Source organism: Sphingobacterium ginsenosidimutans (assembly GCF_039536865.1).
GTDB lineage: Bacteria > Bacteroidota > Bacteroidia > Sphingobacteriales > Sphingobacteriaceae > Sphingobacterium > Sphingobacterium detergens.
Map to the genome: position 1 here is coordinate 685,818 of NZ_BAAAZK010000007.1, position 115,343 is coordinate 801,160.

The following is a 115,343-nucleotide window of genomic DNA, read 5'->3' on the forward strand; positions in this document are numbered from 1 at the left end:
GCATGGTGACCGCGAATTTGGGCATATCGTCAGCCGCCTCAAAATAGGCCGTAAGGTCGTGACGGGACATTGGCAGGATACAGAGGTACTGGAACGCATCAATGTCTGGTGCCGGGCGGCAGCGGGCTGGCACGACTGGCAGGGGGCCAAATTTGCGCGCTTTGGGGATAATATGCGCTATGTCGCCGTGACCGATGGCGACAAGGTGGAAGCAGAAACAAAATTTGGTTTTTCGGTGAACACCTATGCCGTTGGAGATCTCGTCGAGGTCATCAACGCCAGTACGGCTGATGAAATCAACGCGCTTTTAGCGGTGTATGAGGCCAATTATGAACTGGCGGATAATGTGAAGGCGGATGCCGAATTCCATAATAATCTCATTGAGGCGGCTAAGATTGAGGTGGGACTGCGCAAGTTTTTGAAACAGGGAAACTTTAAGGGCTTTACGGATACATTTGAAGATCTGCATGGCATGGTGCAGCTTCCGGGGCTGGCGGTACAGCGCCTGATGGCCGAAGGTTACGGTTTTGCCGGTGAAGGGGACTGGAAGACGCCGGCATTGGTCAGGGCCTGTAAGGTTATGGGCGCGGGTTTGGTTGGAACCACCGCCTTTATGGAGGATTATACCTATCATTTTGATCCGCAGGATGCCATGGTGTTGGGCTCGCATATGCTGGAGGTAGACCCGGCACTGGCTGTTGGAAAACCACGTATTGAGGTTCACCCCCTGGGCATCGGTGGCAAAGCAGATCCCGCCCGGCTGGTTTTCAATGGCCAATCTGGCGATGCTTTGAATGCATCATTGGTAGACATGGGAACACATTTCCGTTTGATAGTCAACAAGGTATTGGGTGTTGAGGTGCAGGCCGAACTGCCAAATCTTCCCGTTGCACGTGTGCTGTGGAAGCCGCTTCCGGATATGAAAACGGGCTGCAGTGCCTGGATCCTTGCCGGCGGCGCTCACCATACGGCTTATAGCCTCTGCCTGACGCCTGAATACCTGCAAGATTTTGCGCGTATGGCGGGGATAGAATATGTGCTCATCGACGAGGATACCACCGTGGGCAAGCTCGAAGATCAATTGAAATGGAATGAACTGTATTATTTACTTGGTAAATAATAGGTATAGCTGATCTTCGAATTCCTGAATAGGATCCGAAGATCACTTGATAAAATAACCAATTAGGGAAAATATGGAAAAATTTGCAATGGTGGACTACGTGATCTTCGTGGTTTACTTCTTCATTGTGGCGGGATACGGCTATTATATTTATCGTCAAAAAACCAGCAGCTTAAGTAGCAGCAAGGATTATTTTTTGGCCGAAGGTTCATTGACCTGGTGGGCCATCGGATCCTCATTGATTGCCTCGAATATTTCGGCGGAACAGTTTATCGGCATGAGCGGTAATGGTTTTGAAGTGGGCATTGCGGTTGCGGCCTACGAACTGATCGCTGCAGTCGCCCTGATTATTGTGGCGGTATGGTTTATACCGGTTTACCTGAAAAACAAGATCTTCACGATGCCACAGTTTCTAAATAATCGGTACAATGAGACGACCAGCTTGATCATGGCTATTTTCTGGCTGTTTTTATATGTATTTGTCAACCTGACTTCGATTTTATACCTGGGTGCCATCGCCATTTCAAGTATGGCCGGCGGTGGGGATAGTTTCCATACCATCACCGTGGCCCTTGCCGTATTTGCGGTCATCATTACGCTCGGCGGAATGCGTGTGATCGGTTTTACGGATGTCATCCAGGTGGTTGTACTGATTGTGGGCGGGATCGCCACGACCTATGTGGCGCTGACCCTGGTGAGCGAACATTTTGGACTGGGCAGGGATGTCCTTGCCGGATTTAACAAGCTCATGGAAGATGCGCCGGAGCATTTCAACTTATTTGTCGAGAAACCTGCGGCCGGGGCCAGTCAGGAGGAAATCAATAAATACCTGATGCTGCCGGGAATCGGCATGTACCTGGCGGGGATATGGATTGTCAACCTCAATTACTGGGGCTGCAACCAGTATATCACGCAAAGGGCATTGGGTGCCGATCTAAAGACGGCACGCACAGGGATCCTTTTTGCGGGTTTTCTCAAGCTGTTTATGCCCATCATTGTGATGCTGCCGGGGATTGCGGCTTATGTCCTCTATAAAAATGGGGCCTTGCAGCAGGAGATGGCTCCCGGAGGTGTATTCCATGCGGATAATGCCTATTCGGCGATCTTGGGCTACCTGCCCAATGGCATGAAAGGACTGGCGCTGGCAGCCCTTACAGCAGCGATTGTCGCGGGACTGGCGGGAAAGGCAAACAGCATCGCGACGATCTTTACGCTGGACATCTATCGGAAATACATCCATAAGGGGGCCAGTGAAACAAAGATGGTCTGGGTGGGCAAAATTACGATCGTGGTTTCGATTGTACTTTCGGTACTGTTTACCTGGAATGACAGCCTGGGGATCGGTGGTGCCGGCGGATTTACATTTATCCAAAAGTATACGGGTTTTATCAGTCCCGGTGTTTTTGCAATGTTTTTATTGGGGATGTTCTGGAAAAGAACAACCGGTGCGGCGGCGATCACGGGCCTGATTTCCGGCTTCGCGCTGTCGGTATTTTTTAATGAGTTCGCAACCAAGGTCTTTGGTCCCGAAACATGGCTCTATACGGCGTATCCCAATAAAGCAGGCGTTTATGAGATCCCTTTCCAGATCTGCATGGGCTTGGCATTTGTCTTTACCCTGTTGGCCATGATCGGCGTCAGCCTTTTCGGGCCAAAAATCAATCCAAAAGCATTTGTCCTGGACCGCGCCATGTTTAAAGTGGAACCCTCCGTACTGGCGCTGATCGTGGTCACGCTATTAATGGTAACGGCAATTTATGTCCGTTTTTGGTAGGATAGGTCCTGCCGCTGAACAATAAATCAATTTGTGTAAACCTTCTCCCGGCTTAACCGGGAGAAAATCCATCGAAAGCTGGATTATAAACTTAAACAAAGATGAAAGATAAACTGATTATAAGCTTGCTGGCCTGCGCTTTATTGACTTGTGGCTGCCAGTCCAATGCAACAAAAAATAGCCCGCAGCAGGCTGGGCAGGATACGGTCTCAAATTCTGCTTTTGATAGCCGGATCGATGGAAAAGATGTCCGTTTATTCCGCCTGAAGAACAATAAACTTGCTCTGACGCTAACAAATTATGGCGCCCGGCTGGTGAGCCTGAGCGTTCCCGAAAAGAATGGAAGAACGACTGATGTGATTTTGGGTTACGATTCGGCTAAAGAATATAAGGATAATGCGGATAATTTTTACGGCGCGATCGTGGGACGTTACGGCAACCGTATCGGCAAAGCTTCCTTTACACTGAACGGTAAATCCTATGCACTGGAAAAAAACGATGGGGAGCATTCGCTTCACGGTGGTACCAATGGGGTATACAACAAGGTCTGGGATCTGGTCAGCAATAGCGATACTTCAATTACCCTGGCCTATACCTCTCCGGATCAGGAGGCTGGGTATCCGGGTACGGTCAAGATGCAGGTCACTTATACACTGGAAGAAAATGGTGGCCTCGACATCGCCTATCAGGCCACGACGGATAAAGAAACTGTTTTAAACCTGACCAATCATGCTTATTTTAACCTCAATGGCGCGGGCGATCCTTCGATATTGGATCATGAGCTGCAGATTGATGCGAAAGCAATCACGGAAGTTGACAATACGCTGATCCCGACAGGAAAAAGCTTTCCTGTAATAGGTACGGCATTTGATTTTACAAAACCACGGCTCATAGGTGTGCATATTGAAGATGAAGACCCACAGTTGAAGATCGGAAAGGGCTACGATCATAATTTTGAGCTCGACAAGAAAACGGGTTTTCAGAAAGTCGCCAGTGTATATGCCCCTAAAACGGGCATTCAAATGGAGATTTTCACGACCGAACCGGGGCTTCAGTTCTACAGCGGCAATTTTATGACGGCGGATGATCCCAAGGGAAAAGCCGGAAAAAGCTATCCTTTTCGCTCGGCTTTCTGCCTCGAAACGCAGCATTTCCCGGATGCTCCAAACCACCCCAATTTCGCATCTACGGTATTGAAACCGGGGGAAAAGTATAGTTCGAAAACAACCTATCGCTTTACGGTAAAATAAAAGTATTTTATGAGAAAACTTAATTTAAAACTTGGAATTGCTTTTATGCTGATCTCGGGCCTAAGCCTGGGACAGAGCAGCATAAAACTGGAGCCTTCGGCAAAGGATATCACGATCAGCAAACATATTTACGGCCATTTTGCCGAACACCTGGGCCGCTGTATTTACGATGGATTTTATGTGGGGGAAAAGAACGATTCGATCCCGCATGCCAATGGCGTACGGACGGATGTGATCGAAGCGCTCAAGAACCTGAATATCCCCAACTTGCGTTGGCCCGGCGGCTGCTTTGCGGATACGTACCATTGGAAGGATGGCATCGGCCCCAAGGCGCAACGTCCCAGCATGGTGAACAATTGGTGGGGTGGCGTGACCGAGGATAATTCTTTTGGTACGCATGATTTTCTGAACATGTGCGAACTGCTGGGCGCTGAACCGTATCTGGCCGGAAATGTGGGCAGCGGCGAGGTGCAGGAGCTGGCGGACTGGGTGCAATATGTAAATTTTGCCGGCAAAAGTCCGATGTCGGACCTGAGGCGCAAAAATGGACGCCAGGAGCCCTGGAAAGTAAAATTCTGGGGTGTCGGAAATGAATCCTGGGGCTGCGGCGGCAATATGACCGTGGACTACTATACGGATATCTACCGCAAGTACGCCACCTTTATGTTGGACTGGACCAATGGCGCTGGTTTGTACCGGATTGCTTCGGGGGCCAACAGTGCGGATTATAACTGGACGGAATCACTCCTCAAAAATATTCCCGGCAGCCTGATGAAGGGAATGGGCCTGCATCATTATGCGGTGATCAATTGGGACAAAAAGGGCTCAGCAACGGAATTTTCGGAATCGGAGTACTTTAAAACGATGAAGTCGGCCTGGTTTATGAATGAACTGGTGGAAAAGAATATCGCTATCATGGACAAATATGACCCCAAAGGAAATATTGATCTGATTGTGGATGAATGGGGCGGCTGGTATGATGTGGAGCCGGGTACAAACCCGGGCTTTCTGTACCAACAAAATACCATGCGCGATGCCATGATTGCGGGAATGACCCTGAACATCTTCAATAACAACGCCCGCCGTGTCAAAATGGCGAATCTCGCACAGGCGATCAATGTGTTGCAGGCCGTGATTCTGACATCTGGCAAAAGCATGATCCTGACGCCGACCTATCACGTCATGGAGATGTATAAGGTGCATCAGGATGCAAAATTGATCCCGATTACACTGCAGTCGGCAGATTTTGAATTTAACGGCGAAAAACTTCCGGCGGTATCGGCTTCGGCTTCGCAGGACACGAAGGGACGTACGCATATTTCCCTCGTCAATATTGATCCTAAAAAAACAAACCGTATTCGTGTGGACTTAGGCGGACTGAAAGCTTCGAATGTCTCCGGAAGAATCCTACGGGCGGACAAGCTACAGGATTACAACTCGTTCAAAATGCCGAAGAAAATCCTGCCCGTAGCCTACAACAAGGCGAAGGTTCAAAATGGTCTTTTGGATATCGAGGTCCCGGCATTTTCCGTGATTGTATTGGAACTTAATTAATATGACGATGGATCAATCTGGATGGATGAAAAAAAAGATTTCAATGTTGCTGCTGGCAACGGGATTGGCAGCGTCGGCAGCAGCACAGCTGCCGGTTGAATTGAATATACAGCTGGATAAGCCCAAAGGAAAGATATCACCGCATATGTGGGGTGTATTTTTTGAAGATATCAACCTGGGAGCGGACGGTGGGATCTATGCCGAGCTGGTCAAAAATAGATCCTTTGAATTTGACAACCCTTGGATGGGATGGAAAAAACTTGAACATACTTCGGGCGAAGGGGCTTACCTCTTGCTTAATGATGGGCAGCGCAAAGGCAATAAGCGCTATGTGCGGTTAACGAATAATGCGGAAAGCAAGCTGGGTTTACAGAATGAGGGCTTTCGGGGCATGGGCATCAAAGCGGATGCAACCTACGAATTTAGCCTGCAGCATCGAAGTAATGCTCCCGGCATGCAGGTCCATGTGGCCTTGCTGGACGAAGGAGAGCGCGTGATCGCTGAAGCGCAAACGCCCTTGCAATCAACAGCTACCTGGACAGCGACTGCGCTGAGGTTACAGGCTACGGCTACGACGGGCAAGGCAAAGCTAAAGGTATGGTTTACAGGCGCAGGGATATTGGATGTGGACATGCTGTCGCTGTTTCCGCTGGATACCTGGAAAGGAAGGCCGAAAGGACTGCGTAAAGATATGGTGCAGCTGCTCGCAGATATGAAGCCTGGCTTTATCCGCTTCCCGGGCGGCTGTATTGTCGAGGGCAGGGATCTGGCCAACAGGTTCCAGTGGAAAAAAACCGTGGGCCCGATCGACGAACGCGAACTGATCATCAACCGCTGGAACACCGAATTTAGCCACCGCTTGACGCCGGATTATTTCCAAACTTTTGGACTGGGATTTTATGAGTATTTCTTACTGGCGGAAGATATTGGTGCAGCCCCGGTTCCGATCCTCAATTGCGGCATGGCCTGCCAGTTTAACAGTGGCGAACTAGTGCCAATGGATCAGCTGGATGAATACGTACAGGATGCACTGGATCTGATTGAGTTTGCGAATGGACCGGTAAGCACCAAATGGGGTAGACTACGTGCGGATATGGGGCACCCGCAGCCCTTCAACCTCAAGATGATCGGTGTGGGCAACGAAAACTGGGGCCCGCAATATATTGAGCGTTTGGCGGTATTCACAAAGGCTTTACGTGAAAAACATCCCGAAATCGCCATTATCGCCAGTTCGGGAACGGACCCCGAAGGGGAGCGTTTTGAATTTCTGGACGACAGGCTGCGGGCCATGCATATAGACGTCATCGACGAGCATTACTATCGGCCACCATCCTGGTTCCTGTCCAGTGCCAGCCGCTACGACAATTATGATCGCAAAGGGCCGAAAATTTTTGCGGGTGAATATGCTTCGCATACCACCAGACCCAATGGTCCCGGAAAAAGCACCTGGGAGGCGGCGCTTTCCGAAGCAGCTTTTATGACCGGGCTCGAACGCAACGCGGATGTAGTCGAGATGGCCTCTTATGCGCCCTTATTCGGACATCTCGATGGCTGGCAATGGTCGCCGGATCTGATCTGGGTGGACAATCTCCGCGTGTATGGAACACCGAGCTATCAGGTGCAGAAATTATATTCCACACACAAAGGCTCGGATATTATTCCGGTCGATAGGGCGGGGCAGCCCGTTGCCGGAAGGGATAGCCTGTATGCTTCTGCGGTATACGATCAGCATACGAAGGAACTGCTGATCAAAGTCGTCAATTACAACAGCAAGCCGATGCCGATGCGTTTCGCCATCGCGACCGACAGGAAATTTGCGCCTGTTGCCCAGAAAATCACGCTGGCGGGCAAAGACCTGAATGTCAGCAACAGCATCGAAGAACCACTGAATATACAGCCAAAGCAGGCAGATATCCGGTTTAAGGGCAAGGCACTGACAGACAGCCTGGCGCCGTATTCCTTTACCCTGATTAAACTGCAAACTAAATAATGGTTAGCTTATAAAGCAATCGAAAACATCTTTATCGGCACCGACCCCCTGGAATATCGTGCCGATGGCACCCTAAAACGGATCAATATGGCAAGTGAAGGCCCTTTTAATGAAATGGATGAATGATGTGTATGAAACATAAGATGTATTTATTGACCCTAAAAAAACGAATCGCCCTGGGCGCGTTCTTCATGCTGCTGTTTTCAGCCTTGCGTGCACAGGAACTCCGTGTAGCCGGACCGGACGGAAAACTGGTGGTAAACTTATCGCTAGACAAGGGCAGGCTTTATTATCGCGTGAACCTGGCTGGCCAGGAAATGTTAGAACTGTCGCCTTTGGGCTTGCGGGGTGACAAGGTAGATCTTGCCAATAATCTGCATTTGGTGGCCTCGGACAGCCGGACAATCGACCAAAAGTATGAGGAGCCTAAAATCAAACGCCGGCTGGTACATTTTCAGGCAAATGAACTGCAGTGTACCTTGGAGAATGACTTAAAACAGCAGCTTGTCGTGATCTTTAGGGTCAGCAATAATGATATTGCTTTTCGCTATGCTATTCCACAGGTCGGTGAATCCGCAAATTTTCGGGTCGAGGAAGAAATGAGCGGCTTTAAATTTCCGGCCTCAACCAGCACCTTTCTGACTGCGCAGGCTACAGCTATGATCGGCTGGAAGAAAACGAAACCAAGCTATGAAGAAGGCTATGTACCGGATCAGGCGATGGGCGTACATTCGCAATACGGTGTGGGTTACACTTTTCCGGCGCTGTTTCATGTCGGCTCCCGGGGCTGGGTGCTGCTTTCGGAAACGGGAGTGAATGGAAGCTACTGCGGGACTAAGCTCAGCGAGGGCACAAAATCGGGTTTCTACCAAATTGCATTTCCTGAAAAAGGCGAAAACAACGGCATGGGCGATGCTGCTCCGACGCTGGCGCTACCAGGTTTTACGCCCTGGCGCACGATCACTGTGGGCAGTACGCTAAAACCTATTGTGGAAACCACCGTTCCCTTCGATCTGGTCGAACCGCAGTATGCCGCAAGTAAGCCTTATACCTTTGGCCGCGCCACCTGGAGCTGGCTGGAGTGGCAGGACGGCAGTATCAATTTCGAAGATCAGCAGAAATTCATTGACCTATCTGCTGCCTTGGGCTACGAATTTGTCCTGGTGGACAACTGGTGGGACAAGCAGATCGGACACCGAAAAATCGAGGAACTCGCGGCTTATGGCCGGGAGAAAGGGGTGGGACTCTGCCTTTGGTACAACTCCAACGGCTACTGGAACGACGCACCACAGACGCCTAAAAATCGGATGAATACGGCCATCGCCCGTAAAAAGGAAATGGCCTGGATGCAGTCCATTGGAATCAAAGGCATCAAAGTGGATTTTTTTGGCGGTGACAAACAGCAAACATTGCAGTTGTACGAAGATATCCTTGCGGATGCAAATGATTTTGGACTGACCGTGATCTTCCATGGATGTACCTTGCCCCGTGGCTGGGAGCGCATGTATCCCAACTTTGTGGGAAGTGAAGCGGTATTGGCCTCCGAGAACCTGATCTTTACTCAGGATGCCAATGATAACGAAGCTTTCAATGCGACTTTGCACCCCTTTATACGTAATGCTGTCGGGGCCATGGATTTTGGTCCCGTGCTGCTCAACAAACGGCATAACCGTGAAAACAATGGCGGCACGGTCCGTAAGACAACGGAAACATTTCAGCTGGCAACGGCGGTATTGTTCCAGACTCCCGTACAGAATTTTGGGATCACACCCAACAATTTACTGGAAATGCCCGCGCATGTGATCGACTTCATGAAGCAGGTGCCAACCGTTTGGGATGAAACCTTGTTTGTGGATGGTTATCCCGGAAAATATGTGGTGCTGGCGCGACGCAAAAAAGAGCAATGGTATATCGCTGCAGTAAATGCCGAAGGAAAGGAAAAGACAATTGAGGTGGCGCTGCCCATGCTTTCTCAGAACCTTGTGCATTGCATTAGCGACAACAAGTCGCGCAGGTCGGAGCAGAAAACGATCAGTCTAAGCCACGAGAAAACTGTCAGATTAACCTTACAATCGGGTGCTGGGGTTGTATTATACGGAAAATAGTTTTTTATTTCTCTTTTTTTGCTTTTTTTTGTCGTCCTATGAAGAAATTGTTGCTAGTTCTCATCTTAATAGGGCAATGCCTTACAGTAGCTGGACAGGTGGATCGGGCTCGTTTTTTTTCGCTGTCCGAAGGTCTGACAAACCAGCAGGTGCTGGATATTGTACATGACGACGAGGGCTTCATGTGGGTTGCGACAGAACTTGGGTTAAACCGATTTGCCGGCAAGGCATTTAAGCCTTACTATGCTTCCAAAAAGAAAGATGGGAACACCGTCAATAGCAACGAGATCAATACGCTGCTGCATGACGATAATAAGCTATATATCGGCACACGCGCTGATGGGCTGAATGTCCTTGATTTAAAGACAAATAAATTCAGCTATTATGTGCATGATCCGGCTGATCCAAAATCCATTGCTACAAATGATATTACGGATATGATCCGTGCCCGGGATGGTGGCCTATGGCTGGCGACTTATCATCAGGGGATCCAGTATTTCGATCCGGTCAGCAAAGAATTTCAGCACTTCAACAGAAGCAATTTACCTGGTTTCCCGGAAAACAGTATATGGTCCTTGGCCGAAGACCGGAAAGGAATGCTCTATGTGGGCCATGTCAAAGAAGGATTGACGATCCTGGATCCGGTACGTCGATCTTTAAAACAGTTGACTTACCAAAATTCGGGAGCTGAATTGCCCGACAACGAGGTTAAAGTTTTGTTTTGTGACCAATACGGGAATATCTGGATCGGCACCCGGAAAGGGCTTGCCGTCTACCATACCGCCAGTGGTCAGCTAAAGCATATCTCTTTGGCTAGCTCGTCTAAAAATGGAAATGAACCCTTTATTTATGCCATTCAAGAAATTGGGGGGAAACTTTGGATAGGCGCAGAATCATCCCAGCTTTTTGTTATACAGCCGGATTATGGATATGACAAAAGGGTCGAAGGAGTCCGGCAAATACAGCTTCTAGACCTGGGAAAGGGAAATAACGCCATGGTACAGCATATCACACCCGACAAATTTGGGAATGTCTGGCTCGCAGTATATGGCGGTGGCGTCGGCGTGATCAGCCATATCAAACCCTTTTTTAATGTTTTCCCGACAGGAGCCGTATTGCCGGATCGGCTGGCAACAGTGAGTAATATTATCGTTCGAAATACAGACGCAGTCTGGTTGACGACCGAAGGCTCCGGAATCGTAGAAATGGGCACAAATGGCAGATTGCGCAAATGGATCACGCAAAAGAATGGTAGTCCTGATGATTTTATATTGGCTTCATTCAAGGATCATAACCAGCATGTCTGGTTAGGTTTACGCAAAGGCGGTGTTGCAGTTTGCTATGCTGGATCCACCACATGGCATACGATAGACCTGGGTGAACCCGTATCGGAGGTTCGCGCGATTTATGAAGATCGCCGTGGTGCCATCTGGATTGCTGCATACCAAGGCCTCTTTATCTATGACCCGCACAATCGTAGCGTACAGAAATTACTGATCAACGATCCGATGCTGGGCGATTATGCGCCTCGGGCGCTTGTCGAGGATGGGCAGGATAATATCTGGGTGGGAACCTATGGGCAGGGGCTCTATGTGTATAATGTTAATCGACAGCTGATCCGGAAAATGGATAGCGGCAATGGATTGCGCAATAATACCGTCAATCATTTGCTACGCGATAAAAATAATAACATCTGGATTGCGACCAATCAGGGAATAGCTTTGCAGGAAGCGCAACGCAAAGTTGGTGAATTAACAGTTTTAATGCCTCCGGGAGATGCCGCCTGGCTGTTTGTCAATGGCCTTTCGGAAGATCAAAATGGGCATATCTGGTGTTCGACCAAGTCAGGAATGCTACGCTTTTTACCGAAAGAAAAACGCTTTTTGCAATACGATCAGTCATTCGGCCTGCCATTGGGAGGTTTTATAAACGGAAGTGTGGGGCGGGATCTGGCAGGACAGCTCTATTTTGGGATGCAGGACGGCATATGTTATTTTGACCCGAATGAAATCCCGTCAAATCTGCCAAAATCTCCGATTCGCCTAAGCCGCTTTATTGTTTTCCGTTCCGGCGAATCGAATGCAACGGAAGACAAATATCTTACATCATCCGATGAGATCAGGCTTGATCACAACGAGAATAGCTTTCGTATCGAGCTTGCGGTCATGGATTATGCGCTGGATGGATTGGTCGAGTTTGGATACCGGCTTCAGGGGCTCAATAACGAATGGATTTTTCTGGGCAACGAAACGAACCTTGATTTTCGGAATGTTCCCTATGGAGATCATGAACTGTTGATTCGCACACGCATGAAAAATGGGGAATGGTCCCAGTCATACCAACGTTTACTGATTAAGATCAAACCGCCATTTTATCTGAGCCTGCCCGCAAAAATTGTTTATTTTCTGATCTTTTTGCTGGTCATTTATGCCCTTATTTTCTTTTACATCAAACGAATAAAGGCCGAGTCCGAACTGCGGCTCAAAGAGCGCCAGCACCTGCAGGATGAACAGTTGCATAGCGAGCGCATGAATTTCTATACGCACATCACGCATGAACTGCGCACGCCTTTAACACTTATTTTAGGGCCTCTCGACGATTTGTCCCACGATGAGCAATTGTCTCCCAGAAACAAAGGATTGGTTCATACGGTTCAGAAAAGTGCCAATCGGCTTTTTACATTGGTCAACCAGCTTCTGGAGTTCAGGAAGGTCGAATCGCAGTTTAAACCGCTTGTACTTGAAGCCGGGACCTTAAGTGACATGCTCACCGATATCGTGGATAAATATCGGACCTTAAATAACAAACCAAATGTCGAGATAGCTGCAATTTTGCCCACAACGGATTATCGTACCTTATTTGATGCTGAGATTATACAGTTGATTGTAGATAATTTGTTTTCCAACGCCTATAAGTATACGGATTCGGGGCATATCAGGCTGAGCCTTACGTACGAACAGTCAAATTTAACCCATTGGGCAGTATTATCCATCGAAGACACGGGACGCGGCATCCCTGCGGACCAAATGGATCGGATTTTCGATAAGTTCTATCAGATTCCCGGCCGGGGAATCCAGGGAACGGGCATAGGGCTGGCCCTGGTCAAGGAATTGACGGCTATCCATCAGGGCAAGATCGAGATTAAAAGCGTCGAAGGAGCGGGAACGACGGTATCCGTCCGCTTTTTAGCAAACAAAGTCGGCGTCGATAGCCCGAACATAGTGGAATCGATCGCGGAATCTGATGATATCGCGATGGAGGTCAGCCGTCCATTGATCCTGTTGGTGGAGGATGATCCGGATTTACGCGCCTATCTGGGCGATACCTTATCCGCAACTTACGAAGTTTTGCTGGCCGAAAATGGCGTGGTTGGATTGGAAATTGCACAAAATAGGATCCCCGACCTGCTGATAAGCGACATTATGATGCCCGATATGGATGGTTTTCTGCTGGCCGAAAAATTAAAGGCTGAGCGTTCGACAAGCCATATCCCATTAATCCTGTTGACGGCCAGGGATACGGACCTGGACAGGCAGCGGGGCTATGAGCTCGGAGTTGATTCGTATCTCACAAAACCGATCGGCGCAGCCTTATTGCTCAAACGTATTGATAACCTGTTGCGCAAACAGAAAGCCATGAATAAGGCGATTTTGCAGAAAATTAACTTGGATCAGCCAACGGATTTTGTAGAGAACCGGCAAGCCGAAAAAGATGAGTTGTGGCGTGAGAATGCATTTGTTCAGGATTTTATGGCAATCGTCGAACAGCATATGCAGGATGAGGTATTGGATGCTGCTACCCTGGCAGAAAAGATGAATATGAGCCAATCCACCTTATATCGCAAACTAAAAGGGATTACGGGAAAGAACATCAATCAGCTCGTGCGTAAAATACGGATACATAAAGCTGCTGAACTGTTGCGTTCGGGAACATACAACGTGACCGAAGTTTCTTTTATGGTCGGAATCAATAGCGCTATTTATTTTCGGCAATGCTTTAAGGAAGAGTTTGGACAGCTTCCTTCGGAATATCAAAAGTCCGGAGCGAAGGGATGTTAATCACGGGCTAATATCTTGTAGGACCTTCACAGTATAAGCGCCCCAGATCCGGGCTACCGGATGGGGGCATGAGCCGAAAAACACGGTGATTTTTGCTGAAAACCCACTTTTTGACCGAAAACTATATGGTATTTGACGGATTTGTATACGGTCTGAAGCTTTAAAATCCCCTAAGTTTGACCATATAATCAATTATAGATCTCGCGGGAAGTAGCAATGCATCTGATGTAACCTATGTAAACCATCGCTTATCATCTTCACTGTCTATTCTGGCCAGATTGTATTATTTACTGTTTAATTCGTATAGAAATTTATGAACAACCTAAAAATTGTTTCTTTGTATACGGTGTTGAGCGTTGCGCCAACATTGTTATACGCCCAGGGGAAAATTTCGGGACAGGTCCTGAATATGGCCAACGAGCCTATCGCAGGTGCAACTGTAATTATGGAAGGCGGGGCGAAGGGGACTTCAACAGACAAATCGGGGAAATTTGAACTGAATGCCGCTAAAGGCGTGCTCCTGGTCTCCTTCATTGGCTACAAGACCTACAGAGTCTCCTTGAACGAAACCACAAACCTGACAATCCGGCTTGAAAAAGATGACCGTGTGCTGGAAGATGTCGTGGTGGTGGGGTATGGCACACAAAAAAAGGCGACCTTAACGGGCTCTATTTCCGAAGTGAAGGGCAAAGATATCGTGAAAAGCCCGCAGCCTAATTTATCCAATTCCCTCGCCGGACGATTTTCTGGCGTGGTAATCAACAACCGGAGCGGTGAACCCGGTTATGACGGTTCGTCGATTACGGTGCGGGGACAGGCAACGACAGGAAGTAATGACGTATTGGTTGTCGTCGATGGAGTACCCGGACAAATAGGCGGACTGGAGCGTCTGGATCCAAACGATATTGAAAGTATTTCGGTGCTGAAAGATGCTTCGGCGGCAATTTATGGGAATAGGGCAGCAAATGGGGTTATTTTAGTCACGACCAAACGTGGAAAAAGCGGTAAACCTTCGATCACCTATAGCGGAAATCTCGGCGTCAGCTCACCGACGCGCTTGCCTAAAATGGCTGATGCCGCAACGTATGCCATTTTAAGAAATGAAATCGCCTATGGAAATAGTTCTTCGGGCGGAATGAACCAGATTTATTCAACCGAACAGATTCAAAAATTCAGGGACGGATCTGATCCACTTTTATACCCCAATACCGATTGGGCAGATGCCACCCTGAAAAAAGCAGCAATACAAAGCCAGCACAATCTGTCCGTGGCCGGCGGGACCGAGGATGTGCGATATTTTATGTCTTTGGGTTCGGTCTATCAGGATGGCTTATACAAAAAGGGCGTCACCAAATACAAGCAGTATAATTTCAGAACAAATCTTGAAGCCAATGTAACCGATGGCTTTAAGGTGGGGCTCGCTCTTTCGGGAAGACAGGAAGACCGTAAATTCCCGATCGCATCTGCCGGCGATATTTTTCGTTCCATCTATAGAGCCTATCCTACGGTAAGCGCATATTATCCCAATGGCTTGCCGACGCGGGGCATTGAGGGATCCAACCCGGTCTTAATGGCCACAGATATCGGTGGGACTGTAGACAATCCCAAACAGGTGTTCAACGGCATACTCAAAGCAAGCTATCAGCTTCCTTGGGTAGCGGGCCTATCCGTAGATGGTTTTCTTTCGGTGGACAAATCCGCAAATTTTAGCAAAAACTTCAGTGTGCCCTACGTGCTAAATGCGTATGACCCGGCAAAAAATACTTACGAAGAATCCATTGTCGGCGGAAATAACAATAAGGCTACATTGACCGAATCACATACCAATGAATCCTTGATTACAAGCAATATAAAGCTGAATTTTGAACGTAGCTTTGGTGCCCACGCAATCAATGCTTTTGTAGGCTATGAGCAAAGTAAAAGGCATTTGGAATATTTTGACGCGCAGCGTTTTAATTATCTCTCCAACCAGCTGCCTGAATTATCACAAGGTGGATCCGCTGCGACAGATTACCTTAATTCAGGTTATAGTTCTAATTATACGAGACAGAGTATCATTAGCCGGATAGCGTATAATTATAATGAAAAATACCTGTTTGAAGGACAGCTCAGGGCAGATGGCACTTCGATTTTCCCCGCAGGCAAGCGATGGGGATATTTCCCTTCCGTATCTGCCGGATGGCGTATCAGCAAAGAAGACTGGTTTGCAGACAAGATCGGATTTTTAGATGACCTGAAACTTCGCGCCTCATACGGTACCCTTGGTAACGATAATGTCGACGGGTTCCAATTCTACGATAACTATACCCTGGTAGGAAATGGTCTGGTCGCGCTACTAAATGACAAAAGCCAGATACAGCCCAATGTTAAATTGGCAAAACTGGCAAATCCGGCAATTACCTGGGAGGTGTCCAAGAAGCTCGATGTAGGATTAAATGCACAATTTCTCAAGAATTTCACAATAGAGGCCATTTATTTCCAACAAAAGAGATCGGATATTCTGACCGAAAGAAATGCGTCTATTCCGGCAACTTCCGGGATTGTCAATCCATACAAAGAGAATAGTTCCAAACCGCTGGTTCCTTCAGAGAATATCGGTAAGGTGAATAGCGAAGGATTTGAAGGAACGTTGTCGTATCAACAACAGGGCGATTTCAGCTGGGGAGTATCCGGTAATTTTACCTTTGCCAAAAGTAAAATTATCTTCATTGATGAGGCCAGCGGTACCTTGGATTATCAGCGCCAGACATCAAGACCGCTGGGAACCTATCTGCTCTATAACGCCATTGGATTAAACCGGACCCAAGCAGATCTCGCTGCGGCCCCACAGGCACCCGGAGCACAGGTCGGGGATTTGATTTATCAGGACTACAACCAAGATGGTAAGATAACGGCAGATGATATGATACGGACAAAATATGGGAATATTCCCCAGATTACCTACGGCTTTAATCTGAATGCCGCTTATAAAAATGTAGATGTTTCCGTTCTTTTTGCCGGGCAGGCTAAAGTAAGTCAGTACGTGCTTCCGGAGTCCGGAACAGTAGGAAACTTCTACAGTACCTGGGCCGACAATCGGTTCAATGAGGTCAATAATCCGGACGGAAACTATCCGAAAGTCCCTGAACGTGCCTCTTCGGCGGTGAGCGGTGGCTTGTACAATAACACCTTTTGGCTGAATAATGCTTCCTTTTTACGTTTAAAAAATGTGGAGATAGGGTATACATTGCCCAATGAGGTCTTATCGAGATTGAAACTGGGCGGACTTCGCTTTTATGTCAACGGATTCAATCTATTGACCCTCACAAAAGTGAAGGATTATGATCCGGAAGGGAATAGCGGTAGCGGTCAATTCTATCCGCAACAACGTATTATTAATGTAGGTGCAAATTTAAAATTCTAAAGAGGAACTTAAGCAATGAAATCTATCACTAAATATATTGTGCCTTTGGGCTTAGGACTGACAGTCTTATCCGCCTGCAACAAAAATCTATTGGATGTGACGGCAACAGACAGAATATCGACAGAAGCAATTGAGAAAGATACAGCTGTATTGGAAGCGTTTATTATCAACAGATACATCGGTGAAAAAATGATATCAAACGAGGCGGACGGGACCAATCCGGGTTTTGGACGTGGATTTGAATACGCCCTTTGGTCATCACTGTCCGATGAATCCATGTATACCAATGATGACAATACCTGGCTCATTATCCGGGGGCAGTTATCGCCTGAAAATTTAGGCGCCGCCGGATCGCTTTGGGCCCGCAGCTACCGCAGTATCCGTGAATGTAATTACGCGAAAAAAGTACTGGCTACTATTCAGATGAGTGCTTCCCATAAACGGCATCTTGAAGGTGAACTGCAGTTTATCAGGGCATTTCGGTATCACGACCTCATTCGCAACTTTGGCCGGGTTGTCCTGATGGGCGATACCGTATATGGTTTGAAAGATGACTTAAGTACGGCAAGCCTTTTTGAGCGCAAGTCTATCCAGGAAGGAATGGATTATGTGATCAGGGAACTGGACGAAGCGATTGAAAAACTGCCACTGGATAACAATGACAACAGCTGGGTAACCGGCCGTGCGACGAAGGCTGCCGCAATGGCCTTAAAATCAAGGCTGCTGCTGTATGCAGCGAGTCCGCTTTATAACGCGGGTACTTGGGCTGCGGCGGCTCAGGCAGCGCAAGACCTGATTTCGCTAAATAAATTCAGCCTGTACACAGGCGGATACCAATCCTTATTTTTGACTGACCGGAATCCGGAAACTATTTTTGCCCGTTATTATACCAAAAATGCCAATCATGTTCATTTGGAAATTGCCAATGGACCAAACGGCTATGGGGGCTGGGGTGGAAATACGCCTTACCAGAATCTGGTGGATGCCTATCAGATGAAAAATGGTCTAGCTCCTTTTAATGAGGATGGAACTGTAAATGCTGCTTCAGGATACGATCCCAGTAACCCCTATGTAAACCGTGATCCACGCTTTGATGCAACAATTCTACACAATGGTTCGATGTACAGAGGACGCGCGGTTGAAACATTTATACCTGGCGGCCAGGATAGCAGGGAAGGAAGGGACAACTGGAACACGTCGAAAACCGGTTATTACCTGCGCAAATTTATGAATGATGCCTATCCGCTGGAAAATCCTTGGGGAAATGCGGGATTTCAACCGTGGAATTATTTTCGTTATGCGGAGATCCTGTTAAATTTTGCAGAGGCGGCTAATGAAGCCTATGGTCCGGATGTGCTATCCAAAGGTAGTAGCCTGACAGCTAGACAGGCGTTAAATTTAGTTCGGACAAGACCTTCTGTAGAGATGCCTGAAATCCCTGTTGGGCAATCGAAAGATGAATTTAGAAAACTGTTGCGCTACGAACGCCGGATAGAGCTGGCCTTCGAGGAACACCGTTTTTATGATGTAAGGAGATGGAAAATCGCCAACATAACAGAGAATGCGCCAGCCGGCGGAATCACGGTGACAAAAGGAAGCAATGGGCTTACCTATACGCGAAAAGAGGCATTATCGGGCCGCAAGTTTGAAGAAAAACATTATTGGCTCCCGATACCGCGGGCAGATATTTTGTCTTCGAACGGACAACTGGAACAAAATCCAGGTTATTAATGTTAAACAATTAAAAAAAGACATACGCGATGCGCTGGGACCTTTCTCGGAACAGCGCATCGTTGTCAGATCAAGCCACCTTTTACTAAATTATTTTATACATGCGATTTACGGTTATAGCATTTTTATTGATGAATATTACGGCATCGGCATACGCGCAGGGATATAGGCAGGGGCCTACCGACAAGGATTTTGCCGGTTATCTATTTGCTTATTTTAAAGGTAATGCGGTGGCCGATGAAGCGGTCTGTTTTGCCATTAGCACCGATGGCTATACCTACCGTGCGCTGAACGGTAACCGTCCGATACTGGATTCGAAGAGCATCAGTAAAACCGGAGGTGTCCGGGATCCGCATATCCTTCGGGCTGAAGATGGAAAGACCTTCTATATGGTACTGACCGATATGACCTCCGCCAAAGGCTGGGATTCCAATCGCGGTATGGTCCTGCTAAAATCGCAGGATCTGCTGCACTGGTCGCATCGGGCCATCGATTTCCAGCAGCGATTCAGCGGCCAGGAAGATTTGAAGCGCGTATGGGCGCCACAGACTATTTTTGATGCGGCAGCAGGGAAATATATGGTCTATTGGTCCATGCAGCATGGAAATGGTCCGGATATCATTTATTACGCCTATGCCAATAAAGATTTTACCGATTTTGAAACGGAGCCAAAAGTGCTCTTCATGCCTAAAAATGGTAAATCCTGTATTGATGGCGATATTATCGAGAAGAACGGACTCTTTTATCTTTTCTACAAAACGGAAGGGCACGGCAATGGGATCAAACTTGCCATGACGGATTCCCTGACTTCGGGAAAATGGATCGAACAGCCTGGGTATAAACAGCAAACAAAGGATGCCGTGGAGGGATCAAGTGTTTTCAGGCGAAACCAGTCGGATCAATATATCCTGATGTATGATGTGTATGGTAGAGGAAAATACCAATTCTGTACTTCCGATGATCTCGATCGTTTTAAAGTGATCGACCAGGAGATTGATATGGATTTTCATCCCCGTCACGGAGCCATCATACCGCTTTCCAGAGAGGAGCTGATCCGGTTGACGGCAAAATGGGGCAAACCCAAGGATATACCATTTGCGTTCAAAAAGAACCCTATTCTGGACGGTTACTATGCAGACCCCGACATCTTGTACGCCAACAAGACCAAACGATATTATATCTATCCCACAAGCGATGGCTTTGATGGCTGGGGTGGCTTCTATTTTAAGACTTTTTCTTCCGCCGATCTGATCCATTGGAAGGATGAGGGTGTTATTCTGGAGCTTAAAAAAGAGGTTCCCTGGGGACCGCGTCATGCATGGGCGCCAACGATCACCGAGAAAAAAGTCAAAGGCGACTATACATATTACTACTATTTTACGGCGGCGCAGAAAATCGGTGTCGCCGTAGCCGACCAGCCAACGGGGCCCTTCAAGGATTCGGGTAGGCCCTTGATCGACTTCAAACCTCCCGGCCTAAGCGGCGGACAGGAGATTGACCCCGCGGTATTCAATGATCCCCGCTCGGGGAAAAGCTATTTATATTGGGGCAACGGTTACCTCGCCGTTGCTGAACTAAATACCGATATGGTCTCCATCAAGAAGAATACAATAAAAGTCCTGACGCCCGACAAAACATTTCGCGAAGGGGTATATGTGATCTTTCGCAATGGAATATACTATTTTCTTTGGTCAGAAGATGATACCCGTAGCGAGAATTACCGGGTTCGCTATGGGACATCAACCTCTCCCGATGGGCCAATCCGGGTGCCCGAAAACAATCTGATCTTGCAAAAAGATCCGGGAAAAGGAATCTATGGTACCGGTCATAACTCGGTCTTGCAGGTCCCCGGAACCGACGAATGGTATATTGTCTATCACCGATTTAGTTACCCAAATGGGATCAGGATGGGGGATGCCGCGGGATTCCATCGTGAAGTATGCATGGATCGGCTTTATTTCGATACGAATGGCCAGATCGTACCGGTCATTCCAACGCATTAATAACAATCAGATCAACCTAAACGACTACATCACATGAATATAATAATTAAAAATATAGCGGTCCTTGCCGTATCAATTTTAACCGGGCTGAGCGCCGTTTACGCCCAGCCGGGCTTTGGTGTTGCCCAGCGTATCAATGCAGACTGGCAGTTCCAGTTAGAAACTGCGGGCGCAGCACAAAACGCAACAGCACCAAACGAGCAGGCCTGGAAAACGGTCAGGCTGCCGCATGACTGGGGCGTAAAGTATCCTTTGAGTCCAAACCTCGCCAGCGCCACGGGATATTTACCAGGCGGTATAGGCTGGTACCGGAAACAGCTGTCCATACCTGCTGAAGACCAGGGAAAGAAGGTCTTTCTTTATTTTGAAGGTGTTTACAACCGCAGTGAGGTCTTTGTCAATGGGAAATCTGTCGGTAAGCGGCCCAACGGCTATGTATCATTTTCCTACGATATCAGCCCGTATATTGAATTTGGAAAGGAAAATACCATTGCGGTCAAGGTCGACCATAGCAAAAGTGCGGATTCGCGCTGGTACACAGGATCCGGAATCTACCGCGATGTTTGGCTCGTCAAGGCCGATCAGGTGCATCTGGATCAATGGGGAGTATACGCCTATCCGGAAATCAAGGGCAAGAAAGGTGTGCTCAATACCGAAACTACGGTGGTCAACAGTTCGTCCCAGCGTAGCGCTGTTACCGTGCAACAGGAGCTCGTCGATGCCGAAGGTAGGCTTGTTGAGAAAAAATCCGGACAGCTTGTGATCGCTGCTAACGATAAAGCACGCCTGGATCTGAAATTGACAGCATCCAATCCCAAACTATGGAACTTAACGCAGCCCATACAATACACCTTGCGGACAACTGTATGGCAAAATGGCAAGCAGGTCGATCAGTCCGAAGTAAAGACAGGCTTTAGGACTTTTACCTTTGATCCGGATAAGGGTTTTGCCTTAAACAAGCAATGGATGAAGGTGAAAGGTGTCTGTTTGCATCACGATGCCGGTGTACTCGGTGCCGAGGTTTATCCTGAAGTGTGGCGGCGGCGCCTGCTCACGCTGAAATCGCTTGGTGTTAACGCCGTGCGTACCAGTCACAATCCACAGGCAACCTCACTTTATAATTTATGTGATGAGCTGGGGCTATTGGTCATGGATGAAGCATTTGATGAATGGGAATTTCCGAAGCGGAAGTGGCTACAGGGCTGGAACGTCGGCATACCGGGTTTTGAAGGCGCTTATGATTTTTTTGAAGAATGGGGGGAGCGGGATTTGGCCGACATGGTTCAAAGAGACCGCAACCATCTTTCGATATTTGCCTGGAGCATAGGCAATGAAGTGGATTACCCCAATGATCCCTATTCCCATCCGATATTGAACGGGGAGAAAAAAGAAGGCGGTTTTACCCAAGCCTCTTATGGCGGTTATAAAGAAGATGCACCGGATGCCATGCGTCTGGGGGATATTGCCAAACGCCTTGCTGCAGTGGTAAAAAAATACGATCGCAGCCGGGCGGTAACGGCCGGCCTGGCGGGTGTGGCGATGTCTAACGAAACGGCCTACCCCGGAACACTTGATATCGCGGGTTACAATTATACGGAGAGCCGATATCAGGAAGACCACCAGCGTTACCCAACACGTGTTATCTATGGCAGTGAAAATCGGCATGATCTTCCGGCCTGGCTAGCTGTACGTGACAATGCGCATATATTTGGACAGTTCCTGTGGACGGGGATAGACTATCTGGGCGAATCGGGCCGTTGGCCTTCGCGTGGTTTTTATTCGGGCTTACTTGATTTTGCAGGCTTTATCAAACCCAGGGGATATTTTCGCCAGTCTTTGTGGGCAGAAAAGCCCATGGCTTATTTGGGAACCTATCCATTGGCCGGGGCAACTGGTACGACCGATCTGTGGTCCGCTTCGGAAGCTCAGCAGAAGCAACGAAAGAATGAAAGCCCCTCCATGGATGCCTGGCCGATCTGGAATTATCAGGACGGACAGCAGATTCGTGTGGTTTGTTATACCAATAGTGCTGCAGCCCGACTAACACTGAATGGGCAGACCGTGGGTGAAGAGAAAAAATACGATGCGAAAACAGGAATTATCTTTTGGGATATCCCTTATGCCGCGGGTAGACTGGAAGTGATTGGATTGGACAGCAATGGAAAGGAAGTTGTCCGCCATGCGATTCAATCCAGCCAACGGCCGGTATCCATTCAGGCTGTGCCTGTTGGAGATTCGTTGATTAAAGCAGGGGAGCTGCTGCAGGTGATGGTGCAGCTTGTCGATGAAAAGGGCATTCCCGTGGTTCTTTCGGAGGATGAAATTACCTGCGATATCGCCGGGAATGCGCGTTTATTGGGTATGGAGGCCGGAAATAATGCCGATATGGGTGATTATACGGATAATAAACAGCGGGTCCATCAAGGCAAAATGATCATTTATGTACAATCAACGGGCAAATCGGGTGACCAAATTACGATTCGGCTGAGCTCCCCCTGGCTGAAAGCCGCCACGGTATCCTATAGCGTTAACTGATGGGCTTATTCATCCGAGCGGAGTGTCCGTATTTCCAAAATTTTATGACTGGGGGACTTTGATGTCCCCTTGATTTTTACCTCTATTGCCGGCAATGCGCTAATACCCTCAGGAAGCTTGATGCGCAAGGTTTTAACAGCAGCAGTGCTATCGCTGCTCTTTAGGGTTTCAATAAGGATTCCATTGACGATGATTTCGGTACTCCGCAGCGCAGTATCTGTCATAAATTTCAGGTATAGTGCAGTAGCGTCTGTATTTTTTAGCTGGTAACTGAACCAGCCCCTGGTTTCACGCCAACGCGTATCGTCAGTGCTCCCGGCCTTGCTATTTTCTTCCCGAAAGAAGTGATCCGATTCCGGCTGCTGTTCACCCGCAATCACCTTGTCCACCGTGATTGCAGTGAGGGCAAGACTTTCGCGTTCATCCCTTTCAATTTTATCCTGCAGCTGTTGAAGTTGGCTGGCGGTTGTTTGTGGCCAATACAAAATATACCTACTATCGTGAATACCATAGAAAGGTTCAAGTTCCATGCGCAGGCTGTCTTTCCCCTGACGAAGTCCCCCTAGCGTAAAATGCAGGGGTTTACCAGGGATAGGGTCGATCAGGGTCGGAATGGCTTCAGGATCGGCTGTTAGCAGCGGGATATCGTGCAAGGGGACCTGCTTTCCGGACGCGATATGGCCCATCCGGCTATCGTCGGCCTTTAGTCCTGTGAGATCACTCGTTCCCGAACGTGCGGCGAGCACAACAGGGCCATAGGATATGCTGTAATAGTTGCTTTGGTCAGGCAGCTGTTCAACCTGGATTTCCATTGGCAACTCCATGCGCAGGTGATCGCCGGGCTTCCAGACCCGTTTTATGATGACATGGGTCGCCGCGGAATCCACGATAGGGTAGGCTTTCCCATTTATCGAAACTGCAGGGCTAGCTTTCAGCCATTTAGGCTTGCGTAAGTAAAGTGTAAATTCACGTTTTATTTTGGAACGAACGGTCAGAGAGGTAAAGGCTTCTTTTGGAAAGTTGTTCTCCTGGATAATCTCGATACCCTTTTGTTTCCACTGTAACCTGGAGGGAACAAAGAGATTGACGTACAGCTCATCATGTGTATGGGCATAAATCATTTCGCCATACTTGGCGTGGTTTTCCATGCCCGATCCAACACAGCACCACATGCTTGTCTGTGCCTGGGAGTAGACGCGATAATGTCCCGGGCGGATCTGCGTAAAGTAAACAAAGCCGCCATGTTCGGGATGCTGGCTGGACAAAATATGATTGTATAGTGCCCTTTCGTAAAAATCGATGTATTTGGCCTGTGGATCTGTGCGGTACAGCAGCTTGGTGAGCCGCAGCATATTATAGGTGTTACAGGTCTCCGGGCCTTCGATGCCCTGAACCATCTTTGAGAAGTCATTTGTCGGGTTAAAATGTTCACTGACGCTATTTCCGCCGATGGCAATGGACCGATGCAATGCGACATTATCCCAGAAATAGCGTACAGCACCGGTCCATTCCGCATCCTTGCTCAGTTCGCCAATCCGGGCGAAACCAATGACTTTTGGGATCTGTGTATTGGCATGTAGGCCTGTTAATTTATCCTGATGTTGGGTTAGGGGAGCCAGGATAGCCTGATGGGAGAACCTGCGCGCAAGCTCCAGGTATTTGGGATTTTGGGATATAGCCGCAACATCTGCAAAAGTTTCATTGAGTCCGCCGTGTTCACTGCGCAGCATGTCCTGTATCTGCGTGTCGGAGAGCTGAGCCACCAGTCTGCAGGCCCAATCGCTCATCGCAATAAGCATATTTTTGGCCGTCGGGCTCGCGGTCAGCAAGTAGACATCACGCAGGCCGGCATAGGTCTTATGGATATTATAAAGCGGTACCCACTTGCCATTTAGGCTAAATGTATTCGATTGGATATTTCCGGACTGGATTTCTTCCCAGATAGCTTTGCCGCCCGGGACGCCACCGATATAGCCATTTCCATTTGCATCCTGACAGCGCTTCAGGTTTACAATCATATAATCCAGCCGTTCCTTGATGCGCGGATCACCGGTAGAAGCATACATATACGCAAGGGCAGAAAGGTAATGACCACCGATATGGCCATCCAACCCTGTGTTTTCCCAATTGGTATAGGACGGTTTGACAACTGCTAATCCAGCTTCTCTTAAAAATGGAGCCAGCAGACGGTCCGGATCCATCTCCAATACATACTGCAGGTCAAGCTGTTGCGCATGATGAAAGGCGCTTGGTAATAGCCGGACATTCTGTAGATCAAAATAATGGAGCTCTTTGGATGCCTGCGCAAATAAAGAGGTACAAAAGAGCAAAGCAAGGATCGTATGGGAAAAACGGCTGTTTAAGTTCATGTTAAATGTATGCTATATAATCCGCTGAATGATAAAAATATACAGCGATTTGGTTATTGGTTATGATGAGCTAATCTACTGGTATTCCAAAGATATAAATTAAGGAATTATTTTTAAGTGTTTTTTTTACATTTATTATTTTCTTATTTTTCATCCCAGATACAGCGCTTGAATTTCGCGCAAATCTAGCAATGGATACGCCCCGGCCTATTGATGCGATATTAACGGGTCTCCTGCGGATTAAATTTGGCGAAGGATCTGACTTGCATTGAAAAAAACGGAATTAATCTGTTGTTGATGGGTTTTAGACATTTTTACCCTTCTTTTAATTATTTGTTGCAAGGTCATTTTTATGAAACCTCTAGCTTTGCTTTATAACCAATTGGCGAATGGCTAGCGCATTCTTAGGAATGATCGGAGAAAGGGGATAATGAATCTTTAGCAATGCATCTTGTATTTTTCTGCCGCAGTCAACAGGCTAGTAATAACCAATTCGTTTAAATAAATAACCAAGTAAGCGCCTCCAGGGGCAAAAAGACATTTATCTCAGATAAGATTATGAACAGAAATTATGTGTCTTCTTTCTTTTGTTTTCCTAAAGAAAGGAACAGGAAAGTGAAGTGGTTGTTAATGGCTTCCATGTTAATGTCCATTGGACGACTGTCTGCCCAAGAAAAAGTCGTTCATGGAAAGATCGTAAGTGATCAGGGAAAACCGATTATCGGGGCATCGATCAAAGTGAAGAACAAAACTCTCAGTACCTCAACCAATGAGAAAGGCGAATTTGTACTCAAGCTCAATCCGGGCGAAATCCTTATTGTATCCAATGTAGGGTATAATCATGTCGAATATGTAGTCGGTAACTCTTCAGAAATCAGCATCCCGCTGGTCTCTTCGGAAATTGCAGTAGATGAGGTTGTGGTGGTGGGCTATGGTAAGCAGAAGAAGGTGGATCTGACCTCTTCTATTGCCGTAGTGGATACCAAGGACCTCGTCAAAGTCCCCGGCGGAACAATTGCCACGCTTCAGAGTGCTGTACCCGGGGTGCAGGTAACCAATGGCGCCGTCCGCATCCGTGGTGTTGGATCCATTAACGGCACGGATCCGCTCTATGTGGTGGATGGGATGATCGGTGGCGCTATGCCGGACGAAAATAATATTGCCAGCATTCAGGTGTTAAAAGATGCTGCATCCAGCGCCATCTATGGTGCCCGCGGAGCCAATGGCGTTATTTTGGTTACCACAAAACGGGGTAAAGCGGGGGATGTAAAGCTCGACTACAATGCTTTCGGCGGCATCAAAAATATTTCCCATAATGTCCCCCTGCTCAACGGACAGCAACTGGCCGAATTGATCAATGAGGAAATGTACAATAAAGATCCTTCGCGCAAAGACTATCTGCCTGCGTTGTCCAAACCCTCGGCCATCGGACAGGGGTATAATATGATGGATGAACTGCTGCAGACGGGCAATTACCAAAGGCATAATCTCTCGGTCTCCGGTGGATCTCAAAATGCCAATTTTAGGCTGAGCGGCATCTATGCTACAGATAAATCCATTATTATCCAGGACAAAAACAAGTATTATGGCGCGCAGTTTATCTCTGATTTTACCAAAGGAAAACTCAAGATCGGCGAAACACTTTCCTTGGGGTATACGCGACGCAACTGGAGCGACAAAAATATCATCGATGCGCAAAAGTGGTCTTCGACATTGCCCTTATATGATGCCAACAGCAGCACTGGTTTTGCCGGGGCGGGCAACGGAACGGATGTGCAGAGTGCCTTGGCGAATGCCTACCTCAACAAAAACGTCAATGACAACTTTTCGGTCAACGGCAATGCCTGGGCTACCTATGAGATCATCAAAGGACTGGTTTATAAATTTAATATGGGCGTAGACCTTAGCCGCATACGCAATGAAGGCTATATCGGTAACTACTCCGTCGGTCAGTATCAGAACCATAATCCGGACGAACTCAATATCTCCAGCAGCCAGAACAACCGCTGGCTATTTGAAAATACGCTGACTTATGAAAATAATTTCGGTAAACATGCGATTTCGGCTTTGGCGGGGATCACCTCGGAAGAGTCCCGGTACAATGCGGTCAATGCGGGTGCCCGGGGTTTGCCAAGTCCGGATGTTTTGATCCTTAATTCGGCTTCCCTGGCAAGTTCCCGCCTGGTGGGGTCGGGTGTAGGCCAGTCGGCCATGTACTCCATGCTGGGCCGTGTAAACTATAATTATGACAATCGTTATCTCTTGACATTTAACATGCGGCGCGATGGATCGGCCAACTTCAGTAATCAATACCGCTATGGAAATTTTCCTTCGGTATCGGCAGGATGGCGGATCAGTCAGGAATCATTTATGAAAGCATTTCCTGCAATCAGCGAATTGAAGCTCCGTGGTAGCTATGGGCTTCTGGGTAATTCGGATATCGCACAATATCAGTATCAGCGGACGGTTAGTTTCGACCATGTCTGGTATTATCTGAACAATGTGATGGTGACGGGTGCGCTGCCGCAGACACCCTCCAATCCGAATGTAAAATGGGAAAGTCAGTATTCAACTGACCTTGGTCTCGATCTGGAGCTCTTTGATCATAAATTGGCTCTGACTGTCGATTACTATAATAAAAAGACGGAGGACATGCTGATCAATGTACCCATTTCGTTCACAGCCGGGTATGTCAACAACTTTCCCGTGCTGAATGCCGGCAGCATACGGAATCGGGGCTGGGATATCCTGGCATCGTATAAAGATCAGGTCGGTAATTTCGGCTATCATATCGGTGCCAATATTTCTTTTGTGAAAAACCGGGTCCTGAGCCTGGGTAACAATAATGAAATTCTATGGGGAAGTATTTCGCCTGGGGGAGAAAATGTCACAAGGACCGCCGTCGGCCGCTCGATAGGGGAATTTTGGGGCTATACAACCAACGGTCTATACACCAGCCAGACGCAATTGGATGCCGATAAAGCTTTTGCACCCCATGCAGCACTGGGCGATGTGCGCTTCAATGACCGAAATGGAGACAAGGTCTTAAATGATCAGGATAAGGATTTTCTGGGAAGTCCAATACCTGATTTTAGCTACGGTTTCAATGCGGATGTCAACTACAAAAGTGCCATTGGTACCTTTGACCTGTCGATGATCTGGCAGGGAAGCCAAGGAAATGATATCTACAACAATAGCCGTTATTGGGGCGAGGGGATGTACCATTACTACAATAATTTTGCATCAACGCTGGACCGCTACCGCGCGGAAGAACTTGTCTTCAAAAATCCGGTATCCGGTGAAACGACGGTCTACCCAAAAAATACAGATACCGATATCCCACGTGCTGTGCTCGGCGATCCCAATCAAAATTTAAGGGCATCCAACAGGTTTGTGGAAGATGGTTCTTATCTGCGGCTTAAAGTCCTCAACATTGGTTACAGTTTTTCTGGGCAGAGGCTCGAACGCTGGAAGATCGACCGTTTGCGGTTTTATGTTGGTGCAAAAAACCTACTGACCTTTACCAAGTACTCGGGTTATGATCCCGAAGTGGGGTCGGGCGATACCCGCTCCAACCTGAGCCGAGGCATCGATGGGCAAACGCCATGGGGACTCAGCTTCCCAAATTCGAGAGAGTATTTTATGGGTATTCAACTTACATTCTAATCCTTTAATCGACATCATGAATAGACACTATATAAAACTAGCAGCTGCTGCCTTGTTGATCCAGTTTTCGGGCTGCAAACCGAATCTGGATCTCTCCAACCCGCAGGAATTGTCGACGGACACGTATTATAAAACAGCAGATCAATTGGAAAATGCGGTCATACCGGCCTATCAGGCTCTGATCGGCCGTACGCAGGGGGGATATGCACGTAGTTTGTATTATGAACTTTTGGCTCCCGGGGATGATTACAATCATACCTTCAAATGGGAACCCATGTATCAGGATACCTACAATACACCTGCAAGTGACGGGATGGCCGCCCAGACCTGGAGAGATTTTTGGAACGGGGTATTTGCGGCAAATTTAGCCATCGACCGTATTCAGAAGTTTGAGGGTGAAATAGACCAGAATAGAAAGAATAGACTGTTGGGAGAAGCGTATTTTCTGCGGGCGCTGAACTATTTGCACCTGGGCATGCTGTTTGGGGAAACCATTCCACTGATCAGCAAACCTGTTGAAACCAATGAAGATTATTATCCGGGCAACGCAGCGGCGGGTGCCGTGTATGCGCTGATCGTGGATGATTTTAAGAAAGCATCGGAATTGTTGCCAACACGGGCAGCGCTCTACGCCGATAGCAAAATGATCGGTAGGGCCACCAAAGGTGCTGCCCAGGCTTACCTGGCCAAAACTTATTTGTATAAACCCATCCTCGCAAAAGGACAGGCAGCGGATTTTGCCAATGCCGAGATCCAGTTGAAAAGCGTGATTGATAGCAAGGAGTATCAGTTGATGTCCTCATACAGGGATAATTTTCTGGAAACAAAAGAGAATAATCAGGAGTCTGTTTTTGAGGTGCAACTCTACAATGGACCGGGCTGGCTGGGGGACGATATATCGAGTTCATGGCGCTGGCAGGAAATTGGCATGTTTGACGGAACGGGTGGTGCCTGGTGGAATCTGGCCCCCAATAAAATGGCCCACGATGAATTTGAAGATGGAGACCCCCGGAAATATATGACCTTATGGTGCGAGAATGGTGCAAAGTTTACGCAATTGGATGGTAAGGTCACGGACTATGCGGACTGGATGAAAAACCTGGCGACCAATAAAGATTACTTTGGCACCCGTAAATATTGTCCGGATGTGCAGATCGCGGATTTTGATAATGGCAACAACGATCGTATTTTTCGCTATAGCGATGTGCTGCTGCTCTATGCCGAATGTCTCAACGAACGTGGCGATATCGCCGGAGCAAAGCAATACATCAACTTGGTGCGCAAGCGAGCCAATAATATCGTTCCCGATGAGCAGCCACACCTATGGTATCAAAAATCCAATGGGACAATCCCCGACGTAGACGGATTGATCGTGCAGGGTTTGGTCAAAAATGGTGTCCCTTTAAATACGGTCAAAAATATTATCGCGCATGAGCGATTTGTTGAATTCTTGGGTGAATATCAACGGTATTTTGACCTCTTAAGATGGGGGATGGCCAATCCAAGCTGGCTGGAACCCTTGAAAAAAGGCGGCTGGTCTGTCAAAGCGATGTATTATCCTTTTCCACAGTCCGAATTGGACAATAATAAAAATCTGAAAGGCAATGACATGAACAATTGATCCAATAAATGATATGTTTTTAGTTATTCGTAGGTAGTGTTAGGTGGAGGTGCCCTTTCTAAGGGCACCTTTTTGAAGCGCAATCGAATGAAAAGGTTCAAAACATTTACTTTTGGTATTCAAGAAAATAACAAATTATAAACCGAATCTCTTTGTCGGGCAGGTTTGGAGCCTGGCATCTTGATCGAAAAATCATCATACAATGAACAGAAGAACAGCTATTAAGTTTCTCGGGGCAACTATTCCGACCCTTTTTCTTGGTAAATTTAGCGCTGCCTATGCGTATCTTGGGAAAGCTCCATTTCATCCCGACTGGCGCTCACTTGAAAACTATCAGGTACCTGATTGGTTCAGGGATGCCAAATTTGGTATATGGGCACATTGGGGACCGCAGTGCCAGCCTGAAAGGGGCGACTGGTATGCACGCGGCATGTATCAAGAAGGATCAGATCAATACCGGTATCATCTCGAAAAATATGGCCATCCTTCCGTTTTTGGTTTCAAGGATGTAATCCATCAATGGAAAGCCGAAAATTGGAATCCGGAAGAGCTGATGGAGCTCTATAAAAATGCCGGTGCCCAATATTTTATGGCCCTGGCCAATCATCACGATAATCTGGATCTTTATCGCAGCAGCCACCATCCATGGAATAGTGTCAACCTTGGCCCTCGGAAAGATATTGTTGGCGGCTGGGAGCGTGCTGCTAAAAAAAGAGGACTCAAATTTGGTGTGAGCGTTCACGCAGCGCATGCCTGGACCTGGTACGAAACGGCGCAACGAAGTGATAAAGCCGGAAAGTTTGCCGGAGTACCTTACGACGGGAAGTTGACAAAGAAAGATGGCGCCGGAAAATGGTGGGCAGATTACGATCCACAGGAGCTCTACGCTCAGGATCATGAGCCTAGTTTAGATAGCAAAGACGACAACACGGTTCATCGGCAGTGGCATTGGGATGTCGCCTCCGGCGTGAGTATCCCGACCAAAGCGTACTGTGAAAATTTTAAAGCGCGTACGCTGGAACTGATGGACAACTACAAGCCTGACATGGTTTACTTTGACGATACGGTACTACCGCTTTATCCTATCAGCAATGTTGGACTGGAGATTGCGGCCGATTTTTACAATAAGAGCATGCAGGCGAATAAGGGTAAAGTCGATGTGGTCATCAACGGTAAAATCCTGAATGAACAGCAACGGAAATGCCTGGTATGGGATATCGAACGGGGACAGAGCAATACGATTGAACCTCAGCCCTGGCAGACCTGCACTTGCATAGGTTCCTGGCATTATGATCGCCGGATTTACGATAATAATCAGTATAAATCGGCCAAAACCGTTATTCATATGTTGATTGATGTGGTCAGTAAAAATGGTAATTTACTCTTGAGCGTGCCCTTACGCGGCGATGGTTCTATCGACGATAAAGCGAAGGAAGTGGTAAAGGGCATTGGAAATTGGATGACGGTACATAAAGAAGCCCTTATTGGGACACGGCCTTGGCATATTTTTGGCGAGGGACCAGCACAAGAGGACGCTCCTTCACTGAGTGTGCAGGGCTTCAATGAAGGAAAAGGTAAAGCTTTTACCAGTGATGATGTCCGTTTTACGACAAGAGGAAATATCCTGTATGCCTTTATTATGGGAACAACGGCCGAAAAGCAAATTACAATTAAGTCCCTGGGCCGTTCGGCTGCCCAAACCCGAAAGGTCAATCAGGTTCAGTTAGTCGGAACTGATGATCGGATTTCCTTTCGACAACTCGACAATGGCCTGCAGGTATCCCTACCCGAAGGTTTCGTTCAAAACAATATCGCGACGGTATTAAAAATTACCTGATAACTTTATCTTTTTGAGTTGCTAATTAGATATTGCGCTTCGGATAAAACGTCCAGGATGGTATCTCGAGGGATAGCAAGGCAGGCTGTATGGCTAAAGCGAGCAATATTGAGTCCTATAAAATTGCCTTCGCTATCGATGATCGGACTTCCGCATTCGTCGGCATGAATGCGGGAATCATGGAGAAATACATGCGGAAAATTATCTCTTCGCGTCGATTTTCCTTTGGGAATGTGATTTGCAGGATGTGGATTTGGCGGGGCTGCCCATTTGGAAAGAATGACCTGGGCATGTAGCACCGTCACCCCGCGCCGGAATTGTACCGCTAGTGTATCGCCAGCAGAAAATTGCTGCATGGCAGCATTGATTTTGACGGCACTTGCGACATCCTGACCGTTTAATGCCACTATTTGGTCACCAACACGAAGTCCTGCCCGGCTTGCAGCACCCATGCTGTCCACTTTTGTTAAGGTTGGAAGACCTGCAATCTCCTGCATGTGCGCATCGAAAGTTCCCGGAATCGGTATACGCGGAAAGGTTTGGGGCGACATGCCCAGGATACCGCTTTTAAGCTTATTGCTGGCAAGCAGCGACCACAATTTTATACCGAGTAAAGAATCAGGAATGCCTAGTCTGCTGGTCTCCGATGCAGTAATTGCTGGAAACTTATGATCACTTACAAGTGCGATCAGGTCATTTTTTTTATCTCTGAACAGGATCTCCAAGGCATAGGTGCTGTTGTTAAATTTGGCCTTTGGCGCCGCACCAACCTGGCTGCTTTTGGATAAAATCACCTGCTTATTGTTTGCCAAGTTAAATGCGGTGCCTAATATATACACGCTATCTCCATGTAATGTACTACGGATGGGGATGGACTGAACGTTTGTTTTGGGAAACGGTGCCGGTTTTTTGAGTACCAATTCCATGAGTTTCTTCGCTAAGGGATCGCTACCGACTGAATCGGTTGGCGTGGGGTAACTATTGATCGCTGCCGGATGAGTCAGCGAACGCCAATAGATGCGATAGCTGTTTACAGGCACCTCAAAATTGATGCCTTCAGCAGCATCGATACGGCTATGTAGACCAATTACGCGGCCTAGGGCATCAAATAAAGGGCCGCCGGAATCTCCGGGCTCCATGATACTGCTGCTTTGAATAAAACCATAGTCGTCCATTTTTTTCAGAATGCGTCCAGCGCGGAGAAAGGGAATGTTGAAGGGTAGGGTTTCGGGATAGGATATTCCAAAGCAGGGCTGCTTTTCAGCGATGGATGATGACCAGCCCATTTCAGCAAAAGGCCAGGGGCCTTCGCCCTGCATCTTTATCATCGCAATATCGGGCAAGTTGCTCTGTTGGTCGACGACCAGTCGTCCGAGCGCTTTGGCGACAGCCTGTTTGCCATCGGGAAAAATTACGCGATAGAAATTGCCCGGCTTGGTGGAATGTGCTACTGTGAGGATCGTTCCATCCGAACGTACGATGACTCCACTGAAAGGAGCACTGTTTTGCTGACCGCTCACACTGTCTATACCGAACATTTTTATGGAAGCCGCTAGCGCCCGGTCAATAATTGACTTCGGTATTTCGCGATCAGCGGTCTGCATGCGCTGCGCTAAGCAGTAATTGAGGTTTGTGACCAAGCACAAAATTGTCCAGATAAAGAAGTATCGGAGGAAGGTGCTTTCAGATTTTTTTTTGGAGCCAGGTGTCATACTTCAAATAGGTTGATTTATCGGATTAGGTTTTGCTTTAAAAAGCAATTGCTCAAAGGTAGGGGATTTGTCATCGAAAAAACAAGGGCAGGAAACAGTTCTGAATAAATTACTGACATGAGCTTGTTTTTAATGCGGTTTGCTGAAAAAATTTTGGCTTAAGGAAGTAGATGCTGAAAAATTAATAGGAAAAACGAGGAATAAATTGGTCTTAGGAAGTATCCATTCTTTTTATTTATCTTTATCCACGAAAAGCTAAACCGATCTACCAATGAACTATACGAGCGAAAAAGAGCTGCTTGAAGACTTCCTCAACGGGGAAGAGCAGGCTTGTGCGCATGTATACAACCGTTATTTTAGTCGTATATGTTTATATGCATCGAGCTTTGTGGACGAAAGCAAAGAAGCTGAAGATATTGCAGAGGAGGGATTTATACGCTTGTGGCAGGGCAGGCGGTGCTTTGAAAGTTTATCCCATCTGAGGGCGGCACTTTATCAGGCTACGCGTCATGTAGGAATCAATTACCAGACCGCCAGGAAGCGAAGATTAAATCGGGTCGATAGTTATGTGGCGCAGCAGGAGCAGGATCAAAAATCCTATCTGCATGAAATTGTCTATACCGAAGCCATGGCCGAACTCTACGAAGCCATTCAGAAGCTGCCGCCCAAAGCACGTGAAATTATACAGCTGAGCTACCTCGAAGGCAACAGCAATCAAGAAATTGCGGATTTATTGCAGCTAAATATCCAAACGGTAAAAAATCAAAAATTACGTGCTCTAGGTCTGCTACGTCAACATTTGAAACGAGATTCCTTCAATTATCTACTGTCGTTGATTGTTCTTTTTGGAAAAATTTAATTTTTTTTAATTGTCTTTGGTACTTTTTCTAATCGGTGCGGTATCTATAGATGAAATAGCTCAAAATGGGTCCTAAAGAAGAAGAAAAATTTATCTATATCAGTTCGCTTGTCTTCCAAGAAATGCGGGGTACGCTCAGCGACGAAAACCGCCTTTTTTTGGAGCGCTGGCTACAAGAATCCGTGATGAACAAACAGATTTATAGACGCTGCCTGGATGAGGCGCAACAGCGTGAGGCCTATGCCAGCCTGCAGCATTTTGAAAATCAACGTAATTTTGAGTCGATAAAAGCCAAGGTTTCCTTTCATCCTTCGACGAAGAGATCTGGGCTGCTGCAGCGTCTCTGGCCATATTTTGCTGCCGCCAGTGTGCTGTTGGCGCTTTCGGTTGTATGGTATTGGAATTCGGATAACAACCGGCCGGTTCAAACCCAGCTGAGAGCTGTAAACGACCGGATTCCGGCTTCCCATCAGGCGATTATAACGCTTTCAGACGGCAGGCAGTATACTTTGAATAATGGCGAAAAACAAGTCGTGATCGATGGCTCTGGCATACGCTATAACGACGGCCATGAAGTGGCGACGGTCAATGCAGCGGTGTCTGCACGGATAGAAACTCCGCGTGGAGGTACTTACGAAATCACTTTGCCGGATGGTACCTTGGTCAAACTAAATGCAGGGACTATACTTTCTTATCCAACGGAATTCGCAAAAGACAGACGCGAGGTCAGTCTTCAGGGCGAGGCCTATTTTGAAGTTTCAAAACGGGAAGATCAACCTTTTATTGTACATACCAAAAATCAGCAGGTACAGGTGCTCGGAACGCATTTTAATATCAATGCCTATCCAACAGCACTACAGACAAAAACAACCTTGCTGGAGGGTAAAGTACAGGTACAAGAACTCATAAAAGGCCAAAAAGTAACCTTGCTGCCCGGCGACCAGTCGGTCCACACCAGAACAGAGCTGACCAAGCATCCGGTCAACGTACAGCAGGAAATGGCTTGGGTATATGGCAAATTCAACTTTGATGGAAAATCACTTCGGCAGGTCATGGATGAACTGTCCCAATGGTATGCGGTTGATGTGGTTTATAAGGGCGATGTACCCGATGTTTCCTTCTTCGGCGGAACATTCCGAACGAGCAAATTATCCACTATCCTGAACATATTAAAAGACCAGGACCTGTCGTATCATTTAACAAACGACGGAAAACTCATCATTGAAAAAAATGATCTTAAAGCACAGAAAGGAGGGCAATAAAGAACGTAAAATTATACTTGACCAAACAATATGAATTAACAAATTGGGCAGTGGATCCTGTCATCTAAGCAATGGATCCTGCAATCTAACCTAACTAAACTAACTAGAATTAATGAAATTAAGTTGTTTTTCACAAGCGACCAAACCCCTTTTATGGCTTGTTTTTGCTGTCCTATTCCAGCTAGGCCATAAGGTAAATGCGCAAACCGTAACCTATGCCGGGCGCAATGTTACACTAATGGAAGTGCTTAAAGCGGTCAAAATTCAGACGAGCTATGAGGTGCTCGGAGCCAAAAAGATGTTGGAATCGGCAAAGCCAATTTCGATTAAAGTGGACAAAATGCCCCTTACATTATTTCTGGATAAAATTCTAAGTCCGCAGCAAATCGGCTACACGATTGAATCGAAGACGATTTTTCTGGAAAGGAAATCAAGTCCACGGAAATCCGAGCCCACAAGCCAACCCAAAATAGAACAATCATCCCAGAAGCAGATCCGCGGACAAGTCCTTGGGAAAGACCGTACGCCGCTTTCCGATGTGAATATTTCACAGCTGGGCAATACCATCGCTGTGGCCGATAAAGAAGGACGTTTTTCTTTTACCGGCATTATGCAACCGCTTACATTAAGTCGGGTTGGCTATAAAAACTATACCCTCGCTTTGGTGGAAAACAAAGAAGAGTACAGTGTAGTGATGGAAGAAGAAGCGAATGCATTGGAGCAGGTCGTTGTCACCGGTTATCAGGTGCTAAAAAAAGATTCCTACACGGGAACAGCAATTACTAAAAGCGGCGACGAGCTACGGCAGGTAAATCCGCAGAATGTGCTGCAGGCCATGCAAGTGTTCGATCCATCATTTAAATTGCTCGACAACAATCTTGCTGGATCCAATCCCAATGCTTTGCCAAATATCAATGTGCGTGGATCTTCTTCATTGCCCACCGGAGGGAATGAAGTGCTGCGAAGGGATAATATCACGACCACAATCAATATGCCGGCCTTTATATTAAATGGTTTTGAAGTAAGTGTACAGAAAGTGCTCGATCTGGATATGACCCGTATTGAAAGTGTCACGATCTTGAAAGATGCTGCTGCAACCGCCATATACGGTTCGAGAGCGGCCAATGGTGTGATGGTCATTACAACAAAAATGCCCAAGGACGGCAAATTACAATTGACTTATACACATGAGAGCAATGTAAATATGCCCGACCTGACCGGATACGATGTTTTGCATGCTGCTGATAAATTGGCCTATGAGAAGCTGGCCGGACTATATGATGCCACGATCCAGCGGCAGCCACAGGACGCCTTGGATGAACTGTATTATCAAAAGTTGGCCAATGTGCTTGGCGGTGTGGATACCTATTGGCTGTCACAGCCCGTACGGACTGCAGTGGGGCAAAAGCACGGCCTTTATCTGGAAGGTGGTTCGGAGACGTTCCGCTATGGCGTAGACATGCGTTATCAGACCAGACCTGGTGTGATGAAAGGCTCGGGAAGAAATCAATATTCGGGCGGACTAAACTTTAGCTATAACCTCAGAGGTAAATTTAGATTTCAGAACGAGCTTGCCGTAACAGTGGTCGACGGGCGTGAATCTCCCTATGGAAATTTTGCGGATTACGTCCGGATGAATCCTTACTACCGCATGACAGATGATCAGGGTAATATTATACAGGAGGCTGATGTATGGACAAGGGTGGCAAATTCGGGAAGTGCACAACGGGAATATGTCTTGAATCCACTTTACAATGCGACGTTGAATAGTTTCAATAAACTGGGCTATACCGAATTGCTGAACAATTTCTCCGGTGATTTTGACCTCAGCAATGGACTTCGCCTGCGGGGACAGGTAAGTTTGTTGAAACGCTTGAATACGAATGATAATTTCCGCTCGCCCTTAGCCAATGATTTTTATTTCTATCCTACAGCACAAACAGACGAAAAGGGTAGTTATACCAGCTATACAAACAATGAATTGTATTGGGATGCAAACCTACGGATCAATTGGATGCGTACGATTGATCTACATAGCTTCAATATGGTAGGGGGAACCAATATCCGGACAGAAAGCTATGATGAGCGTTCTTTCAAAGCGATTGGCTTTCCGAATGACCGATTTACCAGTGTGGGATTTGCCAAGGGATATGCGGAGAATGCGAGTCCTTCGAGCAGCTTGGGTGCCTCCAGGCTATTTGGTGCCTTTCTCAGTGCCAATTATTCATATGATAACCGTTATCTGATGGATGCAACTGTCCGAATTGATGGCTCTTCCAAATTTGGATCCAACAAGCGTACTGCTCCCTTTTGGTCGACAGGAATCGGCTGGAATATGCATAAGGAAAAATGGTTTGCCAACAATGTAGTCAGCCAATTGCGGCTCCGCGCTACGATAGGACTGACGGGCTCTGTACAGTTCGATCCTTACATGTCGCGGACAACTTATAGTTATGATAAGAGCAATTGGTATTCCTCGGGGCTGGGAAGTACGGTCCGTAACTATGGCAATGAAAACCTGACCTGGCAGAAGACCCAGAGTACCGATGTCGGTCTTGATCTTGGACTTTGGCGTGATCGTTTGACGCTTTCGCCACGCTATTACCATAAGATTACCCGTGATATCCTGGCCGATATCAACCTGGCACCTTCTACAGGATTCAGCTCTTATAAAGAGAATCTTGGCGATCTTGAAAACAAAGGATTTGAGCTCAACGCCAATTGGATTGCCCTTAAAAGTGAAAAATGGACCCTGAGTCTGTTGGCGAATTTGGTACGGAACAGAAATAAAATAGTACGTATTTCAAATGCATTGAAGAGCTACAATGAACGTGTCGATGAAGCACAGCAGGGGAGTGATTTAATGGCCGTGCCCTTGCTTCGCTATAAAGAGGGCCAGTCGTTGGATGCCATATATGCCGTACCTTCCTTGGGGATAGATCCTGAAAACGGGAAGGAAGTTTATATCAAAAAAGATGGAACACTGTCGTATGAATGGGATGCACGGGATATCGATGTCGTCGGGCTGGCCACACCAAAAATGGAAGGATTTTTCGGAGGGACACTGCGCTACAAGCAGTTTATGTTGGTGGCCTATTTCCAAACAAGGATAGGAGGTAAAACCTATAACCAAACCTTAGTAGACCGTGTCGAAAATGCCGATCCACGTTATAATGTGGACATTAGGGTCCTGGAGGAAAAATGGAAAAATCCTGGCGATGTGACCTTTTACAAAAGTATACAGGATCTGGGGCAGACGCGGGTATCCTCGCGTTTTATTATGCCCGACAATTTATTTGCCCTGCAGTCACTGAATCTTTCTTACGATGCTGGGAAAGCACTGTCGAAAAAACTGGCGCTGTCAAGCCTGCGTGTCGGACTTGTCGCAAATGATATTTTTCGTTGGTCTTCGGTGAAAGTAGAACGCGGAATTACGTACCCATTCGCCCGCAGTGTGACTTTTACCCTACAGGCAGGATTATAAAAGATAGTAAGTCCCATCCAACGGATGGAAAAAATATGTACAGATGAAGAAGTTAACTATAGTTTTAATACTGTTCACAGCCCTGAGTACGCTTTCTTGCTCCAAGTGGCTGGATATACAACCTGAAAGCGAAATTGACAAGTCGGTCCTCTTTTCTACCGAGGATGGTTTCAAGGAAGCCCTGATCGGCGTATATACGCGATGTGCTAAAGATGACCTCTATGGCAAGGAGCTGACCATCGGAACACCGGAAGTGCTGGCGCAGAACTATGCGCTGTCAAGTAATGATCCCTTGCGGTATCAGCAGACCAAGTTGTTTAAATACAATGACGGTAACTTTATTGGCCGAAAGGACAATATCTGGAAGGGTTTATACAATGGTATTGTCAATGCCAATCTGATACTTGGTGAAATTGAACCTAAAAAGCAGTTATTTACGGGAAGCAATTATCAACTAATTAAAGGGGAGTCGCTGGCCTTGAGAGCCTACCTCCATTTTGATGCTTTGCGCCTATTTGGTCCAGCTCCGGCTGTAAATGACAAGATTGAAGCCATTCCCTATGTAACGACCTATTCCAATAAATCCACTAAACTGTCCACGGTCTCACAACTTCTGGATTCGGTGATCCGGGATCTGGAAGAAGCCAAAGAATTGCTCAAGGTTGATCCCATCCGCCTGAAATCCTACGTGGTTGGCTATCCTACTGTCGGAGACACCTTGAAAAATTCAGAGCTGCAGGACAAGAGCCTCTTTTTACAGAACAGAAGGCACCGGCTCAACTATTATGCCGTTTGTGGATTACTGGCACGTACCTATCTCTATAAGGGAGATAAAATAAAAGCACTGCTGAGCGCACGTGAAGTAATCGATGCCAAAAAATTTCCGTGGACCAACGCCACGGATTTCCTTGCCGTCGATGCGGACAAAAAAGATCGGGTTTTCTATAAAGAGCTGTTGTTTGCCTGGTACATCCCGGCCATGAACAGCAGCTATAACAATGACTGGTTTCAGGACAACAACAGCGCCATTTACCTGGATCAGGATGAAGCAAAAACCATTTACGAGGTTGCAGGAGCCGGTGGCGGTGACATGCGCTATACGCAATGGTTTGGAACGGTAAGCGTTGGGAACTCTTTTATATCATCTATTCATAAATATAGAAGGAATACACTGGGCGACAGTTTTGCGGCCAATCTGCATTATCTGGTAGCGCCGGGGATCCGATTGTCCGAAATCTACTATATCGCGGCTGAATGTAGTTACGAGACTTCTCCCGCTCAGGCTGCAGCATGGCTTGATGAGGTACGTGAACATCGGGGCATCGGTCAGAAAGTGGATATATCGACAAATGCCAAACTCCGAAGCGAACTCCTGAAGGAGTACCGTAAAGAAATGTTTGCCGAAGGACAATTGTTTTTCGCCTATAAGCGGCTGAATCTACCGATTATTGGACAGCAAGGCACCACAATTCCGGCCAGTCAACAAATTTATGTATGGCCGCTACCTGATGATGAAATAATTTATGGACAACGGTAAATAGTAACAAAAATGAAAAAAACTATTTTATTACTTCTGCTACTGCCGCTGCTGTGTTCTTGCAAAAAGGCGGTTTTAACGACCTACGATAGGGCCGCAAATGTTTATTTTGATTTGAGCGACGCTGATCGGGATAGCATTGTATACACTTTTGCTTATGATATGACCAAGGCAGAGGATACCATTTTTGTTCCCGTCAAAGTGATGGGATACCGTGATCAGCAAGCGCGGCAATACGAGGCTTTCGTGGAAAAGGATTCATCAACGGCACGTGCCGATCTGCATTATGATCAGCTTAAACCGACCTATACCATAGAAAGTAATGCTGGCCGGGCGCTGTTGCCCATTATAGTGCACAATATCAGCGAACTTGAAAATCAATCTGTATCACTGCTCTTAAAACTTAAGGCAAGTAATGACTTTGGGATTGAAAACCCAGCACTGATACGAGCGCGTATTATTATTTCGGCCCAATTGGAGCAGCCTGCCTGGTGGACAATGTGGCTTGATAATTATTCGCGAGTAAAACATCAGCTCTTCTTAATTGTGACCGAACAGCGTTCGCTTTCTACGGTTGGACTTGATGCACCCAAGAATCTCTACTTTGTCAATCTCCTTTTGATGATGCTCAATGATCCCTTTAAGTGGGTCAAAGATCACCCGGAAAAGAATTATGTGCTGAGTAGTAAAGATAATGGACAGACCTATCAGTTCTATCACGTGGACAATCCAAACCGAAGCATTCTATTGAGAAAGAATAGCGCTTCGGGTAAGTATTATTTTATAGATGAATCAGGAAAGGAAGTCAGATAAGATGAAAAGAAATGTAAACAGGTCAAGAGCAATATTATTTTTTGCCATTGTGTCTTTAACCTTATTGGTTTTCGGTGGCTGTTATAAGGATAAGGGGAATTATGCGATCGATATGCCTGAGGGACCGCAGATTACAGGATTGGACACTTTGTATGAAGCTTCGGTTGGCGATAGTCTTATTATAGCACCCAAAATTACGGGTATCGATGCGGCTTCATTGAAATGTAACTGGCGCATCGATGTACCAGAGGCAATTATCCCCGAAGCCAACCACTATGAAGGTCCTGCACTGCGCATCGTTTTTGGACTTCAGGCCAAGAGATACACAGCGCGTCTTACGGTGACCAATATGGCCAATGGAATGAAATATTTCTATAATTTCAAAATCCAGGGAGCAACGGCTTTTTCGCGGGGATCACTCGTGTTATCCGTCCAGAATGGGATCAGTAAGCTGTCCTTTATAAAACCTGACAATAGCGTACAAGCCAATATTTATGAGGCGATCAATCGCGAACCATTACCACCGGATCCGATGTATATCCACTACCTAAAAAACCAGTTCACGGGAAATACCCCATTAGGATACTGGATTATTTCCAAACAGGCAGGTGTACGTCTCGATGTCAACAACTTAGTTAAAGAAGCGGTAAAACCCGGTACACTGCACGATAACTTTTTTCTGGCTCCAGCGACGATTGCTGTCGGAAATCTGATCGCCCATCCGCAAGGAGTAATGATGGGCGTCATCAATGGCAAATTTTATGGCGGAACAACGAATACCTGGGATCAATCGAATACCTATGGCATGTTTGGAACTTATGCGGATGGGGACTACGAATTAGCACCAGAAATTATATTGACAACGGTAGACAACAACTATAGTGTAATTGCTTTCGAAAAAAATAAAAAGCAGTTTATCCGAATCAATATATATGGTAGTCCGATGTATTTTGGCACACAGTATAGTCCCGTCAATACTGAAATTTTTGATCCAACAAAGGTGGGCATGGATCTGATTAAAATGGTACAGATCAATAACACGGATACCTACGCTTATGTGAAGGATAATAGTGGTCAACTCTATGAACTGAAGTTCAATGCAAATTATAATGGTCCGTTTATGGTCACGGCAATACATAAGAGACTCTTTATAAAACAAGAATGGATAAATACCGAAACAAAGATGGTGGCCACCCGCAATGGGTACATCTATGTGGCCTATAAAAATCAAGTGTTTCGCTATAATCCGCTCAATCAACAGGTGGAACTATTGAAGGCAGCCATCAAATCGGATGTAGGCCTGCTCAAATTGGATGATGATGAGAATACTCTGATTGCAGGGGTAGAAGGTGCCCTGTATTATATGGACATCCGGGTAGGGAAAAACGGCGATCTGCTCAAAACAATTGACGGTCTTCCCGGAAATCCCGTTGATATGACCTGGCGTAAGTAAAAAAAGAACAATATAACATCTAATCATATAAACATGAAAAATTTAAAAATAGCTGCCTTAGCGCTGGCATTTTTGCCCTTGACATCATTTGCGCAGCAAGCGGGCTTTCTGATCAAGGGAACTGCACCAAAAGCTTTCAATGGCAAAAAAGTATATCTCGATTATACAAAAGATGGATTTCCAGCCTCGGATTCATCGGCTATCGTGGATGGCAAGTTTAGTTTCAACGGAACGGTGGAGGAGCCCGCTTACTCCCGAATGGTGTTTGATCAGGATGGTAAGGGGAAATTGATCGCGCAAAATATTGGTGATCGGTTATATTTTTATTTGGGCAATGAAACTTACAACATGACTATCAAAGATTCGCTGCGTACCGCTGCGATAATAGGATCGCCATTGCATAATGCCTACGTCGCTTATTTAAATGAAATTGGCGGTGGTTTTATGGATATCATTGATGCGGGGAATAAGGCCTTTTCGGCCGTAAAGCAGGATGCTCCTGATGCCAACGACCAGTATAAAGCTATCCATGAAAAGTTTGAGGCGCGGTTTGAAGCCCGGCGGGTAAAAGAGCTGGCATTCGCTGCCAAAAATCCCAATTCCATCTTTGCGGTGGACGCGCTTATTGATGCAGCCAATAAACGCAAGCTCAGTGAAATTGAACCTTTGTTTTTGAAGCTGTCCAAGGAGGTGCGTCAAATGACAAATGCGCGGCAGTTGGAAGCACGTTTTTTGGCGGAGAGAAGTGTGAAAATCGGTAATAAGGCACCTAATTTTTCCCAGCCGGATACGGAAGGAAAATTGGTCAGGGTATCCGATTTTAAAGGTCAGTATGTGCTGATCGACTTTTGGGCAAGCTGGTGTAGTCCCTGCCGTGCTGAAAATCCCAACTTATTGAAGGCATACAACAAATATAAAAGTAAAGGTCTGGAGGTGCTTGCGGTTTCGCTGGATGATACGAAAGGAAAAAATGCCTGGTTAAAAGCGATTAAGGAGGATGGATTGCCCTGGATCCATGTCGCAGATCTAAAGGGCTGGAGCAATGAAGCAGCGGTATTGTATGGCGTGCGTGCCGTACCGCAAAATTATCTGGTGGATCCTCAAGGAAACATTGTCGCCATCAATATCAAAGGTGAACTGTTACACCAGGAATTAGCCAAAATTTTTGGAAACTAATGGACAAATGTATGCGCTGTTATTGCCTTTAACCATAAAAGGATATTATTCGAACGAATGGCATTATCGACGATCATCTATCAATATTGCCGATAATCTGGTAAGGCTAGGGATTGATTCCCTAGCTTTCTTTATTTCTTTTCTTTCTGCAGCAATCTAAGCATGCTTGCTGCATAATTCTTGCCCAGCTGTCGGTACCCCGCAGGGCTGAAGTGCAGTCCGTCGCCAATACCTTCACAACCTACGGAGGAGATGATATGGGCGGTGGGTATCGTAGCTGGCAGGGTCTGGATAATGCTGTTCATGCTAGCGCATTTCCCTCCAGCTTCGGCCGATAGGAGTTCGCCGGCAAGCAGCGGGACATCTTGGGCTTTCAGCTGTAAATCATCTAAGAGGTTTTCATAGACTTTTTTCACTTTATCGGGCCATTGGCGATCGCCGGTGTTGGACTCACCCTGATGAAGCAAAATCCCTTTGATAACACCCTTCTGCTGAGCTATCCTGGCTAGGGCCACAAGTCTTCCATAGGGATTGTTGTCATATGCAGCAAGCATGGATTTCATCCACTCCGGTGCCTTTGCGACGTAGCTCGCGCTGCTGTCCTGATCAAACAATTGAATGTGGCAGCCGCCTACCGAAACATTGATGATACCGACCTCAATATTTTTGGGAAGATTTTCAACAAGCGTTCGGCCAAAATAATCTGCAGGTGTAAGTCCGGTGTGGCAGCGTGTAAGCGGTGCCCGGGCGGGAGACCATTGGCCATACCGCCGCCCTAGGTCGGGACAGTCTACTGCCGACAGTACCTGGAACCGTTCGATGGAGGTTGTGTCCTGGGCTTCGAATTGGCCATGTCCCTCCATATTGGATTGCCCAAAACAAAGGTAAATATGGAAGTTCTTGTCTTGGGCAAAGCTGGCTGTACCCGAAAAATTGCATGCCATGATGAGCAATAGCAGGACTTTAAAATGTATTTGTCGCATGGTGAAGGTTTTCATGTTTTTAAAATTAAGCTATTTCGCGGTAAGCAAGCTTACCGCGAAAAGATAACCTTTAATTCATCGCTATAAATTTGAATTTAAACAATTGACAGGATGTACCGTAGTAATCCCAAAGATGCAGATTGGAGTTGCCATCCATGGTACAGTTGGGTACATCCCAACCGCGTGTGGCATCGACCTTTGAGGTAATTTTATAATAGCCATTGGCTACAGCGGTGACCTTCCAGGCCTGCGCATCATTGCCGTAATTTTGCCAGAGCCGGATGGCAGTTCCGAGCGCGTTGCTGTTACTCGCCAGGTCAATACAGCGATTACTGGCGCTTGCTTTGGAAACAAAGCGCCAGTACCCATTGCCCGCATCGATGGCTACCCAGCGCTGTGCATTTGCGCTATTTCGGGTCCAGGGTCGGAGTATTGCGCCGTTGGCATCTTCCCCTGATTTCAAATCAAGTACTTTGTTGGCATCGGTCTGAAATTCGATTTCGTAAACCCCATTATTTACTAGGCTAGTGGCTGTGCAGTTAGACATGGGGTAATTGGAGGTGGCATATTGCTGAAACCACTGTTTTGCAGGAGCTGCGCAGGCCTCCCAATCGTTGTTATAGGCGGTGCCGGCATTGGGATCTCCTTTGTGAAGCAGATTGTCCGGAGCGAGCAGGTTCCAGCTTACGTTGCCGGACTGATCGACGATATATTTTAGATTGGCGCCAAAACCATTGCCACCCGCTGTACCTGTGGTTCCGGTACCGAAGGTGCCGTATCCCTGTGGCGCCCAGTCGGTCTCGGTAATGGCGATCGGAGCGATGTCAGCAATAGGTTTGACATTGGTATTCCAGGCATTCTGAAAAGCTTGATAGGTATTGACACCACCCCAGTATCCCGGATAGATATGCACGGCGTAGCCGATGTTGCCACCGGAAATCTGATTGTTGACGTAGCCTTGGTAATGGGACTGCCAACCGGTGCCAGGTATCCAGCAGACATTATTGGCCCCGTTGTTACGGATGATATTGACCAGGGGCTGAAAGAAATTTTTCAATGCAGCAAAATGTTCGTTGCCCGTCATTCCCCAGGTACCGTTTGTCCCCAGGATCTCAACCGGTTCATTGGCCAGCTCAAACATCACATTGTCTGCATTTTTCAGGGCAGCGTGCTGCGATAGGAAAGTCCAGACGGTCTTGAGATAAGTATGATAGGCATCATTGACCGCGATACGGTGCGGACATACACCCGGAGGGCGCAAGATGACATACATACCCCGGCTGCGGGCATGGTTGATCAAGGGGATAATGACCTGATCGGTGTAGGTAACCAGGCGGTTGTAGTTGAACCTGGAGATATCGTCTTCGGGAATGGGCGCTCCCGGATCATTGGTCCAGTAAGGATCAATGTGCAGACGGATATAATTGAGGTGCCAGCCGTCGGCGGCGCTGCTGAGCTTGTCCATGACCGCCTTGTTATAATTGAGCGCGCCCTGCACATTGTAGTTGTCCCAAGTGCAGTAGCCTGAGTTGGCGCCATACTGGCAACCATTGAACCAAGGGCTGGGCGTAATGGCTACCCCATGCAGGACAATGTTATTGTCACAGGGGTCTTTGAGGTACTTTCCGCCTACATGTAGGGTCGGCGTCGGCCTTGGCCAGTTTGTCACCGCTTGCGCGGAGATATTGGCCTTAAGACTTCTTTCGGATTCACTGGTCAGCATTTTTTCTTCCAGCCGCGAACAGCTGGAAAAAATAGCGAATAAAAAGACCAGCAGTAACCACTTGTTGTTTGTTCTCATAATTTAACTATTTAAAAGGTGATTAATGATCTTATTTTATAGCGGACAAGGCCTCAGCAACAGCCTGGTAGGCGGGCTTTCGGACAAATCCTTCAGTCCATAATCCGATCGGTTCCCCGCGCCGCCAGAATGAACTTTCCTGATCTGGACTATCCAAGGGGCTCCATAGGGTGATACCGTACTGTTTATCCTTGGGAATGATCTCGCGGTATTTCTCGACGACAAATTTGTACAGGTCAGCCTGTTTCTGATACATTTCAGCGGTCGCATTGCTGGTTTTGATGCCATCTCCCAGGCCAATATCAAGCTCAGATACTTTGATCAGCTTGCCCGTGGCGGCCAATAGATTGAACATACTCACGATGTTATCTTTGCTGGTATGGATATCGATGTGCATCTGGGTGCCGATCCCATCCACTTTAGCGCCTTTGCTTTCGATGTAGCTGACATAGGCGATGAGTCCTTTGCATTTGTTGCCACTGCCTTCTAAGCCATAGTCATTGATGAATAGGAGATCATTGGCGTTGCCATATTTGCGGGCAAACTGGAAGGCTTTCACGGCATAATCCTTACCCAAGTAATCCTGCCAGTAGAATTCATCATCCGCCAGATCGCTTTTGCCGACTCCCGTTTTTAGGGCATATTGGTCCGGCCAGTCGGACATGGGTTCATTGACCACATCCCAGGCTTTGATATAAGCTTTCGTTTTCTCAAGCATACCGGCAATAAATGTTTCCAGCGCTTTACTGAGTATGGCTTCTTTCTCGGCAGCTGTTTTCTCGATCGTGCTACCCCCAGGGCTGCCATAACCTTCGCCATCGGCGGACTGTGCCCTGGTGGAATTGTTTCCCCAGCCAAACCAGCCGTCAATATTGTTTTCAAAATCACTGTTGGCAATAAGGCTTGCCGAACTGCCTGTTTTTGTCAGCACAACCTTATCAATGAAAATGGTGCCATCGTATTGGCCAAAATTGATGATAAAACGGTTACGCGCTGCGGTTGCCGTCACTTTAAGTTCGTACGCTTTGTAGCTTGTTGTTAAAGCCAATGACCCCATATTGTCGCCGGAATAATTGGAGGTGCTCTGCAGATCAATTCCAATATTACCCGCTTTGCTGCCCCGGGCCACAATCTTCAATACATATTCTTTTCCTATTTCCGTCGGGTTAATGTCTGTGGCTGTCTGTGCTTCCCAGGCATTGACGACAGCAGGGTTGCTCATTTTTAAGGCATGTCCGGCGAGGGCCGGCCCGTCCGAGCCTGGTATAACCACAGGCGCGATTAACTTATTCAGGTAGGCGCCATGCTGTCCCGAATGCCAGCACAGCGTATGGCCATATAATGCCATGTTGTTTTCCTGTGCCGCCTTGATCAGCTGCTCGACACGTGCCAGGTTAAGGCTTCCATCGGCCTGCACAATGGAACCATGTTTCATTTCATAACCCATGACCATCTCCTCAAAATTACGGTTGGCCAGTCGGTAGAGCACCCCTTTGTTAAAGTAATCATTCATATTGAGCGCTACACCAAGCTTAAAACCGGGGTTTGCCTGTTTGTCCAAATAGCTTTTTAGGGGATTGTAGGCATTTATATCTTCCTGCGCCAGCACTTTCTCCGGTTTTTCGACAGCATATTCCAGGGCTTGATATTTGGAACAGGAACTCCAGACGGTGCCGAATGAAAATAGGATAACGAGCGTTTTATTGATTTTTTTCATCGTTGTTCATGATTGAATTGCTATTACTTTTTGACGGGCGTAAAAGTTTCCATTTTCACCGCCCTGTCCCGCATCACGAGGGTGTCCTTACTGCTGATGCTCATTTGTGCCATATCGATTGTATAGGCTAGATAAAGTGCATCCCGGTCGGCATTGCCCCAGCTGTTTTTTTCGCCCCGTTTGACAAACTTTCCACTTCCAGTAGCGGATATGCCGGCACTGGCCGAGCTGATGCTACAGGTATTGTCCTCCTTAAAAGTTAGGTTCAGGTTGACATTGATATTGACATCACCAGCTCCCTTAAAAGATAGGGGCAAGACCGATTTGTTAAGTGCTGCAGTGCTGACATTTTTGACTTCGTCTTTTTCGACATAGGCCTGGTGTCGGACAACATCTTTAGTCAAGTTGCTGTTGGCCCCTTTGCCAACAATCTGGTCGGTACCCCGGCGCAGATAATTGCCATGCCAGGGATTGATATATTTGAGGGCATAAAAGATAAAATCTTTTGGCGCGACATCCCAGTCGGAAGCAATAGCCCTATGGGCTGTCTGTAGGGAAGTTTTACCGGAGAGGATGGAATCGGCGTTGGCAACTTTTGTCATCCTTAGCGGGAGGACGTAATAGGTCTCCAGGGATTTGGGGTCGGCAAAAAACGCGTCGGTCAGCTGCACCTCAACACCACCTGTGAGGCTACCGCTCGGGATGCTGATCTGGTTGCTTGCCAGCCGATAATAATTGTCAGGCAATGCGGTCACGGCCTGCCCATTGGAGTAGCTGAGTCCATGTGTGAGACTGTTGTCGACAACGAAGTCGATACGAATATCTTTCTTGTTGTTATACACGCCAGCCGTGGTCGCCATAACCTTGACCTTATGTTGGTTGTCGAGGCTATTGTCGAAGATGTCTTCGCCCAGGGTTACTGTTCTGATGGGGGTCTGGTAAGCGAAGTATACCGATTGAAATTCAAAATCTGGGAACTCCCAGTCGTTATTTTTGCAGGACGCCAGGCTTACTAAAGCCATCGCGTAAAGGATACTGATCTTTTTCATCGTGTGCATGTTAAGTTTAATTCCAGCCTGTATTTTGTACAAGATTGCTGTATTTAAGTACCTCACTGTAGGGGATTGGGCCGTAATTCATATAGGCTTCATAGAGTCTATTCTCTACAGGTATTTCGGTATAGCTGTTATTGCTGATACTCATTCCCTTTGCGCTGACATTGATATCCATTTTCCAGCGGCGGAGATCCCAGAAGCGGAATCCTTCAAAGCAAAGCTCCAGCCGGCGTTCGTTCCGGATCAGCTGCCGCATTTGATCTTTATTGTTTTTGACCTGTTCCAGGTAGGGATCGCCATTGTTGCTGCCTACACCTGCACGCCGGCGGATCGCTTTGATCATATCGTAGGCGGAGAAGGTAAAAGTCCCCATGCCTGTAGGTCCCCAAGCCTCATTGGCTGCCTCGGCATAGGCCAGATACATTTCCGTCATGCGTATACGGGCATTGAAATGCATTTGCTGGGTAGATGAGGAAGGGTTGAGGTTGACATCCTGACGCAGGAGCTTTTTCAGGTAATAACCCGTGCGTGTGGAAGTTTCGACTTTGTTCAGGCCGTCATTTGTCGGACTATTGGCTGTGGTATTGATCGCTGTATTGCTGACACCTGCTGTGGCACCATTGACAATAATATAGGCCTTCAATCGGGGATCCCGCTTATCGTAAGGATTGGCTTTATTGTAGGCCGAATTGGCATCGCTAATGGGATAGCCATTCTCCATGGGGAAGGCATCGACCAGGTTCTGCGTGGGGTTGAGCCGGCCTCTGCCAAATAAGGTAGGCGGAAAATGGTCTTGCTCCATGCTATTGCTATTTCCTTTGTCGGTGCGCCAAAGGATTTCGGCTGGATTGGATCCGGAGGTTAAGCCGTCGACCACCTCTTTATTGTACCAGGTAAACCCTTTGGGGTCGATACCACTTGCACCGCCTTTGGCCTGGATGACCTGTCCCGCATAGGTCGCGGCTTGCTCCCAGGTCGTTTTACTGCCTTCACTATAGGCCGGACTTGCGGCTAATAGCGCTGCCCTGGCACGGATAGCCTGTGCGATGCGTTTGGTCATCCGTAATTTGAACGTGGAGCCAAATACGCGATTGTAATCGTTGGCATTTACGGATCCGGCATATTTGACCGGAACCTGGCTATCATTGCTGATATTTTCATAATCCATCGGCAATAGCTCCTCCGCCTTTTTGATATCATCGTACAACTGTTGCATACAGGCTTCAAATGATGCACGAGGTTGATTGAAATCCGAATTGACGGTCTCGGGAGTTAAATGGATCGGTACGCCCAGTATTTCTCCTGTGCTTGACCTGCCGCCATGCGCCTGTAACAGATGGAACATAAACAGCGCACGGAGGCCATAGGCTTCGCCCTTCATTCGGTCGTTGAACAGGACGCTGACTTTCGGTTCCATGGCCCATTCGACCTGATCTGTTAAGGACAGAAAATTGTTCAGATACTGTATGGCAGCATAGCTGTTGCGCCATTGGTCGAAAGGGTTGTTGATGCTTGTCCACTGTCCGGTTGCCGTTTTTAGAAAAGTATTGTTCTTATCGTTGCTCACCGCATTGTCTGTCGCGACCTCATCAAAGCTGTAGCTATTGCCCGGAATCCGGTTATATCCGTTTAAAAGCAGTCCCTGGGCGTATAAAGGCCGGCTATTGGCCGTTTCAATTTCAAGGTTATTCTCTAGAGCCGGCTCAAACATATCTTCGCAGGAGGAAAATAACAGGCTGCTCAGGATAGCTAGGGTTAGTATTTTTTTCATCATTCTCATTTTTACTATTCATGATTAAAATAGCGCCTTTAGGCCGACGTTGAAGAATCGGGTTTGAGGCGCTTGTCCAACATTCAGTTGCATGGTTTCTTTTTCCTTTGCAATCATCAACAGATTGGATCCGTTGGCGTAAATACCTAATTCATGGATAAATTTGGAACTGAGTATTCGTCTGGGGAAATCGTAGGAAAGCTGCACTTTGGACAGGTTGATGCGATCGGTTTTATAGAGCCAAAAGTCGGAGCTTCGAAAATTGTTATCACTGTTGAAGGTGGTCAGGCGCGGATAAGTGGCAGTCTCTTTGGTAGACTCTGTCCAGCGGTCGCGGACGAGCACCGAATATTTATCCTCCGCATCTACCCAAAAGTATGAACTGTTTTTCATGGCCTTGGCACCAAACTGGCCTGTAGCGGCAGCGAATAGGGTAAGGTTGTTCCATTTGACCGTCAGGTTGAGTCCGAGTGTCAGTGGTGATCCGGCCCATCCGCCTTTACCCAGGTAGACTTCGTCGCGCGTATCGATGGTGCCGTCCCCATTTTGGTCTTTATATTTCACATCACCGGGTTTTACCTCACCAAATGAAGAAAAGGCCGAATTGTCTATGTCGGACTGGCTGCTATAAAAACCATCATGCTGTAATCCCCAAAGTGCGTCGAGCGGTTTTCCGGCTCTATTTTGATAGCTAAACTGATAGAGCTCATCCCTTTTTACGGCCTTCGTCGTATAGTACATACCGTTGAACCCCAGGGACACAAAAGTTTGGTTTATCTGCTTGTTCAGATTGACACCAAAGTCGACCCCCCGGCGTTCGTCACTGTTGTAATTGATGTAGGGAAGATCCGAGTAAACGGGCCAACCGGTCATAAAATACATCGGATATTGCGTTTCCGCTTGTACCAAACCGCCGCTCATGCGGTTAAAAAAGTAAGATGTATTGAAGGTGATCAGGTTATGGTAAAGTCCGCCTTCAAGACTGAGGTTAAATTCCTTGCGTTTTGGGAATTTCATGTTTGGATTGTCACCTCTACGTCGGTCAAAAGAGTGTACCAATGCGCCATCCGCCCAGCTATACCAGGCTCCATTGTTGTAGGTATAATAGCCCTGATACAGGAAATAATCGCTGATGTCCAGGTCGGTGTTTAAAATCCCTGCCGAAGCGGACAATCTTAGCTCATTGACAACAGTACTGTTGGCGAGAAAGTTTTCTTTTGACAGGCGCCAGGCAAGAGCCAGTGTCGGGGAGAGGGCCTGCCTGTTTCCCGCGGGCAATTTCGCTGAATGGCTATAGGCGCTACTAAAGTCAACATAATATTTACCTGAATAGTTGTAGCCTAACTGTAGCCCTAAGTTGGCATTGCTGAGTTTATGGTAGCTACCGGAGGTAGCGATCTGAAAGGCATTGGCCAATAGGATTGCCGACACATGGTGCTTGCTATCATACGTGCGATTAAAATTCAGGGAGCCATTGAGCCCGATGGTCTGCCGATAACTGCTATTGCTGATATTTTGGATACCCGATATGCGGTCATCACCATATTTTGTGAGGCCACTGATCCGATCTTTTCCATCATAGTTGTTCCATGAAGCTTGATATACCGCATAATTGTTGTTGTAGGACTGATTGTAATTGGACTGATAGTCCACGGCGAGGTTGGTTTTGAAAACCAGGCCTTCCAGGATATTTTTTAAGTCAAAATTCAAACCTGTATTAAATTGAAACTGCCGGTTGAGGTAACGGTTGGTGCCACCGGCATAGACATTTGCAAAGGCGTTGGTCTGGTCCAGCTGATTTCCCCCCAGCAGGTATTTGCCATCGATCAGAAAATTACTGTTGTTGACATATACCATCGAGTTGACATCGCCTTCCTCGATCATATCGATCGGGATGAGTGGCGAGAAGCGGTGTGGTCGAATGTTGGCCGCAGCCTCCCAATAGTTTGCATTCACCCCCTTGGAAATATAGAAGCTGGCTGCTGCATCTACATTCAATGAGATGATATCGCTGACTTTGACATCAATATTGCCACGCATATTAAATCGATTGGCACCACCATTTTTCTTGGCCTGTCCAAAATTGAGCATGGCTCCTTCGGACCAAAAACCAAAGTTGGTATAGTACTGCGCCCGCTGATTGCCCCCCGAAATTTCGGCTGTCGCATCATAGCGGTTATAATGGTCTTTGATATAGTCCGATGCGTAATAATCGACATTGGGGTAACGAAAGGGGTTTGTCCCGGCTGCGTGCTGATAGATCGTTTCGGCACTGTAAAGTGGGCTTAGCCCATCATTTTGGCGGGCTTCATTATACAATGTCATATACTCTGCTGAGCCCAGGTATTTTGGATAACTGATTGCCGTATTGACACCAGCATTGGCCCTGATTTTAACCTGCTGACCGCCAGCTTTCCCGCGCTTGGTGCTGATGCTGATCACACCTTTGGCTGCCCGGCTACCATAGAGTGCAATGGCATTGACTCCTTTTAGCACACTGATCTGCTCGATCTCGGTAGGCATAACATTATTGGCATCGCGCGGAAATCCATCCACTAAGACCAGATAACCGTTCATCCCCCAGATATTCCCGTTATAACCGGGAAGAAAGGCATCTAGATTTTCCAGGCTGTGGGTATTGTAGCTCTTGTCGAGCAATTGCGGGATATTAATGGTCTGCACATTGCCCATGAGATCTTTTTTCTGGACTTTGCGGAATGCGACCTGTACAAGTGCCGTACTGTCTATGCCGCTACTGTCCGGAGCTGCGGCTGTCAAAAATGTCCGGAATATATTTTTAGTTTGTCCAGGGCTTGGATCAAGGGATGTTTTGGCCATTGCTTCGGTGGTGGCGATCCAGCTTAATCCAAGACATAGTGCTATCGTTAATTTTTTGTACTTCATTTTTTGAATGGTTAAATGAAAAACTTGTTACCAGCCTGGGTTCTGATAGAACTCGGGATACATATTGACATCTCTGACCTTTAGTGGCAACCAGTAATGTTTGCTCGTGAATTTGCGCTCCAAAATGATATGCTCTTGGATATTGACGACACGATTTTGAGATGGATCCTGGTTGTTAAACAGGCCTGCTCGATCAAAGGAAACTGCTTTCTTTAAGGTGTAAGGCGCTTCGGTCAATAACAACCAGCGGCGCAGATCATTAAAGCGGTGGCCTTCGAAGGCAAGTTCCACCGCGCGTTCGCGGCGGAGCTCAGGGAGCAGGGCGGCTGCGGAGCTGAGAAATTTGCTGTCGACATGGCCCACACCGGCGCGGTCGCGTACAATGTTGATTGCGTCAACTGCTGTTTTGCCATAATTGTCTGCTTTGCCCATGGCCGAATTGGAAGCCATCAGGGCAGATTCGGCATACATCAGATAGACATCCGCAAGGCGCATGTAAGGAACGTAAATATGAAGATTGGTACCGTAACTATAGGCCTGATCATATTTATTGGATGTTAAAGGGATAAATTTGCGCAAGACGTAGCCCGTCTGGCTGCCGGTGCGGGTATCCCGATAGCTTCCGCCCGTGAATAGATTAGCGTAGCGGTTTTTTTCTTCGGATGCCGACATATTTCCCTGAACGACTTTTGTCCCGTCAAAAATAATGTCTTTATAAAAGCGCGGATCCCGATCTTTCCAGGGATATTCGGCATTGTATCCCGACTCTGCATCGGACTGGGTTATGTCCTTGATCGGCAGGCCGCTTTTCATGCCATAGTAATCGACGTAATTTGCCGTTGGGTTAAACTTAAGGTCCCCATCTCCAACCTCCAGTGGAATATATTGCTTGCTCGTTCCCCAGTTAGAAACCCATGCATCAATATAAGGCCCCCTGAATATGGCCTCTGTACTGCCTGGCATGGCCCAGTTTTGCCCTGTGGTATAAAAATTTAAATGGATATTGGCCAGGGGTACCAGCGCATAATTTGTCTGGCCGCTCTCCACAAGGGACAGCAATTCGCCAAAGGCCTGGGCCGCTTTTTTGCAATAATCGGCCTGATAGGTTTTACTTCCGGTAGACTGAAAATTCATCAGTGGACTTCCCGCCCAAAGGTAGTTTTTGCCAAGATAGGCCAGTGCCATGATTTTGTTGATGCGCAGCTGGTTTTTACCTAATGTACGCTGTCCAGCGGTTGTATTGTCCCAATCAATCGGTAGGAGGTTGGCCGCTTCCCTAAAATCGGCCGCGGCAAGATCCGCACAGGCCTGGTAGCTAAGTCTGGGCAGGCGGAGCTTTTGGTCGCTGGGAAGTACATAATTGATGTAGGGCATACCGCCAAAATATTCCATCAGTCGGTGGTGAAACCAGCCGCGGAAAAATAAAAGTTGTCCCTTGATCAGGTTCTTTTCTTCCTGCGTTGCTTCGGTCAGTTTATCGATATTTTCTAAGCCCAGGCTTATCTTACGGAGCCCAAACCAGGCGGCGCTCCATAGATCTCGGAAGGCACGATTGGCAAATACATCGTCGTTTCTGGTGGTAAAATCACCCTGATCCATCCAACCAGCACCCCAACCGTCGAATTCCCTTTGCCAACCCCAAAAATTGCCTTGATCGATCTTGTTTACGAAATGAAAATTGTTGGCTGTGGAGGTTATTTCATCCTCGCCCCAGTTCCATGAGTTGGTCCAGTAGTTGTTGCTGAAATTGACCACGCAGTTATACAGTTCTTCTGTATAGCCCTGGAAGTTGATAAAGTTTTTAAATGCTTCTTTGGATGATACATTGGACTGTTCCTCTTTATCTAGATATTTATTGCAGGAGAGTAATGATGTAGAGGACCACAGCACACCCGTTATAAAAATTACCTTGAAATATTTTTTCATCTGTCTAATTGCTTTAAAAAGTAATGTTTGCACCTAGATTAAACCGCTTTACCGTAGGATAAGCGCCTTGGGAAGCCCAACCTGTGCCGGCATAATTGGATTCCCGGTCATCCGGCATTTTCGACCAAAAGACCAGGTTGTTGCCATTCAGGAACAGGCGCAGATTTTGAAGCCCCAGGCGCTTGATTACGCCGGATTCGCGATTGAAATTGTAAGCAATTTCTGCTGTCTTCAACCGAATATATGAGCCGTCAAACATATACCTGTTGCCAGGTGCGTAGCTGCTCGATTGTGATAGCCATCGTGGGAGTGGCACATCGGCATTGATATTGTCTTTTGACCAGTAGGATCCCTCATCGTAGGCCAAATTAAGTTGCCCCGAGAAACTATTTAAGACAACCTGACGGGTGACATTGTTGACAGCATACCATTGCGTCATAACACTAAAATTCTTCCAGTCAAAGCCAACCGTACAATTGTAGGTGTTTTGTGGAACGGAGGGAAAGGCATAGGGGATATTGTCCTTGGCATCGATAATACCATCAGCGTTATAATCCAGTATGTGATAATTGCCGGGAAGCTTAGCAAGGTCATTGCTTTCGTGTATGGTGCTGCCATAAAGTTCATCCCAGGTATTGTAATATCCGGAGCTGACATAGGAATAGGTTTGACTCACCTGTTTGTTGTCCGGTTTTTGATATTCGGGCAGCAACTCAGGAGCATCGGCATTGATGACTTTATCCTTGGCATGGGTAAAATTGATATCGGCCCATATCCGCCAATCGGGGTTGAGTTGTTTATTGAATTTCAGTTCGACCTCGTAACCTTTATTTTCTACCTCTCCGAGGTTGGCCGTTGGGGCTTCCACGCCGAAATAGGAGGGGATGGACCTTCCGCCCCCCGTGATCAGCACGTTCGTCCGATGATCCTTGAAAAAGTCTACCTTTCCGGAAATCTGTCCGTTAAACAGTCCGAAGTCCACGCCAAAGTTTAACTTCTTCACTTTTTCCCAGCGGATATTTGGGTTGCCAAGCACATTTTCTTTATACCAGATGTATGGACTGGTATTTCCATCGGAGTAGGAAAACCGACCGTCGACACCCATTCCTGAAGTACCGCCGTAAGCCCATTGGGTTAAATAGAGAAATTGTCCACCACCACTATCGTCGCCGATATCCCCATAGGAGCCACGCAGCTTTAAAGTGTTCAAAAAAGATAACGGTTTCATAAACTCTTCTTCCGAAACTAACCAGCCGACACCACCAGAATTAAAAAAGGCAAATCTGTTTTCGGGGGCGAATTTCTCCGATCCGGTATATGCGCCATTATACTCGAGCATATATTTGTTTTTATAGTTGTAGGTCGTGCGGAATACCCAGTCTTCGCGATAGGAAGGGACGGTGCTCCCTCTTCCGTATTGATTGCGGTTGACTAGCCCCATCGCCGAAATATTGTGCTGCTGAGCAATGGTCGTTGCGTAATTCAATTGCAACTGATAAAATAACCTTCTGTACGTGAGTCTGTCGTCGACAAATCCTGCTCCTGTGGTCCAGTCGATGCCTTCCACAAAATCAAATCTATTGGTGCCATCGAAAGGGATCTGGTAGGTCGGAAGTCCGGTTTTGGGATCTATCCACTTGCTTTGGGTGTTGTTATTTGCGTCGTTGATACCACGGTTGGCTTCAACAAAAGTGTTGTCCAGCGACAGCGTTCCACGAACATTCAGTCCTTTTGCTAAAAATTTAAGGTCTTGCTCGAGCGTAAAATCTGTGGTAATGCGGCTTGTAGTCGTATACTCCGTTCCACTGATGGCCAGTACACGGGCAGAGTTTATTCCGGCATTTGGGTTTGGCGCATTAAATCCCCAGGTGCCATCGGAATAACGTGGATAGATAACGTCGGGCGCTACGGTGTAGGCTGCAATCCAATAGGAGTAATTATTGCCACCACCAAATGGACTTTTGCGGACAGCACGTGAACCCGCGAGATTTGTTGAAAATTTGGTTGTTGGCGTCAGCTGGAAATCCAGATTCGAACGTACATTGAGCCGGTTAAAACCATAGCCGGCTTTATAACCCCTGGCATTTTCAAACTGGCGGAACATATCGCCCTCGTAGAGGTAATCCGCATTGGCAAAATATTTGACAAAGGGGGTGCCGCCTGCAATATTCACACTGCTATTTTGCGAAAATGCCTGGCTTCTAAAAAGCTCTTTTGCCCAGTCGGTATTTACATAACGTTCTCTTTCGGTTTGGTCGGCCGGGAAACGGTATTTATTGATGATATCCTGCGGTGTATAATCGGCCCAACTGGCCGGGTTGATGCCCAGTTCATACGCAATGACTTTATTGCGCAGCAGCAGTGCATCGTAGGAATCCATTTTACCCGGAAGCTGGGAAACGGTCTTAACGATGTTATTGACGGTACCACGTATCAGCATTTGGCCTTCTCTACCCCGCTTGGTGGTGATCAAAATAACGCCGTTGGCCCCTCTGACGCCATAAACGGCCGTTGCCGAGGCGTCTTTGAGTACTGAGACGGTTTCAATGGAACTGATGTCAACCGCAGATAGTGGGCGTTCCACACCATCGACCATGACTAAGGGGTCTGTATTATTCCAGGTGCTACGCCCACGGATCACAATACGGGGATCTTCCTCTCCGGGCATTCCTGTACTTGCCGTGGTAATCACCCCCGGCACGTTGCCGGTCAATGCAGCCCCTACACTGGAGACACCGCCCGCGCGTTCCAGAATTTTGCCTGAAGTCTGCGCGATAGCGCCAACAACGGTTTCCTTTTTCTGGCGGCCATAACCGACTACCACCGTTTCTTCGATTTCGATGGTCTTATCGCTCAGCACTATTTCTACGCTGTTCTTATTGTGGATATCGACTTCCAATTGGCCGTATCCCAGCTTGGAAACCGTCAACAAATGATTAGCTTCCGGTACCTGGATCATAAAAGCTCCGTTGTCGTCGGTTACCGTGGCCAATGATGTGCCTTTTACCCTAATGGAAGCGCCGCTCACTTTTTTGTGGTTACTATCGACGACAACGCCCGTGATCGGCCGCTTGGCCTGGGCATATAGTGTTGCTTGTCCCGCATAAAGCAGGAACAGCAGTAAAGTGAACGGTTTAGCTATACCCCATAGCTTTTTCCAATGCCTTACTTGTGTGAGTGTACATATAATCATCATCGCATGTTGATTGATAAATAGGTTGAAGAATGATTGGTTAATTTTTCTTGAACTGGTTAGGTATAATAATACCTGTGTTCGCGCGGTTCATTTGGCAAAAATGAACCGTCATTTAGGGACTGTTCTGTGCTATCATATTTTTGTTTAATAATTGGTTTATTTTCCCGATCTTAATTGCATCGCAACCGGTTGCATCACTGAGACACAATTTCCCCATAAGAGGAGATGCCTTTCAAAGCGTTTATAATTGTAGACCAAAGCTAGCCAATGTAAATTCGTACGGATAGCAAGAATGTTTAAATGAAGGATAAGAATGTCAAAAATGACTGCCAATAGCGTGTAAATCCTTGTGCAGACTAGTTTGGTCGGGATTAATTTGATAATTTAGTTGACAGTTCACCTCAAGTTTTTGGGGTTGGATAATATACCTAAAGATATGATACGGATTTTACTGGCATTAAGCTGGATGTTGCTAACCTTATTTTCCTATGGGCAAAACAAGCCTGTAACATTTCAGCGCTATACTTCAAAAGACGGACTTTCTTCCAATACCATCTATAGTATCTATCGCGATAGCTATGGTTTTCTTTGGCTGGGGACAGAGGATGGGCTGAACCGCTTCGACGGGCGTCATTACAATGTCTATCGCTATGATGCCAATAAAGCGAACAGTTTAATGGCAAACCATATCTCGGCCTTAAGTGAAGACAGGAAGGGCAGAATATGGATTGGTACAAATGGCGGCGGATTAAGTTATTATGATCGGGAAGCGGACCGCATCCGCTCGTATAATCTTACACCCGATGGTAAATGGCTCAGCACGGCAATTAACGCAATTGATCAGGACGCAAATGGAAATATCTGGATCGCGTCCTATGGTGCGCTGTATATCCTGGATGTCAATGATCTACAAAAAAAGATGGATCCGACCTATCGACGTATTGTGGAAACGTTTGCCGGCAAAGTAACGGGCTGCGTCTTTCGTGATCGGCACAACAACATGTGGGTATCATCGGAGAACGGAATTTTTCGTATCGCAGCAGATTTAAAGACCATCAAACGTTTTGAAGTTCTTTCGGAACAGGAAGGTTATGGGAATGGGATTGAAGTTACTTCCATTGTCGAAGATGATCGGGGTAGAATCTGGATCGGGTCTATGCTCGGACTTAAATATTTGAATCCGGGCGATACGCAGTTCAATAAATTTGGAGCCGGAAAAGGTTCTTTGAGCAGTCCACGCATTTATACCTTGTGTTACAACCAAAAGCAGGACCTATGGATCGGAACGGACAATGGCCTTGATGTCCTTAATACCAGTGATTTTACCATTCGGACCTTTAAGCCCGACCCAAGTAATGTGCATAGCCTTTCCCATAAATCGATACGTTCTATTTTTAAAGACAACAGTGGAATCTACTGGATAGGTACCTTTCAGGGCGGCTTAAATAAATTCGACACCAATTTAAGTCAATTTAGCTTAAAAAGCCTGGATTTCCTGGAAGGTATGACCGGCGATCCAGCCATAGTGACCTCGTTTGCAGCCTACCAAAATAAGGTGTTTTTAGGCGTGGACGATGGTGGCATTTGGAAATACGATCGCACTACGGATCGATTGTCGCCTGTTGCGCTTTCTGCCAACCTGCCTAAAGATCTCACGGTGCTGACCTTGGAAAGAAACCTGGACCAGCTTTGGATCGGCACCTATCAACAGGGACTGATCTGTTATGATCTCCCTTCTGGAAACCTCAAAAGATACACTGTCGGCAGTAGAACAGACAACTTGAATAATAACGATATTTTTTGTTTGAAAGTTGACTTTCGGGGAAATACCTGGGTCGGGACAAACGGCGGCGGCGTGAACATCATCCAGAAGGGGAGCGGAATTGTCAAAAAATACAAGCGCGAAGAGCAGTCAGACGATGGGATCGAGCTGCCGGGGAATTTTATACGTGCGCTGGCGGAAGATCAGGATCATAACATGTGGATAGGTACCTATGGCTCGGGACTGCTGATGTACGATCCTTTGAAACAACGGACGACAGGTTATGATAAAGCAAAAAATAAGCTTCCAAGCAATTATATATTAGCTATACATACGGATAAAAAAGGGAATTTGTGGGTCGGAACAAACGGTAATGGGGTCGGTCTGCTGCGAAAAGGAAAATCAGTATTTGAGACGCTTTCCGAGAAAGATGGACTCGCGAATGGTGCCATCCAGAGCATTATCGAAGACGATAGAGGCCGGATTTGGTTTTCAACGAACAAAGGTTTGAGTTGTTATTCTCCAGCACAAAATAAGTTTAAGAATTATTCAAATGCAGTCGGATTGCAAGAAGGTGCCTTTATGCTCGGGGCATCGTTAAAAATGGATGACGGAGAAATTTACTTTGGCGGACAGAAGGGGTTTAACCATTTTTATCCCGCTCATTTAAAAACCAACAGCAATCCGGCCAAAGTCGCACTGACCGACCTAAAAATTGACAATGTGGTCATTCAGCCTAGCGAAAAAGGTCCAATACAACAGTCTCTGTTGACTGCCGATCGGATCAACCTGAAGTATAAACAGAATTTTTCTATTTCTTTTGCGGCACTAAACCTTACCGTGCCGGAAGATAACCAATATGAGTACCGCCTTGTGGGTTTCGACAAAAACTGGATTCGTAACGGAAAGGAAAATAGCGCCTATTACACGAATTTGGATCCTGGGGATTATGTCTTTGAGGTACGTGCGAGCAACAATGATGGTGTTTGGAACAAGGAAATCAAATCGATAGCGATACACGTTGCGCCACCTTTTTGGCGTACAATTTATGCCTATTTATTTTATGTACTGGCCTTCATCGCAGCGCTGCTGTCCATCAGGCACCGTGGTATTCAAAAATTGAAGCAGAAATTTGCCCTTGAGCAGGAACGCATCCAGGCGCGGCAGCTGATCGAACAGCAAAAAAGGGATGCGGAGACCAAGCATCAAGTGGATGCGATGAAAATCAGGTTTTTAACCAACTTAAGTCATGAATTCCGAACGCCGATCTCTTTGATCATGGGCCCGATAGATGCTTTGGTCGCTAAAAATAAAGATAGCAAACTGGGCGACCAGCTTAATTTGATCAGCCGTAATGCACGTCGCCTACTGAACCTGGTCAACCAGTTACTTGATTTTCGAAAAATGGAATACCATGAACTGAAATTGCAGGATGAAGCCGGTGAGCTGGTCTCTTTTGTGCAGGAAGTATATCGCTCATTTCAGGACATGGCCTTGCAAAAAGGAATAGATTATTCTTTTTATCCTTGCCAGGAAAAATTATATTGCCGATTTGACCGTAATAAGGTTGAGCGCGTTTTATTTAATTTAATCTATAATGCCTTTAAATTCACGAAAAAGGGTGGGGATATTGCAGTAACGCTATCTTCGGTAAGCATGGTCGACACCAAACTGCATGTGTATCTTGAGGTGCGTGATACGGGCATAGGTATCCCTGAGCAATTGCAACAGTCGATATTTGAAAGCTTTTTCCAGCATGATACGGAGGGTATTGTAGCAAGCCAGGGTTCCGGTATTGGGCTTTCGATCGCACAGTCATTTGTTCAGATGTACCATGGCGAAATTTCGGTAAACAGCCAGCCCGACAGTGGGAGCACCTTTAAATTTGACCTATGGCTGGATCAGGCCGAGCCGCTATACGAAGGGCTACAGGAGCCGGAGGCGGTTGTATCAGCACAGCCACTAGAGCTTAGACAAAGTCCGCTGGTGTTGATTATTGAAGATGATGAAGATTTTAGGTACTACCTCCACGAGTCTCTAAAAGAGCATTATCAGATTATCGAGGCCACCAACGGGAAGGACGGCTGGCAAAAGGCACTATTTCATCATCCGGACCTTGTGGTGAGCGATGTTCAGATGCCCTATATGAACGGTATGGAATTTTCACAGAAGCTTGCACAGGATAAGCGGACAAAACATATCCCTGTCGTTTTACTGACGGCATCGCAGGTGGATAACGGCCTTGTCTGTGGCCTGGAGTCGGGTGCGGTGGGTTACCTGACCAAACCCTTTGATATGGATGTCCTGGTGGCTAAGGTTAACAGTTTGCTGCAGCTGAACCAGGCGTTTAAGGAAGTCTACAGTAAACAGGTATCTATACTAGCTCCCGAAATGACGATCAAATCCGAAAAGGATAAATTTCTACAGAAAGTGCTCAGTTATGTGCACGATAATATCGATAATCCGCAGTTGTCGGTCGAAGCCTTGAGTGCCCACACCTCGATGAGCAGAGCCTCCCTCTACAACAAACTACTGGAACTTACCGGAATGTCACCCGTAGATTTTATCCGCTCAGTAAAACTAGAAAAGGCGGCGAGCTTGTTAGAAAAAAGCGATAAGTCCATTTCTGAAATCGCTTACGAAACGGGATTTGCCAATCCAAACTATTTTACAAAAGTCTTCAAGGCTAAATATCAAATGACGCCAAGTGAATACATCCAGTCACAAAAAAGTACATCCGTCCAATAAGCATACAATCGTTGCTTAAAGGCATTGTTTTAATGCATTTTTTAAGAAGGATAATCTGTTTTAAACATTTTTACCCTTCTTTTTTTTATTTGTTGCAATCGTATCTAGCTGAAAGCGATAGTTTTGTCTTATAACCAATCGCTGGAGATCCGGCGAATACAAAACTAATCAACTCAAAAAAATGAAATTTTTTATCGATACCGCAAGTCTCAGTGAGATTCGTATGGCTCAAAATTTAGGTGTCTTAGATGGAGTAACGACTAATCCTTCGCTCATGGCTAAAGAGGGAATTACGGGAACAGCTGCTGTACATGCACATTACAAAGCGATCTGTGCTATTGTAGACGGTGATGTAAGTGCTGAAGTGATTTCGACTGATTATAGCGCAATGATTGCGGAAGGCCTGCTTTTGGCAGCCCTGGACAATAAGATTGTTGTTAAAGTGCCAATGACCGAAGATGGCATTAAAGCCATCAAATATTTTAGCACAAAACAAATTAAGACCAACTGTACCCTGGTATTTTCTGCGGGCCAGGCACTCTTGGCCGCAAAAGCCGGAGCCACTTATGTATCGCCTTTTGTGGGCAGGCTTGATGATATCTCTGTCGATGGGCTGGCACTGATCCGTGAAATACGGACCATCTATGACAATTATGATTTTCAGAGCCAAATTCTTGCGGCCTCGGTACGTCATAGTGCGCATATACTGGGTTGTGCCAAGATCGGTGCGGATGTCATGACAGGACCTTTGCAGGCGATCTTCTCGCTGTTAAAACATCCATTGACGGACAGCGGGCTTGCCCAATTTTTAGCTGATCATAAACGGGTAGCTGCACAAAGTAACAATTGAGATGGTCATGATGAAACATAGTATACATAATTTAGAGGCGATCGTTAAGCAGGTCCGAAGAGATATCGTCCGCATGGTGCATGGCTGTCAGTCTGGACATCCTGGCGGATCATTGGGCTGTACCGAGCTGTTGGTCTGTCTATATTTCGAATTGATGCAGCGCAACGATCAGTTTGATCTGAATGGTGTGGGGGAGGATCTGTTTTTCCTTTCCAATGGACATATATCTCCGGTATTTTACAGTGTTTTGGCGCGGGCAGGATATTTTTCCATTGATGAGCTTGCCAGCTTTAGAAAACTCAATTCGCGGCTTCAGGGGCATCCCACAACGCATGAAGGACTGCCGGGTATCCGCGTCGCTTCAGGCTCCCTAGGACAGGGTCTTTCTGTCGCCATAGGTGCTGCCCAAGCAAAAAAACTCAATAAGGATAAACAATTGGTATATGCACTGATGGGCGATGGCGAGTTGCAGGAGGGACAGGTATGGGAAGCGGCGATGTATGCCGCCCACAACAAAATGGACAATCTGATCGGTATTGTAGATTACAATGGTGCCCAGATTGACGGCGCCACCAACGATGTCCTTTCGCTGGGCGATCTGCCCCGCAAATGGATGGCTTTTGGCTGGAAGGTCATTGAGGTCATGCGTGGAAATGATATCGAATCTGTGATTTCAGGGCTTCGCAAAGCGCAGGCTTCAACCGGAGCTGGCCAGCCAGTCATGCTGTTGCTCCATACCGAAATGGGTAATGGCGTCGATTTTATGATGGGCTCGCATAAATGGCATGGTATTGCACCCAACGATGAGCAGCTACGTGCCGCTTTAAATCAGAATGCAGAAACATTAGGCGATTATATCGTCTCCTAGAAAGGAAATTTTGAAATAGAATTAAGATGAAGAAATATACATATACAGAATCAAAAGACACGCGTTCTGGATTTGGTGCCGGTTTGCTGGAAGCAGGAAAGGAGGACGAAAATGTGGTTGCTCTCTGCGCAGATCTCGTCGGTTCCCTTAAAATGAACGATTTTATCAAGGCCTTTCCGGAACGTTTCTTTCAGATCGGCATTGCCGAAGCAAATATGATGGGGATTGCGGCAGGACTTACCATCGGTGGAAAAATACCGTTCACAGGGACATTTGCCAATTTTTCGACAGGACGGGTATACGACCAGATCCGGCAATCTATTGCTTACTCCGATAAAAACGTAAAAATCGCAGCTTCACACGCTGGCCTGACCTTGGGCGAAGACGGAGCGACCCATCAGATATTGGAAGATATCGGATTGATGAAAATGCTTCCGGGAATGACGGTGATCAACCCTTGCGATTATAATCAGACGAAGGCTGCGACGCTTGCTGCTGCCAGACACAAAGGTCCGGTTTACCTGCGGTTTGGACGACCTGTTGTTCCCGTTTTCACACCTGAAGATCAGCAATTTGTGATCGGTGAAGCCGTCATGCTGAATCCCGGCACCGCAGTGACCATTTTGGCAACAGGGCACCTTGTCTGGGAAGCCATCCTTGCGGGAGAAGAATTGGAAACCTTGGGTATCGATGCCGAAATCATTAATATCCATACCATCAAACCTTTGGATGAGCGTGCAATACTGACTTCCATTGCTAAAACAGGCTGTGTCGTTACCGCTGAAGAACATAACCGTATCGGTGGACTTGGCGACAGTGTCGCACAATTGTTGGCCAAACAAATGCCCTGTCCGCAGGAATATGTGGCGGTAGACGATAGTTTCGGTGAATCGGGACCGCCAAGCGCATTGATGGATAAATATGGCTTAAACGCCGACGCCATTGTGGCAGCGGCATTGCGGGTGCTCAAGAGGAAAGTGGCGACTTAATTTGTTATGGGCTATTGTTGCTCTTATTGAATCAGCTATTGTTTATAAATTGAAATTAGGCTGTTGTTTCTATCGCTTGCCTAACCTAAAATTGATGTACTGTTAAACCAATTATACGATGAAGAAGATAATCTGCACCCTATTGTGTGCTTTTTCCGCCAGCTTAATGGCTCAAGCGCAGCAGGCTGCACCACAAGGATTTGATGTGGAGCGAAAATTGCCATCGACTGGAAAAATCGACTCCCTTGTTTACCCATCAAAGACGGTAGGGGTTACGAGAAAAGCCTTAATCTATACGCCTCCCGGATACAACACCGCAAACAAATATCCGGTACTGTACCTCTTGCATGGAATAGGCGGCGATGAACGGGAATGGTTCAGACATGGAAACCCACAGGTTATTTTTGATAATCTCTATGCCGAAGGAAAAATGGAACCCATGTTGGTGATTATGCCCAATGGCCGTGCGATGCAGGATGATCGCGCCGGCGGGAATGTCATGGCACCTGATCGGGTGGCTGCATTTTCGACTTTTGAAAAAGACCTGCTCAACGACCTGATTCCTTTTATTGAAAAACAGTTTCCTGTTTTCAAGGACCGCGAACAGCGAGCGATTTTTGGGCTGTCGATGGGCGGAGGGCAGGCGCTGAATTTCGGACTGGGCCATATCGACACCTTTGCCTGGGTCGGTGGCTTTTCTTCTGCACCCAATACAAAGATGCCGCAGGAATTGCTACCTGTTCCAAAAGAAGCTAAAGACAGGCTAAAACTGCTGTGGATCTCCTGTGGTGAGCAGGATGGTTTGCTCAACATCAGTAAGCGTACGCATGCATATCTTTCGGAAGAGGGGGTACCTCATATCTATTATTTGGAGCCTGGAGGGCATGATTTCAATGTGTGGAAAAATGACCTCTATCATGTTTCGCAATTGCTATTTAAAAAATGAAAAGCCTAGGAAAACTTATCCTGTTTCTGATCGTAATTTCCTGCAAAGCTGTATCGGCACAGGAGGCACAAAATCCGATTATTTTCGCCGATGTACCCGATATGTCGATGATACGGGTCGGCGATACGTACTATATGAGCAGCACGACCATGCACATGAGTCCGGGGGTTCCGATTATGAAATCCCAGGACCTCGTCAACTGGACCCTGGTTAACTATGCCTATGATCATTTGGCAGACAGTGATGCGCTCAACCTGTCGCATCATAAAAATGCCTATGGACATGGCTCCTGGGCAAGTAGCCTGCGCTTTCATGAGGGCCGCTATTATCTGAGCACCTTTTCTTCCAATACGGGGAAAACACATATCTATACCACAAAAGATATAGAAAATGGGCCTTGGCGCGCACATGAATTTCGCCCGATGTTGCATGATCATAGCTTGTTCTTTGATCATGGAAAAATATATATGATCTGGGGTAGCGGGCGTCTGCATATTGCTGAATTGGAGGCAGACCTTTCGGGGATTAGGGCCGGAACCGAACGTACTTTGATCGAAGATGCTACCTTACCAAGTTTGCCCAAGGGCGCCAAGATGGGATTACCGGCCGAAGGTTCGCAGCTATTCAAGATCAACGGCATGTATTATCTTTTTAATATTTCCTGGCCTGCAGGCGGAATGCGCACCGTAATTGTACATCGCGCGCGCCAATTGGAAGGTCCATATGAAGGGAAAGTTGTTTTACAAGATCAAGGCGTGGCGCAAGGCGGTTTGATTGATATGCCCAATGGACAATGGTATGCTTACCTTTTTCAAGATCATGGTGCTGTCGGTCGGATTCCTTATTTGGTACCGGTCGGCTGGAAAGACGCATGGCCAGTAATGGGAGAACAGGGCAAAGTTCCAAGCAAGCTGAAACTACCCGAGAGCAAAGGCCTCATGCCGGGTATTGTGAGCTCCGACGAGTTTAGCCGAACGAAAGACCAATCTGCATTGCCCTTAGTATGGCAATGGAACCATCAGCCTGACTCAAACTTATGGTCGGTAACGGAACGTATCGGGTTTTTGCGCTTAAAAACGGGTGAACTTGCCAACGACTTTCTGCAGGCCAAAAACACGCTGACACAACGTACGATAGGCCCCACCTGTAGCGGTTCGATCGCTATTGATGTGTCGCAGATGAAAGATGGCGATTTCGCCGGTTTGTCCCTACTGCAAAAAAACTATGGGCTGCTGGGAGTCCGGATGGAAGGGAAAGACAAATCATTGGTTATGGTCAATGCGCATACCGGGATTCCGGAAGAGGTAGCAAAAATAGCCCTAAAAGAACAACGTATATTTCTAAAAGCCAGCTGCGATTTTAGGAACAGAAAGGATATCGCCCAATTTTATTACAGCACCAACGGAAGCCAGTGGAAAGCCATCGGCAACGAACTGAAGATGAGCTATACAATACCTCATTTTATGGGGTATCGCTTTGCACTTTTTAATTACGCAAGTAAGGCGGCTGGCGGCTACGTAGATTTTGATTATTTCCACTTTACAACAAACTAAGACGATATGAGACGACATTTTTTAACGCGCTTACTTTTTGGATTTCTGATTATGGTCTTGGTAACGATCAATACATTAAAGGCCCAGAATCCGATTATACAAACAGCCTACACGGCCGATCCAGCACCATTGGTATACAATAATCGCCTCTATCTCTATACCACACAGGATGAGGAAGAATCGACCTGGTTTAATATGAACAACTGGCGGGCATATTCAACCAACGATATGGTCAATTGGACCGATCATGGTGCTATCCTTTCGTATACTGATTTTGAATGGGCAAAAGGCGACGCCTGGGCGGCGCAATGTGTTGAAAAAAACGGCAAATTTTATCTGTATGTACCTGTCATTTCCAAGCTGAACAATCGTGGAGCGATCGGCGTTGCTGTCGGTGATAGCCCATTAGGGCCATTTCATGACCCTTTGGGAAAACCGCTTGTTCAGAGTGAATGGGGCGATATCGATCCGACTGTATTTATTGATGATGATGGGCAGGCGCATATGTACTGGGGTAATCCCCAGCTGAAATATGTCAAGCTGAATGAAGATATGATCTCCTATACGGGCAATATCGTTGAGGTTCCAATGACGGCGGCAGCATTCGGAAAAAGGGAGGGCGACCCGAAACGACCTACGGGCTATGAAGAGGGTCCTTGGTTGTATAAAAGAAACAGTTTGTATTATCTTTTTTGGCCGGGAGGTCCTTTACCTGAATATATCGCTTATTCGACAAGCAAAAAAGCTGAAGGTCCCTGGACCTACGGGGGTGTTATCATGCCTGCCGAAGGTACGGCTTTCACCAACCATCCCGGAGTGATCGACTTTAAGGGTAAAAGTTACTTCTTTTACCATAATGGGGCTTTGAGAGGCGGCGGTGGGTTCACACGCTCGGTCGCCATGCAGGAATTAAAGTTTAATCCCGATGGCAGTGTGCAAGCGATGAAGATGAACTCGGGCGGGGTCCAAGCGCTTACAACATTAAATCCTTATGAACTCACGCAGGCGGAAACCATCTCCTGGTCCGAATATGTTAAATCATATCAAAATAATCAAGTGGGTGTTTTTATCAAAGCACTCAAAAATGGCGCCTACACGAGCCTGAAAAACGTTGATTTTGGTGAAAATGGGGCAACAACATTCTTTGCGAGACTCGGTACAACACACCATAGTGACGTTAACATGGAGGTAAGGTTAAATGCCGTTGATGGCCTACTTTTAGCAACAATACCAGTACCAATGACAGGGGGTGACGACAGATGGACCACGGTGGATACGCCGCTTTCCAATAAAGTCACCGGCGTCCATGATCTGTACTTTGTCTTTAAAGGTAAAGCGCCATCGAATATCTTATTTTTTGATTGTTGGAAGTTCGGAAAATAAACGAAAGGGATATGATGAATAGCGCGCGCGCTTTCTTTTTTGTGCCATATTTTTTGCGCCATGTCATGCTGGCCATTGGCTTGGTCTTGCTGCTCCAGCCCTGTTGGGCCGAGCTGCGCCTACCTGCACTTGTGAGCGACTGTATGGTTTTACAACGAGATACCGAACTTAAGATTTGGGGCTGGGCTGCTCCGGGCGAAAAAATAACGCTTCGTTTTCGGGGGAGCTATTATTATACCGAAACTGGAAAAGATGGTAAGTGGAGCGTAACTATTCCACCACAGCAGTATGGCGGCCCATATCTCATGGAGATCAATGAACTCGTGATCCGGGACATTCTGATCGGCGATGTATGGCTCTGTTCGGGACAGTCCAACATGGAAACACCGATCCAGCGACTTGTTGAGCGATTTCCGGAGATCAATGTTTCCAATAATCACATGATACGTTATTTTAAGGTACCGACGCAAAATAGTGCGCTGGAGCCGAAAGAAGCAATACTTTCCGGCGCGAGGTGGCACTCGGGCATCGCTTCGGATGTCATGAACTGGACAGCCTTAGCATATTTTTATGCGCAGGAATCTTACCAGCATAATGGTATTCCCGTAGGAATGCTCGTTTCCAGCCTGGGTGGCTCGGGGATAGAAAGCTGGATTGATCAGCAGCACTTAAAGCAGTTCCCCGACCTGTTGATTGATCGGGCAGCGGTAGATAGTCTCCAAATACTTGAAAAAGATAAGGGCCAGAACCTATGGACCGCTGAAGACTTTGACGACTCGTCCTGGCCAGTTGTGCAAGTACCTGATTATTGGAGTAATCAAAAAGAATCCAAACCGGGTATTGTTTATTATCGAAAGCATTTTATGCTTCCAGCGGCCAAAGACGGTCGGCATGCGAAATTGTATTTGGGCACCTTGACTGACAGTGATTCCGTTTATATCAACGGTCATTTCATTGGTACGACAGCTTATCGTTATCCACCACGGGTTTATGATGTGCCTGCGGGTATACTTCATACCGGACAAAACAGCCTGAGCATCAGACTGCGGTGCAATGGCACCGATGGAGGCTTTACACCCGATAAGCCATATCAATTGAAAATAGATGATGTCGCGATAGATCTGGCCGGTGGGTGGCGTTGGCAAGTCGGAATTGATCAACATGAGGTAGACAAGTACAAAAGTCGGCTGCAGCAACTTGCTAAAGCTGGTTCGGGTCTATATCATGGGATGATCTATCCCTTGGCAAACTATCGTATTAAGGGGGTAATCTGGTATCAGGGCGAAGCAAATACAAGTAAGCCCGAGTACTATGAAAGCTATCTAAGCGCGCTGATAAAAAACTGGCGTACCCTGTATCAACAAGCACAGCTTCCTTTTTTGCTGGTGCAGCTCCCCAACTTTATGCCTAAGGATACGGTTCCAACCGGCTCAAATTGGGCGCTTCTGAGAGAAGCTCAGTTTCAGGTCAGTCATAAAATACCGGGAACGGCATTAGCAGTGACTTACGATCTAGGGGAATGGAATGACATTCATCCGTTAAATAAAAAGGATATTGCGAAGCGACTATTCTTAGCGGCTCGTAGGCTAGTCTATGGCGAAGATATAGCCGCATCCGGACCCCGATACCAAGGGATGCAGATAGCAGGAGATAAGATCCTGGTTTCCTTTGATCAAATCGGAAAAGGATTGGCAATCCGCCATGGAAAAACATTACAGCATTTCGCTATAGCGGGTGCGGACCGAAAATTTGTATGGGCGAATGCGTTTATTCAACACAATAAAGTCGTGCTGAGCCATCCAACAGTCAAACATCCACAAGCTGTTCGCTATGCCTGGAGCAATAATCCAGAAGATGCAAACCTGATCAGTAAAGAGGGATTATTGGCGATTCCATTTCGTACCGATCATTGGTAGGGAGGAACCCTAAACGTGGACAAATAAATTGAATGGCGCAACGAAAAGTATAATTAAGCAATTTAAATAACTAATTTATAGAATTTTATGAAGCAACTGAATATTGTCCTAAAAAAACGGACAATGGTATTATTATTATCCGTCACAGGGATTCTGTCTACAAAGATCTTGATGGGACAGCAACAAAATAAGATAATGGATTACAGTAAAGGATACGTGCACCAATCGATCGGAAATCCCTATCTTCCGCTTTGGGAGCATCTTCCTGATGGTGAGCCCCGTGTTTTTGAAGATCCAGATCACCCTGGAAAATATCGTGCTTATATCATCGGCTCCCATGATTTACGCTTTACTAGTTATTGCGGCCCGGATATCCGTATGTGGTCTGCACCTATTGATAATCTAACAAGCTGGCGGGATGAAGGCGCTATTTTCACCTATCCAATGGACGCCAAATGGGATGTTATGTATGCCCCAGACCTTGTGGAGGTCAAAAGGAAAGATGGAAAGAAGGAATATTATTTGTTTCCACACAGCAGAGGGGAGCACAGGGAAGCCATGGTTGTCAAAGGAGACCGGCCAAACGGCCCCTTTAAACCAATAAATCTGACGGAAGATGGCAAACGTACTTTGCCGGGAAGCATCCTGGGCTTTGATCCGGCGGTCTATATTGAGTACGTGACGGATCCGAAAGACCCCGATTTCGAAATCGGATTCCGGGCATATGGGTTCTGGGGATTTCAACGGTCAATGGCGGCACAATTGGATCAAAAAACCATGTATTCCCTAAGACCCGGAACTGAAATTATCAATTATCTTCTGCCGGCGAGCGCACGATATGGTGAGCTGCGCGACCCAAAAGGAACCACATATCCGAATATATTTAAAGGTGAGGATCTGGGAACTTTTAATTTTTTTGAGGCTTCCTCCATCCGAAAAGTCGGCAACAAATACGTTACGGTATATAGTGGTTATTCGGGACCCGAATATGGTGTAGCTAGTTCCAATTCAACCCTACGCTATGCGGTCGCAGATTCACCCTTAGGGCCATGGAAGGGTGGTGGGGTATTGGTAGACTCCAGGGCTCCGGTATTGAACAAAGATGGTTCGGGTATTGAAACCAGCAATGCCGGGCATAATACACATGGCAGTATTGAGCTGATCAATGGACAATGGTATGTATTTTATCACAGACCACCACGAGGATTTGGCTTTGCAAGACAGGCTGTGGTCGAACCCATCAAGGTGGAATGGGACGAAAAATCTGTGAAGGAGGGTGGGATGGTTTCCATCCGTGCCTTTGATCCCTATCAGGAAAACCTGACAGTCAAAGCTAAACAGGGAAAGGAGTATAAAGGTGCAGAAGTCACTTCCGAAGGATTCCATTTTTACGGCTTAGCTCCTTACCAGTACTATTCTGCTGGCTACGCTTGTTATCTTTCTGATATCAGTTTACAACAGGATTCCTGGGATGTTTGGGATAATCATATGCCCATAACCAATATGAAAAATGGACATATTGTCGGTTTCAAATATTTCGGATTTGGGGGACTCCATCAGGATAAATTTGGATTGAAAGCCTTTCAAGGAACTAAAAAAGGGAACCAAACAGCCTTCAACCTGTTTATAACACCAAAAACAAAAGCCGCATTTAAGGTCAATGTATGGTTAGATGGCCCTTGGGATAATGAGGTTTGGAAAGGCAAAAGGATTGCCCAAATAAGTATTCCAGCAAATTCCAAATCGGAGGTCACACAATTTACGGTCGATGTAGCCGATATCGTTGATCAGCTGGACCGCAAACACGCCTTATATTTAGTTGCAGAAGGTGGAGATGAAAATGCACTTTTTGATTTTATTGGACTAGGCTTTAGTTCGAAAGATCAAAAAATTGTACGTCCAATAGCACCGACAGTCGATATTACTGTAGATGGTAAAAAACTAGCCCTATCTGCCATTCCGGTAAGATCTACAGATGAGAATGGGATCATTGGATACAATACTTATGAAATTGCGGCTCCTATTCAGGTAAAAGGCAAAAAGATTCCTGCTGTAAAAGCATTTTCAGCTAATCCAGAGGTGAAGATTACAGTAAGGCAAGCGGGCTCGCTCGCAGATCATGCCAAAGTCGATTGTATTTACCGGGGACAGACAAAAAGCTACCTCATAAAATATGTAGCCGATTAAATAGAGTCAAGTATCCTTCGAGGGTGAATTCGTTGCAATGTTTTCTATTATTCCGTGTTTAAGGGTCTTTTTTAAACATTTTTATTAGCATATAAAACATTTGTATCAGTCGCCCTCGAAAAGGTACTTGTAGTTTTACCTCAGTAATTCAATATTCGATTAACCAATTATATATGGACCAAATGACAACAGCTGTAAAGCCTGCCAAGGGCTTTTATAAGCTTTCAATGAAACAAAGGGTAGGCTTCGGTGCAGGAGATCTGGCGCAGAATCTTATTTACCAGACCGTTTCGATGTACCTATTGCTTTTTTATACCAATGTCTATGGAATATCTGCGGCATCAGCGGGTATTATGTTTCTCGTCGTACGTATTGTTGACGTTGTTTGGGATCCTATCGTAGGCGCGTTTGTCGACAAAAGCAATCCCCGTTTGGGTAAATATAGGTCTTACTTAGTTCTGGGAGGAATTCCGCTTACGGGTTTTGCGATATTGTGCTTTTGGAATGGGTTTTCAGGCTCACTGACCTATGCTTACCTCACTTATGTCGGGCTGTCGATGTTGTATACATTGATTAATGTTCCCTATGGTGCTTTAAATGCCTCTTTAACGAGAGATACGGATGAGGTGACGAAACTGACGTCCATCCGCATGTTTATGGCCAATATTGGCGGGCTCGCGGTTGGCTACGGTGTACCTATTGTCGTGAAATATTTCTCTCCGGATGGAAAGATCAACTCGAAGGACTCTGCCGAAGCCTGGTTTACGACAATGTTTATCTATGCTTTGGTTGGTTTGGTACTGCTATTTTTTTGTTTTTCACAAACAAAAGAGCGGGTCATTATGGATGAGAAAGATACCGAAAACGTTCGGGTGTCTGATCTATGGCAAGAATTTAAGCACAACCGGCCCTTGCGTATTCTGGCGTATTTCTTCATTACTGCTTTTGCCATGATGGCCGTCGGAAATTCGGCAGGTTCTTATTATATGATCTATAATGTCAATGCGCCGGATATGCTTCCTTACTTTATGGCCTTGGGATCTTTACCTGCATTTATTTTTATGCCCCTTGTGCCGGCAATCAAACGTGCAATCGGAAAGAAGCAAATGTTCTATGTGTTCCTGGGGATCGCGATTCTGGGCATGCTGATGTTATATATTATTTCATCAAATGAAACCCTTAAGGGGAATATCGGCTTGGTGCTGATTGCGCAATTTATCAAATCTACAGGGGTTATCGTCGCTACAGGATATATGTGGGCACTGGTACCGGAGGTCATATCCTATGGGGAATACAAAACCGGTAAAAGGATATCTGGAATTGTCAATGCGCTCACAGGTATTTTTTACAAGGCCGGTATGGCCTTGGGGGGTATTATTCCGGGACTGGTGCTCGCCTATGTTGCATTTGACAAAGATAATGCAACAGCACAGTCCGCCACAGCCCAAATAGGGATCCTATGGTTGGTGGCTGTCATTCCAGCGCTGCTTCTGTTACTTGCCATGTATATCATTTCCAAATACGAATTGGATGACAGGACGATAGACAAAATCAATCAGGATATTGAATCCCGACATAATAATTAAACTCAACTAGACCATGAATATACTAAAGACTATTGTATTGGCTGCAACAACCCTTATGGGCGTAAATGTTTTCTCTGCGGCTACGCCCTGTATAAACCAGGAGCCTGACTCATTGTCCTTAAAGGAAGCTTTTGAAGATAAATTTTTTATTGGGACGGCCCTCAACCTCGATCAGATTTGGGAAAGGGATGCTAGGGCCGTTGCAGTCGTCAAACAACAATTCAACTCCATTGTGGCTGAGAACTGCATGAAAAGTATGTTTTTGCAACCTCGCGAGGGAGAATTTTTCTTTAAAGACGCAGATCGCTTTATAGCTTTTGGCCAACAAAATAAGATGCAGATCATCGGTCATACATTAATCTGGCATTCGCAGACTCCGGCTTGGTTTTTTGTTGATAAAAATGGAAAAGATGTATCCAGGGATATATTGATTGAGCGCATGCGCAAGCATATACATACTGTCGTGTCTCGATATAAAGGGAAGGTGTCCGGTTGGGACGTTGTCAACGAAGCTATATTGGATAATGGGGAATGGCGTAAAAGTAAATTTTACGAAATTATTGGTCCCGAGTTTATCAAATTGGCATTTCAGTTTGCCCATGAAGCCGATCCCAATGCCGAATTGTATTATAATGACTATTCAACAGCCATTCCCGAAAAGCGAAAAGGGATTATGGCCATGGTGCAACAGGTGAAAGCCGCTGGCGGACAGATCAGTGGAATCGGTATGCAGGAACATAATGCGCTGGACAATCCATCGTTGGCAGAAGTTGAAAAGACCATTCTTGGGTTTGCAGGTCTAGGTGTGAAAGTGATGGTGACAGAGATGGACATTTCCGTACTTCCACATGTGCGGCCCAATATGGGGGCTGAAGTTGGCGAACGCCATGCTTACAGTAAGAAGGCGAACCCCTATGAAAAAGGCTTGCCGGCAGACAAGATGGCGGAACTTGGAAAACGATATGTTGACTTTTTTAGGCTATATCTGAAACATCAGGATAAGATATCCCGAGTGACCCTCTGGGGCGTTGGGGATGGAGATTCATGGAAAAATGGCTGGCCTATTCCTGGACGTACGGATTATCCGCTCTTGTTTGACCGTCGTTATCAAGCCAAACCCTTTTTAAAAGATATTATTGCATTGACTCAAAAAAAAAAGTAATCGTAAAAAAATGAAAAAGATTAGATATTTATATCCAACTGACTACATGGCGGATCCATCCGCACATGTCTTTGAAAATAAGATATACATTTATCCCTCTCATGATCGGGAGAGTGGGATAGCCGAAAATGATAATGGCGATCATTTTGATATGCAAGACTATCATGTATTTTCCTTGGAAGATGTACAAGCTGAAGTGGTTGACCATGGGAAAGTATTGGCGGTAAAAGATATTCCTTGGTCCGGTCGACAGCTTTGGGATTCGGATGTGACGGAGAAAGATGGCAGATACTATATGTATTTTTCCATGAAGGATAAAAACGATATCTTTCGAATCGGAGTAGCTGTAGCGGATAGACCTTATGGGCCATTTATACCGCAGTCCAATCCAATAAAAGGAAGCTACAGCATAGATCCATGTGCCTTTAAGGATCAGGATGGATCCTATTACTTGTATTTTGGTGGTATCTGGGGTGGACAGCTGCAATTTTATCGAAACAATAAAATTGTTGTGCCGAACGAATTGCCGCAGGATAATGACGCCGCATTGAGTCCCAAGGTTGTGAAATTAGCGGCAGATATGCTGGAGTTTTCAGAACAGCCGCGTGATCTTGTCATTCTGGATAAAAATGGACAATCCTTAAAACAAGGGGATTCCGAAAAACGATTTTTTGAGGCATCTTGGATGCATAAATACAAAGACAAATATTATTTTTCTTATTCAACAGGCGACAGTCACCTTATCTGCTATGCCCTAGGGGACAACCCATATGGTCCATTCACTTATCAAGGAGTGATCTTATCACCGGTTGTCGGCTGGACCACGCATCATAGTATTTTGGAATTCCGGGGCAAATGGTATCTTTTTTATCATGATTCTGTTCCATCGGGCGGAAAAACCTGGTTAAGGAGCATGAAAGTGATCGAGCTTGAATATGATGAAAACGGATTTATTAAAACCATAGATGGCATGTCGTCTTAACGAACGATTTTATACATTCTCTAACATTTTTTGATTATGCGTGTGCAGTTGCTTTTATTGATGGCTTTGTTGTGTATTCCTTTTCTCGCCAGACCGGAAGATGGGAGTCAGTTGTGGTTACGATTTTCCAAACTCGGGAAGGCGATACATGGCGTAGATATCCTAGGTATAAAGTCAGCGGATCCAACTGTAGCTTTGGCAAAGCAAGAGCTGTTGGACTATTGGAAAGGAGCTGCGATCACCCTGCAAATCGATGTGAAGCAAAAGCAGTTAAAAGATGGCTATCAAATCAATCAGAACGAGAAAAAAATCCAGGTTGTCGCCAGTCGTCCAATCGGCTTATTATACGCTGCTTATCATTTGTTGCGCCTGCAGGAAACAGGCGGGCAGTTATCCTCTTCCAAAATCATTGAGATACCATCCTATGATATTCGTGTACTGAATCACTGGGATAATTTGGATGGTACCATAGAACGCGGTTATGCCGGTCATTCGCTATGGCACTGGGCGGAACTGCCGAAAAAGCTATCACCTAGGTACGAGCAATATGCGCGGGCCAATGCTTCCATTGGTATTAATGCTACCGTATTGAACAATGTAAATGCTTCTGCACAGGTATTGGATGCGGGTTATCTTGCCAAAGTGAAAGCGCTAGCAGATGTTTTTCGCAAATATGGGATCAAAGTATATCTATCAGTGAATTTTTCTTCTCCCAAAATTTTGGGTGGTTTACCTGACTCAGATCCTCTCCGTAAAGATGTTCAACGCTGGTGGAAAGCCAAGGCTAAGGAAATTTATACCTTGATACCCGATTTTGGCGGATTTTTAGTCAAAGCGAATTCAGAAGGACAGCCCGGGCCACAGGATTACGGGCGGACACATGCGGATGGTGCGAATATGCTTGCCGATGCACTAAAACCCTATGGAGGTATGGTGTTTTGGCGGGCATTTGTTTATCATCCCACCAAAGATGACCGAGCTAAACAAGCCTATCAGGAATTTGTGCCACTTGATGGGAAATTTAGGGATAATGTTATTGTCCAGATAAAAAATGGACCAATAGATTTTCAACCCCGCGAACCGTTCAATCCATTGTTCGGTGCCATGCCGCATACAGCCAAGATGCTCGAATTTCAGTTGACACAGGAGTATTTAGGCTTCTCCAACCATTTGGTGTACTTGGCGCCCTTATTTAGGGAAGTACTGGATAGCGATACTTTTGCTCATGGGGAGGGATCTACTATAGCCAAGATGACAGCTAGCAGTGGAAATCTGCATCGCGAGACTGCAATCGCGGCTGTCGCCAATATTGGTCAAGATAGCAATTGGACAGGTCATCATTTTGCGCAAGCCAATTGGTATGCCTTTGGGCGACTGGCCTGGAATAATACACTTTCTTCAGCGCAAATCGCAGGGGAATGGATAGGCCTCACATTTAGCCGCGAGGAGGCATTTGTTGATCCCGTTAAACAAATCATGCTGAACTCACGGGAGGCTGCCGTTGACTATATGATGCCGCTAGGCTTGCATCATTTGTTTGCCTTTGACCATCATTACGGACCCGAACCCTGGGGAGACATACCCGGTGGTCGTCCGGATTGGATGCCTTGGTATTATCATAACGCAGATAGCCTGGGAATAGGTTTTGACCGTAGTATATATGGGAGCAATGCTGTTGCGCAATATAATCCACCCTTGGATAAGCGATATGGCGTTCGCGCAAACTGTCCGGAAAATCTGTTGTTATGGTTTCATCATGTGCCCTGGGACTATCGGATGAAAAGTGGTAAAACACTTTGGACAGCGTTATGTTACCATTATGATCAAGGGGTTCAGAAAGTACGTGAATTTCAAAAAGTTTGGGATCGAATGGAGAAACATATAGATCCTTATCGTTTTAAATCGGTACAATCCAAGCTTAGAATGCAAGCGCGCGATGCCGTCTGGTGGAAAGACGCCTGCCTGCAATATTTTCAACTGTTTTCGGGACAGCCTATTCCTTACGAATTAGAGCGTCCTATTCATGATTTAGAAGAATTAAAAAGAATCAAACTGCCTATGGGGCATCATAATTAGGTGATCCATAAATTGTGCTAGTTTTCAGTTCGTTGCCAAATACGGTACTTTCGTTTAAAGGAACAAAACAAAATCCCACACGATCTGCCGATAATCCCGGACAGTCCTATGACTACTAATGCCACAGCTATCATGGTTGATTATGCCGAATATACCACGGTGGAGAAAAGAAAATGGCAGGAAATTATTGGGAGGCCAGTTGGAATCCGACACAGGGTAGGAAGGGCGGTTTTGGGGAATTAAATGCCTTTGAATAGAAACCTAAAAAGACTGCGTTTATTTATTACATGTTTATTTAGTGGTGGTTTAGTTGAAGAGCGCCCGGTACTAATACCGGCGCTTTCTTTTTTTAGGGCACTTGATTTTAACAGCCAAATTTTAGGACAATTGCAAATAAATCTTTAATATTGACAAATAAATCTTAAATGTTGACAAGTTGAGGCTGTATGTCCTCATGATCTACCCGAATGAATCGACGGACAAAAATATAGTTGAAAACAGCAGATGAAGCAGTATCGTAATCTTTCGGACCCGGAGCTGGTTAATCTTCTCAAGGCTAGCGATCATGCGGCCTATCTGGAAATTTATGACCGATATAAAACTGCACTGCAGCAGCATGCCTGGAAGAAATTGGGTCGCGCCGAAGATGTGCAGGATCTGATTCAGGATCTATTTACTGAACTCTGGGTTAAGCGCGAAGTATTGACGCTGACCACAGGACTGGCCAATTATCTGTTTACAGCAATCCGAAACCGCTCGCTCAACCTGATCTATAAACGACGCAAAGAAGCTCCTTACCTGGATTCGCTGCAGGAATTTATACGTGAAGGGAATTACCTGATTGACCTACAGATACGGGAAAAAGAATTCCAGGAGCTGATCCAAAAAGAGGTGGAAAGCCTGCCACCGCGGATGAAAGAGGTTTTCAAACTATGCCGCGAAGAAGGGCTCTCCCATAAGCAGATCGCGGAGCGTCTGGGTACCTCCGAGCATACGATTGCCAAACAAATGACCAATGTACTCAAAATTCTAAGGAAAAATCTGGGACCTTTCTATTTTATTATCTTTCTGATTATCTGATTTTTACCTGTTTTTTTTATTCTTTTTTTATGATTCGATACTTGTTCGCATCCTGTTATTTGTCATAGGTATATAGGGCCAGCAATGCGGCCCTCTGAATAACCAATGAAAGAATCAGAAAAATTACTACTTAAATATCTGGAGGGACAAGCGACTCCCGAAGAACAGGCGATCGTCGAAAGCTGGTACCATCAGCTGCAGACAGCGGATGTTTCCGGTTTTGACGAACTGCAGAAACAGCAGCAGCTGGAGCTGATCCGGCAGCAGCTGCCGGGGTATCCAATAAAGAAAATCAGGCGTTGGCCGCGTATTGCAGCGGCAGCAATCCTGCTGTTTGCATTTGGCGCTGGTATTTTTTATTATAGTCAGTCTTCACACAACAATACGCTCGTAACTGTGCCGCAGCATAAAGACATCGCTCCCGGTAGCGTCGGTGCGACGCTTACGCTCGCCAATGGGAAGCAGATTCTTTTGGGCGAAGCAGGTGAAGGCGAGATCGCCCGTCAGGCAGGAGTCACCGTCACCAAAACAGCTGATGGTCAAATTCTATATCAGATCTTGGGTAACAGTACCAATGCACATAGTAGCAATACCTTATCCACAACCAACGGTCAGACTTATGTCGTGACGCTTCCCGATCAAACAAAGATATGGTTGAATGCCGCCTCGAGCCTGACCTACAGTACGGCACTCTATACCAGTAAGGGACAGCGTAGGGTGGAATTAACAGGCGAGGCTTATTTTGAAGTGGCAAAAGACAAGGCACATCCTTTTGTGGTCAAAACGGGTGATCAGGAGATCGAAGTACTTGGGACTCATTTCAATATCAATAGCTATGCGGATGAGGCAGCGATCAATACGACACTGTTGGAAGGATCAGTAAGGGTCATCCATGGACAACGGAACCAGATCATCCGTCCGGGACAACAGGCCATTGCCACGTCCAAGGGCATCACCGTCAGGGAAGTGGACATCGATGAAATTGTGGACTGGAAAGATGGCGACTTCTCCCTTAATCATATCAACTTTAAAACAGCAATGCGCAAAATTGCCCGATGGTATGACGTCGAATTTATCTATGATAGCAGCGTACCCGCGGATATGGAGGCTGGTGGCTGGATTTCACGCAAGAACAACCTGTCTGCCGTGCTGAAGTTAATTGAATCCTCGGGACTGGCCCATTTCAAAATCCAGGGCCGTAAGGTATATGTTTCTAAATAACCCTTATATAAACCCTAAAATGAATGATAAAATGAAAAGAGACTTCGGATAACCTATTAGATCCACAAGATTAACCAGAAGTGCCTGAAACACCCCTGGTTAAGATTTGGCCCAATCTTTCAATTGTTTACACATCCAGCTACCAAAGCCCTGGAAAGTCAAGGTATGCTGTATATTAACCAAACTAAACAAATGTATAAAAAATATACAATTAAAATTGGTATAGATGGAATACTATGCCGTAAAATATGGCTGATTATGCGACTAACCACTGCCTTTCTCATCGTGTCGCTAACACACGTGAGCGCGTTGACCTCTGCACAGAAAATTACGATAAGGCGACAGCAGGCCTCTCTGGAATCTCTTTTGAAAGAGATCCGCAAGCAAAGCGGGTACGATCTCTTCTACGATGGACGGATTATTCCCAAAAATCAAAAGCGCAGTATTGATCTGTCTAATGTATCGGTCAGTGAAGCGCTGGAGACTGTATTGAAGGGGCTGCCCCTGGCGTATACTGTTCATGCGAATACCGTCGTGCTGCGCCAAAAATTGCCTGCAAGCAGTCCGGAAACGGAAATGTTCATCCCGATACAGGGTATCGTACGCGACAGTACGGGACAACGTATTGCCGGTGTATCCATATTAAACCGAAATACCGGACAGAGTGGCGCAACGGACGCCGAGGGGAAGTTTAACCTGAACGCCAGCATCGGCGATATTCTTGTTTTTTCCTTTGTCGGCTATGTGCGGCAAGAGCACAAAGTCGAGTCCGCAGAAATGCTCCAGATTGTCCTGCAACAGGAAGAAATGAAAATGGATCAGGTCGTGGTGACAGCTTTGGGTATCCGACAATCCGTCAAAGCACTGACTTATAATGTGCAGGAATTTAAAGGCGAGGAAATTACACGGAATAAAGATGCCAACTTCGTGAACAGTCTGACTGGAAAGATTGCTGGGGTCACCATCAACTCGAGCTCATCGGGGATTGGTGGTGCGACAAGGGTGGTCATGCGGGGCACAAAGTCCATAGCCGGAAACAACAACGCACTTTATGTGATCGACGGTATTCCTATTCCGAATAACAATGGTGGCGGCACCAACGGTCCTTTTGAAGGAGTCGTCAGCGGGGAGGGGATCTCCAGCTTTAATCCCGAAGATATTGAAAGCATCACCGCCCTGACGGGCCCCTCCGCGACCGCATTGTACGGTAATCAGGGGGCCAATGGTGTGCTTTTGGTCAATACCAAAAAAGGTACCCGTGGCGACACCGAAGGACTGTTTGGCAATATCCGTGTCAATGTATCCCACAGTTCGGATTTCTTTACGCCTTTTGTAATGCCACGTTTTCAAAATACCTATGGTCAGTCTAATCCACAGGAATATGCCAGCTGGGGACCAAAGCTGCCTCAACCTTCGGACTACCGGCCGCGGGACTTTTTCCAGACGGGTTACAACATCAGCAATGGGGCAAGTATAGCTGGTGGTACGGAAAGAAGCCAGACACTTTTTTCTGTAGGGACGAACAATGCCGAAGGTATTATCAGAAATAACACCTTTGACCGCTATAACTTTTACCTGCGCCACAATGCGCAGCTTTCAGATCGTCTCACCGCAGATTTCAGCGGAATGTACGTGCGTCTAAAAGACAATAATATGGTGGCGCAGGGTCAATACCAAAACCCGATCGTACCTGTTTACCTCTTTCCGCCGGGAGATGATTTTAAAAAGTATCAGGTGTATTCACGCTATGATCCAAACCGCCTGATTTCGACCCAGTTTTGGCCTTATCAGGATCAGGGCCTAGGCATGCAAAATCCTTATTGGATTACCGATGCCCAAAGTCGTGTATCCAATACCGATCGCTATATGATGAGTGTCACGGCCAACTACAAAGTGACAAACTGGCTTGATGTGACCGGCCGTGTCCGTATCGACAATAGTGTGCTGGAAAGCGAGACCAAAAGACCGGCCGGTACCTGGGGACTATTTGCTTCCGAATTTGGCTATTATCAGACCGGCAAGACGACGAACAAAAATACATACCTGGACCTGATTGCCAGTATGAAGCATAATTTTGCAGACAACCGTTTTTCTTTGCGGGCCAATCTGGGTGGAAGCTATCAGAAAGACCGTATGGACGGTTTAGGGGCCGGTGGTAACCTGCTGCGTCTCGCTAATTTTTATTCTGTACAGGAAAATACAGATAATCCAGCGACACAGAGTTATAGTGCCACCGAGCTGCAGTCTGTTTTTGCAACCACCCAACTGGGCTATCAGAATTGGCTATTTATGGACTTAACTGGCCGTTATGAATGGCCTTCGCAGTTGCCGTCGGGTTTTGCCACGACCTCCTCTTATTTCTATCCTTCTATCGGTATTTCGGGGGTGATCAGCGATAAATGGAATATCTCCAAGGCGGCGATATCTTTTGCTAAACTTCGTTTCTCCTATGCCGAGGTAGGCAATCCACCCCGTTTTGGCGTGGCCAATCCGGTATTTTCTTTAGTAGACGATTCCTTCCGACCAGCCCCATTTGCAGACTACCGTCCGGAGCGGACAAAGTCGTACGAGGCCGGAATGGAGCTACGCTTCCTACACGATCGCCTGTCCTTGAATGCGACCGTATACCAGTCCAATACAACCAATCAGCTGCTCGAACAGCCCTTGTTGGGAAGCAGCATCTATACGGTGTTCTTTTATAATGCGGGTGATATCCGCAACCGGGGAATTGAGGCGAGCTTGTCCCACCGTGGCAAATTCGGTGCCCTGGACTGGACATCAGGCCTGGTCTTTTCACTGAATAGAAACCGTGTCATGCGTCTTTCAGAAGGTTTTATTAATCCGGCCACGGGTGAGCCTTATGAAAATGAGCAGCGCCGTGTTGGTGGTCTGGGGGATTTTGAGAATGTGCTGACCGTAGGCGGTTCAATGGCCGATTTTTATGTTTCCCAGGTACTGCGGGAAGATAATCAGGGTAACCTATGGGTAAATCCTGGCGATGGTTCGATCGGTCGCACAACAATTCCGCGGCGCTATGTGGGGCGTGCCATGCCGGATTATACCTTGGGCTGGAACAATCAATTTTCTTACAAAGGTGTAGACCTTTCCTTTCTGATCGATGCCCGGGTAGGGGGAATAGGCGCTTCCTATACCCAATCCATTATGGATGCATTTGGCGTTTCGGAGCAGTCGGCACTGGACCGCGATAACGGCGGTGTGATGGTCTATGGTAGCAAATACCCCAATGTACAGGGCTATTACAATCTATTGGGCAACGGTGCGAGCGGTATGGCAGCTTACTATATCTACAGTGCGACAAATGTTCGCTTGCGTGAAGTTGCCCTAGGGTATAATCTTCCGGCCAAATGGTTTGGTCCAAAGGCACCAAATATTCGTGTGGCGCTAACGGGCAGAAACGTATTTATGTTTTACAATAAATCACCATTTGACCCTGAATCGACTTCCTCTACGGGTACTTATGATCAGGGGATAGATTATTTCCGCCAGCCCAGCTACCGGAGTTTTGGTTTCAGTGTCCGCGCTCAGTTTTAACCTTAACGTACATAACAATGAAAAATTCATATAAAAGATATAGATTTCGGATGTTGGGAATCGGCTGCGCGGTATTGACCGTACTCGCTGCTGCCTGCACCAAAAATTATGCTGAATACAATACCAATCCCTATAATGCCACACGTGAGCAGATGGAAGCCGACGGTTACCTCACGGGACGCAATTTTCCGATTATGATCAATGCTGTTGTCCCGGCCGCTGACGCCGGTGCCGGTACCAATTTTGTAAACAGCTACCAAATCGCATTTAATCTTGCCGCAGATTGTTATTCGGGCTACATGGCCCAGGCAAACAACTGGAACGGAAATACCAACAACCTGACCTATGGCTTCAACCTGACCTGGGTGAACGAGCAGTTTAACCTGACGGGCCGGTTGCTCAATGCCTGGAAGCAGGTCCAGGAGGCAACAACACTCTCGGGTGATTCCCTGCAGTTTTCTGTTGCACAGCTGATCAAGATCACAGGCATGGTACGCATGACCGATAGTTATGGTCCTGTTCCTTATTCGCAGATCCCGACAGGCACCTTCACCCCGGCATACGACAGCCAGGAAAGTCTATACCGAACTTTTATCGGCGAACTGGGACGTGCGGCAAATCTGCTGCATCAACGTGGGGCAGCAGCGGGGACACCGCTGGCACCATACGACCAGATTTATGCGGGCAACTACCTGCAATGGGCAAAATATGCCAATTCATTGAAACTGCGTTTAGCGATTCGGATGGCTTATGTCGATCCGGCGAATGCCAAACGCTTTGCCGAAGAGGCGGTCAGCCATCCTGCAGGCCTCTTAACAGCTGTGGGGGATGCGGCCATACAAAAGCCGGCGGCGGGATTAAATTTCAAAAATCCCTTACGCACCTTAACCCAGGATTACAATGAAGCACGGATGGGCGCATCCATGGATTCCTATTTACGTGGTTATGGCGATCCGCGGATCGGGGTATTCTTCGCAACTTCCACTGTACGTCCCAATGAATATGTAGGAGTGCGTACAGGCATCAATGTGGTGCCGGCGGTGTATCAGCCCTTTTCACAGCTGAATGTGACCAACGACACAGGCTTGCCCTGGATGCGGGCATCTGAAGTTTATTTTCTCCGTGCTGAAGGTGCATTGCGGGGCTGGAACATGGGGGGCAATGCGCAGTCCTTGTACGAAACTGCTGTTCAGCTCTCTTTTGCGGAGTTAGGGGTAGCGATGCCTACAGGTTATCTGTCCAATGCGACGGCAAGACCGGCAAATTATACCGACTATGCGCCGGGCAGTGCCTACAGTACGGCTTCCTTGGGCGGCAGTACCATTCGATGGAATGAGGCGGATAACTTTAATACCAATCTCGAGCGTATCATCACCCAAAAATGGATCGCCATGTACCCCAATGGACAGGAAGCCTGGGCAGAATTCAGACGCACGGATTTTCCGAGGTTATTTCCCATAGCGCTCAACCGGAGCGGTGGAACAGTCAATAGTACCGTACAGGTCCGCCGCTTGCCTTATCCCTTACAACAATATCAGGAGAACGGTGCACAGGTCGCGCGAGCATTGACCTTGCTCGGGGGACCCGATAATGGCGGTACGCGGGTCTGGTGGGATGCCAAACCGAGGTAATGGACGATTGATTATTTAATAGACTATGGTTATGAAAAAATATTGGATAAAAAAGATTCCTTTCGTCCTGTTTGGCTTGCTCTGTTGCTTGCTGGCAGGATGCCGGAAATCAGCTGTGGAGCAGCGTGGAATATACATCACCCGTGCACAGGTTAACCCTTTTGTGGGATTGTCCGTGGATAATACCGGTGGTTCCTTGTCTGTAACGGCAAGTGCCTCCGCGGTCGTCAATCAGGACTTGGATGTCATTTTTCGTATCAATCCGGCGCTGGTGGACAGCTATAATGCACAGAACGGCACAGATTTCAAGGCATTGCCCGCCCAGCTTATACGGTTGAGTGCTACTCAGGCAGCTATCCGTCGTGGCTCAAGTGTATCAGACGCAATACAGATTGAGATACTCCCATTGGCGGGAGCCGTTGAAGTCGGTACACAATATTTGGTCCCTATTGAAGTAGCAAGTGTTTCTTCAAATGACTTTCCGATTCTGGAGAGTTCCAAAGTGCTTTATGCACAGATCCAGCAAGTGCTGGTGAATCCAGCCCTGGACTTGTCGCAGGCCAATGGTGTCAGTTTTGCCATTCCGGATCCGATTAGTAACCTGAACGCTTTTACCGTAGAAATGCGGGTACGCGTGACAAGCGGACCATTCCGCAATAATATGACACTCTTTGCAGCTTATCCGGATGAGATCTATTCCCGTTTTGGTGATGTCGTGATATCACCCGATCAGCTGCAGATCAAATATAAAGGTGTACAACCGGCATCCCGGACTCGTTTTTCGGTCAATCAATGGTACCATATTGCTTATGTATTTGACGGGCAGGCCAACAGCTTTCGCATTTATGTCAACGGTGTCGAAGATGCTGCTACAGTAGCACCTCCGGGAAGTACTTTTAATCTCAACCAGATGTTTTTTGGCGCCAATGGCAACCCCATTCAAGTACAGGAATTGCGTTTCTGGACGCAGGCGCGCACGGGCATTCAGCTTTTGAATAATATGTGTGCTGTAAATCCGCAATCGGATGGCTTATATGGCTACTGGAAGTTTGATGCTGGCCAAGGGAATACGATCGCTGACGCGACGGGGCATGGACATACGGGAACAGTCAATGGGACCCCGCTGTGGGTCACTGGGATCCGCTGTCCGGAATAGAGGTGTAAACAAAAATTGAAAACACAATGAAAACAATTAAAAATCTGCTATATACTTGTCTTTTTGCCGGCACTGCTTTGCTTGCTGCCTGCGAAAAGCAGAATATCCCGGTGCCGGAGCCGGTCACAAAACTGGTTCCTGTCGGAAGTGATGAATATTACGAAAACTTACGGGCATACAAGCGCAGCGACCATCAGATCTACTTCGGCTGGTGGGGTGGACTTGGGACGCCGGGGAGCCCGGAGACGGTCAGTGTAATAGACCAGATTCCCGACAGTGTAGACATCGTTGCATTTTGGGGTGGTATGCCACCCATTGGCTCACACAATTTTGAGACCATGCAACGGATACGGCAACAAAAAGGAACACGATTTGTCATCACAAGTTTTGGCAGTGGCGTGGAACGGATTATGCGGCAGAATGATCCTGAATTGGTTGAAACAAATGTCATGCAAGCGATAGATAATGTCGCAAAAGCCATTGCCGATACAATTGCTTTATATAATATTGACGGATTTGACCTAGATTATGAACCTGGGGAACTTGCAGAAGTCAATTCCTTTTTTGGAAACCGTTATGCCGTAAATGGCAACAACCCACATGTATTGCGGCTGTTTCAGGCCTTAGGAAAATATCTTGGCCCGGCATCGGGGACCGACAAGCTACTGATTATTGATGGATACAGTCATCCCGGTGTGGCACCCTATTACAATTATTTTATGCAACAGGCCTATGGTTCGAGTTCACCCTCGGTTCTCCAGGGCAGACTGCTGAACTATGGACTTGGTGAGTGCCCGCCACATAAATTTGTGCCCTGTGAAAATTTTGAAAATTGGTGGCGGGATGGCGGTGTAAATTTTACCGATCCACGACTGGGCACGATCCCCTCGCTGCTGGGCTTTGCGTATTGGAATCCGACAGAAGGGCCTAAGGGCGGCATTGGAAGCTACCATACCGAATATGAATATCCGAATAATCCAGATTATAAATGGACCCGACAGGCCATACAGATTATGAATCCCGCAGTACGTTAATTGAAGGAGGTAATATCATGAAAAAAAGAATATATAGTTGGCTATTCAGTTTTTTAATGGGCAGTCTATTGTTTGCCTGTAAAAGCGATGAAGTCAATACAAACAGTGTTTATTTAACCTTAGCGGAAGTCAATAACACAGCAAGGCTGACGGTAGATAATACCGGTGGAGCACAGGCTTTCACGGTCACAGCCACACAGCCCACTGCACGGGCGGTGACAGCGCAAATAGCGGTAGATACCACATTAATTGCAGCCTACAATCAGCGTTTTGGCACAGCCTATCAGGCGCTTCCACAGGGATCTTATGCACTGTCTGCCAATGAAGTACAGATACAACCCGGCATGACCGTGTCCGATGCAGTCAGCCTCCGAGTGAATGGAACCGAGCTTTTTGAGGTCGGCAAAGCCTATATGATGCCGGTTACGGTTCGTAATGTATCCGGAATACCACTAATAGAATCTTCCAGAACACTTTACCTGATTATCAATCAGGTGACAATTACTACGGCAGCATCACTTAACGGTAATTATTTTAAAGTGGATTTCTCACAGAATAATGATGCATTAAAGGCTATGCCAGCTATTACGATGGAGACGCGGATCATGGTCAATCGTTTTCAGGCGGGCTCACCCTTTATCAGCAGCATTATGGGCATCGAGGAAACCTTCCTGTTGCGTTTTGGAGATGTGACTGTCCAGCCCAATCAGCTACAGGTATCGGGGGGCCCAACTTCCACAAATGTGAATTTTACGTTTAACACCGGAACTTGGTACCATATTGCGGCAGTTTATGACGGCAGCCAACTCAAAGTTTATGTCGATGGGGTACTTCTGGCGACGACAACGGCGAGTCGAACCGTGGATCTGACAAATATGTGGGAGGACGGTTTTCACTTTGGGCGTTCGGCCCGGGGTCGCGGATTAAATGGTGCTATTAGTGAAGCGCGTATTTGGTCCAGAGCATTGACGCAGGCTGAGGTTAGCAATGGAAAATGTGGTATAGACCCGGCCAGTGCGGGGCTAATTGGCTACTGGAAATTTAATGCAGCGGAGGGAAGGACCGTACGTGATATCAGTGGCCACAACCGCGATGCGGTTGCTGCCAGCACAATTCAATGGGTGCCCAATGTACGTTGCGAGTAGGCGTTTAGACAATAAATAATTATTAACGATAGATAAGAGATCGTATGAAAAGATATTTAAATAAACTGCGTACCTCAATTGTACGCAGTATAGGCTGGATAATCCTGGTCTGCGCAATAGTCAGTTGCAGTAAGGATAATATGAGTACACCAGAGGACTTGATTATTTATATGCCTACCGGTGCTACCTATAATACTGCTGACGCCAGCTATGTCACGGCGCGCAGCAATGTGCTCGCGGGAGCGGGGACAGCTTTTCCGGTATTATTGACACGGGCCTTTGACCGGGAAGTACAGGTCACAGCAGCCATAGACACCTCACTGCTTTCCGCATATGATCTGGCAAATAAGACGCAGTCTCCGGCTTTTCCTGCTGATGCTTTTGTGTTAACAAACACCGGTCAGGTCCGTATTCCTGCCGGGCAGGAACGTTCCGTTGACTCATTGCACATCACATTGGGACAAACGAGCAATCTGGACTTCAGCAAGCAGTATGTGGTGCCAATACGCCTGGCCAGTACAAATTCCGGTCTTCCTTTGAGCAGCAACAGGCAGGTCATGTATTTGCGGGTACGATTTAACCAGATCACCACACAGCTCAATGGCGCGCCCAGCAACCGTGTCATACCGATTGTGATCAACCGTACACCCACTGGTGATGTAATCAGCGGTAATTTAAATCTGACAGCGGGCGTAAATACAGCCTTTGGTCAGGCACTGATTGTGGCGCTACGGGATCGGCAGGATCTGCTGGCGGGATATAATCAGGCCAACCAAACAAATTATGTGGCTTTTCCGGCGAACAGCTTTGCTTTCAGTCCGGCCAGCGTTTCCATTGCCAGCGGAAGCCTCAATGCTGCAACACCATTTGCGTTGGCACTGCGCAATACCACGAGTTTTGTGCCGGGCCGTAGTTATCTGTTGCCTCTGGGTATTGCAGACGAAGGGCCAGTAGCACCGCATGAAACCCTAGGTCTTGCTTACCTTTCAGTGGATGTACAATTGCAGAATATCAATCCAGCCAATCCCGCACCTGTGGGCAATCGGGTAGACCGGACGGCCTGGACGGCAACAGCCAGTTCCACGGACAACGACTATGCTCCGGGGGCACCGGCATTGGTGTTTGATAACAATGCGGCGACCGGCTGGCATTCGGCATTGGCCTTTGGCACAGCGCCAGCGGTTACCTTTACGGTGGATATGCAAAACCAGAAAAATATAAGCGGATTTACCTTTACGCCACGATATTGGGATTACTTTGGTTCAACGTATATTTCGGCGCCTACAGCGATGCGTGTGGCCAGCAGCAATGATGGGGTCAACTGGACCGTACAAGGCTCTTATACGGGCAGTATGCCTGCAGGTACAGCGGCTAATCCCCAACTTCGGAATATCAGTTTCTATGCGCCGGTGCAAGCGCGTTATTTCCGCTTTACACTGACCGCTTATGGACAATATGCTGGCGGTTTTGGGGAATTAAACGCCTTTGAGTAGAAACCTAAAAAGACTGCGTTTATTTAATATATGTTTATTTGGTGGTGGTTTAGTTGGGAGTGATTGGCGGGCGCGCCATCACTCCTTTTTTATGAAAACAACTTTACTGGCGGCGCTGGGCTATCTTGGAGATACTCGCTCCGGCAACGGCAATACTAATAAAGTTGGTGACCGACCGGGCTTCATTCATAAAACGGTCCACGCTATAGAGTAGGGCAATATCTGTTAATGGAATCTTCCCGAATTTATTGAGTGTGAATATAAGTGCCAGAAATCCGGAACCGGGCACGCCCGAAGCGGTCTTGGACGTAAAAGTGATAATAACAAACAACAACAGATAGTCGCCAAAATCCAGTGGAATCTGGTAAAACTGCACTAGAAAACAGCAGGCCACAGCGAGGTAGATGCATGCGCCAGCAAGATTAAAATTATAGCCCAAGGGAATCACAAACCGTAAGATTTTACGGCTATAGCCTTCGGATTCCAATTTCTCAAAAATAAGCGGAAATGCGGCTTTTGACGAAGAAGTCGTGATCACAAGCAGGATTTCCTCTTTGATGTTGACCAAAAAGCGGAGCAGATCAAATTTCAACACATAGGAGATCAACCCGAGTACAACCACGATAAATACAATATCTGCCAGGTATACGGTGGCCACAACCTTGCTCAGCGGCAATAAAGTATCTACACCATACACCGCTACCCCATAAGCGATATTACAGAGGATAATCAAGGGCAAAATAAAATAGAGGTATTTAATAAAGGTATAAAACAGCTGCTGTCCCTGGTCGAGTACGTTCAGAAAGCGGGTTCTTCTTTTTGAAAAATTCATCAGTATTCCCACGATAATGGAAAAACTGAGAAAGATACCGTGCCTGTTGACGTATAAAAAGGTATGTAATTGCTGATCATCCAATTCAAATTGATCGGGCAGTGAGGGACTGCCTGCTGCAAGACGAATCCCGGTGTCAGCACCAGGCTGAATAATAAAGCCAAAGAAAAAACCCAATGCAATGGCGATCGTACTGATTGTTATAAAATAAAGCAGCACCTGCCATACAATCCGACGCGCATTGCTGAGGTCTGCGAGTTGACAGATACCATGGGTCACCGCCATAAAAATAACGGGAAGGATAAGCATCTCCAGGATCATGAAAAAGTAACGGCTTACACCACCAAGTGCGCGGCTTACCTCTGGTGCAAAATACCCCATGGCAACACCGGCAATCAATGCTAAAAACACGTATAATGTTAGATTTTTGAGGTAGGGGCCAGTAAAAGTTTGCCTTGCATAAAAGAGGTTCATCTGAAAATCGCGCTATCTAAGTCTTTATTTTACTAGTGAAATATAATGAAATTATCTCAGATTGTAGGGTTAAATAGTGCCCAGCATGACGGCAGCCAATAACATAACAAGCGAGGATCCTATGGCCCATTTTAACGTGTACCGGAGATGGTCTGCATAATCTACACCCGCGAGTGACACCAATAAATAGGTGGAAGGAACCAGCGGGCTCAGCAGGTGAGAGGCCTGACCGACAAGACTAGCACGCCCCAGTATATCAGCTGGGATTCCCAGTTTATGACCTGTTGCGGCGACAATAGGCAGAATACCAAAATAATAGGCATCATTCGTCAGAAAAAAGGTGAGCGGCACGCTGAAAATCGCGGTTATAATACTCAGGTGCATGCCCCAGCCTTTTGGAACAATGCCAATCATACTATTGCCCATGGCCTGCATAATTCCTGTGCCATTGAGGATCCCTGTGAAAATACCGGCTCCAAAGATCATGCCCGCAACCGATAACGCATTGCCGGCATGTTTTGCCATTATTTTTTGCTGATCTTTTAATTTAGGATAGTTGATGACTGAAGCGATACAGAATGCCACCATAAAGGCGATGCCCAACGGGGCGATATCCAGAATCATAACCACGAGCAGGATAAGGGTAAGCAGGAGGTTGATCCAGATTAATTTGGGCCGAAGTAGCGTCGGATCCAGATCGCCGGCGATGCCTGTGCTTGTGTATTTCTTGAATTTACCTTGTTTGGCAATGCGCCCCTTTTCCTTTACGCCTAAAATATAGGCCACAACTAACACCCAGCAAATGCCTATCGCCATAATAGGAATCATAGGAACAAAGATTTCGGTATGCCCAAGTTTGAGCGAACTCATTACTCGAGCGGTAGGGCCGCCCCAGGGAAGGATATTCATAATACCACCAGAAAGCATCACTATGCAGGTAAGCACCAATGGGTTGATGCCCTGTTTTTTGTATAAGGGCAACATGGCCGCAACCACAATAATATAGGTGGAGGAGCCGTCGCCATCGAGCGAAACCAGGGTAGTTAATATCGCTGTACCAAGGGTGGTTTTGACGGGATTATCCCCAACCGCCTTTAATATGATATTAACCAGCGGTTCAAAAAGCCCCGTATCTATCATTAAGCTAAAATATAGAATGGCAAATAGCAGCATGACACCGGTCAACGCGATTTCCTTTACACCATTTTTCATCATTTCACCAAGATCGGACCCAAAGCCCGCAAGTAGTGCTACCGAGACCGGAATAATGACTAAGGCGGTAATCGGTGTCATTTTCTTGAGCATAATCAAGAGCATAAAAATGACGATCATCAAAAAACCGAGGAATGTAAGCATAGCTAAGAATGTTTATGTTATTATTTATTTTTTCTCCAATCGAAATTGTTTCTGTAGCCGACATAGGCATAGTTGCTGGGTCTGCCCGTCTCTACCTGATTGATCCAGGCAATTTCGACAGCGGCATTTTTACCCAGTTTCCGGCCGAAGCCTGCCGTCAGGCGATTGCTGTCAAAGGGTTCATCTTTTTTGGCATTCATCCGGATCTCATTCTTAAGAATGCCATAGTATTGTTCGGGTTGGCCAGCTTTGTTAAAAGGGATCCGCAATGAAATCAGGTAACGTAGGCGGAGCACAAACTCATTGGGGTTGTTGATAAAACGTTCTTCAAACCGAAAACGGTGCGAAACCGACGTGCGCCCGATATTTCCGCCTAAACTGACTTGCTGAAAGGGTCTTTTTTCGTAGCGTGTTCTTTTTCCACCGTCTGCTTTATAGGAATTCAAGGTGAGAAACATCGCACCCAATGCAGGTCTAACATCATCAGCAACCTCATAATCCACGTAAGCCGAGACCAAAAACAGGCGCGTGTCATAAGCCAAATCAAAGGAACGATATTGCGACAGGGCCGTAAGGGTACTCTTGTCCGTCAGTTTGGCGGATAACAGGTATTGAAACCACATATTATAGGTATCACTGCGCTGCGCATACGCCAGCGGACTAAAGGCCAGCAAAATGATGGACATAAAAAATATCTTGATGCTCATGTAAGTTTATATTGGTATCCCTTTCACCCAAATATATTTATAAGCGGATTTGATAATTTTATTTTTCAATCAACGACAGTTTTTATCAGTAAACTGCAGTTTGACCTCCCAAAAAGATCTTATATTTGATTGAGTCGAAATCCAGGATAAACAATGCTGTTGGTTGTAAATATTGTCTTTTTATTATTGGTTTTTAGAATCTTGCTGAATTCCAGGATTCTCGAAAAACTGATGCAGTCGCATTGGGGGCTTTTGGTGAAACTGCAACATATCTTTTTCCTATCGGTGTTTTTGTTGCTGACGATCTTTACAGAAAATTACTTTCTGGATATGCCGGAATTGATCTGGGGGGTGCTGGTCGTCTTTCTTTTCAATGTAGGGATCTATTATCTGGTCTATTTTTATCTTGTTCCACAATTTTATCTCGCCAATAAATACCCCAAATTTATTCTCTATTCGCTGATCTGTTTTTTGGTATCAAGCCTCTTTCGGATTTTGTTGGAACCGGCAGTCTTCGACGTTCGTTTTGATCACAACCTTTCCAATACAACCTTTCTGTTCAATGTATATATTGTACAGGGTATTGTTATCCTGGTTGCATCATTTTTGGGGATCACAAAAGATAAATTTCTGATCGAAAAGGATTACGAAGATCTCGGTGAGGAAAAAGAAAAGTTGCACCTGGATCTGCTTAAATCCAAATTAAACCCGCACTTCTTATTCAATATCCTGAACAATATTTATTCGGGAAGCATTCGTTCAGCTGAAAACACCTCAGCATCTATACTACAGCTCAGTAAGCTGCTACAATATGTGATCTATGATACCAATAAAACCAAGATAAGCATCGCCCGGGAATTTGCATCGATTGTCTCCCTGATCGACCTGTATCAGCTCCGCTACAATAATCAGCTTAACATCCGCTTTGACCTGCGGCAGGAGGAAGCGCTGGAGCTTATTGAGATTCCACCAGCAATTTTCCTGACCATATTTGAAAATGCGCTCAAGCACAGTGCTCTTGGTATAGAGGCTGACAGCTTCATCACAATCAGGTATACCATAGGAGAGCGTGAGTTTTTGTTTGAGGTCGAGAACTCCGTGGCTGAACACAAGAATTTGTCGGATAACCTAACGGATAGTGGGTTGGGGAATACAGCAATTCTTTCGCTACTGGAAAAATACTATCCGGAGAAATTTACTTTTAGGACTGGTCTACGTGAAGACAATAGCTACCAGACTAGCTTACAAATTGAATATTTATGGCAAAATTGAGCATAGTAGGGGTTGATGACGAATACCCGGCATTGGAGCTTATTGAGCACTACTGCAGTCAAATAGCGGATGTGGAGCTCGTAGCGCTATTTCAGCACCCAAAGGACGCGTTAGACTATCTCACAAAGAACCCCGTAGATCTCGTTATCCTGGATATCAATATGCCTTTTATCAATGGTATTGATCTCTTATTGAACTTACCGTATAAGCCCCTGTGTATCTTTCTGACAATGGAAACCCAATATGCTGTAAAGGCCTTCGAATTGGATGTGATCCATTACCTGGTCAAACCGGTGGATTTTGCGGGCTTTAACAAAGCGATTTTAAAAGCAAAGGATTTCCTACAATTCCGTGATTCGATGGAAAAAAAGAAAAAGGAAGAATACATCATGTTTAAATCGGATTATATCATGAACAAGATCTTGCTGGCGGATGTCCGATGGGTGCAGGGATGTGGCGAGTATATAGTGCTTGTTACGCCTTTTAAAAAATATATGATCCTTGATCGCATGTCAAACTTTGAAGAAAAATACCGTGACCTCGGTTTTATCCGTATTCATAAATCCTATATTGTCCTGGGTGCCCATATTACCTCATACGATATGGCTTATGTACATTTGAAGGACGGGGAGAAGCTGCCACTGGGCCGGACCTATAAAAATCAGTTGAAGAGCCTATTCTAATAGGCTATTTCTTTTTAACGAATACGTATTTAATATTGTACCAGGCCACGACGTCATATTCATTTTTCATCTCTTCAGGCCCTTTAAAAAGATATTGATTGTCATTGAAAAAACGGGAATAAGTAACTTCACCCGAATTGTGACCATTTTCGGCATATAAGTACCTATAAATCCCTCCATTTGTCCTATTATCCAATATTTAGGTAAATCAATAGCATATCGCCCGCTTAGGTATTTATTTCATCAACATATTTTATTATATTTGTACTACAATAATATTAGTAACTACTATTATTTACTAATAAGTACTATTATGATATCACTTATATCTATCTCTAAAGCGCAGCAGAAATTAGCCAACAACGTTCGGGACAGGCGTCTTTCCATGGAATTGACACAGGCTGGTTTATCTAAACGATCGGGGGTTCCCTTGGCTACTTTACGAAAATTTGAACAAACAGGGGTTATTTCACTGGAGTCCTTTTTGAAACTTTTAATGGTTGTCGGTGGGATAGAAGATATCCTTAATGAGCTAAAACCAGTAAAGCCGAACTTTACATCGATTGATGATGTTTTGAAAGATACAACGCAAATATCACGGAAAAGAGGAAGTAAGCAATGAATTATCCAACTGTAGAAGTTAAGGTCGGATTGGATTTCGGAGCTGAAATCCAGCGCGTAGGACGTTTAGCCATTCGAGACGGGGTTATCTATTATGAATACGATATGGAGTTCTTACAGAAAGGTTTGGAGATCTCACCGTTCCGCTTGCCTTTGCAAACGGGCGTTGTCGCGCTTCCGCGCCAACCTTTTGAAGGCTTGGCCGGAGTCTTTAGCGATAGCCTACCCGATGGATGGGGACGATTGCTTTTCGACCGTTCAGCAAGATCAAAAGGCATATTGCCTGCTCATCTTTCGCCACTGGATCGCTTGGCTCATGTCGGACGGTTTGGTATGGGAGCTTTGATTTATGAGCCTGATCATAGTCCTGACGACGCTAATGATTTCATTGATCTTGACGCTTTAGCAGAACAAACTCAGGAAGTATTAAGAGGAACTTCTGAAGATGTAATTGAGGAGTTACTGGCCTTGAACGGCTCATCCGCAGGGGCTCGCCCGAAAGCATTGATTGGTCTTGATGGGAAGAGACAGCATATCGTCTATGGCGCCAAGCAGCTCGATATGGAGTTTGAACATTGGCTTGTTAAATTCCCGAACAGCCAAGATGGCCATGATGCTGGCGCCATTGAATATGTTTATGCATTGATGGCGAAAGAAGCAGGTATTTTAATGCCTGAGGTACATTTGTTACCTTCGCAAAAAGGAGCTGGATATTTTGCCGTTAAACGTTTTGATAGGGATGGTAATCGGCGCCTACATATGCATACCGCAAGTGGATTATTGCATAGTGATTTCAGAACACCAGCATTAGATTATGAAGATTTGCTCAATTTAACGGGCGCACTCACAAAAGATGTCCGAGAAATAGAAAAAATGTTTCGCCTCGCCGTCTTTAACGTATTGGCGCACAATAGAGATGATCACGCTAAGAACTTCAGCTTTTTAATGGACGAATATGGCGAATGGAAACTTGCGCCCGCCTATGACCTTACATTTTCCAGTGGGCCGAATGGCGAGCAGAGTACAATGGTAATGGGTGAAGGCACCAAGCCCACAATCAGCCATTTGCGAAAACTCGGGCTGGGAGCAAAACTATCCAAACAATTGATAGAAGATAGCATCGAACAAACAAAAAATGCCTTGGATAAATGGAAAGAGCTGTCCAACTCCTTTCATATACAAACTTCAACAATTGAGTTAATTTCAAAGCGATTAAATAAAGATTAAAAGCAAGAAATGAAGAAAAACCTTCTCGCAATTGCGGCCCTATTGATTTGCACATCACTATTCGCCCAGAATACACCGAATATTATTTATATACTGGCTGATGACCTGGGTTATGGCGATCTAAGTTCCTTAAACAAAAATTCTAAAATCAAAACAATCCATTTGGATCAGCTGGCCGCTGCAGGGATGGTATTTACCGATGCACATACCTCATCTTCCGTCTGCACACCTTCGCGTTACAGTATACTCACAGGACGATACAACTGGCGGACCTCCCTGCAAGATGGCGTATTATGGAGTTATGATCCACCACTTATTGCGAAAGAACGCGTTACCGTAGCTTCACTGTTAAAGAAAAATGGTTATCATACTGCTGTCATAGGGAAATGGCACCTGGGACTCGGCTGGCAGAAAGATGCTACAGGTAATGTTGATCTGATGAAAACTATCCTAGACGGACCGACCTCCCACGGATTTGATTATTTTTATGGGATCACAGCCTCCTTGGATATTCCACCCTACGTATACATCGAGAACAACAAGGTTACTGCTACTGCAATAGATAGCATTGCAGCAAGCCCTGGCCCGGCGTTCTGGCGTGAAGGGCCTATTGGCAATGATTTCAAGCATGCTGAGGTATTGCCGCATCTGACGCAGAAGGCTGTGGACTATATCGGTGAACAACAAAAGGGTAAGAAGCCATTTTTTCTCTATTTTGCACTTCCTTCGCCTCATACACCCATTCTCCCTACAGCTGACTATATCGGAAAAACTGGAACTACTCCTTATGGTGATTTTGTGTTAATGACCGACGCTGTGGTGGGCCAGCTCGTACAGGCTGTTGAAAAGGCTGGACTAACACAAAACACGCTGATTATTTTCACTAGCGACAATGGTGCTGCACCAGCCGCCAACTTAGAGCAGCTTAAACAAAAAGGACATTTGGCGAACTATATTTTTCGGGGAAATAAAGCCGATATATATGAAGGCGGTCACCGTGTTCCCTTTATTGCCAAATGGCCGGCGATGATCCGTGCCGGGGCAGTAAGTGAAGCCACCATATCCTTGACTGATTTTATGGCAACCGCTGCTGCATTGACCAACCAAAAATTGGCAGCCAACGAAGGCGAAGATAGTTTTAGTCTATTGCCACTATTTAAGGGTGCAAAAGGTTATCGGCGTAAATACACGATACTCCATTCTATTTCTGGAAACTTTTCAATCCGTCACGCAAATTGGAAACTGGCGCTTTCCTATGGATCCGGTGGCTGGAGCGCCCCCGATGAAAACAAAGCCAAACAGCTCAATATGCCCGCTGTTCAGCTGTACAACCTATCGGCAGATATTTCAGAAAACAATAATTTGAAAGCAAAGTACCCATCAATGGTGGAGAAAATGACCAAAGAACTCAATAGAATCATCGATCAGGGCCGGAGCACCCCCGGACTAAAAGTGAATAACGATGTGACAGTGGATTACAAAAAGTACCTGTAGCTTTTCACTGGAATTAAAAATCAATGTACATAAGAAATAACAAGACCGAAGGATATCACTCTCATAGGGAATCATACCTATGAGGCGTCTCAATACAAATACACAACACTAAAATTATTAGCATTTTATATTTACTATCCGTATATTTGTTAACTGATTAATAACCAGAGTTATGACAAAGTTTTCAAATCGCACGGATGACCTGCTTTGGAAATCTATTTTAGAACAGACCTTTATACATTTTCTACGCTTTTTCTTTGTTAAAGCAAATGACATATTCGATCTATCTAGGCCGTTTGATTACCTTGACAAAGAGTTTGAAAGTTTATTTCCACCCGAACCAAATGGAAAGGGAGTACGTTTTGTTGACAAGCTTGTCAAGGTTTATCTTAAAGATGGAAGCGAAAAATTTGTGTTATGCCATATCGAAGTTCAATCTCGAAAAGGAAAAGGAGACCTGGCCGAACGTATGTTCCGCTATTTTTACAAGATATTCGACAAGTATCAAGTTCCCATCACAGCAATTGCGATTTTGGCAGATGACAATTGTGATTATAGGCCATATTTCTATTTGCAAGAGTTTGTGGGTACTCGAATTAGCTACTCATTCAATAGTTACAAAATACTGGATCAAAATGAGTCCGAGTTACGTGCTAATCAAAACCCCTTTTCAGTTGTAGTACTCACTACGCTATTGGCCATAATAAATAGGAGAATAAATGACCAGGAATTAAAGAGTATTAAGCATGATCTGTACAATGAAATGATAAGCAGAGACATGGATAGAAAGACGCGTAAGGGAATTTATGACTTCCTCATGTACTATGTTCGTTTTGAAGATGAAATTAATTTGAGTATATTTGAGGAAGAACTAAAGCAAAAATTAGGGAGAAACACTGTCATGGGTACTAATGAATATTTATTAGACAAGGCAAAAAAAGAAGGCCTTGAAAAAGGAAAACGTGAGGAAGCTATTGCGATCGCTTTGGAGTTTAAAAAAATGGGCTTGCCATTAGAAGACATTGCTAAGGGCACTGGGCTTACTGTGAAAGAGATTGAAGAACTGAAATAAAAACTACGTTTCATAACAAATAACCGCGTTTATCTATTATCCTGCACTTTAAATCCAACGCGAATGGCCTTAAGACCAATCAGTCCCTGCAAATCCTCAACTTCAAATTTTTCGATATCGTCATTCAATAAACCTTTGTGTTGAAGCAAGTTGATGTACCCCAAGTACTCCGTCTCTTCATGAACATGTGAATAGACAATGACCAATTTTCCTTTCTGGGTAATACGCTCTGTCGAGCCTTTGATCTTCGCTTTGTCAATACGTTTTTTCGCGATTTCATAACGTACATTGTAGGATCCGTCGACATCAAACTGTTTTTCATCCATTTTGAAACGGATGGAAATCGGTGTTGCAAAGACCAGTATCAGCGAAGCCACCTCCAGCTGGTGCGGTAGTGTTGGCTGCAGCACTCTAAACTGACTTTCCATTTCGCACATGACCTGCAATTGCCACAAGCGCAAATTTTTGAGATAATAGAGTTCAAAGTTTTTATCCGGCGCAATGGAAGCTCCGATATAAAGGTTATGCTCGATGCCATCTGTTTTATAGCGCTCGTAATAATGCGGGAAATAGTCCTGTGCCTCGACTTGCTTTTCGTCGAGGATCGTGACCAGCTTTTTATTGATCAGGGTGATCGAATTGTCGTAATCCTGACGTGCCTCATAAAATCCGCCCAGGGCTGGGTTTATTCGATCGAAATAGGCATCAATAGCCGCAACGATGGGGCTAGTTTTATTGCTTTTCCGAAAGTTGTCCAGAATGGGATGTACATCCAGATTAAAATGATCCAGGATAACCTGTTCGGTATCGGTGGAAAGTGAATGGTCAAGTGTTTCCAGATTCCGCTCCAAGTCAAAGACCTTCTGCTCAAACAGGGGCAAGCTATGCTGCTCGTTTATCGCAGTGAAAAGCGCGATCAGGTCTGTTGCCTGATTGATCAGATCCTGCTTAATCGCTTGATTTCTGGATTCCGAAGAGCCCTGTACGTCAATCTGGCCATAGAGCGGATACACATGTTCAAAGACGATCTCCTGTAAGGTATAATCCTTTCCAAAAGCTCTATCATTGAGGTAATGGATTGCCTCTTCCTGAAAGCGCCATTTGACACTGGGATGAATCGAGGTATATTCTTTTTGGATGATCGCTTCAATCTGGTTCTCTGTTTCAGAAAATGCCTTGGATACTTTGTCTTTTATAAAAGGTAAAACAACGTCGAGTTTATTGGCATTGACCGAATTCAGTGCGCGCACCTTGGAGGAGGACATCTCCAATATACCGAGTACTTTGTCATCCTGTATCAAGGGGACAAAGATAAAGCTCTTCACATGCTGCTGTTTGAGCTTGTTGATAAAAAATGCTTTTTTCGGGTCTACTGTAGGTAATTTATCGATGTCCGGAACAACCAGCAGCTCTTCCTTTTTAAGCATATTTTCCAACGTTTCATTACAGAGCATCTCCTGACATTCGGCTATGGTGGAATCGTAAAGCAGATGGCTGTACAACTGTTTTTCAACGATTCTCAAATTAAACTCTTCCCTGACTTTTTCAAAGGAGGTCAATCCGATCCGTAGATCGTCTATTTTGTAAATGGATCTGAAAATATCCTGAATTTCTTCCATCTGAGCCGCCTTGTCTTCACGTAGTAAATTACTTTTGAAGCTTGACACGGCATTCTCCGTCGTCGCATCAAAAAGGGTCATAATGGCGAAACCTTTCAGAATCCAGCTTTGCTCAGGGAATTTGGATTTCCATAGGGCGATATCTGAAAAATTGTCAATCAGCTCAATAATGTCCGTTTCGGAAAGCTCCAATGCACGATCTGTCGGAATAATATCCATAAAATCGGCATTGAACAGTACCCGGTAATGATGCATGATATTATTTTTATCCGGAATATCCAAGAATATCGGTGTATCCATGGCATCCACTTTTATACCATAGTACTGACTGATGATCATACAGCAATTCAGAATATAATAGGTGTCCGGAGCGATATCGCGGTAACTAAAGTCATAATGATCGCCGGCATCACGGAGGATATTGTCTAAGCGTTCGCTATGATTGAAGGTGTACAGATAGAAGGGTATCGTAACGGCCTTTATTTCGTTTTTCGTCAGTGATCTGGGGAACAGATCTGCTAAAAGGACTTTGATAATAGGCTCATATTGGTGTAAATCCTCGGTTTTTTCAATTCCGTTGACCAGTGCCGGATATTTTTTGATCTCTTCCAGCAAAGATTTAGCATAAGTAGCCTGGAATTCAACTTCGGACGATGCCGTTTCCTCAAAAGATTTGATAATCTTATGAAAAGCGATCAATGTCTTAAAAGGACTGGAATCAAAGGTGAAGTTAAATTGCATAGCGCTTGTTTCTGAAAAATTAGCTAATTATTGGGTTCACACAAAAGTATGAAATAATCAGTTATTGCATACGCACTTTTTAACAAATAACAAGAGGCTTAATTGATCGGCTCCGCCGGACAATTATTGCCTCGCGGAACTACATCAGCATTGCTTTCAGATTATCTGGACATCGCATGGATGACGCCGATATGCGACCGGAAAGCCGCCCAGAATGTTTTAAATTCGTTATATTGTAATTTATACTCCTTACAGGTTTGTTTCACAATACGATTGAGCGCTGGGTAATGTACATGGCTAATCTTTGGAAACAAGTGATGTTCGACCTGAAAATTAAGGCCTCCAAGCAACCAGGTCAATACTTTGCTCTTGGTAGCGAAGTTAGCTGTTGACTGAATCTGATGGATCATCCATTCTTCATCCACGCGTGAGGCCTCGATGGTCTTGAATTCTGTTCCCGAAACCACATGGGCCAATTGGAATACAGTTGCCAGGCTCATTCCACAGACCACACCGGCAATCAATAGGCCGAGAAGCGTAGGCAGCCAGCCGACAAATATAATAGGAACAACCACAAATAACGTAAAATGGATGAGCTTACTAACCCAAAAAATAATACGCTCCCTGACCGGAAAATGAAAACGCTCCGTATCATTGCCCATACGGCCGCGGAAGTATTTTTCGTAATCCTGATAAAAAATCCAGGCGAGATAGGAGATACCGTATAACAGCGGAAAGTAAAAGCGCTGGTAGCGGTGATGTTTTTTTAATTTTTGATCATGATGTATGCGCATGAATTTAACCTCGATATCATGATCTTCACCGTCGATATTGGTATAGGTATGATGGGCGATATTGTGTTTGAGTTTCCAGAAATAGATGTTGCCACCCAAGAGATTGAGTGAATAGGATAGGACGGTATTCAATCGCTTGTTGTCCGAAAACGAATTGTGGCCCGCATCGTGCATAATATTGAAACCAATCGCAGCGAGGTTGGCCCCGAAAATGGCGCATAATAGGATCGCAATGCTCCAATGAAGCGGCACGAATACCAAAAGAATATAGAGTAGGATAAAGCTCGTCAATAGGATGGAAGCTTTCAAATAAATTCTTCGGTTACCCGTTTTTTGCTTTGCTGAATTTATAAAATAATGATTGATTTTTTGCTTTAAAGCTTTAGAAAACAATGTATTTACATTGTCGAATTTAACGGACTGGGACATGTGATTTTGTGCGCGGGAGATATGCTTGTGCTTAATTTCCAATCTTTAGTGATTGGCTAGGGTGAAGTTACAAAATATAATTGATCATCTATGTATAAATAAGGTCAAATTTGACCACAACAGGATAAATCGACAATCGCCTATTATACCAACCTTAACGAAAAAGCCAAGAGGAGAGGCCAATCAATTCAGCAAGTTGATTGACTTTTCCAAGCCAGCCAAACGTTTTGCCCATATCCTAAAGGTGAGCAGAAGTTGAATGATAAACAGCAAACCTATAATAACCAGCGAAATAGACTTATTTGTATTAAAGCTTAGTCCATAGGTAAAAAAAAGTAGAAGCCCGATCAGAAACAGCTGCTTTGAAATAATGGAGATTGCGGCATAACGCTTGACCTTTGCCAGGTAATTTTTCAACGATTCCTGGATATTGCTACCCTGGACAAGATATTTTGCAAAACGATAGCCCATAAGGTTATGGATGATGGGCAACAAGATTGAGAAAACAAGCAATATATTGATCCAGACAGGTTTTCTGTCGCCGTCAAACATCGTATAGTAGCATGTCAGGAAAATACACCAACCTATGATTTCTATGGTTAATTGCTTCCTAATGTTTTTTAAAACAGGATGTCTATTCTCTGATAACATCTTTTGGATTTCCCTTGGAGAAATTTCGGGTGTTTTCACCGTATTCCAGGTAGATTTTAGTTCATTAAATTCCATAATTAACAGGCTAGAAGGTTCTGAATTTTGATTTTTATTCTATTGAGTTTGACACCGACATAATTTTCACTTATGCCAATAATATCTGCGATCTGTTGATAACTCAAATCCTCAAGGTACAGGGTAATGATCGCCTTGTCTCCATCATCAAGTTGTTTTAAAGCGCTGAATAATCGCTCCTGGCGTAAAGCAAGTTCTTCATCCGGCTGTTCTTCGGCCATTTCGGGCAAAGTTGGACGATATTCGACATCTTGTTTCTTTTTACGGAATGTAGCTATGGCAGTATTCAGGGCAATGCGATAAATCCAGGTGCTTATTTTCGAGTTGTTCTTAAAGCTATCATGGGATTTCCAGAGCTGAAAAGTTATTTCCTGAAAAAGATCCTCCCGATCTTCGCGAACATCGCGATATAAGCGACATATTTTATGGATAATCCCTTGATGCTCATTAATAAGTATTAAGAACTGTCTCTCATCCATCATCGCTACTTTTTATTAAATGTAAGGATTTGGTCGTTATCTATTGCTCGATTCATATTTTCTAATTTTCCTATAAGTAGCGGAACTGTTCAAAAACTTACAGCAGTAGATTTACTTTGTAAGTTTTTTAGGACTCCGCCAACTATCAGCTAAAAAACATGAAAAAACTTGCCATTATAATTTTGCTTTCCTTAGCAGCCTGCGGTCGTGCCTCATCACCAGAAGGAAGGTCAAAAATAAGAGATGAAAACATCCAGCAACAGATTGAGGATCTGAGGGATCAAAACAATGCTTTACGTGATAGTATCCGTATAATTAATAAACAATTGAAGGGCCTTAGACCTGAAAATACGTTTCAATAAAAACAGGTTATCGTAAAAAATGTCCAGGCAAAATTTAGGTCGATTATAAGACGCTGTATTCAATGATTTTTAAATCTACATCAGCGGATATTAAAATAGTCTTATTGTGTTTTCTGGATCCAAATACTTTATGGCTTGTCCAAACTTTTGACATACTGCATAGGTGACATATTAGTCCATTTTTTAAAAGCGGTATTGAATGCTGTCTTTGAATTAAAACCGGATGCAAAAGCTATTCCGACCATATTTAGCCTTTCTGCCTCGCCAGAAACCAGCAATTTTTTTGCCTGTTCCACACGTTGGCAATTGATGAAATTGTAGAAACTATAACCAGTGACTTCATTGATTAGGTAAGAAGCATCGTGAACACTAATACCAAGCTTCTCTGCCAAAATGGGAAGACTCAACTCACTATCTAAATAAATCTGTTGCTCAACAATCTGTTTATTTAGTTCCGCTGCGAGAGTGACCAGTATAGGCTGGCTTATTCGTGCTTCCTTTTTCGTCCGTTTTGGCTGTGGATCATCGATCATATCGGTTGGAACGGTGTTCTGGGATATCAGGCTAATATGTTGCTGGCCAGACAAAGTAGCCATAAAAAAGATAGCACCTGTATATACGACAGGCATAGTTTCGAGCATAAAATTTATTCCTATCAAAGCATCGTTGATCCAAAATAGCAGCACCAAACTCAGAACCAGTAAAAAATGGTGAAGCCAGGTCAAGCTTTCGCCAAAAGTAGTCGCAGTTTTGGCCGCCTTTTTATAGCGAATCAATGTAAGGTAAGTACAGATGATATATAGCACCAGCTGCAAAGGCAATAGGTCACGTACCAGAAAATCCGCCGAGCCTATAGGAAATAGTTTCTTGATCATCAGATCAGTACCACCTTCAACTAGAAGTAATGCAGCCGCTACAAAAGCCAAGGCGGGCAAGAAATGTAAAAAGTCTTTTTTTGCAAAAGTTCTGGTAGGTTTTACAAAGTAAAGAGCGCTTAACAAAAGACTGGGTGCCATCATAAATTGCAAAGCATTAAACCCTATACTGAAACGAGTAAATCGAAGTGCAAATCCGCGAAGGCTAACTTCTAAAAGCAAATTGCCCATCAGCAATACAAATAGGGCAAGCCATCTGTTAGCCTTTACATTTTGTGCATGTGGATAGAAAAAAAGCATAAAGCTAAAGAGAACACATGCACCGCCAGAAAAACACATAAGAAAAGCATTCATTGGAGCTATATTATAAGATCTATTTTAGAATAAAAATACTAAATTCTCGACTGGTTAAAAAATATAAGCCCCCCTCAATCAAACTGAAAGACCTTAAATAGCAATGGAATGTGTTCGGGTGGATAAACGCGAACAGCAGATGCGCTGTCTTAGGGTAAATTTGTAAAAAATCATTACCCGATGGAACGAAAATTTTATTGTAGCTTTTTTATCGTCTTGTGTCTTATAACTTGCTTAACAAGTGCTGCATGTACCATATTTATGGTCAATGATGGTCGACATATTTGGGTCGGAAATAACGAAGATGAGTCGCCTGATCTTAAATATAGGTTATGGTTTTACCCACAGCAAAGAGAAACCTATGGTTATATGATCTGGACAGAGCTTTCTGATGAGGAGAAACTGAATAAAATAATGTACAAAAATCCGCAGGGCGGCATGAACGAACATGGCCTATTTATGGATTACACAGCAATAGATGAAATTGCAGCTATTCGGAACCCCAACAAACAGGACCGGAGCGAGGAGGTTGTCACGGATGTACTCAAAACCTGCAAAACAGTACAGGAAGCTGTAAGTTACATTGGAGCGTTTAATCTCGTGCGATTGACCGGAGCGCAATTATTTATTGCTGATGCCGGTGGAGACTATGCCATTGTCCATGCGAACTATTGCATACGAAAGACAAGTAGAAACTTTGCGCTGACGAATTACACTGTGAATAATAATCACTATGAACCTTGTTGGCGAAGAGATACGGCAATGAAGTACCTTGCTCAAGACTGGGTGTACCATTTAAATGATATGGCTTTCCTTCTTGAAAAAACAATTCAGAAAAAACCAAGCGACATCATTTCCAACTATTCAATGGCTACCGACCTTCATGCAAAACAGATCCATCTGTACTATAAGGGTGATTTTTCCAGGGCTGTGACCATTTCTTTAAAAAAGGAATTAAACGCTGGTATACACCAGCGGGATATGGCCAGTTATTTTCCTTAATCAGCTATCGCTTAAAAGATAAAATCATTTCTAGTTAAAATTGGACCTCATTTAAATGGTCGCTCTGTAAAATCAGAGCGACCATTTAAATGAGGTCCTATACAATATATATTGTATTAATAAGCACCGATATAACGATGTCCTGTACCATTCAATAGCTTAGCACCTTTCGTCAATTTACCCGTTTTCCAGTTGTAAACAAATACATTTCCGGCTTCGCTGATAGGTGTCAATGGAACATACACATTGTCGCCCACCTGAGCTATACTTTGCTGTTGATCAAAGTTTAATTTAGACTCGTATTCTGTGGCAATTTTTGTTGCTGTTTTAGCATTGAGGTCTATTAGCGCCAAATAACCACCTTTTTTATCAATGTCATATAGGACAAATGCTTTACCTTGACCTAGGTATTTCCATGCTTTGATTCCAGCAAGACCACTAACACCTAGTGCTTTCGATAAATCGAATACATAACTGTTGTCATAGTCATTGGTATTTTTATCAATGCGCAAGATATGTGGGTAGCTCGTTGTGTTCGCACCAGTGGATTGATAAACATGGCCATCTTCAGCAATATACTGGGTCATGGTACGGTAACCATTATTACCATATTTGCTTTGTGTAGACCAGATCAATTTCGGATTTTTAAATGAAGGATAGTCTACAACCAAAGTGACCGTACCCGCAATATTGGCAGCATCGCTTGGCCAGGAAACTACGCCCGTCTCCTGATTTTGGCTAGGAGTGCCCTTTGGATTGACTTTCGAAATATTACAGCCGATATAGACTTTATTCTTTGCCTGGTTGATGATCGGCACATCGATACGGCCGATCGAATAACCTTGAGCTAACTGCTCATCAGTAAATGGAATAGTAAATGAAGCCGTGTTTAAAATACTTGGATTATCCAAATTGATAGACGCCACAGTAGCTGTAGACTTGATATTGCCAAAAGTTACCGCCGGAAATGTACCTGTAAAAGATGTCAGTGTTGTTGCACTCACACCAATACCGATCCCTTCAGCTGATTTAACCCAACGTGGTGAGGTGCCCAGAATAACAGCTGCATTCACTTCGTTGCCACTTTTTACATATTTTTCTGCCCCATTTACGGCGTATTTCTGGAAAATACCACCATCAGTTCCTGTATATTGAATATCGTATAAAAATTTTCCATCTGCAGATGCCTGTATACGCGAGGTTCTAGGGGAATCAAATTTCAAGCCTTTGCCATTAAAAACATCGAGCTCAAAAGCAGGGTCAATCGCTTGCTCAGGTGAAATGGCGTAGGCCATTGTACCACCATTTCCGTCACCATCGTTTGTCAATTTTAGTGCAGCGGTCAATGTAATCCATCTGTTGTCAGTAGGTTTTTCCTCTGGAGGGACTACTGCGCCCGGATTCCCGCTATCTTTACTACAACTACCTAAGGTTACTGACGCAGCCAATGCGCCAAATAGAACGGTTTTTAATAGATTTTTTTTCATCTGTATAAATTTGTTTTTTTAATTGTGATGAAGCTATCAGATTTATTCATTAGCATGATCGAATAAATCATGATGGTTTCATTTTACTATTGTTTACTATAAGAATTTGCTAATCGTGTAATTGAGTTTGATGTAGAATGCCCTTCCAGGCTTTTGAACACCAAAGTTGTCATACAACGCTGTATTAAAGATGTTTTTTGTATCAAAACTTGCCACCAGTTTTCCGGAGGGAATGCGATAGCTTAGTCCTAGATCATGTGCAAACTGGCTAGGGGTGAGGCTCCCCTCAGAAGGATGCCATGCGATATCGTAATGCCCTACATAGCCCATATTGTAATAAAGGTTCATGATGGCACGTTTTTGAAAGACGTTATCCAAGCGATACTGTGCATTTGCATTGACTGTAAAATAAGGTTCGTTTGGAATCTGTAGATTATAGCGGTCATCTGCACGTCCGGCGGCATCGAATTGCCGTTTGTATAGGGCATTGAATTTAGAAAAATTGACCATGACATTAAGTTTGTTGTCAAAGACATAGATCAACTCAGCTTCCACACCCCTGGACTGCGTACGACCCAGATTAACGAAAGCTGATGCCTGAATATCCAGATCGGAATCCGTGACAATACTATCGACTGTCTGTCGGGTAATCTTGTCGTAGCCGTTTCGCCAGAAGGCACTTCCATAGAACGAGAACCGATGCTGGTCAAATGTTATATTTGCCAATCGGAAACCTAGGTTATAATTTATATTTTTCTCGGGTGTAAGATTGAGATTAGGCAATATATTGGTTTCGAGATTCCCAAACATCTGTTCTTCGGAGGGCATGATTTTACCATTCTCCATCGAAGTAATCAAAAACAGATTCGGCAAGATATTGTATGAAATCGTGGCACCATACCCAAAGTTGTCGCTAAAGGTGTTTTTTGTCTCTGGATTGAGGGTATATGATCCATCAGCGTTATACGTTGGGTTTGGATTGGTCTGCTGGGTACTGTTGGCGGTATATTTTATCAGTATATTAGTTTTCAGCTTATTATTAAAAGTCTGTGCTTCGTAATTTGCCGATAGAATATTCTTGGTAACGCCTGTTAATATCAGTAAATCTTTATTGATAGGCCTTAGGAGATTGGTATCGTCGCGGTCGGTTTTTTCCAGCTTGTGGTTGAGTGATACCCGATGGCCCGGTAAGATCATATAACCTAAATTTGAACGGACATTTGTTATTGTGCGATCGACCTGTGTAATCGTCGGCAATCCCTGTTGTGCCCCGTTGGGTGATTTCATCGTCATTGGGGGAAGACCATTTTCGATCATATAATCTGTATGTAGCACCACCGGATTTCCGTCCCAATTATACAATGTTGTTACCGTATCCTGCACATAGGTGCTGCGTTTGCTGCGTACAGCATTGACATTCAGTGTCAATCCATCCACAAAAAGATTACGTTTGTTATAGTTTAAGCTGAATACATGTGCATTATACTCCGAAAAACGGCCAACGTAGGGCTGAGCAGTCGTTGTGCCGTGGGGTATTTCTTTATAGGTGTCTGAGATATTATAACCCAAGAAAAACTGATCTGCCCATTTCACATCTGTAAAACCAAATTCAAAACGTCCACCTGCTGACCGATAGGTATCGTTAAATCTTTTTGCCCTAAAATCCCGGGTCAGTATCCCATTTCTGTCGGTATATTTTGAGAATTTCCCCCACATTTCATAGCTGTTGTCTGTGTAGGTATAAAAGCCGGAACCTCTAAATGAAAGCCCCGTTTTTTTATCCCGCAGGGTGAGGCTCGCATCGGCATTGAAAGTATTAAAAGAGCCATAGGAGGTCGCTACGGTCGCATTGTTTTGGGCAACATCTTTTTTCATGACCACATTAATGGCACCGCCCACATAATCGCCCGTCAAATGAGAGGGGAGCACCCCTTTGTATACTTCGATGCGCTCTATCATGGCGGGCGGTATATTATTGAGGTTAAACGAAGATCCATAGGTAGAAACTTCTATGCCATCCAAAAATATACCTATTGTGCTGCCCGACATACCGTTGAGGTTATATTCAATCTGGGATCCAACACCACCATTTTGGCGGACACGTACACCGACGGTTCGGTCGAGCAGCTCATTAGTGGTCAGGTTGCGCAGTGCAGCTTCCTTTGTTTCGACAACGGCCACGGCAAAGCCACCGATCTCCATTTCTTTTTTGGTTGAATTACGTTCTACCTTAACCTCTTCAAGGTCATTTTTGCTTCTCATCTCCACATGGATATTGACATGCTGGCTCTTTTGATAAGCACGTAAGGAGATTTCTTTCGCATGTAGCTCTAAGGAGGAAATGAAGAGCACATGATCACCGTAGGGCACATTTGTTAATTGGTAATGCCCCTGAGCGTCAGTCATTGTCGCGAGTTGACTGTTCTTAATCTGAATAGTAACGTGGGAGACTCCTTTTCCCTCGTTATCACGAACAGTACCGGAAATACGGGCAACCTGGGCATATACGAAATAGAACGAACAGGTAAGAGCAAAAGTTAATATATATTTTATTTGTTCCATTGAAACGATAACAGTATTTTTGATAATTATTTGTATTTAATCTAAATAAGGCGACGCAAAAGTAAAAAGTATTATACGCAAGAAAGTAACGTATTCCGAAAACAAGATGACGCAGAAAGAAATTTATCAAGATAGGGGTGATCTGGCCGAGGAGCCAATGGTGATAGATCGACAAGCAAATGGCTTACGG

General features: G+C 45.8%; 72 protein-coding genes (2 of these 72 cut by a window edge). 51 read left to right on the forward strand and 21 right to left on the reverse strand.

Annotated features, from left to right (window positions below; translation table 11 throughout):
- The 11 genes from araA to ABFX33_RS15315 all read left to right on the forward strand — a co-directional run.
- Positions 1 to 1,120, forward strand: the 3' portion of a protein-coding gene (gene araA, locus ABFX33_RS15260) for an L-arabinose isomerase (protein ID WP_346086722.1). It extends 383 nt beyond the left edge of the window; 1,120 of the gene's 1,503 nt are visible here — the last part of the coding sequence; the start codon falls outside the window, past its left edge; it ends in the stop codon at positions 1,118 to 1,120.
- A gap of 73 nt (positions 1,121 to 1,193) precedes the next feature.
- Entirely contained in the window at positions 1,194 to 2,894 is a 1,701-nt protein-coding gene (locus ABFX33_RS15265; RefSeq protein ID WP_346086723.1) for a sodium:solute symporter family transporter, read from the forward strand.
- Positions 2,895 to 2,995: 101 nt separating this feature from the next.
- The gene (locus ABFX33_RS15270; protein WP_346086724.1) at positions 2,996 to 4,144 is read left to right on the forward strand and encodes an aldose epimerase family protein; all 1,149 of its coding nucleotides are present in this window, start codon (positions 2,996 to 2,998) and stop codon (positions 4,142 to 4,144) included.
- A 45-nt stretch (positions 4,145 to 4,189) separates the two neighbouring features.
- A complete protein-coding gene (locus ABFX33_RS15280; RefSeq protein ID WP_487047298.1) occupies positions 4,190 to 5,698 on the forward strand; it encodes an alpha-N-arabinofuranosidase in 1,509 nt (502 codons plus the stop codon).
- Positions 5,699 to 5,723: 25 nt separating this feature from the next.
- Positions 5,724 to 7,688 carry an alpha-L-arabinofuranosidase C-terminal domain-containing protein gene (locus ABFX33_RS15285; RefSeq protein WP_346086727.1) on the forward strand — a complete coding sequence of 655 codons (1,965 nt, stop codon included), beginning with the start codon at positions 5,724 to 5,726 and terminating at the stop codon, positions 7,686 to 7,688.
- A gap of 191 nt (positions 7,689 to 7,879) precedes the next feature.
- Complete coding sequence (locus ABFX33_RS15290; RefSeq protein ID WP_346086728.1) at positions 7,880 to 9,793, forward strand: glycoside hydrolase family 97 protein; 1,914 nt, start codon at positions 7,880 to 7,882, stop codon at positions 9,791 to 9,793.
- A gap of 38 nt (positions 9,794 to 9,831) precedes the next feature.
- Positions 9,832 to 13,851 carry a hybrid sensor histidine kinase/response regulator transcription factor gene (locus ABFX33_RS15295; RefSeq protein ID WP_346086729.1) on the forward strand — a complete coding sequence of 1,340 codons (4,020 nt, stop codon included), beginning with the start codon at positions 9,832 to 9,834 and terminating at the stop codon, positions 13,849 to 13,851.
- A gap of 313 nt (positions 13,852 to 14,164) precedes the next feature.
- Complete coding sequence (locus ABFX33_RS15300) at positions 14,165 to 17,254, forward strand: SusC/RagA family TonB-linked outer membrane protein (RefSeq protein WP_346086730.1); 3,090 nt, start codon at positions 14,165 to 14,167, stop codon at positions 17,252 to 17,254.
- Between the two features lie 15 nt (positions 17,255 to 17,269).
- Entirely contained in the window at positions 17,270 to 18,985 is a 1,716-nt protein-coding gene (locus ABFX33_RS15305; RefSeq protein ID WP_346086731.1) for a RagB/SusD family nutrient uptake outer membrane protein, read from the forward strand.
- A gap of 101 nt (positions 18,986 to 19,086) precedes the next feature.
- Positions 19,087 to 20,988 (forward strand): glycoside hydrolase family 43 protein, encoded by a 1,902-nt coding sequence (locus tag ABFX33_RS15310; protein ID WP_346086732.1) that lies wholly within the window; start codon positions 19,087 to 19,089, stop codon positions 20,986 to 20,988.
- A gap of 33 nt (positions 20,989 to 21,021) precedes the next feature.
- Positions 21,022 to 23,523, forward strand: coding sequence for a glycoside hydrolase family 2 TIM barrel-domain containing protein (locus ABFX33_RS15315; RefSeq protein WP_346086733.1), 2,502 nt, complete (start codon positions 21,022 to 21,024; stop codon positions 23,521 to 23,523).
- A 5-nt stretch (positions 23,524 to 23,528) separates the two neighbouring features.
- On the opposite strand, the gene ABFX33_RS15320 is transcribed toward ABFX33_RS15315, so the two are convergent.
- The gene (locus ABFX33_RS15320; RefSeq protein ID WP_346086734.1) at positions 23,529 to 25,892 is read right to left on the reverse strand and encodes a beta-L-arabinofuranosidase domain-containing protein; all 2,364 of its coding nucleotides are present in this window, start codon (positions 25,890 to 25,892) and stop codon (positions 23,529 to 23,531) included.
- A 558-nt stretch (positions 25,893 to 26,450) separates the two neighbouring features.
- On the opposite strand from ABFX33_RS15320, the gene ABFX33_RS15325 reads away from it, so the two are divergent.
- The 3 genes from ABFX33_RS15325 (at position 26,451) to ABFX33_RS15335 (ending at position 33,016) form a co-directional block, all read left to right on the forward strand.
- Positions 26,451 to 29,558 carry a SusC/RagA family TonB-linked outer membrane protein gene (locus tag ABFX33_RS15325; protein ID WP_346086735.1) on the forward strand — a complete coding sequence of 1,036 codons (3,108 nt, stop codon included), beginning with the start codon at positions 26,451 to 26,453 and terminating at the stop codon, positions 29,556 to 29,558.
- Between the two features lie 16 nt (positions 29,559 to 29,574).
- On the forward strand, positions 29,575 to 31,179 hold the full coding sequence (locus ABFX33_RS15330; RefSeq protein WP_346086736.1) for a RagB/SusD family nutrient uptake outer membrane protein: 1,605 nt from the start codon (positions 29,575 to 29,577) through the stop codon (positions 31,177 to 31,179).
- Positions 31,180 to 31,381: 202 nt separating this feature from the next.
- Positions 31,382 to 33,016 (forward strand): alpha-L-fucosidase, encoded by a 1,635-nt coding sequence (locus ABFX33_RS15335; RefSeq protein WP_346086737.1) that lies wholly within the window; start codon positions 31,382 to 31,384, stop codon positions 33,014 to 33,016.
- A 5-nt stretch (positions 33,017 to 33,021) separates the two neighbouring features.
- On the opposite strand, the gene ABFX33_RS15340 is transcribed toward ABFX33_RS15335, so the two are convergent.
- Positions 33,022 to 34,728: a S1C family serine protease gene (locus tag ABFX33_RS15340; protein WP_346086738.1), complete on the reverse strand. Its 1,707-nt coding sequence runs from the start codon at positions 34,726 to 34,728 to the stop codon at positions 33,022 to 33,024.
- A gap of 271 nt (positions 34,729 to 34,999) precedes the next feature.
- Here ABFX33_RS15340 and ABFX33_RS15345 point away from each other — a divergent pair, with 271 nt between their 5' ends.
- From ABFX33_RS15345 to ABFX33_RS15375, 7 genes are all read left to right on the forward strand, one after another.
- Complete coding sequence (locus ABFX33_RS15345) at positions 35,000 to 35,587, forward strand: RNA polymerase sigma factor (RefSeq protein WP_346086739.1); 588 nt, start codon at positions 35,000 to 35,002, stop codon at positions 35,585 to 35,587.
- Positions 35,588 to 35,652: 65 nt separating this feature from the next.
- Positions 35,653 to 36,849, forward strand: a complete 1,197-nt coding sequence (locus tag ABFX33_RS15350) for a FecR family protein (RefSeq protein WP_346086740.1) — start codon at positions 35,653 to 35,655, stop codon at positions 36,847 to 36,849.
- A gap of 112 nt (positions 36,850 to 36,961) precedes the next feature.
- The gene (locus ABFX33_RS15355) at positions 36,962 to 40,333 is read left to right on the forward strand and encodes a SusC/RagA family TonB-linked outer membrane protein (RefSeq protein WP_346086741.1); all 3,372 of its coding nucleotides are present in this window, start codon (positions 36,962 to 36,964) and stop codon (positions 40,331 to 40,333) included.
- Positions 40,334 to 40,376: 43 nt separating this feature from the next.
- Complete coding sequence (locus ABFX33_RS15360) at positions 40,377 to 41,870, forward strand: RagB/SusD family nutrient uptake outer membrane protein (protein ID WP_346086742.1); 1,494 nt, start codon at positions 40,377 to 40,379, stop codon at positions 41,868 to 41,870.
- 12 nt (positions 41,871 to 41,882) lie between these two features.
- Positions 41,883 to 42,683: a DUF4843 domain-containing protein gene (locus tag ABFX33_RS15365; RefSeq protein ID WP_346086743.1), complete on the forward strand. Its 801-nt coding sequence runs from the start codon at positions 41,883 to 41,885 to the stop codon at positions 42,681 to 42,683.
- A 1-nt stretch (position 42,684) separates the two neighbouring features.
- The gene (locus ABFX33_RS15370) at positions 42,685 to 44,136 is read left to right on the forward strand and encodes a PKD-like family lipoprotein (protein ID WP_346086744.1); all 1,452 of its coding nucleotides are present in this window, start codon (positions 42,685 to 42,687) and stop codon (positions 44,134 to 44,136) included.
- A gap of 33 nt (positions 44,137 to 44,169) precedes the next feature.
- A complete protein-coding gene (locus ABFX33_RS15375) occupies positions 44,170 to 45,312 on the forward strand; it encodes a redoxin domain-containing protein (protein ID WP_346086745.1) in 1,143 nt (380 codons plus the stop codon).
- A gap of 131 nt (positions 45,313 to 45,443) precedes the next feature.
- Here the strand turns inward: ABFX33_RS15375 and ABFX33_RS15380 are convergent, their stop codons facing one another.
- The 8 genes from ABFX33_RS15380 to ABFX33_RS15415 are packed head-to-tail and all read right to left on the reverse strand — an operon-like array spanning position 45,444 to position 60,665.
- Entirely contained in the window at positions 45,444 to 46,310 is an 867-nt protein-coding gene (locus tag ABFX33_RS15380) for a sialate O-acetylesterase (RefSeq protein ID WP_346086746.1), read from the reverse strand.
- A gap of 55 nt (positions 46,311 to 46,365) precedes the next feature.
- Positions 46,366 to 48,096 (reverse strand): RICIN domain-containing protein, encoded by a 1,731-nt coding sequence (locus tag ABFX33_RS15385; protein WP_346086747.1) that lies wholly within the window; start codon positions 48,094 to 48,096, stop codon positions 46,366 to 46,368.
- 31 nt (positions 48,097 to 48,127) lie between these two features.
- The gene (locus tag ABFX33_RS15390) at positions 48,128 to 49,813 is read right to left on the reverse strand and encodes an endo-1,4-beta-xylanase (RefSeq protein WP_346086748.1); all 1,686 of its coding nucleotides are present in this window, start codon (positions 49,811 to 49,813) and stop codon (positions 48,128 to 48,130) included.
- A gap of 23 nt (positions 49,814 to 49,836) precedes the next feature.
- Positions 49,837 to 50,862, reverse strand: a complete 1,026-nt coding sequence (locus ABFX33_RS15395) for a DUF5627 domain-containing protein (RefSeq protein WP_346086749.1) — start codon at positions 50,860 to 50,862, stop codon at positions 49,837 to 49,839.
- A 16-nt stretch (positions 50,863 to 50,878) separates the two neighbouring features.
- The gene (locus ABFX33_RS15400; protein WP_346086750.1) at positions 50,879 to 52,639 is read right to left on the reverse strand and encodes a RagB/SusD family nutrient uptake outer membrane protein; all 1,761 of its coding nucleotides are present in this window, start codon (positions 52,637 to 52,639) and stop codon (positions 50,879 to 50,881) included.
- Positions 52,640 to 52,663: 24 nt separating this feature from the next.
- Positions 52,664 to 55,543, reverse strand: a complete 2,880-nt coding sequence (locus ABFX33_RS15405) for a SusC/RagA family TonB-linked outer membrane protein (protein ID WP_346086751.1) — start codon at positions 55,541 to 55,543, stop codon at positions 52,664 to 52,666.
- Between the two features lie 27 nt (positions 55,544 to 55,570).
- A complete protein-coding gene (locus tag ABFX33_RS15410) occupies positions 55,571 to 57,469 on the reverse strand; it encodes a RagB/SusD family nutrient uptake outer membrane protein (protein WP_346086752.1) in 1,899 nt (632 codons plus the stop codon).
- A 13-nt stretch (positions 57,470 to 57,482) separates the two neighbouring features.
- A complete protein-coding gene (locus ABFX33_RS15415; protein ID WP_346086753.1) occupies positions 57,483 to 60,665 on the reverse strand; it encodes a SusC/RagA family TonB-linked outer membrane protein in 3,183 nt (1,060 codons plus the stop codon).
- A 436-nt stretch (positions 60,666 to 61,101) separates the two neighbouring features.
- Here ABFX33_RS15415 and ABFX33_RS15420 point away from each other — a divergent pair, with 436 nt between their 5' ends.
- The 21 genes from ABFX33_RS15420 (at position 61,102) to ABFX33_RS15520 (ending at position 93,985) form a co-directional block, all read left to right on the forward strand.
- Positions 61,102 to 65,175 (forward strand): two-component regulator propeller domain-containing protein, encoded by a 4,074-nt coding sequence (locus tag ABFX33_RS15420; RefSeq protein WP_346086754.1) that lies wholly within the window; start codon positions 61,102 to 61,104, stop codon positions 65,173 to 65,175.
- A 181-nt stretch (positions 65,176 to 65,356) separates the two neighbouring features.
- A complete protein-coding gene (fsa, locus tag ABFX33_RS15425; RefSeq protein WP_346086755.1) occupies positions 65,357 to 66,025 on the forward strand; it encodes a fructose-6-phosphate aldolase in 669 nt (222 codons plus the stop codon).
- Positions 66,026 to 66,035: 10 nt separating this feature from the next.
- On the forward strand, positions 66,036 to 66,893 hold the full coding sequence (locus tag ABFX33_RS15430) for a transketolase (RefSeq protein ID WP_346087901.1): 858 nt from the start codon (positions 66,036 to 66,038) through the stop codon (positions 66,891 to 66,893).
- 26 nt (positions 66,894 to 66,919) lie between these two features.
- Positions 66,920 to 67,882, forward strand: coding sequence for a transketolase family protein (locus tag ABFX33_RS15435; protein ID WP_257090700.1), 963 nt, complete (start codon positions 66,920 to 66,922; stop codon positions 67,880 to 67,882).
- 118 nt (positions 67,883 to 68,000) lie between these two features.
- A complete protein-coding gene (locus tag ABFX33_RS15440; RefSeq protein ID WP_346086756.1) occupies positions 68,001 to 68,828 on the forward strand; it encodes an alpha/beta hydrolase in 828 nt (275 codons plus the stop codon).
- Positions 68,825 to 70,381 (forward strand): glycoside hydrolase family 43 protein, encoded by a 1,557-nt coding sequence (locus ABFX33_RS15445; protein WP_346086757.1) that lies wholly within the window; start codon positions 68,825 to 68,827, stop codon positions 70,379 to 70,381. Before ABFX33_RS15440 ends, ABFX33_RS15445 begins: the two co-directional genes overlap by 4 nt.
- A 6-nt stretch (positions 70,382 to 70,387) precedes the next feature.
- Entirely contained in the window at positions 70,388 to 71,764 is a 1,377-nt protein-coding gene (locus ABFX33_RS15450) for a glycoside hydrolase family 43 protein (protein WP_346086758.1), read from the forward strand.
- Positions 71,765 to 71,775: 11 nt separating this feature from the next.
- Complete coding sequence (locus ABFX33_RS15455; protein WP_346086759.1) at positions 71,776 to 73,680, forward strand: sialate O-acetylesterase; 1,905 nt, start codon at positions 71,776 to 71,778, stop codon at positions 73,678 to 73,680.
- 123 nt (positions 73,681 to 73,803) lie between these two features.
- Positions 73,804 to 75,867: a hypothetical protein gene (locus tag ABFX33_RS15460; RefSeq protein WP_346086760.1), complete on the forward strand. Its 2,064-nt coding sequence runs from the start codon at positions 73,804 to 73,806 to the stop codon at positions 75,865 to 75,867.
- Between the two features lie 227 nt (positions 75,868 to 76,094).
- Positions 76,095 to 77,453 carry a glycoside-pentoside-hexuronide (GPH):cation symporter gene (locus tag ABFX33_RS15465; protein WP_346086761.1) on the forward strand — a complete coding sequence of 453 codons (1,359 nt, stop codon included), beginning with the start codon at positions 76,095 to 76,097 and terminating at the stop codon, positions 77,451 to 77,453.
- Between the two features lie 13 nt (positions 77,454 to 77,466).
- Entirely contained in the window at positions 77,467 to 78,615 is a 1,149-nt protein-coding gene (locus tag ABFX33_RS15470) for an endo-1,4-beta-xylanase (RefSeq protein WP_346086762.1), read from the forward strand.
- Positions 78,616 to 78,625: 10 nt separating this feature from the next.
- Positions 78,626 to 79,597 carry a glycoside hydrolase family 43 protein gene (locus ABFX33_RS15475; RefSeq protein WP_346086763.1) on the forward strand — a complete coding sequence of 324 codons (972 nt, stop codon included), beginning with the start codon at positions 78,626 to 78,628 and terminating at the stop codon, positions 79,595 to 79,597.
- 36 nt (positions 79,598 to 79,633) lie between these two features.
- Complete coding sequence (locus tag ABFX33_RS15480) at positions 79,634 to 81,673, forward strand: alpha-glucuronidase (protein ID WP_346086764.1); 2,040 nt, start codon at positions 79,634 to 79,636, stop codon at positions 81,671 to 81,673.
- A 504-nt stretch (positions 81,674 to 82,177) separates the two neighbouring features.
- Complete coding sequence (locus tag ABFX33_RS15485) at positions 82,178 to 82,753, forward strand: RNA polymerase sigma factor (RefSeq protein ID WP_346086765.1); 576 nt, start codon at positions 82,178 to 82,180, stop codon at positions 82,751 to 82,753.
- A 105-nt stretch (positions 82,754 to 82,858) separates the two neighbouring features.
- Complete coding sequence (locus tag ABFX33_RS15490; protein WP_346086766.1) at positions 82,859 to 83,974, forward strand: FecR family protein; 1,116 nt, start codon at positions 82,859 to 82,861, stop codon at positions 83,972 to 83,974.
- Between the two features lie 258 nt (positions 83,975 to 84,232).
- Positions 84,233 to 87,526, forward strand: a complete 3,294-nt coding sequence (locus ABFX33_RS15495) for a SusC/RagA family TonB-linked outer membrane protein (RefSeq protein WP_346086767.1) — start codon at positions 84,233 to 84,235, stop codon at positions 87,524 to 87,526.
- A gap of 17 nt (positions 87,527 to 87,543) precedes the next feature.
- Positions 87,544 to 89,157, forward strand: a complete 1,614-nt coding sequence (locus ABFX33_RS15500; RefSeq protein ID WP_346086768.1) for a SusD/RagB family nutrient-binding outer membrane lipoprotein — start codon at positions 87,544 to 87,546, stop codon at positions 89,155 to 89,157.
- 31 nt (positions 89,158 to 89,188) lie between these two features.
- On the forward strand, positions 89,189 to 90,313 hold the full coding sequence (locus ABFX33_RS15505; RefSeq protein WP_346086769.1) for a DUF1735 and LamG domain-containing protein: 1,125 nt from the start codon (positions 89,189 to 89,191) through the stop codon (positions 90,311 to 90,313).
- A gap of 26 nt (positions 90,314 to 90,339) precedes the next feature.
- Positions 90,340 to 91,347, forward strand: coding sequence for a glycoside hydrolase family 18 (locus ABFX33_RS15510; RefSeq protein WP_346086770.1), 1,008 nt, complete (start codon positions 90,340 to 90,342; stop codon positions 91,345 to 91,347).
- Positions 91,348 to 91,364: 17 nt separating this feature from the next.
- Positions 91,365 to 92,492, forward strand: a complete 1,128-nt coding sequence (locus tag ABFX33_RS15515) for a DUF1735 and LamG domain-containing protein (protein WP_346086771.1) — start codon at positions 91,365 to 91,367, stop codon at positions 92,490 to 92,492.
- 44 nt (positions 92,493 to 92,536) lie between these two features.
- Positions 92,537 to 93,985 carry a BT_3987 domain-containing protein gene (locus ABFX33_RS15520; protein ID WP_346086772.1) on the forward strand — a complete coding sequence of 483 codons (1,449 nt, stop codon included), beginning with the start codon at positions 92,537 to 92,539 and terminating at the stop codon, positions 93,983 to 93,985.
- A 103-nt stretch (positions 93,986 to 94,088) separates the two neighbouring features.
- On the opposite strand, the gene ABFX33_RS15525 is transcribed toward ABFX33_RS15520, so the two are convergent.
- The 3 genes from ABFX33_RS15525 to ABFX33_RS15535 all read right to left on the reverse strand — a co-directional run bounded on the left by ABFX33_RS15525 (position 94,089) and on the right by ABFX33_RS15535 (position 97,354).
- On the reverse strand, positions 94,089 to 95,291 hold the full coding sequence (locus ABFX33_RS15525) for a dicarboxylate/amino acid:cation symporter (protein ID WP_346086773.1): 1,203 nt from the start codon (positions 95,289 to 95,291) through the stop codon (positions 94,089 to 94,091).
- A gap of 69 nt (positions 95,292 to 95,360) precedes the next feature.
- On the reverse strand, positions 95,361 to 96,647 hold the full coding sequence (locus tag ABFX33_RS15530; RefSeq protein WP_346086774.1) for a CitMHS family transporter: 1,287 nt from the start codon (positions 96,645 to 96,647) through the stop codon (positions 95,361 to 95,363).
- Positions 96,648 to 96,667: 20 nt separating this feature from the next.
- Positions 96,668 to 97,354, reverse strand: coding sequence for a DUF2490 domain-containing protein (locus tag ABFX33_RS15535; protein ID WP_346086775.1), 687 nt, complete (start codon positions 97,352 to 97,354; stop codon positions 96,668 to 96,670).
- Positions 97,355 to 97,507: 153 nt separating this feature from the next.
- Here ABFX33_RS15535 and ABFX33_RS15540 point away from each other — a divergent pair, with 153 nt between their 5' ends.
- The gene (locus ABFX33_RS15540; RefSeq protein ID WP_346086776.1) at positions 97,508 to 98,626 is read left to right on the forward strand and encodes a sensor histidine kinase; all 1,119 of its coding nucleotides are present in this window, start codon (positions 97,508 to 97,510) and stop codon (positions 98,624 to 98,626) included.
- Positions 98,614 to 99,309 (forward strand): LytR/AlgR family response regulator transcription factor, encoded by a 696-nt coding sequence (locus ABFX33_RS15545; protein ID WP_346086777.1) that lies wholly within the window; start codon positions 98,614 to 98,616, stop codon positions 99,307 to 99,309. Before ABFX33_RS15540 ends, ABFX33_RS15545 begins: the two co-directional genes overlap by 13 nt.
- Before the next feature lie 4 nt (positions 99,310 to 99,313).
- On the opposite strand, the gene ABFX33_RS15550 is transcribed toward ABFX33_RS15545, so the two are convergent.
- Complete coding sequence (locus ABFX33_RS15550; protein WP_346086778.1) at positions 99,314 to 99,505, reverse strand: hypothetical protein; 192 nt, start codon at positions 99,503 to 99,505, stop codon at positions 99,314 to 99,316.
- 117 nt (positions 99,506 to 99,622) lie between these two features.
- On the opposite strand from ABFX33_RS15550, the gene ABFX33_RS15555 reads away from it, so the two are divergent.
- The 4 genes from ABFX33_RS15555 (at position 99,623) to ABFX33_RS15570 (ending at position 103,723) form a co-directional block, all read left to right on the forward strand.
- Positions 99,623 to 99,931, forward strand: a complete 309-nt coding sequence (locus tag ABFX33_RS15555; RefSeq protein ID WP_257090745.1) for a helix-turn-helix domain-containing protein — start codon at positions 99,623 to 99,625, stop codon at positions 99,929 to 99,931.
- Positions 99,928 to 101,157 (forward strand): type II toxin-antitoxin system HipA family toxin, encoded by a 1,230-nt coding sequence (locus tag ABFX33_RS15560; RefSeq protein WP_346086779.1) that lies wholly within the window; start codon positions 99,928 to 99,930, stop codon positions 101,155 to 101,157. Before ABFX33_RS15555 ends, ABFX33_RS15560 begins: the two co-directional genes overlap by 4 nt.
- A 9-nt stretch (positions 101,158 to 101,166) precedes the next feature.
- Positions 101,167 to 102,651 (forward strand): sulfatase family protein, encoded by a 1,485-nt coding sequence (locus ABFX33_RS15565; protein ID WP_346086780.1) that lies wholly within the window; start codon positions 101,167 to 101,169, stop codon positions 102,649 to 102,651.
- Positions 102,652 to 102,823: 172 nt separating this feature from the next.
- The gene (locus ABFX33_RS15570; protein ID WP_346086781.1) at positions 102,824 to 103,723 is read left to right on the forward strand and encodes an RpnC/YadD family protein; all 900 of its coding nucleotides are present in this window, start codon (positions 102,824 to 102,826) and stop codon (positions 103,721 to 103,723) included.
- 29 nt (positions 103,724 to 103,752) lie between these two features.
- Here the strand turns inward: ABFX33_RS15570 and ABFX33_RS15575 are convergent, their stop codons facing one another.
- The 4 genes from ABFX33_RS15575 to ABFX33_RS15590 form a co-directional block, all read right to left on the reverse strand.
- Positions 103,753 to 106,083 carry a GAF domain-containing protein gene (locus ABFX33_RS15575; protein WP_346086782.1) on the reverse strand — a complete coding sequence of 777 codons (2,331 nt, stop codon included), beginning with the start codon at positions 106,081 to 106,083 and terminating at the stop codon, positions 103,753 to 103,755.
- Between the two features lie 161 nt (positions 106,084 to 106,244).
- On the reverse strand, positions 106,245 to 107,306 hold the full coding sequence (locus tag ABFX33_RS15580) for a fatty acid desaturase family protein (protein WP_346086783.1): 1,062 nt from the start codon (positions 107,304 to 107,306) through the stop codon (positions 106,245 to 106,247).
- Between the two features lie 183 nt (positions 107,307 to 107,489).
- Positions 107,490 to 108,032: a hypothetical protein gene (locus ABFX33_RS15585; protein WP_346086784.1), complete on the reverse strand. Its 543-nt coding sequence runs from the start codon at positions 108,030 to 108,032 to the stop codon at positions 107,490 to 107,492.
- A gap of 2 nt (positions 108,033 to 108,034) precedes the next feature.
- Complete coding sequence (locus tag ABFX33_RS15590) at positions 108,035 to 108,514, reverse strand: RNA polymerase sigma factor (RefSeq protein ID WP_306429347.1); 480 nt, start codon at positions 108,512 to 108,514, stop codon at positions 108,035 to 108,037.
- A 155-nt stretch (positions 108,515 to 108,669) separates the two neighbouring features.
- Between ABFX33_RS15590 and ABFX33_RS15595 the strand changes: the two genes are divergently transcribed.
- Positions 108,670 to 108,873: a hypothetical protein gene (locus ABFX33_RS15595; RefSeq protein WP_346086785.1), complete on the forward strand. Its 204-nt coding sequence runs from the start codon at positions 108,670 to 108,672 to the stop codon at positions 108,871 to 108,873.
- Positions 108,874 to 109,001: 128 nt separating this feature from the next.
- Here ABFX33_RS15595 and ABFX33_RS15600 read toward each other — a convergent pair whose 3' ends face one another.
- Positions 109,002 to 110,102 carry a helix-turn-helix domain-containing protein gene (locus tag ABFX33_RS15600; protein WP_346086786.1) on the reverse strand — a complete coding sequence of 367 codons (1,101 nt, stop codon included), beginning with the start codon at positions 110,100 to 110,102 and terminating at the stop codon, positions 109,002 to 109,004.
- Positions 110,103 to 110,282: 180 nt separating this feature from the next.
- On the opposite strand from ABFX33_RS15600, the gene ABFX33_RS15605 reads away from it, so the two are divergent.
- On the forward strand, positions 110,283 to 111,104 hold the full coding sequence (locus tag ABFX33_RS15605) for a carcinine hydrolase/isopenicillin-N N-acyltransferase family protein (protein WP_346086787.1): 822 nt from the start codon (positions 110,283 to 110,285) through the stop codon (positions 111,102 to 111,104).
- A gap of 116 nt (positions 111,105 to 111,220) precedes the next feature.
- Here the strand turns inward: ABFX33_RS15605 and ABFX33_RS15610 are convergent, their stop codons facing one another.
- Together ABFX33_RS15610 and ABFX33_RS15615 are read right to left on the reverse strand one after the other, a co-directional pair.
- Entirely contained in the window at positions 111,221 to 112,591 is a 1,371-nt protein-coding gene (locus tag ABFX33_RS15610) for a hypothetical protein (protein WP_120259197.1), read from the reverse strand.
- 96 nt (positions 112,592 to 112,687) lie between these two features.
- Complete coding sequence (locus ABFX33_RS15615; protein ID WP_346086788.1) at positions 112,688 to 115,153, reverse strand: TonB-dependent receptor; 2,466 nt, start codon at positions 115,151 to 115,153, stop codon at positions 112,688 to 112,690.
- A gap of 106 nt (positions 115,154 to 115,259) precedes the next feature.
- On the opposite strand from ABFX33_RS15615, the gene ABFX33_RS15620 reads away from it, so the two are divergent.
- Positions 115,260 to 115,343 carry the 5' end (the start) of a helix-turn-helix transcriptional regulator gene (locus ABFX33_RS15620; protein WP_346086789.1) on the forward strand. 843 nt of this gene lie beyond the right edge of the window, so the window shows 84 of its 927 coding nt (coding positions 1–84); it begins with the start codon at positions 115,260 to 115,262; its stop codon lies off the right edge, out of view.

Coding starts and splice junctions, on each gene's coding strand:
- ABFX33_RS15265 (WP_346086723.1), top strand. CDS start 1,194: ATGGAAAAATTTGCAATGGTGGACTACGTGATCTTCGTGGTTTACTTC.
- ABFX33_RS15270 (WP_346086724.1), top strand. CDS start 2,996: ATGAAAGATAAACTGATTATAAGCTTGCTGGCCTGCGCTTTATTGACT.
- ABFX33_RS15280 (WP_487047298.1), top strand. CDS start 4,190: ATGCTGATCTCGGGCCTAAGCCTGGGACAGAGCAGCATAAAACTGGAG.
- ABFX33_RS15285 (WP_346086727.1), top strand. CDS start 5,724: ATGAAAAAAAAGATTTCAATGTTGCTGCTGGCAACGGGATTGGCAGCG.
- ABFX33_RS15290 (WP_346086728.1), top strand. CDS start 7,880: ATGCTGCTGTTTTCAGCCTTGCGTGCACAGGAACTCCGTGTAGCCGGA.
- ABFX33_RS15295 (WP_346086729.1), top strand. CDS start 9,832: ATGAAGAAATTGTTGCTAGTTCTCATCTTAATAGGGCAATGCCTTACA.
- ABFX33_RS15300 (WP_346086730.1), top strand. CDS start 14,165: ATGAACAACCTAAAAATTGTTTCTTTGTATACGGTGTTGAGCGTTGCG.
- ABFX33_RS15305 (WP_346086731.1), top strand. CDS start 17,270: ATGAAATCTATCACTAAATATATTGTGCCTTTGGGCTTAGGACTGACA.
- ABFX33_RS15310 (WP_346086732.1), top strand. CDS start 19,087: ATGCGATTTACGGTTATAGCATTTTTATTGATGAATATTACGGCATCG.
- ABFX33_RS15315 (WP_346086733.1), top strand. CDS start 21,022: ATGAATATAATAATTAAAAATATAGCGGTCCTTGCCGTATCAATTTTA.
- ABFX33_RS15320 (WP_346086734.1), bottom strand. CDS start 25,892: ATGAACTTAAACAGCCGTTTTTCCCATACGATCCTTGCTTTGCTCTTT.
- ABFX33_RS15325 (WP_346086735.1), top strand. CDS start 26,451: ATGAACAGAAATTATGTGTCTTCTTTCTTTTGTTTTCCTAAAGAAAGG.
- ABFX33_RS15330 (WP_346086736.1), top strand. CDS start 29,575: ATGAATAGACACTATATAAAACTAGCAGCTGCTGCCTTGTTGATCCAG.
- ABFX33_RS15335 (WP_346086737.1), top strand. CDS start 31,382: ATGAACAGAAGAACAGCTATTAAGTTTCTCGGGGCAACTATTCCGACC.
- ABFX33_RS15340 (WP_346086738.1), bottom strand. CDS start 34,728: ATGACACCTGGCTCCAAAAAAAAATCTGAAAGCACCTTCCTCCGATAC.
- ABFX33_RS15345 (WP_346086739.1), top strand. CDS start 35,000: ATGAACTATACGAGCGAAAAAGAGCTGCTTGAAGACTTCCTCAACGGG.
- ABFX33_RS15350 (WP_346086740.1), top strand. CDS start 35,653: ATGGGTCCTAAAGAAGAAGAAAAATTTATCTATATCAGTTCGCTTGTC.
- ABFX33_RS15355 (WP_346086741.1), top strand. CDS start 36,962: ATGAAATTAAGTTGTTTTTCACAAGCGACCAAACCCCTTTTATGGCTT.
- ABFX33_RS15360 (WP_346086742.1), top strand. CDS start 40,377: ATGAAGAAGTTAACTATAGTTTTAATACTGTTCACAGCCCTGAGTACG.
- ABFX33_RS15365 (WP_346086743.1), top strand. CDS start 41,883: ATGAAAAAAACTATTTTATTACTTCTGCTACTGCCGCTGCTGTGTTCT.
- ABFX33_RS15370 (WP_346086744.1), top strand. CDS start 42,685: ATGAAAAGAAATGTAAACAGGTCAAGAGCAATATTATTTTTTGCCATT.
- ABFX33_RS15375 (WP_346086745.1), top strand. CDS start 44,170: ATGAAAAATTTAAAAATAGCTGCCTTAGCGCTGGCATTTTTGCCCTTG.
- ABFX33_RS15380 (WP_346086746.1), bottom strand. CDS start 46,310: ATGAAAACCTTCACCATGCGACAAATACATTTTAAAGTCCTGCTATTG.
- ABFX33_RS15385 (WP_346086747.1), bottom strand. CDS start 48,096: ATGAGAACAAACAACAAGTGGTTACTGCTGGTCTTTTTATTCGCTATT.
- ABFX33_RS15390 (WP_346086748.1), bottom strand. CDS start 49,813: ATGAAAAAAATCAATAAAACGCTCGTTATCCTATTTTCATTCGGCACC.
- ABFX33_RS15395 (WP_346086749.1), bottom strand. CDS start 50,862: ATGAAAAAGATCAGTATCCTTTACGCGATGGCTTTAGTAAGCCTGGCG.
- ABFX33_RS15400 (WP_346086750.1), bottom strand. CDS start 52,639: ATGAAAAAAATACTAACCCTAGCTATCCTGAGCAGCCTGTTATTTTCC.
- ABFX33_RS15405 (WP_346086751.1), bottom strand. CDS start 55,543: ATGAAGTACAAAAAATTAACGATAGCACTATGTCTTGGATTAAGCTGG.
- ABFX33_RS15410 (WP_346086752.1), bottom strand. CDS start 57,469: ATGAAAAAATATTTCAAGGTAATTTTTATAACGGGTGTGCTGTGGTCC.
- ABFX33_RS15415 (WP_346086753.1), bottom strand. CDS start 60,665: ATGATGATTATATGTACACTCACACAAGTAAGGCATTGGAAAAAGCTA.
- ABFX33_RS15420 (WP_346086754.1), top strand. CDS start 61,102: ATGATACGGATTTTACTGGCATTAAGCTGGATGTTGCTAACCTTATTT.
- fsa (WP_346086755.1), top strand. CDS start 65,357: ATGAAATTTTTTATCGATACCGCAAGTCTCAGTGAGATTCGTATGGCT.
- ABFX33_RS15430 (WP_346087901.1), top strand. CDS start 66,036: ATGAAACATAGTATACATAATTTAGAGGCGATCGTTAAGCAGGTCCGA.
- ABFX33_RS15435 (WP_257090700.1), top strand. CDS start 66,920: ATGAAGAAATATACATATACAGAATCAAAAGACACGCGTTCTGGATTT.
- ABFX33_RS15440 (WP_346086756.1), top strand. CDS start 68,001: ATGAAGAAGATAATCTGCACCCTATTGTGTGCTTTTTCCGCCAGCTTA.
- ABFX33_RS15445 (WP_346086757.1), top strand. CDS start 68,825: ATGAAAAGCCTAGGAAAACTTATCCTGTTTCTGATCGTAATTTCCTGC.
- ABFX33_RS15450 (WP_346086758.1), top strand. CDS start 70,388: ATGAGACGACATTTTTTAACGCGCTTACTTTTTGGATTTCTGATTATG.
- ABFX33_RS15455 (WP_346086759.1), top strand. CDS start 71,776: ATGATGAATAGCGCGCGCGCTTTCTTTTTTGTGCCATATTTTTTGCGC.
- ABFX33_RS15460 (WP_346086760.1), top strand. CDS start 73,804: ATGGTATTATTATTATCCGTCACAGGGATTCTGTCTACAAAGATCTTG.
- ABFX33_RS15465 (WP_346086761.1), top strand. CDS start 76,095: ATGAAACAAAGGGTAGGCTTCGGTGCAGGAGATCTGGCGCAGAATCTT.
- ABFX33_RS15470 (WP_346086762.1), top strand. CDS start 77,467: ATGAATATACTAAAGACTATTGTATTGGCTGCAACAACCCTTATGGGC.
- ABFX33_RS15475 (WP_346086763.1), top strand. CDS start 78,626: ATGAAAAAGATTAGATATTTATATCCAACTGACTACATGGCGGATCCA.
- ABFX33_RS15480 (WP_346086764.1), top strand. CDS start 79,634: ATGCGTGTGCAGTTGCTTTTATTGATGGCTTTGTTGTGTATTCCTTTT.
- ABFX33_RS15485 (WP_346086765.1), top strand. CDS start 82,178: ATGAAGCAGTATCGTAATCTTTCGGACCCGGAGCTGGTTAATCTTCTC.
- ABFX33_RS15490 (WP_346086766.1), top strand. CDS start 82,859: ATGAAAGAATCAGAAAAATTACTACTTAAATATCTGGAGGGACAAGCG.
- ABFX33_RS15495 (WP_346086767.1), top strand. CDS start 84,233: ATGCGACTAACCACTGCCTTTCTCATCGTGTCGCTAACACACGTGAGC.
- ABFX33_RS15500 (WP_346086768.1), top strand. CDS start 87,544: ATGAAAAATTCATATAAAAGATATAGATTTCGGATGTTGGGAATCGGC.
- ABFX33_RS15505 (WP_346086769.1), top strand. CDS start 89,189: ATGAAAAAATATTGGATAAAAAAGATTCCTTTCGTCCTGTTTGGCTTG.
- ABFX33_RS15510 (WP_346086770.1), top strand. CDS start 90,340: ATGAAAACAATTAAAAATCTGCTATATACTTGTCTTTTTGCCGGCACT.
- ABFX33_RS15515 (WP_346086771.1), top strand. CDS start 91,365: ATGAAAAAAAGAATATATAGTTGGCTATTCAGTTTTTTAATGGGCAGT.
- ABFX33_RS15520 (WP_346086772.1), top strand. CDS start 92,537: ATGAAAAGATATTTAAATAAACTGCGTACCTCAATTGTACGCAGTATA.
- ABFX33_RS15525 (WP_346086773.1), bottom strand. CDS start 95,291: ATGAACCTCTTTTATGCAAGGCAAACTTTTACTGGCCCCTACCTCAAA.
- ABFX33_RS15530 (WP_346086774.1), bottom strand. CDS start 96,647: ATGCTTACATTCCTCGGTTTTTTGATGATCGTCATTTTTATGCTCTTG.
- ABFX33_RS15535 (WP_346086775.1), bottom strand. CDS start 97,354: ATGAGCATCAAGATATTTTTTATGTCCATCATTTTGCTGGCCTTTAGT.
- ABFX33_RS15540 (WP_346086776.1), top strand. CDS start 97,508: ATGCTGTTGGTTGTAAATATTGTCTTTTTATTATTGGTTTTTAGAATC.
- ABFX33_RS15545 (WP_346086777.1), top strand. CDS start 98,614: ATGGCAAAATTGAGCATAGTAGGGGTTGATGACGAATACCCGGCATTG.
- ABFX33_RS15555 (WP_257090745.1), top strand. CDS start 99,623: ATGATATCACTTATATCTATCTCTAAAGCGCAGCAGAAATTAGCCAAC.
- ABFX33_RS15560 (WP_346086779.1), top strand. CDS start 99,928: ATGAATTATCCAACTGTAGAAGTTAAGGTCGGATTGGATTTCGGAGCT.
- ABFX33_RS15565 (WP_346086780.1), top strand. CDS start 101,167: ATGAAGAAAAACCTTCTCGCAATTGCGGCCCTATTGATTTGCACATCA.
- ABFX33_RS15570 (WP_346086781.1), top strand. CDS start 102,824: ATGACAAAGTTTTCAAATCGCACGGATGACCTGCTTTGGAAATCTATT.
- ABFX33_RS15575 (WP_346086782.1), bottom strand. CDS start 106,083: ATGCAATTTAACTTCACCTTTGATTCCAGTCCTTTTAAGACATTGATC.
- ABFX33_RS15580 (WP_346086783.1), bottom strand. CDS start 107,306: ATGTCCCAGTCCGTTAAATTCGACAATGTAAATACATTGTTTTCTAAA.
- ABFX33_RS15585 (WP_346086784.1), bottom strand. CDS start 108,032: ATGGAATTTAATGAACTAAAATCTACCTGGAATACGGTGAAAACACCC.
- ABFX33_RS15590 (WP_306429347.1), bottom strand. CDS start 108,514: ATGATGGATGAGAGACAGTTCTTAATACTTATTAATGAGCATCAAGGG.
- ABFX33_RS15595 (WP_346086785.1), top strand. CDS start 108,670: ATGAAAAAACTTGCCATTATAATTTTGCTTTCCTTAGCAGCCTGCGGT.
- ABFX33_RS15600 (WP_346086786.1), bottom strand. CDS start 110,102: ATGAATGCTTTTCTTATGTGTTTTTCTGGCGGTGCATGTGTTCTCTTT.
- ABFX33_RS15605 (WP_346086787.1), top strand. CDS start 110,283: ATGGAACGAAAATTTTATTGTAGCTTTTTTATCGTCTTGTGTCTTATA.
- ABFX33_RS15610 (WP_120259197.1), bottom strand. CDS start 112,591: ATGAAAAAAAATCTATTAAAAACCGTTCTATTTGGCGCATTGGCTGCG.
- ABFX33_RS15615 (WP_346086788.1), bottom strand. CDS start 115,153: ATGGAACAAATAAAATATATATTAACTTTTGCTCTTACCTGTTCGTTC.